The following is a 115,343-nucleotide window of genomic DNA, read 5'->3' as shown; positions in this document are numbered from 1 at the left end:
TGTTTGCCCACCGCCTGCATCCAGTCCCGGCTAATGTAGCACTTTCCTGCCCAGATGAAGATCGCCCAGATGAAGCCCTATCAGTACCTGCCGATTCTGGACCAGGGGGAACCGTTAGTCCCCATTCCCCTAGATCACTTTGCGGTAGTGACGCCCCATCCCTATCATGCCTTGGGAGCTCCCTACGGTGATCGCTCTCCCTACTGGCTGCGGTCAGCCGTCCTATCTGCCCTGACCCAGGCCCAGAGCGGGTTGCAACAGGTCTACCCCGGCTGGCGCTTGCAGATTTTTGACGCCTATCGCCCCATCCCAGTGCAGCAGTTCATGGTGGAGTACGCTTTTGCTGCCCTGGCCCAGCAGCAGGGCCAGGATCTGGCCTCTCTGACGGCTCCTGAACGGGACAGGCTGAGGTTGGCGGTTTCCGAGTTTTGGGCGGTGCCTAGTCTGGACCCTGCCACCCCGCCCCCCCACAGTACCGGGGCTGCCATTGACCTGACGCTGTTGGATAGTGCGGGCAATCCGGTGGATATGGGCTCCCCCATTGATGAGCTATCAGTGCGATCGCATCCGGATCACTTTGCCACCGCGACCCATCCTTCGGCCCAACAGGCCCATCGCCACCGCCAGATTTTGAAGCATGCCATGGTGGCTGCTGGATTTCAGCAACACCCCAAGGAATGGTGGCACTTTTCCCTCGGGGACCAGCTTTGGGCGTGGCTGGTGCAGGCGCAGACGAACCAGCGTGTGACCGCTAGGTATGGGCGGGTGGAGGCTGCTATCCCGCCGGGGTGAAGACCATTTTAGGAATCAGGCGGCGGGGATGGTCTAGGTCGCTGGGGGCGATGGCGCTGACCCCGAGGAATTCCGCTGCTTCGTCTAGGATCACGGCTAAATCTCCCCTGTCATCTTGCCACTGTTCCGCAGTCAGGGGCAGCTTTTGGCCCTGACGCCAGCGTAGGGCTAGGGCCGGGGGCAAGGTGAGGCGAGGCAGATGGGCCAGGGCTACATCTGGGGGAATGGGGGCAAAGGTCTCAGCCGCGATGGCCTCCGACCGGCCTTTGGCCATTGCGGTTTCCAGATCCTCAAAGGACAGGCTCTCCCCGAGGGTAAAGCCGCTGCTGTGGGTCCGCACTAGGGCCGCCAGGGTGGCCCCCACCCCCAGAACTGCTCCCCAGTCCCGAGCGATGGCGCGGATGTAGGTACCGGAGCCGCAGGCCACCGCCACCGTCAATTCCGGAAACTCTCCGGGCTGCCAGTCCAGCACTTGGACTTGGTGAACCGTGACGGTGCGGTGGGGAACGTTTACGGTTTCCCCGCGACGGGCTAGGTCATAGAGCCGCTGCCCCTGGACCTGAATCGCGCTGTAGCGGGGGGGCACCTGATCCAAGGTGCCGACGAATTGGGGTAAGGGTGCGATCGCGGCTTCTCGGGTCAGGGTTGGAACCGGCATGGTGGCAATGGGATCCCCTTCCAGATCATCAGTGGTGGTGGTGAGACCAAAACGAATCACCGCTCGATAGGCTTTATCTTCCGGCAAAAAAGGTAGGAGCCGCGTGGCCCGTCCCAGGGCAATGGGCAAAACCCCAGAAGCCGCCGGGTCTAGGGTGCCGCCATGGCCTACCTTTTTGGTTCCTAACAGCCGTCGCACCCGCGCCACACAATCATGAGAGGTCACCCCTAGGGGTTTATGAAGATTCAAAAATCCCGAAATCACGAGGATGGCTATGCCTTCTGATTCTCAATTGCCCAGCGCGCCAGCTCCGTGCGGTTATGGAGCCCGGTTTTACCCAGCATATTGCTCACGTGGCTTTCAATCGTGCGCTGGCTGACCCGCAGTTCCTCAGCAATTTCCCGGTTTGCCATGCCCCGCGCCACAAACTGCACGACCTTTAACTCCGTCGGTGTCAGATCCACATCAAAGGGCACATTGATGGCGGGGGCAGAGCCCGTACCCTTATTTTGCTGACGAATCAGGCGAGAAGCTTGCTTTAGGGAAGACTCCACCTGGGCCACCAGTTCCTCTGGCTCAAAGGGTTTGACCATGTATACGTCGGCCCCCGTGCTCAGCCCCTTGACCCGATCCTGGCTCTGCCCCTTCGCTGAGAGGAACAGGACGGGAATCCATTCCGTTTCCGCGTTACTGCGGACATGCTCCACAAAGGTATAGCCGTCCATCTCCGGCATCATCACGTCGCAGATGATCATGTCGGGCGCGGTCTCCTGAAGCACCTCCAGAGCCTCGCGTCCATTTTCCGCTGTCACCACCTGATATCCCCGAAACTCCAGGTAGTCCTTGACCAGCAAAATTAAATTGGGATCATCATCAATCAGCAAAAGCGTTTTCTGATCGCCTGAATTTCCATCTTTCATGCTGACTGCTTACCTCAAAGCCACTCGCAATAGATCACACTCTTGCCAGGGTACCTGCTAATACCCCAGAGCATACGGAAAAATCGTCGAAATAGCTGTCTTCAAAGAACTTTTGTATCGATATGGTTACACCATGCCATAACAGAGCATAACGAAAAGCTATTACTAAATCTTGTCCAAGCCCAGAAGTGGGGTTTTCCCGGTGGGGAAACTCCAGATGTCGAGCTGGACTTGGTATAACCTTAAAATCTAATGAACTTGGGGGAAGAGCCTAGAAAGCTATAGCCTATAGACAGCAATGCCTGATGAAAAACAAAAATTTATGATGCAATGACAGCTTCCTATATCATGGCCCTGGATTTGGGCACAACCGGTAACCGAGCCATTCTGTTCGATCATAGCGGTTCAATTGTGGCTCAATTTTATAAAGAGCTCACCCAATATTATCCCCAACCTGGCTGGCTGGAACATGACCCCCGAGAAATCTGGGCTGATATCTACGACGCGATGCAGGCAGTCCTAGCCAAGGCTGGCATTACAGGGCGTGAGATCGCGGCTATTGGTCTGACGGTGCAGCGGGAAACCTGTCTACTGTGGGATCGAAACACCGGACGCCCTCACCACAACGCCATCGTCTGGCAAGATCGCCGCACCGCCCCCCTCTGCAACCAACTGCGGGCGGCGGGCAAGGCAGAAGAAATCTACGAACGTACGGGGCTGGTTCTAGATGCCTATTTCTCTGCCTCTAAGCTGTCCTGGCTGCTAGACCATGTCCAGAACTACACTGACCCAGCGGTGGATTTGGATTGCACTCTGGCCGGTACCGTCGATAGTTGGGTGCTGTGGAACCTAACGGGGCGGCGGGTCCACGCCACAGACCACAGCAACGCCAGCCGCACCATGCTGCTAAACATCCACAGCCTAGAGTGGGATCCGGTGCTCCTAGATCTGTTTACCATTCCCCCCCACATGATGCCAACGGTGCGGCCCAGCATCGGTGTCATTGGCCATACGGATCCGGCCATTTTGGGGGTTGAGGTGCCGATTACGGCGGTGCTGGGCGATCAGCAGGCAGCCCTGTTTGGCCACGGCTGCGATCGCCCTGGTTCCCTCAAATGTACCTACGGCACTGGCGCGTTCTTGGTGGCCCACACGGGCAACGAAATCGCCCATTCCAACCACCAACTGTTGTCCACCATTGCCTGGTCCCAAGCCCAGGGGGATGCGGTCCAAGTGGGTTATGCCCTAGAGGGTAGTATGTTTACCGCTGGAGCCTGTATCCAGTGGTTGCGGGATGGCCTCAAGGTGATCAACCACGCAGCGGATACGGAACCCTTGGCGGAAAAGGTCCCGGACAACGGTGGCGTCTATTTCGTCCCCGCCCTGAGTGGGCTAGGGGCTCCCCATTGGGATATGACGGCGCGGGGGGCCTTTCTAGGCATCACCGGGGGTGCACAACGAGAGCACCTGGTGCGGGCAGTGCTGGAGGCTATTGCCTATGAGGTCAAGGAGGTGGTGGAGGCGGTCAATGCCAATAGCGATACCCCCATTGGTCTGCTGAAGGTGGATGGTGGAGCCTGCCAGAATAATTTCTTGATGCAGTTCCAGGCGAATGTACTGGGAATTCCCGTCGAGCGTCCCGCAATTCTGGATGCTACGGCCCAGGGGGCAGCCTTTGCGGCGGGGTTGGGGATCGGTTTCTGGTCAGACTACTGGACCTTGGTAACGGGGCGGCAAATTGATCGGGTCTTCGAGCCCCAAGGTGGGGGCGAGATGGAGGCGGACTATAAGCTCTGGAAAAAAGCCGTCAGCCGTGCCAAACACTGGGCTGAGTGAAGGAAGGAAGACTTGCCACTAGAGCGATGATACGAGGGCGTTCATGCTGGACTTGATGAAGTTGGCCCGACAGATGCAGGGTATCAGCGCGCACCTGACCCAGGAAGCGGCGGCGGCGGGGCGGCGGGTGGCCATTGCCCAGGATCTGCTGGAGCAGGCGACAGCGGTGCAGGGGAACCTGGAGGTGCAGTTGGCAGCGGGGCGCGATCGCATTTCCTTTGCCGTCGCCACTCCAGTAGAGCCCTTGGATCAGCGGAGCACCCTAGAGCCCGCCCCAGAAGCCCATACGGTGATTGCCACCGACGGCTCCCAGATTTCCCCCAGCCACCACGAGATTGCCTATTGCTACCTGCTCAATGTGGGACGGGTGGTGCTGCACTACGGTCAGGGACGGTTTCCGCTGTTGGATAGCCTACCGGAGGTGGTGTATCGCCCCGAGGATCTGTACCTGTCGCGCCAGTGGGGCATTCGCACCGAGGAATGGATGGGCTATCGGCGCACGGTGGCGGAGGCGGAGGCTTTGGCGGATTTGGGGGAAGACCTGATCGTTTCGGCCCCGTCCCAGGCCATAGCCTCCCAGTCTGCATTCCCCAACAGGACAGGAGCCGCTCATCTCCCAAGGAGAGGAGGCTCTAGTGCTGATCCGGGATCTGCCAATTCGGGATCTCCCAATATGACGGCGGCAGGGACAGTGACCCCAGTGACCCCGCCCCAACTAGCCCTGACGGATGGGTCGCTGATCTACTGGTTTCTGGAGGATTTGCCGGGGGAGGCCCGCGATCGCATTTTGCCCCCCATCCTCGCCGCCTGGGATCGACTGCGCCATCTGCGCCTGCCCCTAGTGGGCTACATCAGTGCCTCCCGGAGTGGAGAGGCGCTCAACTTTTTGCGACTGCAAGCCTGCCCCTACAACACCCCAGATTGCCTCACCCACTGTCCCGATCGCAGCGATCGCGCCCCCTGCCAGCCCTTTGATCCCCTGCGGGATGTGGCCCTGTGGGCCACACGGCTGGAACCAGGTCAGCGCAGTCCCCTCTGGCGCAGTTCCGCCGATATTCTGAGCCAGTACGGAGAGCACACGGTTTATTTCTGCTATGTGCATGTGGGGGCAGAGGTGGCGCGGGTGGAAATGCCCCAGTGGGTGGCCCTGGATCATGGCCTACGGGACCAAGCCCTGGGCATGGTGCTGACCCAGGTGCAGAAGGGCTACGGCTATCCCGTGGCCCTAGCCGAGGCCCATAACCAGGCGGTAGTGCGGGGGGGCGATCGTAGCCGCTTTTTTGCTCTGCTGGAGCGGGAAATGATTCGGGCCGGACTGCAAAATGTAGGCACCAGCTACAAGGAAGCTCGCAAGCGGGGCAGCATTGCCTAGGGCGTGTGGACAATTAACGGGGAAATCCTTGCGGGGTAGGCATGGCCACGCCTGCCCTACGGAATCAAGCTAGGGGCTGTAGCCGCCCCATAATCAGGAATCTGACTTCGATTGCCCACAGCCCTTAGGGGCGCATTACGCCGGGGAATGGGAGAGCGCTCGCTGGATAGCGGCGATCAGGGCATCAATGCGATCGCGGGTAGTATTCCAAGCACACATCAGCCGCACCCCGCCCACACCGATGAAGGTGTAGAACCGCCAGCCCTGATCCCGCAGGGTTTGGATCACAACCGGCGGCAGCTCCACAAACACCGCATTGGCTTGGGGTGGAAACAGCAGCTTGGCCTCGGGAATTTCCCCTAGACGCTGAGCTAGGTAGGCAGCACTGGCGTTGGCATGGCGGGCATGGTGCAGCCATGCCCCCGTTTCCAGGACCCCCAGCAGGGGCGCAGCGATGAACCGCATTTTGGAGGCCAACTGCCCCGCCTGCTTGCAGCGGTAGTCGAAATCCTCCGCTAGAGCCTTGTTGAAAAAAATCACCGCCTCCCCCAGGGGTAGACCATTCTTCGTGCCGCCAAAGCACAGCACATCCACCCCCAGTTTCCAGGTCATTTCCGCAGGGGTACAGTCCAAAGCCGCGATCGCATTAGCAAAACGGGCTCCATCCATGTGAATTTTCAAGCCGTACTGTTTCGCCGTAGCGCACACTGCCCCCAGTTCCGTCAGGGAATAGAGGGTGCCCACCTCCGTCGGCTGGGTAAGGCTAACCACCTTGGGCTTGGGGTAGTGGATGTCGTTGCGCCTGTGGACAATAGCCGCGATCGCCTCCGGGGTCAGCTTCCCCTGATCTCCCGCCCCCAGCAACAACTTGGCCCCATTAGAGAAAAATTCCGGTGCCCCACATTCATCGGTCTCAATGTGGGCCAGTTCATGGGCAATCACACTGTGGTAGCTCTGGCACAAAGCCGCCAGCACCAGGGAATTCCCAGCGGTGCCGTTGAACACCAAGAACACCTCACAGTCCGTCTCGAACAACTGCCGAAACCGATCCGCCGCCCGCTGGGTCCAGTCGTCTTCCCCATAGGCGGGGGCGCTCCCCTGATTGGCTTGAATCAACGCTGCGATCGCCTCCGGGCAAATGCCGGAGTAGTTGTCACTGGCAAATTGCTCGTCCATAGGATTCCAAGTCTTGCTATAAGTCCAATTTTTTCGCTAAAGGAATTTTCCCATCCCCATAGTCCATTTCAGAACCCTAGTGCTCTGTCAAGCCTCGACTTGTAGGTTGGGTAGAGCGCTAGCGGAACCCAACATGACCCACCGCTGTTGGGTGACCCTTCGTTTCACCCAACCTACGCAGAATAGTACGCCCAGGCTTAAATAAACGTACTATTCCGTCGCCTCAATTCACCATCTTCTAGTTCCCTCTCCCTTTGGGAGAGGGCTAGGGTGAGGGGCCGAGGGTGTCACGACAGAATGGTCAGTGTATTTACGCCGTCGAGTACTAGGAATGGAGCAATCGGAGAAATTCCTCAACAGCGGGGGAGTGGGGCGTTTGGGCCAGAGTGGCAACACCGATGATCCGTTCTAGGGGGACCGGTAGCGATCGCACTTGAACGCCCTCAGGAATGGGGAGGGCCGCCAGCCGAGGCAGTATGGCAGCTCCCAACCCCTGGGCCACCATACTGACAATGGTGGAATCCTCCTTGACGACATAGGCGACCCGCAGAGACTGACCCCAGCGCGCCCAATGGTCTCGGACAGCAGTGGTGCATTCAGCGTAGTTATAGAGGACAAAATCATAGCTAGCCAGTTGTGCCCAAGTGAGGCGAATGGGCAGGTGATCGATGGACTTGGGCAGCAGGACCACATACTCATCCCGCGCCAACTCCCATTGCTTGAAGTCCTCCGATCGGGGCAGGGGGACGAGGCCCAAGTCCACCTCCCCGTCCCGGAGCGCCTGCTCGACTCCGGCAGGCTCCAACTCACTCAGGGACACCTCCACGCGGGGAAAGCGATCGCGAAACCGGGCAATCAACGGCGGCAGCAGGTGGGTGGAGGCGCTGCGAAAGGAGGCAATCCGCAAACAACCCGCATAGAGCCCCTTTTCCAGGTTCACCTCATATTCAATGTGCTCTCGCAGTTCCAGCATTTTATAGGCGTGCTGCAAGACCCGCTCCCCCACCTGGGTGAGCTTGGCTCCAAAGCGGCCCCGCTTCAGCAGGGGCAGCCCTAGTTCTGCCTCTAAAGTCGCGATCGCGCGGCTTACAGCGGCCTGAGAGGTTTCTAACTGGAGCGCAGCGGCAGAGAAACTGCCCTCCTGGGCAATCGCCGCCAGCACCGCAAGGTGACGAATGTTCATAGCGACAATCTATTCGGAAGTCGAATAGATAAAACTCGCCAGGGGTTTTGATTCCCTGGAAACAATGAGGTTACCGTATGCACCAAGCCCAGACATTGACGCATTTGACAGGTTGGCTATGTTTGAACTACTTCCTTTCCATCGCTTTAGAGATACCCCGAGCGTACAGTTTTTTGATATCACCGTAGACGAATCGAATGCGCGGGATTTGGTCTTCCACGATGGGCCAGCCGTTAGCCCCAACAATGATGTCACCAATTCTTGGCAGTTTTATCTCCATCCCAACCAGGAGGATAATTTGCTAGCGGTGTCCGGAGGGCGTACCTTTTACCTGGTGAATTTTTCCTGGGACTGTCCCCTCCATGTGGTGCGCCTAGAGGCCAATCGCTACATTTTGCGAATTCCCCCCGGTACCTTCCACCGTTCCGTCTCCGACACTAAGGGCTCCCTGGTTCTAAACCAGGCGGTAAGGGCTGAGCATGCCGTTGTAGAGCATGAGTTTCGGGTCTATAACAGCGCCGAGATCCCTCGCCTCCAGCGCCTCTTGGCCTCTGGGCTCCAGCCCCAACATCACGGGTTTGAGGAGCGGTGGCCGATGGCGGCTTAGGGGGTGATGGGGTGTTGGGGTGTTGGCGGAGCCTGCCCGGAGGGCTTAGGGGTGACAGGAATTTTGAGTTTTGAGTTTTGAATTGAATTACCCGTAGGGGCGCGGTTTCCGCGCCCAATGCAGGATGTCGCCGTAGGAGCGTGGTGCCCGCGCCCAATGCAGGATTGCCCGGTGGGTGGGTGATGGATATTGGGGAATACGAGGCTGCGGCCAATGCCGTTTAGCTATGGATGCCGATGGCATCGGTGATCTGGGTTAGACCCTGATCATCGAGCTTGTCCACCAATCCTGCCAATAGGCGAGGCACCATCCAGGGACCCTCATAGATCCATCCGGTGTAGATCTGTACCAGGGAGGCTCCGGCGGTGATTTTGTCCCAGGCATCATCGGCGGTGAAAATGCCCCCGACGCCGATGATGGGCAAAGCCCCCTGACTGTGGCGATAGATAAACCGAATGACCTCGGTGGAGCGCTGACGCAGGGGCGCGCCGCTGATGCCCCCCGCCTCTTCGGCGGGGGTGAGTCCGGTAGAGAGACGGGGAGTGCTGAGCCCGGTGCGGTCAATGGTGGTGTTGGTGGCGATGATGCCTGCCAAGCCCTGTTCTTGGGCTAGGTCTACGATATCGGCAATGTCCTCCCAGGCCAGGTCCGGAGCGATTTTGACCAAGAGGGGTTTAGCCTCAGTATTTTCTGCCTGGAGGGCCGCTAGGATCGGGGCGAGCTGGGCGCGTCCTTGCAGCGATCGCAGTCCTGGAGTATTGGGTGACGATACATTCACCACAAAATAGTCACCCCAGGTTTTTAGCCATCGAAAGCTTTCTCGGTAGTCTTCGGCGGCGGATTCCAGGGGGGTCACCTTGGATTTGCCGAGGTTAATGCCCAGGGGAATTTGCGATCGCCCGGAGGGCCAGTACTGGTGCAGCCGTGCCGCCAGTTGCTCAGATCCCTGGTTGTTAAACCCCATGCGGTTTAGCACCGCCTGATCCGAAGGCAGGCGAAAGAGTCGAGGGCGGGGGTTTCCCGGTTGGGGATGGAGGGTGACGGTTCCTAATTCTGCAAAACCAAAGCCCAGCAAGGGCCAAGCCCGCGCCCCGAGGCCGTCCTTATCAAAGCCTGCGGCTAAGCCGAGGGGATTGGCAAAGGTCTGTTCCCAGAGTCGCTGAGAGAGGCGATCACTGGAATAGCTAAAGGTTTGGGCCAACCAGCGCTGTAATCCAGGCAACAGGGCTAGGCTAGGCACCTTGGTCGCCGAGGGGGGCGCTGATAATCCCGCCAAGAGCCCTAGAGCGCGCTGATGGAGGTCTTCGGGATCGGCCCTGAGCCCCTGAAAGAGTAGGGGACGAATGAGGGTTTGGTATATGTCGGGCACAGCCCTCTCCTTGGGAAAGGTTGGGGACAACGGGGACAACTGTGCCGTCTCCAACCATAAATTCATAGATTTCCGTCCTAACTTTATCCCCACAACCTCTCCCTTGGATGGATACAGATATAGACTGAGACTACCTAAGCGTGCGCCCCAGGCTCTAGCTCAGTCGCGTTCAGAATTTCCCTCCCCTTTTCTGGACACTATCAGGGTCAGCGTATATCTACAGGAACACGGGCTACAGGAACACGAGCTACACGGACACGGGCTACACGGACAGAGGGAGGGACTGCTATCGTTTGGGTTGCCCCCACATCACAATTGCACCGAGATGGGTTCGCCGAAATCAGATCCCAATCCAGACCGGCGCTTGACTGCCCTGGCTCGCATTCTGAAAACCCTCCGGGAAACAGATGAGCCGGGGCAGATGGTCAGTGCTGTCTTGGACCACTTGCAGGGGGAGTTGCACTACGGTCTCCTGTGGTTGAGTACGTACGATCGCGTTAATCATCGCCTCTTGCCCCAGGGCAGCCGTTCCCCTAAGAAGGATCGACTCCTAGACATACCCATTGACCTATCCCCTGGGGACTTGATGGAGCAGGTGGTGATCCAGCAACGGCCCATGATAGTGAACGATTTGCGGCTGGAACCCCGAGTTAGTAACTGGAACCAACTGGCAGAGCGCTTGGGGATTCAGGGAGCATTGCTGTTTCCCCTACGGCGGCGGGATGCCTGCCATGGGTTGCTGTTGTTGGGGACAACCCAGTGGGGCCAGTCTCCCAGTTCTAGCGATCGCACCTACATCTCCACGCTCCTCAGTACCCTGGCGGATGCCCTGCACCACCATGAGCAGATCCAGCAGCAACGGGCAATCAAGACCCCAGAACTGCCCATTTTTAATCTGGTCAATCGGTTTAACGAGTTGACGGTCCTAGCGGATCAGTTGGAGGCGATTGTCCAAACCGCCCACCAGTTTATGGCTCCCGACCGGACCCGTCTGTTTTGGTTTGATGCCAAGGGTTTTATCTTCTGGGAGCGGATGACCCTCCAGGCGGCTAAGGGCAGCAGTTGCCGCCATTTTGAGGCCGATACTACCCCCCTCAGCCTCCCCGCCGACACCATTCGGGGGGTCTACCAGTCTCTGTGTGGTAATACCTTGGTGACCGTGGGGGAATCGGAGGGTCTCTTGGTCATGAACATACCGGAACAGTTCATGCGGGCACTCCAGGCGCGATCGCTGTTAGCAACCCCGATCCTGAGCCAGGGCGATTTACAGGGGTTCATCACCACCGAGGGACGGGAGCCCCGGCTCTGGACTACAGCGGAAAAGGACTTCATGGTGGCTGTGGGGCACTTGGCTGGTTTGATGGTGCCCGCTAGCACCCTCACGGATACTCTGAGCCAGGGTGAGGCGGATCAGAAATTCCTCACCAGGATAGTGCGCAGCATCCGCAATGACAGTGACTGGCGCAAAACCCTGGAAACTTGTGGGGAAAAACTTTGTGAGCGTCTCACAGCGCAACAGTTTATCGTGCTGCTCTATGACTCCGACCGGGGTGGGTATGAAGTGGCGTTTCAGGGAGGGGGCAGTGGGCGACGCGGTACGACCTTGGTCTGGACCTCTCTAGATGAGGTGGACTGGCAGATGATGGAACGCAGCACAACGGCCATTGCCATCAATGATCTAACCGATGATCTGAAATTAATGGCTTGGCGAGACAACTTTCAGACCTTAGGAATCCAGTCCCTCCTGGCCTGTAATGTGTCTCCCGGCCACGCGCCTGAAGCGGTCATTTTGGTGGCGGCGGCAACCGCCCGTCATTGGACTCTGGTAGAGGGGGATTTCCTGATGGCGGTGGGTCAGCAGTTGGCGCTGATTCTGCACCAATGGCAACTTCAGCGCCAGGTAAACCAGCAGGGGCGTTTGTATGACTCAATCCAATGGGGGTTACGGACCCTCCAGCGGACTTTCCATCCCGACCAACTGGAGGAGTCCGCCTGCCGTCACCTAGCGGATTTGCTCAAGGTTTCTCTGGCGGCTCTGGTGCATTGGGATATTGGGGATGAGGTGGCTCGGGTGGGTCAGTTCACGGCCCGTCATAAGTCCTTTCAGGTTCAAGTAGGGGTAGATATCCCTCTCGCCTCCGATGCCGTGATCCACTGGGCTTTACAAACCGATGGCTTGATCCCCGTCACGCTGGAGGACTTTCCTCCCACAACTCTGGACTGGATTACGGCCCCCCCCGGCAGCAAGTTTTTGCTGATGGCCCTGCGGACTGCACCGGATCATCTACCCAATGCGGTCTTGATTTTGGCAGATGGTAGCGATCGCAAATGGTCGGACTACCACATGGGTTTAGTCACCCTGTTGGGCAACCAACTGGCCTGGTCTCGCCGTCACCTGAGCCTCATGGAAATGCTTCTGGGTCAACGGGAGGAACTGTCAAAACTGAACTGGTATAAGCACAAACGGTTTGATGAAGTGCATCGCCGCCTAGAGATCAGCCTCAATCGGCTGAGCAACGATGTCGGATCTGAGGTAAATTCGGCCTTGGTCATCCAGCGACAACAGCAAACGGTGCGCCAATTGGTTAACCTCTCCCAGGGTATTGCCACCATGCTGGAACAGGAGCAGTGGCAACTCCAGAGCACCCCCCAAACCACGCCTCTGATTAGTTTGCTCAATCGTCTCATGGAGCGGGCAGGGCCTCTGATTCGGGAGCGGCACCTCTGGTCCAAGGTCCATAACGATAGCAATGTGATTGTTGGCGGCGATATCGTGAAAATTGAGTTTGTTCTCTATGATTTACTGCTAGCCGCCTGTGAGCGATCGCCGGAACAAGGGCGCATCGACATCTGGTGCCGTCCCCTGGATCGCAATTCCCTAGAACTCTCTATTACCGATGATGGGGAAGTGCCTGACCAACTCCTATCGGAATTAGAAAACGGTCGCCCGGTCGATAGTCTTGTCCCCTCTACTCTCGATCACCCGCCGGGGCTGCACTTTGCCATTTGTCAAGCCATTATGCAGCAGGTTGGTGGCGAATTTAGTCTGTATCGTCTCGAAGACAATCGGATGATGAGTCGAGTGGTGCTTGCGATCGCAAATAAGGCTACCACCCCTGGACTGGACTCCGATGGCCCCAATCAGCGGTCTTTTTCCCGAGATTTAGGCTAGCTCAGAAGGCAAAAGCTGCCATCTATACATCATCACGCCCCTGATCTGGAATCCGCTCACCGTCACCCCATAATGGGCCGCAAACTAGCCTGGGGGTAGGCAATACGCTTGTGGTTGTACTGCTCCCACACCTGCACAAAAACCTGGGCAATTAAGGCCATGTGTTCGCGGGTCAGGCCAGAGTCAATGAGTTGTTGATCGCGCCAGCGGGCCTTGAGGATGCGGTTTACCATCGCTAGGGCTTCTTCATGGGTGGCATCCTTGAGAGATCGCAGCGCTGCCTCACAGGAATCCGCCAGCATGACAATGCCTGTCTCCGGCGATTGGGGAATGGGACCGTCGTAGCGAAAGTCCATTTCCTGTACTGGGGACGGGGTGTTGAAATTGATAGGATCCAGAGTGGAGGATTCGACCTGTTTCTGGGCTTGGTGGTAAAAATAGCTGATCAGCATTGTTCCTTGGTGCTCTGGAATGAAGGCTTGGAGCGCCTTGGGCAAGCGACAGCGACGGGCCATAACTAGGCCCTCACTCACATGTTTTTTGATGATGCTGGCACTGTGCCAAGGATCATTCAAGGTGTCATGCTTGTTTGGTCCCCCCATCTGATTTTCAATAAAGCCTTGGGGATCGTGCATTTTACCAATGTCATGGTAGAGAGTGCCGGCTCGCACCAGTTCCACATTGCAGTTCAGGGCTTTGGCAGCGGCTTCTGCGAGGGAGGCGACAAAGACGGTGTGCTGAAAGGTGCCGGGGGCTTCGGCAGATAGGCGCTTGAGGAGGGGGCGATTGGGATTAGACAGCTCCGCCAACCGAATTGGGGTGACCAGATCAAAGACATGTTCGAGGTAGGGACTCAGTCCCAGGGCCAGGATGCTGGAGACTAAACCGTACCCCCCTTGTTTGGCGGCTTCGGTAATAGGGAAGTACCAGGTCACTTGGTTAAAGGGGTTGAGCACCCAGGTCAAAATCAGGTAGGTAGCTGCCTGGAATAGACCTGCCACAATGCCTAATAAGGCGAGTTCCTCGCGCGATCGCAGTCGGGGAGCGATCATGCTGCTCACCACGGCTCCCGTAGCGCTGGCGATTAGGGGAATGGTGCTGAGGTGGGTGCCAAGGGGAAAAGCAATGGCCACGAGACCCACAACGGTGGTGCCAAGGATACCTCCGTAGAAACTGCCCAAGAGGAGACCAATAGCGGGCAAACTATACACCGCCACCCCCAGAACATTCAACCCCGACATGCCCAACACCATACAGAGCACAAGGCCATAGTCACAACGGCGTAGGGCTGGACGCACGTGGCGTTCTGCCAACAGAAATAGGCCAATGCCTACGGTAATAAATAAGGCAAAGAGGAACAGCCCCCAGCGATTGAGTCGTCGCTGGCTGAGATTAAATTCATCCAATAGAACAAAGGCGGACCGGTCAATGATTTCTCCCTCCCGCACAATGATTTCCCCTGCCTTGATATTGACCATGGCAGGGGGCACCTGCTGGGCCGCATCCTCCGCCTTTTGGCGAGTGCGTTCAGGATGGGGTTCTAGGTTAACCTCTAGCACTGAGGCAAGGGTGACCATGGCAAAGCCTTCGGCGGCAGGGGGCACCGTGTGGCGAACCTGAAGTTTGCTAGCTTCCTGGAGAATATCTGAGGGGATGCCCTGGGCAATTCCCTGGAGTAGCATGCGGTGCAGGGCTCGTCGCAACCCCTGTTTTGTGGTTTCCCAGTCAGCATCAGATAAATCCAGGAAACTGCTATCTTCCGATAGGGTTTGGCCTTCGGCAGCGGCCAGCAGTTTCAGATCTTGTCGGGTTTGGCGATAGCGCGATCGCACATTTTCAATTTGAATGACCAAGGCATTGCGATCTGCCGGCGTCCGGCTCTGGCGATAGACTAACAGTTCGCGTACCGCCTGCTGTTGGCGGGGTAGCAACTGACGAAAGGGGCTCCCGGCCTGCCGTAGTTGTTCTAAAGCGGGTGGATTGTTGGGTGAATCCAAGGCTGATAGGGAGCGAATAGTTTCCCATTCCTCAGCAGTGGCTTGACGGAGATAGGTTTGGGCATTGGTGGAAAGCTGATCCGTAGGCAAAAAGGGGATCTCTCCAGCCTGCTGTCGGAGCAAGGTGGCTTGATCGATCAGCTTGTCCAAGGCGATTTGGATTCTGGCATTTTTGGCCGGGTTAGGCACGAGGACTGGCTTGGCCCCAGTGCGTGCAGCGGTGCGATCGGCTTCCGTTGTTTCTCTATCTTCTATGGAGGCATCCCTAGGAGCCGAGATCGTTGTAGGAGCAACAGTTTCAACCCGAAGTTCAGGCTGGCGATAGAAACGCTGTCCCAAGGCAGTCGCCAGGACAATGGCCGCTAGACAGATAGCAACCGCCGCCTTCAATCGATCTCGACGACCCCGTTGTTGTCGTCGCTGTCGTACGGGGGGCACCTGAGGGAGGGAGACAAATTCTGGATTTGGCAGTGGCCCCGGTAGGGGAGCCAAGGGATTGAGTCCTAGGCGTGGCAGTTGCTGATGGCCCAAGTGAGCCACTTGACTAATGCGATGCCAGGACCGTCTCAGTCGTCTGCGCCAATGTTCCAGCCCTTTAATTTGCCACCATCCTGCTTTCATACTTCACCAACGCTGCTGTGGCGATTGCCCCACAATAGTTCTGACCACTGCACCACCACCCTCTAGGCGGACCCACCTGTGCCGTAATCCTGGGCAGCTTCTACGGATGCTCTAGGGCGTGCAGACAATTAACGGGAAAACCCTTGCGGGGTAGGTATGACCACGCCCTAAGGCATCAAGCTAGGGGCTGTAACCGCTCTATAGCAAGGAATCTGGCTTTGATTGTCCACAGCCCCTAGTTGTGCCCATGAAATATCCGGGCAAGCTCCCGGCAGGAGGGGTTGGGGAAAGTTACTGAAGAACCTGCTAGCCATTATAATCACTCGGTTTTGCCCACTGATGATGACAATCCGCCCCCTCTGTGCCCCGGATATCTTCCTAGGGAGATTCCGGTTAAGATGACCGCTTTCCGTAAAAACTCTGGGCTAAGAGCGTCGAGAGGGAATTGGTAAACATACATCGGATCCCCCTGAAATGATGCCGGCCCAAGCCTGCCAAAGACCCGTGGCAAGATCCAAAATCTCTGCTTCCCCCTGGAGATGCCATCGTTGCTGGAGGCTAGAGGGGGGAGTCTGTCCGCCATCTGGTCCCCAATTGGATCGATAATTGAGCCCCCGATCGATGGCCTGTCGCCAGGGAATGGGAATAGTCCCTAAGCCCCGCTGTCCAGTGCTCAGGAGAGCAGCTAATAGGGGAACTACGGGATCACTAGCCTGCCGTAGACTCTGGGCCAAAGTCAGGGTAAAGTCACCGCCACTGGCCTGAAAAAGGGTGAATGCCTGGTCCCAAGGGGGCCAGGGAGACTGGGGTATTAGGGGAAACTGGTGAACATTGGGGGTTAAGTGCGATCTCAATCCCTGGTAGAGACCTTGCACCCCTGCCCGGAATTCCGCTGTAGCCTCCCCACTACAGCGCCCCGCCAGCACCTGTGCCCCCACCTGTGGCTCGTCTAAATGGCGTAGCATAGTGGGCACTAAGGCAATGACTTCTAGGGAATTCCCCTGCTGTAGGGGCGGGGTCGCCAGGGCAAGACCCTGGGCAATGGCAATGGTCCAATGGGCTTCCATCACCAGATTCTGTCTCCAAGACAGCGACTTGAGATTTTTTAGATCTTCTTTTAGACCTAAAAAATCTTCTTGATGGAAATTTGCCTGCCGGGAATCTTCCTGCTGAAGATCTTTCTGCTGGGCCTGTGGGCAAGGACGTAGCCTGGGATCCCGGAAGACGCCATGGCTAGCAGCGTCAGCTACCACCAGCCCCACCAGTAGGGCTTTGAACTGACTCAATCGACAGAAACCTATGGTCACGGCATCCCCATTTTCCAGATCCCCATTTTCCAGATCCAAGGTAGTCTATGTCATGAAAGACTCTCACTGCCATGATCTCAGCGCCATGACCCATCCCCAATCCAGTGTCAGGCGATTTTTAGGGCAGAACCAACGGCCCTCATCCCAACGGGCTGCCCTAAAGCCTGCGAAACTGACGTTCAACCTGAATTTAGTCCATGGGCTGAAGTGGGGATGGATAGCCCTCCTCCTAATGCTTCCCTGGGGGACTGCAACCCCGATTCTGGCCAGGGAGTTAGTCCTATCAGATCGGTCCTCCTCTACCCTGGCCCAAGTAGAAACAGAGGTCATTGTGGAGGGTCCAGTGGAGCGCCCCACCCTACGTCTGGGCAGTGAGGGGACTACTGTCCGAGAATTGCAGGGAATGTTGACCCTGTTGGGGTATTACTCAGGCCCCATTGATGGCCAGTTTCAGCCCACCACCCAAATAGCGGTGGAGCAATTTCAGCGGGCGGCGGCATTGACCCCCGACGGCATTGTGGGGCCTGCTACTTGGAACCGGCTGCTCCCAACCCCCTCCAGTGAATTGTCGCCGCCCACCGCCACTGTTCCGGCAGAGACTCAGCAGACAGCTGCTTCACCTTCAGAACCGCCAGACTCTACCCCCCCAGTGTCCGAGGCATCCCCCTCTACTACTCCGACCCCAGCATCCTTCACCCAACCCGTTGATTTGCCCGTTCTACGCCTGGGGATGCATGGCCCTGCCGTGACCCGCGTACAAGAACGTTTACAGGGCTTAGGCTTCTATCGGGGGGCCTTAGATGGTGTCTTTGGTCCCCAGACCGAAGCAGCAGTAAAGGCATTTCAGCGTCAGGGGCAACTCATCGCCGATGGCATCATCGGCCCTTCCACTTGGCAAGCCTTACTCCGCCCCTAGGGCTCTGCCAAGCCTCAATTTGTAGGTTGGGTGCAGCGCTAGCGGAACCCAACCTAGCCCACCGCTGTTGGGTGACCCTTCGTTTCACCCCATCTACGAGTACTAGGGATTGCTTAGATTCAGGATGTGTCGCGCCCAATCGGTGACCCTGTCCGGGGCTAGAGGTGTCCGGGGCAAGGACCGACCCTGGGGAGCCATCACAACTCGATAGGGCACCCCACTTTCTGCTAATTGGGCCTCATAGGCGGTGGCTTGGTCGGGGGTATGGGCAATCGCCACCAGAGTTGGGGTTGGGGCCAAACGATAAACCGCGATCGCGGCGATCTCCAGAGCAAAAGGCCCTACTCGAAACTGGGGATTCAGTGCCCCGTTATACTCAAACTTGCTCAGCATGAGTTGCAATGCCCTCACGCAACTCAGATCTAAAGGCGGTTCATTGGGCAGCGTTCGGGCACGAAAGGTAGCCTGCAAAGCAGCAAAGGGGACATCTACCTGAGTTTCCCCATTCGCCCCCGTATCAAAGGAAGCGCAATAGGCCAAGCTATCCCAGCCCTGACTGCCCCGCAGAATCAGCTTGTAGCGCTGACCATCTCCCCGCACCTGTAACCGAATCCCCTGCCAACCCGTCAGGTCAAAGGGAGGCTCAAAATTCCGAGTGCGAACAGAGGCAAAGCCGCCAGAGTTGGCGGTGGACACTATCCCGGCAAACCGCCCCCACCGCGACGCTCCTAGGGTCATTCCGCTCTGACTCACCCCCCCCATAACTCCATCATCCACCGCTCCCCACACTAGGGCCATCCGCTCTGAATCGGTTTGGGTAAAGTCCAACAGCGGCCTTGCCACACTGGCAGACTGGTCCTGTAATTGAGCCAGCAAAACCGACAGATTAGGGGTAGAAACACCTTCTTCTCGATCCACCAGCACCAATCGCGTATTCACCCAGCCCCTAGAGGGAATGTCCAGGATAGATCGTACCGGCACTCCCAACGCTGCCAACGCTTGAAGGAGTTGGCCGTGGTCGCCATTTCCGATTAGCACAACAGCGGGGTCAGGCGGGAGTAGATGACCCTCGGGGGCAGCGGGCAAGTCAAGACCAAACATAGATTGCAGCCAAGCTAAGTTGCCAAGAAACGGTACCTCTCCAAAAAAAGCCAGAGTTTCGACAAAACGATAGGGATTCCACATGGGCTAAGGATTTTTGATCAGCCTACGGTAGCTAGCTTGTGGATAGTGGTACACCTCGCCCCCTCACCGTTCGGCTGAGCGCTCCACTGAGCTTACGCCGAAGTCCCACGTCGAAGTCTCACGTCGAAGCCCGAGCCTCCCCCCCTGGGCTACTGTGTATCCACATCTTGGCCCTCGTCCCCAAGCCCTATCAGGCAGGCCAAGCCTTTCTTGAATGCCGTCAGGCTATGCAGTCCCCTCCCAAAAATGGGAGAGGGGAGGCCGGACAAGACTTTCCCACCCCCTGCTCCCTCCTTGGGAGCAGGGGGGTGGGGGATGTAGAGCTTGCTCTTCCCGCAGAGTGGGGCTATGGCCATAAGTTTGCAAAAGTGAGATCAACCCCAGTCAATGAACCTATTTTAGTTACATAGGGTGTAAAATGAACCGCAGCAATGATGGTGTATTGCGTAGGATCATTTTCCATGGGTCTGGTTTGGAGATTTTGTAAAACAAGTTTTCCATGGGGTAGACTCTTATCTCACCCTTAATTTCAACGACTCAGCTAGGCTGAAGAAGATGATTTTACTGTAGGCTGGTGTCAATTTGAAGCTAGTCCACTAGTCTCAGGTCAAGGATTTTAATGGTTAATTTAAGGATGGGAAATCCTCAATTACATTAGATGTATTCAATTTGGATCTCATCTAAACTAGATCTACATCTTAAAAAAGTGATTTTTGAGGTATGGTCTTAATACAATAATATGACATATTCAGGCAGAGGATGAAATCTACTAGAGATTCATACTTCTGCGGGAGTGGGCTTCGATGGTCTAAATGATCTCAGTCCCTCCACCGCAACCTTCTTCCCACAGATGGAGTCTTCATGGGCATCGACGGAGGGGCCGTATTGCAGAGAAGGTGTGACCGAAATCGGAAGCGATCCAAGCGCCGAGCCATTTTTTGTCCCGAACATGGCTGTCTAGTCCATAGTGTCAGCCAGAAGTATCCCCTCTATGCTGAGTTTGCCGAGCAACTCCAGGATCGGGGGATGGGCCGTAGAGCCTCCCTTTTGGTGGTGGCTACCCACGGTGCGGTGCTCCTAGAGGGGGAATGGCTGGAGGCATTTTGGTGCGATGACTGTAATGAAACCCGCTGGTACCATGTGCGGCGAGTAGGAGACCGCGCCTATGAGGCCGAGCTGGCTCCTGTCTATCTCTGGGAGCAGGCTACCAAGGTGATTCATCCTCGGGGTAATCCTTCCGTCAGTGACTTCACCCGCCGTCAGGCCCGCATGACTAACTTCAATGGGGTCAAGGATTTTCGGTTTATGTAGGCAGCTTAGGTAGGCGGTGCCCTGGAATCGGGCACCGCTACAATGGACGAATAAACTTAGATAAGGGATTCGCAGGAAAATAAGGTACCCGCAGATACCTAACGTAAGGGCTGTGGACGAAGCGCACCCCTGTAGAGTATTCGATCAAGGGTCGATATCATGACCGATGAGCAGTTCAAGGCGCTGCTGAAACAGAGCCTACCATCCCTACTTCAGCAGGATACTGAGGTGCGAGACCTTGTGCTGCGCTCAGTTTCTGGGTACTTTGCGGGGCGGACTGAAACGGAAAGTCGCTTTGACCGGGTTCTGGATGAGTTAAGGCGCGATCGCGAAGAGCAAGCTCTCAAGTGGCAAGAGCAAACTCGCAAGTGGGACGAACAGGCTCGGGAACGGGAGCGCGATCGCGAAGAGCAAGCCCGCAAGTGGCAAGAGCAAAACCGCAAGTGGGATGAAAATCAGGAACAACTGCGCCAGATGCTGGCGGAGATTCGTGATTTGAAGCAAAAGCACGACGGCACTGTGGGCGCTCTCGGTGCCCGCTGGGGCATCTCTGCCGAAAACGCCTTCCGTAACGCCCTCAAGGGTATTCTGGAGGACTCCTTTGGAGTCGAGGTGCTAAATGTGACGGAATACGATGATGCGGGGGAGGTCTTTGGTCGTCCCGATCAGGTGGAGCTGGACATCATCATCAAAAATGGTGACTTGCTCCTCTGTGAGATCAAATCCTCCTTCAGTAAGGCCGACCTCTACGCTTTTCTGCGGAAGACTGAATTTTACGAAAAGCATCACCAGCGTCGGGCTACTCGCAAGATTGTGATTTCTCCCATGGTGCATCCTCTGGCCCAGCCCATCGCCTCCCGATTGGGGATTGAGGTCTATAGCAATAGCGATATCGTCCCGGTAGAAACCCTCGCCCCCTTGAAGCCGATTGTGAGTGAGGAGTCTTAACGTAACGTAATGCAGAAGGTCATGAGGTTTAGGGAGTGACTGTAGCCCCAGATTCTCTTGCTGCTAGTCTGTGGCAACTGTATCAACTGCTGCCCCGCCGCCGTCAGCGGCAGTTGCTATTGATGGGGGTGTTGATGGCAATCTCGGCTCTGAGTGAGATGGTGGCCCTGGGGTCAGCCCTGCCCTTCTTGGCGGCCCTGAGTAATGCCCCTGCCCTTTTGGCTCAACCTCGGCTCCAGCCCATTTTTGCCCTATTGAGCATTACCGCCGTTCCCCAAATAGTTGTGGCGGTAGGGATTGGCTTTGCCTTGGCCATTGTTATCTCCAATGGTCTGCGCCTACTGACCTTGCGCACCCAACAGTTTTTTTCGGCGGCGGTGGCCACTGACCTGAGCCAGGAGGTCTACCATCGCACCCTGCTTCAGCCCTATAGCTTCCATGTGCGCCACAACAGCAGTGAGCTGATTGGGGCGATTACCAGTGATGTCGGTCAAGTGGGCTCGATAATACTGCCCTATACCCTGATGTTGCTGACCAATAGCTTGGTGGTGATCGCGATCGCATTTGCCCTCATCACCATAGATCCGGTCATTGCCCTCACCGCCGCCACATTTTTAGGTTCGGCCTACTTCTTCCTATTGCGGTTTAGTAAACGGAAGCTAGCCCAGAACAGCCGCCTGGTATCGGATCTCAGCCGTCTGTTAGTCAAGTCCCTCCAAGAGGGTCTGGGGGGCATTCGCGAAGTGCTCCTAGATGGCAGCCAGGAGGTCTTTGAGGCCCGCTATCGCACTGCCGATCGGCCCCTGCGCCGGGCATCGGCATCGACCACATTCATTGGTCAATCTCCCCGGTATTTGATCGAGACGGTGGCCATGGCCTTTATTGCTGCCTTGGCCACCGTCTTGGCCTATCAGAGTCAGGATTTGGATCGCATTGTCCCCGTCCTCGGCACCCTAGCCTTGGGGGCAAACCGATTATTACCCGCTTTACAGGGTTGCTTTGGCTCGATCACCGCAATTCGCGGCACTGAGGTGTCTTTGCAACGGGTAATCGCGGCCCTGCAATGGCCGATTGATCCGATTCTGCTGCAACCGGCCCCGCCCCCGTTGCCTTTGAAACAGTCCCTCGTCTTGAATGGGGTCTGGTTTGGCTATGGGGAAGGGGGCGATCGCAATTGGGTGCTTCAAGACTTTTGTCTAGAAATTCCCGCCAATCGCACGGTGGCCTTCGTGGGCAGCACCGGCAGTGGCAAAAGCACAACGGCGGATATCATTCTGGGGTTGTTAACCCCCCAACGGGGGGAGGTGCGGGCCGATGGGGTGCCCCTGACGGGGGAATCCCTGCGGGCTTGGCAGCGCACCGTAGCCCATGTGCCCCAGAGTATTTTCCTCAGTGATGGGTCAATTACGGAGAATATTGCCTTTGGGGTGGATCCGGCGGCGGTGGATTTCGAGCAGGTCCAAAAAGCGGCCCACCTAGCCCAAATTGCCGCCTTCGTAGAGGATTTACCCGCCGGTTACGACACCTATGTGGGGGAGCGAGGCATTCGTCTCAGTGGGGGGCAGCGCCAGCGGATTGGTATTGCCCGTGCCCTCTACAAGCGAGCTTCGGTCATTGTCTTTGATGAGGCCACCAGTGCTCTGGATAACCTGACGGAGCGGGAGGTGATGGCGGCGATCCACGGCCTCAGTCGCCAGATCACCATTATTCTAATTGCCCACCGCTTGACCACGGTGGAAAAGTGCGACTGTATTTTTGAGCTGAGCCAGGGCAAGGTCGTTCACCAAGGCACGTTTCAGGAATTGATCCACCAGTCAGAAACTTTCCGCAGCTACCTGCCCACCCCTTGACCGTAATGTCCCCTGAACATCTCCTTACCCTAGTAGAATCGGGGGAAAACTCCCGAGTTGAGTTCAAAACAACCCCCGTTCGTAACGAGAGTCTAGCTAAAGTAATTGTTGCCTTTGCCAACATGAAAGGCGGGCAAGTTCTCGTTGGTGTTGCCGACGACCGTACAATCACTGGGGTTGAAGACATCCCTGCCTGGATGGATAAAATTATCCAAATCTGCCGTAACACCATTACCCCCTCCCTGATTCCCGATCTCACTACGGTTGCTCACCAGGGCAAAAAAGTTTTAATCATCACTGTAGACTCGGGCCTCCACAAACCCTATAAGGTCAAGTCCAGCAATCGCTACTATATTCGGGCCGGTGCCGTCGCCATTGAACCAACCCAGGAAGAGCTGATCCGCCTCCTCCAGGAGGGTGCTCAGTTTCATTTTGAAATTTCTTCTCTACCCGGCACCGAGCTTGCCGATCTCGATCCGCTCAAATGGGGCTACTACTGCCGAGAGCTTCGCGATCTTGAGGATGAGCCCCATCCCACCCGTTTGCTCTATAACCTACAACTCATGGATGCCGAAGGTGCCCTGACGGTGGTAGGTAATCTCTTCTTTGGTCGCCAACCCAGCCGAACCCTGCCCCAGGCGGGCCTAGAACTGAATGCCTTTGACGGTAGCGATGTCACCGCCCCCCTGTTGGATAGCCTCACCCTAACTGAAACCATCCCAGAATCGATTCAAGCCGGTCTGGCCTTTGTCCGTCGGAACTCTCGCCACCGTCCCGTCTTTAACGCTGACCAAACCCACCGTCACGATGTGCCCGACTACGAACCTTTTGTCATTCGCGAACTTCTAGTCAATAGCTTTGCTCACCGGGATTGGTCTATCTTTGGTCAACGAATTCGCCTCCACCTGTTTCGCGATCGCCTGGAACTCTTCTCCCCTGGCAGTCTACCCAATACCCTCAACCTCGATCGCGCCCTAGCTGGGGTCTCTTACTACCGCAATCCCCTGATCGCCCAACTCCTGAAAGACTATGGCCTCATGGATCGACTGGGTCGCGGCCTGCCCAAAGTGCTGAAGCATTACCAGGAGCAAGGCTTACCCGCCCCCCATTTTGACAATGGTTCTGACTTCTTTGGCGTTGCCCTTACCAATCGCGATCAGCTTAGCCTAGATTATGATCGAGTCAGGCATTGATGCGGGCGGAGCACTTGCAGGATCTGGAGTCTTGACGGGGATCGCATCAATCTGGCGCTAGGAACAAGAAACCATGACTATTGTCCCAGGGGTTTCGATTCAATCTTTGCCCCAGGTCACTTGGGAGCCCTTACCGAAAGACTTTATTCTTCCTGATGATCCGGTGGAAAGTGATCTACAGCCCCTCTTGGCGGCAGCGCTGCGGGAGGCGCTGGAGCTGGCTGATTTAATCCCGTCCGACAGCTTAATTGCTTCTAATTTTGGCCTATGCAGTACGGTTGAGGGCAAGACCGTTGTTAAAGCCCCGGACTGGGTATACGTGCCGGTCGTCAAGCCTATTCCAGAGGGGGAGGTGCGGCGCAGCTATACCCCCCAATTAGAGGGGGAAGCCCCGGCCATTGTGATGGAGTTTATTTCGGAGGCTGAGGGGGGAGAATACTCGATCAACCCTTATTACCCCTACGGCAAGTGGTACTTTTATGAGCAAATTCTCAAGGTGCCTATCTATGTGATTTTCCATCCTAAGACGGCGCAGCTCGATGTGTATCGTCTTGGTCCCGGTCACTACGAGGAGATCGAGCCAGATCAGAACCATCGCTTTTGGCTGGAGGAAACTGGGTTGTTTCTAGGCACTTGGCAGGGCAAGAAGGCGGAGACGACGGCATCTTGGCTACGATGGTGGGATGCCTCAGGTGATCTGCTGCTGTGGGGAAGTGAGCGGTTGGTGCAGGAGCACCAACGGGTACAAGCAGCCCAGGCCGCTCTGGAGGTGGAGCGGCAGCGGGCGGAGCAATTAGCCGCTCAGTTGCGATCGCTGGGCGTTGATCCAGAGCGATCGCAACCCTCATGACCCAAAAGCTTGCCGATCTCCATACGAATCGACTGATTACACTGCCCTATTTAGTGTTGATGAAGCTCTTAGCGGGTCGAAGTCAGGATTTGGCTGGAAAGATAGTAAGTAGCCAAAACGGTTGATTAGTTACAGTTGTTGCCGGGATCGTGGTTGGCGGTGGGGTCGATCCAGAGGGGATCTAGAGAATTGAGGTGGGGGATGGCCAAAACCAATTACGAGCAAGACTTTTACACCTGGTCTCTGGAACAGGCGGAACTGCTTCGCCTGCGGCGGTTTGATCAGGTGGACTGGGGCAATGTGATTGAGGAACTAGCCGATTTGGGGCGCAGTGAGTATCGGGCGTTGGTGTCTGCTTTGGAGCAGTTGACGCTGCATTTACTCAAGTGGCAGTACCAGTCAACTCGTCGATCCCGCAGTTGGCGGCTCTCTATTGATAAGCAGCGACTACAGATTGAGCGGCTATTGGAAGAAAGTCCAGGGTTGCGCAGTCGCCTAGAGGCAGCGGTGGAGACGGGTTATAAGTATGGTCGAAAGGGGGCAGCGAAGGAGACGGGGTTGGTGGTGACTTGTTTTCCGGAGCGTTGTCCCTATCTGTGGGAGCAACTGATGGATGAAGAATTTTATCCCAGTTAGGAAATCAGACCAGATGGATCGGGAGCGGTTGACGCGGAAGCAGTTGATTGTGGAGATTGCGGCCAGCAGTGCTTCGTATGATCTCCATGATAAATTGCGGGCCTATCGGCGTAATGGAGTGCGGGAATATTTGGTCTGGTTGATGCAGGAGCAAGCCTTTCGCTGGTATCAGTTGCAGGAAGGAGACTATGGGCTGCAACAGCCGGATGAGCTAGGGGTAGTGCATTTTAGTAAAGGACAGAGGAAACCATGGGCTCTTCCCTTGCTGCCAGCTTCTCTCTGACTCGGCGATTGTAGTCATGGATGAACGTCCAGATCGCGCCGATGTGATTCTCTAGCTTCTTGGAAAAGGACAGTGTCTTCCTCACTAACCGAGAAATCCGCTGCCTCAGGGTGTTGTTTAGTCTTTCGATGTAGTTCGTCAAGCCGCTATCTTTGCCAACAGCAAAATGTCGTTTGCTCGGAATGACGCTGACGTAGGCTTCCCAGTAGTCGGTGTAGATCTGGCCACACTGTCGGTATACAGCCGGGATGGACTGCCATAGGGCAATGGCTGATTCTCTGGAGCGGTCGCCGATATGACAGCCGATGATTTCTCGGGTGTCTGCATCGATCGCCAGCCAGACCCACTGCTTGTTGCCTTTGTTATCGACAAATGACCACAGCTCATCCATCTGCACTTTCAGCTTGCCTTTGGCCTTGGGGACAACCTCTGCCGCTTTTGGCACTGCCTCATAGCAAGCGTTGACGTAGCTTTGTAGCCAACTATCAGAGACGTCGGTGGCTCTGGCGATGCCGGCTAGGGGGATCTTCTCTAACAGCAGCAGATCGACCAAACTCCGAGTGTCTTTGTCTTTCGGCTTCCACTGGGGATCTTCTACGAATTGACGATTGCAGTCTCGGCACTTGTAGTTTTGCTTTCCGCGCCTGGTAGTGCCGTTCTTTGAGATGTCGTGAGACCCACAGGTTGGACAGGTCATCTCGATGGTCATGGATCCTACTCCCTCAGAATCTAAAGAATGGGACGGTGACACCTTGTTTTTCTTTATCCTTTACACTAATCCACTACCGAGCTAGGAATTTTGCGGAGTTGCGTGTTTCCGGGGTTGTGGCTGGCGGTGGGGTCGCTGCTAGGGGGGGATATGCAGCGGGTGTTGGCGGTGTTGCAAGAAGGGATAAGGTCTGAAGCCCATCAAGCATTGGGCAATGGCTGAAATGAACAACCTACCCCAGCCGCATCCGGTGGATAAGTACCGGCGCTATTGGCAAGAGCACAATCGCCGTCAGCAGGTGCAGCGATCGGCGCTAGCGGCGGAAGCCCGATCCCAGGCGGCACAGATTGCAGATCTGTTAGTGGAGCAGTTCAATGCCACCCAAGTCGTTCTGTTTGGCTCCCTAGTACGGCAGCGGTTTACGGAGGTCTCGGATATTGACCTAGCGGTGGCGGGGATTGAGCCGGGACGATTTTTTGAGGCATTAGCAGCGGTCAATCAGGTGACGAACCGTTGGGTTGATCTCAAGCCCCTAGAGGATTTGGAGCCCCACTTTTATCAACGGGTGATGGCAACTGGGGAGATGATGTATGACCAATCTCACCCCTGAAGGGCTGCGGGCGCTGATGTCTGATATCCAGATGGAACGGCAGCGGTTGATGCGGTTGGCGAATGAGATTGGCCAAGTGCAGGCGGGGAAGCCCTTGGCTTAAAATTAAAATCACCCCACTGTCTCGATATGCGGTTGTTTTATGATTCAAAATTCTCCGCCGTTGCCGCCTAGGCAGGTGCTGCCGACGATGTACGATCTGCCCAGTGAAGTAGTGGGGGAGCCGGGCTTGCCTGACGAGTTTCATTTGCTTCAGCCGGAGCTACTGCGGTTAACGTTTCGCCCGCCTGCTTACCCTGACGACGAGGTGTTTGCTGCCAGTGATTTGAATCTCTATTACGACCCTAGGCACTCGCAATGGTATAAGCGCCCGGATTGGTTTGGGGTGTTGGGGGTGCCTAGGCTCTATGGGGGCACAGAGTTGCGGTTGAGCTATGTCACCTGGCAGGAGGGGATCCCCCCGTTTGTGGTGGTGGAGTTGTTGTCGCCGGGGACTGAAAAGGAGGATTTGGGCCGGACGTTACGGGAGGCAAGTCAGCCGCCGAATAAGTGGACGGTGTACGAGCAGGTGCTGCGGATTCCGTATTATTTCGTGTTTAACCGCTATACGGATGAGTTTCAGGCGTTTGGCTTGATGATGACGGAGTATCGGCCCCTGGAACTAGATGGCCAAGGGGTATGGCTGAAGGAAGCAGAACTGGGTTTGGGGCTGTGGCAGGGGCGCTATCAAGGGGTGGAGCGGCGGTGGCTGCGCTGGTATGACTCGGATGGCAATTGGCTGTTGACCCCTGCTGAGCAAGAAAAGCAGCGGGCTGATGCTGCGGAACAGGAGAATGGGCGGCTGAGGGAGCGTTTACGGCAGGCGGGGCTGGAGTTGTAGACTGGCGCTTAGTTGAGCAATGTCAATGGAATTAAGGCATCAGGCCCAAGCCCTCTATGCCCTCTGTAGGCCGACTACAATCTCTGGGTGCTGGCTGGCAACAGTGTTTAGCATAGGGCTTGCCAATGAAAGGAGGTGAGAGTTATGGCGGACACGCTTTACGAGCAAGATTTTTATAGTTGGGCCTTTCAGCAGGCGAGTTTACTGCGTCAGGGCCAATTTGGGCAGTTGGACTTACCTCATCTGCTAGAGGAGTTAGAGGATTTGGGAAATCGCCACTATGATCAGTTGGAGTCTCGTTTGGCTCAGTTGATCGCGCATTTGCTGAAGTGGCAAGTTCAGCATTGGAAACGAACGAACAGTTGGCGGGCGACGATTCGCGTGCAAAGAACGTCGATCGCTAAGTTGCTGCGACGAAATCCTGGCTTGAAGGCTCGCTTGGAGGAGGCAATGCTGGAGAGTTGGCCGGAGGGTCGGGATCTGGCGATCGCAGAAACGGATTTGCCGGATGGGCAGTTTCCTGAAGATTGTCCGTTTACCTTGAATCAGGTTTTGAGTGAAGATTTTTGGCCGGATTCTCGGCCTATTGATCATTAAGCATGAGTTCAGTCAGATCTGCTTCTTTCCTAGTTCCCAGGCTCTGCCTCGTCGTTAGAAAAAGACAAAATACCTTTAGATATTTTTCCGGAGGAGTCTGTCGCTACCCTTGAGCAAGTTTTGTATGAAGCTTGGCTGCCTTAACTCTTTTGCTATATATTTGCTAATTCTTGCCAACTTCATCCTCTGCCTTGACAAAGTTTTGGCTGCTTAGTGGCTGGGATCATCTCCGGTAAATGGGTCTAACGAACTGAAAATTGCTCATCTGATATGCTCAAGCTGTAAACCTATCGATAATGACTGTTGCAATTATTGGACTGGGATATGTAGGGTTGCCCCTAGCTTTGACTTTTGTGGAAGCCGGCGAATCTGTACTGGGGCTGGACATTGATACTTCTAAAGTTGACTTATTAAGTCAAGGGCGTACTTATTTTAAACATATTCCATCAGAAAGAATTCAAGCAGCGGTTAAGCTTGGACGATTCAAAGCGTCGGTAGAATTTTCCGAAATTGTCGCTTGTGAAGCGGTGATTATCTGTGTGCCGACACCTCTAAATCGCCATCGAGAACCAGATATTTCCTATGTACTCCAGACTGGGGAAAGCATAGCAAACTGGCTAAAGCCTGAAATGCTGGTGGTGCTAGAGTCTACTACCTATCCCGGCACGACAGAAGGAGAACTGCGGCGAGTGTTAGAGAAAGGCTCAGGGTTGTTGGCGGGCGAAGATTTTTATCTAGCCTATTCACCGGAACGAGAAGATCCTGGTAATCCTCAAAGTCAAGTGAAGGTGATTCCGAAGGTTGTGGGGGGCTATAGCCCTCGGTGCTTAGAACGTGTCAAAGCTCTCTATGGGCGGGTCGTAGAGACCGTAGTACCTGTCTCATCTTGCCGAGTGGCGGAGGCTACAAAGCTAACTGAGAATATCTTTCGATCGGTTAATATTGCCTTAGTAAATGAATTGAAAATGGTCTATGGGGCCATGGGAATTGATATCTGGGAAGTGATTGAAGCGGCTAAAACTAAGCCCTTTGGTTTTATGCCCTTTTATCCGGGGCCTGGATTGGGAGGGCATTGCATTCCCATTGATCCCTTTTATTTGACTTGGAAAGCACGGGAGTTTGGACAGCACACCCGCTTTATTGAGTTGGCTGGGGAAATTAACCAACAGATGCCTGCCTACGTGGTGGAGCAGGTGGTGAATGCCCTCAATATTGAAGGCAAGGCTGTTAAAAACGCTCGAATTTTATTGCTGGGTTTGGCCTACAAACCGGATGTTGAAGACGATCGTGAATCTCCTGCCTATCGTCTGATGGAGTTACTAGAGCAACGGGGAGCCCAGGCATTTTTCCACGACCCTTACATAGCAGTGATTCCCAAAACACGGGAACACGCCCAGTATGCGGGACGACAATCGGTGCCTTTTGAACCAGGGTATGACTTGTACTTGCTGGTCACTGCCCACAGTGAGTTCAGATCATATAATTTCTCCGACCTGGGGGCTCCCATCGTGGATACGCGCGGTCTGCTCAAGCAATACCCAGACAAGTACTATCGAGCCTAGGGATTGCGATCGCAATGTTGGCAATCATCCAGGCCCGCTTCTCTTCCCACCGTTTACCAGGCAAGGTCCTAAAGCCATTAGCCCATCTCCCCTTATTAGGATGGACGGTACAGCGCTTGCAGCAGTGTGAATTACTCTCTAATGTTGTGCTGGCGACTTCAGATGCCACTACGGATGATCCCGTGGCTGAGTATGGTCAGCAGTTAGGAGTTGAAGTGTATCGGGGTTCCCTGAATGATGTGGCTACCCGTTTCTGTCAGGTAGTTACGGCTCGGCGAGCGGATGCTTTTGTGAGAGTTTGTGGGGATAGCCCCTTGATCGATCCGGCCTTGGTGGATCAGGCGATCGCCCTTTACCACGATCATGACTGTGATTTGGTCACTAACGTCTTTCCCAGAAGTTTTCCTAAGGGGCAATCAGTAGAGGTGATTCGTAGCCGTCCTTTCCTCAGGGCTTGGCCTCAAGTACCCTTATCAGAGCGAGAGCATATCACTCAGGTTTACTACCAGAATCCTGATCAATTCCACATTGTTAACTTTTCCAGTGGCTTAGAGGCCGCAGCAGTTCAACTGTCTGTGGATACCTGGGATGACTATGAACACATGCAAAATCTGATTCAAACTTGTGTAGGGAAACCCGGAGGATGGCGAGAGTTAGTGACCCTGAGGGAGCAGCTACATGGCGCGATCGCACCTTAACGCCGCCATCATTGGTCTGGGGGTAGGGGAGCGCCATATTTCTGGCTATGAAGCGGATCCCCGGTGTCGGGTCGTTGCTCTCTGTGACCTTGACGCTCAAAAGTTACAGGAGGTGGGCGCACGTTCCCCTGGGCGGCACCTTGCTTCTGACCCTCAAGTCGTCCTGAAAGATCCCGATATTGATATTGTTTCTATTGCATCCTACGATAATGTCCACTGTGAACAGGTGGTCATGGCCCTTGACCAGGGTAAACATGTTTTTGTTGAGAAACCGCTTTGTCTCTTTCCAGAAGAGTTTCACGCCATTACCACCGCCCTAGCTAGAAACCCTCATCTAAAGCTCTCGTCAAATCTGATTCTCCGACGCACCCCTCGATTCATCCAATTACGAGAACGAATTCTCCGGGGTGATTTGGGTCAGGTTTATTATCTAGAAGGAGATTATGACTATGGTCGTTTGCACAAGATTGTCAACGGTTGGCGGGGAAAAATCCCGTTTTACTCTGTTGTCCACGGCGGAGCCATCCATCTAATTGATCTGCTCCTTTGGTTGACCCAGAAGCGGGTAGAACGAGTGTTTGCCTGGGGTAACAAACTAGCTACTGCAGAGACAAGCTTTCGATACTTTGACTTTGTGGTGGCGTTACTGAACTTTAGGGATGGTACCCAGGCAAAAGTCACTGCTAATTTTGCCTCCGTGACTCCCCATCACCATAAGCTCTGTGTCTATGGGACATCAGGCTCGTTTGTTCAGAGCCACTTGGGCGCGGCCTATCTGACTTCACGGGATCCGAGTCAACCTATGGAAGCTGTGACGGATGGGTATCCTGGTACAGCCAAAGGGGATATGCTCCCCTCCTTTGTCCGAGCTGTCCTAGATGGGACATCCCCTGATGTCACTGCTGAGGAGGTGTTAGAGGCCATGGCAGTAGCCTTAGCCATTGAAGCTTCCCTGGCATCGCACCAGCCAGAGCCCGTGAATTATGACTGGCAATTGACACCCTAAATATTGGCCCTGAAGATTTAATTTATGAGTGACGTGATTCCATTTGGCAAACCCTTGATTGGGGATGAAGAGCGTAACGCTGTCATGGAGGTACTGGCCGGGCCAATCCTCGTCCATGGTCCTCGTGCCACGGAGTTTGAACAGGCATTTGCCGCCTTTACTGCGGCCCCCCATGCCGTCAGCGTATCTTCTTGCACGGCGGGAATGCATTTGATTTATTTCACCCTGGGCCTAGGGGCGGGGGATGAAGTGATTGTTCCGGCCCAGACCCATGTGGCTACTGCCCATGCGGTAGAGCTCACCGGGGCCAAAGCGGTCTTTGTCGATGCGGAAGAGGCAACGGGCAATATTGATATTGCTGCGATTGAAGCTGCCATTACCCCCCAAACCCGAGCCATTGCCGTAGTGCATTACCTGGGGGTACCAGTGGATATGCCCCAAGTGGTGGCGATCGCTCGCCGTCATAATCTGTTTCTTCTAGAAGACTGTGCCCTTGCCCCTGGGGCCAAGGTGGATGGAGTGCATGTGGGCCTGTGGGGAGATGCCGGAGTATTCTCCTTTTACCCGGTCAAACACATGACCACCGCTGAGGGGGGCATAATCATTCTGCGAGATGGGGAACTGGCCCAACGCTTACGGCTGCTCAAAGCCTTTGGTGTGGATCGCACCCATGGAGAACGCAAGGTGCCTGGAGTCTATGACACGGTAGCCCTAGGCTTTAACTACCGCATGAGTGAGATTCATGCAGCCATCGGCATTGAGCAGGTCAAAAAGTTGCCTGGTTTCTTGCAGCAACGGGCTGAAAACTTTGCCGCCTTGGCCATAGCTTTGGCAGATGTGCCGGGCCTACGGGTACTGCCCCAACCGATGGACAGCCATCGCCACAGTTGCCACTACTGTTTAGGGGCTTTGCTGGATGAGGCAATTCAGGAAAAGCGTCCAGCTATCATCACCCAATTAAAGGCGCAAGGCATTGGATCGAGTGTGTATTACCCGCAGCCTGTCCCCCGGATGACCTATTATCGAGAAAAGTATGGCTACGACGAAAGCCGTTATCCCAATGCTGCCAGGATTAGTGATGGGTTAATTGCTCTGCCCGTTGGGCCTCATCTTCAGCCTGAGCAGATGGTGACCATTGCTGATGGGCTGCGTGCCATTCTAACTGGATTATTTTGACCGAATTATTAAGTGGGCTGGATTGTAAGGCATGAGTTTGATTGAGATTGCAGGTCGCCGGGTCATGTTGATCGGGGGCGCGGGATTTATTGGTCATAATTTAGCGCTGGAACTGAAGCGGCGGGGGGCCGAAGTTTCCATTGTGGACGGCCTTCAGGTGAATAACCTGCTCTCCCTGTACACTGCCACGAATACCCTGGCGGAACGGGAGCTTTACCTGAGTATTCTCAACGAACGTTTGGAACTCTTGCGATCGGCGGATATTCCAGTTCATGTTGAGGATGCGCGGGATTATTTCCGCCTAGGTTTGCTGTTTAGTCAGTTAAAACCTGATGTTGTTGTTCTGTTGGCGGCAGTTTCCCATGCCAGCCGTTCCAATAAAGATCCTTACCACACCTTTGACCATAGCTTTCGCACCCTAGAAAATGCTCTGGATAGTTCTCGCTCTAAGGTAGAGCATTTCATTTACTTCTCCTCCAGCATGGTCTATGGCAATTTTGAGGGCGATGCTGTGGATGAAGAAACGGTATGTAATCCCCTAGGAATTTATGGTGCCCTCAAATTTGGCGGGGAAAAGTTAGTCATTGCCTACAATCAGGTGTTTGGATTGCCTTATACCATTGTGCGCCCTTCTGCCCTCTATGGGGAGCGCTGCATTAGCCGTCGGGTGGGTCAGATTTTCATCGAAAATGCTATGCGGGGTCAGGGCTTAGTCATCAAAGGGGATGGGACTGACTGCTTGGACTTCACCTATATTGGGGATTTAGTGAATGGTATTTGCTGCTGCATTACCCACCCCGAGGCTAAGAATCAAATTTTCAACATGACCTTTGGCCAAGGGCGCTCCTTAAATGATATGGCTGGCATTATCAAGGATGAATTTCCAGGGATTGAAGTTCAGTATCAAGAGCGAGACTCCCTAATGCCGGAGCGGGGCACTCTAAATGTGAATAAAGCCCGTCAACTGATCGGTTACGAGCCCCAGTTTCCCCTTGAGGTGGGCTACCGCCACTATATTCAGTGGTACAGAGAATTATTTGAGCGGGTGAAAACAACTCCCCACGTCACAGCCTTTCCCCAGGTCAACGAATAATTGCCTAGTACCAGCTCAATGACGTTGGTTGCTTTGTTAGGGGATCCCTGGCTGGGTAGCTTGCTGGGATGTCCGGCCTATCATGTCCCCTCGTCCATGGAGCTCCTTTCCCCAGAAATGCTGCCCTCTGGGGCTGCTTTTGTGGATGCTAAGGTTGGTGTCAAGCATCTGAAAAAGCTGCATCACTTAGAGCAGCTTGGCTTTCGTCTAATTGATACGAATCTTCAGTTACGCTGTCAGCCCCGGTTTGTGTCTGATGGGGTTTCTGAGGGTTGTCGGTTGGCAAGGGCCGAGGATGAGGATCAAGTAACGGCCATAGCAGCTCAGTCTTTTGAGGTTAGCCGCTTTCATCTGGATACCAAAATTTCAAACGTATTGGCCAATCGGATTAAAGCGGCTTGGGCCAAAAACTTTTTTGCTGGCCAACGGGGAGACTGGATGGTGGTCGCAGAAGTCCAAGGCAAAGTGGTTGGCTTTTTGCAACTTTTGCAGGGCCAAGACCAGTCATTAATCATTGATTTATTGGCCGTTGCCCCTAGCCATCGGGGCAAGGGATTGGCACGAGCCATGATCACCCATGCGGCCAATACTTGTCTAGGAGTATCGGGAACCATGCAGGTGGGCACTCAGGTGGCCAATATTCCTGCGCTTAAACTATATCTGGATCTGGGATTTCGAGTTGAACGGGCAGCTTATGTGTTGCATCTCCATCTTTAAGGATTTTTCGCGGTAATTTTTCACTGTATAAGTCATCCCTAATTCAAAAAAGCGACAGAGGTATCGGAGTGAAAATCGGTCGTCATAGTCTTGAGCAAGATGTTTTTGTGATTGCTGAGATTGGCAATAACCATGAGGGCGACATCCAGCTTGCTCAGGAAATGATTCATGCTGCCGCCGCATCCGGAGTTCAGGCTGTTAAGTTTCAGACTATTATCCCTGAAAGGCTCGTTGCTAAAAGCCAATCGGCACGGATATCACAACTGAGCCGTTTTGCCTTTAGCCCGGATCAGTTTGCGAATTTAGCGGCAACTGCCGCCAAGGCTCAGGTTGAGTTCTTATCTACCCCTTTTGCACCGGAGGTTGTTCCCTGGCTGGATGACCTGGTACCAGCTTTTAAGGTCGCCTCTGGAGACAATAATTACTGGGCGCTATTGGAGGCGATCGCACTCACCGGAAAGCCTGTTTTACTTTCCACCGGCATGAGTTATCTTGCCGATGTTAAGCAGGCGATCGCAGTCATAGAAACGGTTTGGCAGAATCACGGTACTCAATCTACGCTGATCCCACTCCATTGTGTCTCGGCATACCCGACTCCCCTAGAACAAGCAAATCTAGGGGCAATTCAAACTTTGGCTCAAGAAACGGGACAGATAGTCGGGTATTCAGACCACACCCTGGGAATTGAAGCCGCTATTTTTTCAGTGCTACTGGGGGCACGGGTGATCGAAAAGCACTTCACTCTATCTAAAACCCAGTCTGATTTCCGAGATCATGCCCTGTCAGCAGATCCCAATGAGATGGCCGAATTAGTACAGCAGGTTCAGCGGGTTCAGGCGATCTTGGGGAATGGGGTAAAAACGATTCAAGACGCAGAATTACCTGTCGCGGCGGCGGCACGGCGATCGATTGTGGCTCGAACTTCCCTGACAGCGGGTCATGTGATTGGCCTTGAAGACTTAGAGTGGTTGCGTCCGGGGGGGGGGTTATCGCCGGGACAGGAAGCGGCTTTATTGGGGCGCTGTTTGCAGCAAGCGGTAGCTCAAGGTGAAATGTTGACTGCGGAGATGGTGGCCTAGGATGTGTGGCATTGCGGGCTATTACGGCACCCAATCCCTTTCACCATCGCGCCTAGAACAGTGTTTGTCACTGATGGGGCGGCGCGGGCCGGATGGACATAACTGGATTGAGCGTAGCTTGGGAGGGGATCGTCATGGCTATCTACTCCATTCGCGACTGCGGATTATTGACCTGGATTCCAGAGCAAATCAACCCTTTTTGCGGGGACAAGGGCACCTCTGTTTTAACGGAGAGATCTATAACTATCTAGAACTTCGCCAGGTATTGACCCGGCTTGGGGAGGGTTTTGCCACAGAGAGTGACACAGAGGTTTTGGCAACGCTGTTGTCCCGCTATGGCTCCGAGAAAATCGATGACTGTGAGGGGATGTGGGCGTTTGCATGGCTAGATGCCAGTGGTCTACTGCTCTGTCGCGATCGCTTTGGCGAGAAGCCCCTATATCTATTTGAAGATGAGACGGGCATTTACTTTGGTTCTGAGCCCAAGTTTATTTTTGCCTTGTTGGGTCGTAAGTTGCCGATTAACACTGACCATCTCTATCGGTATTTGGTCAATGGCTATAAGTCACTCTATAAACCCCGAGAAACCTTCTTTGTCGGGCTCCAGGAACTACAGCCTGGAACCTGGCTGAAAATTGATCCAGCGGGTCACCACCAGAGCCAATCCTACTGGCACCCCACCTTTGATCAGTACCAAGAGAGTCTATCCTTTGAGGATGCTGTATCGGCTACCCAGGCGGTGCTGGTGGATTCGGTCCGGTTGCGGCTGCGAGCCGATGTCCCGATTGCATTTTGCCTGAGTGGGGGAGTTGATTCCAATGCCCTGATTGCGATCGCAAGTCGCAAGCTCAACTACCAGGTCCATGGTTTCACGATTATGAATACCGATACTCGCTACGAAGAGCGAGATCTGGTAGAAACGACGGTTCAGGAGCTGGGGTTACGCCATACCGAAATTCCCATAGATCATCGGGAGTTCCTGTCTAATCTGCGACGTTTGATTCGCTACCACGACGCGCCCGTTTGTACGATTACCTACTATGCCCAGTGGCAATTGATGGCCGCGATCGCAGATGCTGGGTACCGGGTCTCCGTTAGTGGCACTGGGGCTGATGAGCTTTTTAGTGGTTATTTTGACCATCAGAATTTCTATCTTCAGGCGCTACAGGCTGATCCACTGGCCCAAGGTCAAGCCCGAGAAAATTGGCGGCGGGTGGTAGCTCCCATTGTTCGCAATCCCGTACTGCAAGATCCCGACTGTTTTATTAAGGATCCGACTCGGCGAGATCACATTTATCTGGATGCCGCCACTTTTGCTGGATTTCTGAAAACGCCCTGGCAAGACGCCTTTCAAGAAAAGCAGTACAGCGCGGTTGTCCTTCGCAATCGGATGAATAATGAACTCTTCCATGAATCAGTGCCACCGATATTGCACGAGGATGATCTCAATGCCATGTACTTTTCCGTGGAAAATCGATCGCCTTTCTTAGATCGGCGCTTATTTGAAGTGTGTCAGTCGATTCCTACCCGCCATTTAATTCGGGATGGCAAAGCTAAAGCAGTGCTACGGGAAGCTGTGCGAGGCATAGCTCCTGATGCTGTGGTGGATAATCCCCGTAAGGTGGGCTTCAACGTGCCGATCTTTGATTATCTCGATGTCAATGACTCCCAAGTGCGCGATCAAATTCTGGCCGATAGTCCCATTTTTGATCATGTTCATCGAGAGCCCATTGAACAGTTGATTCGCCAGCCCCATCTACCCAATAGCCAAAGTAAGTTCCTATTTTATTTTCTGAATGCCAAGATTTTCTTGGAGGAATTTGCTTGAGGGATAGCATGATGAAATGGTGTCAAAGCTGTGTATTACCCGATAGCCGCCCTAATTTATCCCTAGGGGATGATGGCATCTGTAATGCCTGTAAGACCCATCAAACCAAGCCAACTATTGATTGGGCTGCTCGTGAGCAAGCGTTTCATCAGGTAGTGGCCCATGCTAAGGCTAAGGCCACAGGGTATGACTGTCTTATTCCCGTCAGCGGCGGCAAAGATAGTACCTGGCAGGTCGTGAAATGCTTGGAATATGGCTTAACGCCCTTGGCCGTGACCTGGAAAACACCTGCCCGCACGGCCATTGGCCAGCAAAATCTCGATAATTTAATCGCGCTTGGGGTTGACCATATTGACTATCAGATTAGCCCCAAGGTAGAAAGTCGGTTTATGCTCCGAGCCTTTGAACGATTTGGCTCGACAGCGATTCCGATGCACATGGCATTGTTTAATATTCCCCTCACCCTAGCCGTGCGCTTTCAGATCCCCCTGGTGGTATGGGGTGAAAATTCTGCCTTTGAATATGGGAGTCAAGATCAGGCTCTGATGGGTTTTACCTTGGACCAGTCTTGGTTACGTCAGTATGGTGTTACCCACGGCACTACTGCCGAAGATTGGTTATCGGAGGGGTTCAGTCGCCGGGAACTTACGGCCTATTTTGGCCCTGACACCCATGTTTTGGCTGACCAAGATCTCAGAGCCGTATTCCTGGGATACTATTTTCCCTGGGATCCAGAAAGCAGCCTATCAGTGGCGACTGCCCATGGTTTTCAGTTTACCCAGGGGGCTGCACGTACAGGTTACTATGACTATGCGGATATTGATGATGACTTTATTTCTTTGCATCATTGGATGAAGTGGTATAAGTTTGGCTTTACCCGATTATTTGATAACCTCTCGTTAGAAATTCGTAATGGTCGGATGACTCGCGACGATGCGCTATTGGTGATTCAGCAAAAGGGCGATCAAACGCCTCATCGTGACATTGACAAGTTCTGTGAATTTGCTAATATTTCTCGCCAGCGCTTTTTTGAAATCGCCGAGACGTTTCGCAACCTTGAGATCTGGCACCAGCGATCGGATGGGGTTTGGACGATTCCTGATTTTTTGCTTGACACTTGGGAGTGGTCATGAGGTTTGAAGCGAAAGATCCACCCCGCGCTTTTACGGTGGGCAATTCAGTCCAGTTTGAGATTAAAGATTGTGGCAGTGTTTATCTCCAACCTGATGAACAGGTCACCTTTGTCACTGAGGCGGGGGCTGAGTATGATGTGGCGGCTAAGGACTGGGGATTTTACGCTACCCCGAGTTTGAATGGTCGCTTACAACAGTTTGGTCTGCGGGGGGTCTTGATTCGCAACCGGGGTACGGGACGCTATTTTGTCTTACTAGTTGCTCAGGGACAGGAGGTTGCTTTTGATGCCTATTGCCATCAGGAAAATTTAGCGGTGGTTACCTGGTTAGACAATACTGAAGCGTTAGATGGTCTAGCCGCTGCGTTGGGGAAATTGGATGGTTAAGCCGACGCTGCATTGTCCCTGCGAGGGACGTTATTTGGAGCGGGCGTTTCAGTATGACGCACCGCCAGCAGGGGAGACTGCCTTTGATTTAGGGGGGCAGGTGTATAACCGTGTCTATGATCGCTGTAGCCTCTGTGGTCATTGGTTTGCCAGTCATACCATGAATCTGGATGGGCTCTATGGGGGAGCTTATGTAGACAATACCTACGGAAATCGTCTAAGGGAAACCTTTGAGCGGATCATAGCCCTACCTCCCGATCAATCCGACAATACAGGACGAGTTAATCGAGTGACAGGATTCGCAACTCGGCATTTTGGGCACTCAAACCCGCTGCGCCTTTTGGATGTCGGTTCGGGTCTGGGAGTGTTTCCTTATGTCATGAAGCAACGGGGGTGGTATTGTACAGCGTTAGACCCCGATCCAAGATCGGCTCAACACGCCAGAGATGTGGTGGGAATAGATGCTGCGACTGGGGACTTCATGGCACTAGAAGCCAATAAGGTAGGGCGATTTGATGTTATTACCTTCAATAAGGTGTTGGAACATGTAGAGGATCCACTTGCCATGCTGAAGCGATCGCGGGAGTTTCTTGCACCTGGTGGTTTTGTATATGTGGAGTTGCCAGATGGAGAGGCGGCAGCTCAGGCTGGGGCACATCGGGAAGAATTTTTCATTGAGCATCACCATGTGTTTAGTGTTGCTTCATTATCGGCATTAGTCAGCCGATCCCAATTGTCAGTAGCTTTAATAGAAAGTCTTCAAGAAGCAAGTAAAAAATATACTCTTATTTCCTTCATTGTGTCTTAGATTAAAGCTTTTTCGAAAATCAAAAACAATCCAGAGATAATCTTTGATACAAAATCATGAATCTTCAATCTGAAACAACTACTCGTTGGGACGAAATCAATAAAGAAGTTGGCTACACAAGATTTCCAAATGAAATGATAGTTATCTGGGTAGCTCAAAATTATGGAAATCATGGAGGATATGGCCTCAAAGCTCTAGACATTGGTTTTGGATCCCTAGCCAACATTGATATGTTGTCCCAGTTTGGTTTTGAATGCTGTGGAGTAGAAGCTTCACCTGAAGCAATTAATTCAGCATTAGAGACTTCTGAGAGTAGAGGAGAAAAACTAGATTTAAGATTACTTAAAGAAAGTGGTGAAATCCCATTTCCCGATAGTTACTTTGACTTGGTGATTTCCAGTCATGCCATATATCACAACCTCGATGTATCGAAGCTAAAGGATGAGTTAAGAAGAGTATTAAAGGATGATGGAAAGTTCCTTGTTGATTTTTTTGAAATTGGAAGTGACGAACTTAAAACCACAGAAATTGTCAATTCTCAATCTCCAAAAACCCTTGGGGTAATCATGAGAAGCAATGATCCCAACTCCGAACTCTACGGCGTTTCTAGAGTTGTCTATCCTAGTAAAAAACTTTTAATTGATGAATTTTCAAGCCATTTTGAAGATATCAATGTTTTTCAAAATTCTTATAATCCAGGATCTTATTACGTTTCATGGCTTTACATTTCTGGAAAAAACAAAAAAGTCAAATATGTAGAAAGCGAATATCTTGAGTACCAGAAACGCTATTCAGATTCACCTCGACGCAGTGATGCATTTTTAATTGATTTAATTGAGAATTCAATACGATCAAAAACATCAGATCAATTCAACTCGAAATTAAGTGAATTTAGTTTGATTGACATCGGTTGTTCAACGGGAAACTTTTTGTTTCATCTACGTCATTGTCTTCCTGATATAAAATATTGTGGCGCTGACGTGTTTCCTTCAATTGTAGAGTCTTGCAAGTCCGATTCAAGGCTTAATGGTATAGAATTCTATCAATTAGATATACGCAATGTACCTCAAACTCAAACTCAACCTCTATATGACATGATCGTAGTAAATGCGGTCTTGCACAGATTCGAAAAATCAATATTGAGAAAGTGTATAAAAGGTTTGTATCGTCTCTTGAAGCCCAAAGGTACTCTATTCCTATTTGAATTTTTTCATGAGTTTGATCAGGAAGTTGAAATCGTTGAACAACAGTCTACTCATCCTGAAGGCGCTCGGCTACATTTCTGGTCATATCGAACAATTCAGGAGATGCTAGAGCAACATGGCTTTTCTGAAATTGAGTTTCATCCTTTCAAAATAGATATCGATTTACCAAAACCCAAAAATCCTAATGACACTTCAACTTATACTCTCAAGACGGATACTCAAGAAAGACTTCAGCTTCGGGGAAGCATTTTAATGCCTTGGTGTCATCTTGTTGCGCAAAAGCATTGAATCTTTGTTGAGGAAAACTTAATGGAAGACAACCAAGATTTATCCTTCAAGCTAATCAATCCTTTTCCTACATCTGCACAGGGAAATTTCGGTAAAGATAAAATAGACAGTTCAGTATTATTGTCTTTGGACGTTGAATATAAATATCAATTCTACGATTACTGTGGCAAAGTTGTTCAAGAATATAAGATTCCAGGTTCTCCAGAAATCCATAATTGTGGAGGATATATTGACAAGCTCTTTAAGTATAGATCTCCAAGTTTAAAGCAATACATCCAAAGTATTGGGGTTTCCCCTAAATTATTCAACAATTCAGAACAGTTTCCGATTTTATCCTCAAGATCACCAAAACTTGACTATTTAATATTTCAGTATATTGCTTACTTGAGAGATAATAAAATCTGCGATCGTGTCAAGATTCTAGATCACGGCTGTACAGTTGCAGAACACCTAGATCTTCTGGATATTCTTCTGGAAGTGGATAGAGGTGAACGCGCTAAAGATGTTCTATCGTACTATGGAATCGATATATCTGCTTTGGCTTTATTCGCAGCACAAGAAGTTCACCGAGATCTTGATCCATTACATTTTAACCTTATTCATAAAGAGGGTTCAAACCTTGAATTTGAGTCTTCTTTTTTTGATATCACTTTCTCTGTAGGTGTTGTTAATTATGTTAAGAAGCCATTGAATACCCTTAAATCTTTGTTCAGATCAGCCAAATATGCATCCGTTCTGGCCCTTTGGGTTACTTCTGGCTCCGAAGGTTTCTGGTCAATTAATCATACCGGCTCTAACTTCTATTTTTTCTCATTAGATGATCTTAAAGCATTAGAACATGAGTTGCCAGAAGGTCGATTACTCTATAGTGAATTTATACCAGAAGAGAAAACCTCTCAACCTTCAAGCTATATTGGTCTTGGGAGTGATCAAACAAGCACTTTAGGGTGTTATCACTTAATCTTTTCAAAAATAGATTTTTGTCCTTTGGGGTGTAAGCCTTTAATTTGAAAAATTGACAATATTTATCTTTGAATGGAGTAATAAGATGTCTGATTTACTAGAGATTTCCTGGGCTGCCGGAAAATTTGTATATCCCAAAAATGGCTCGTCGGCCCTTCATTTTATGCCACTTCCAGATTTTTTGCTGGATAGTGCTTTGGATATATCTTTACTCCTGTTGATGCGATTCTTGAGAAGAAGTCATGTTCCTAATTTCGAGAAAATCGCATCAACAGATCATGGCAACTCTCAAGAGAAGAATTTTTATGAAATTTTGAATGTCCCCAAAAATTCCAGTCGAGAAGTTATACAAAGATCTTACTGGGAACTTGCCCGAAAACTACACCCCGATACCACTGGAAAGTCATCCTCTTTACATGCCCAAGAATTGCTCACTATTCAAAATGCTTATAAAATTTTATCTGATGATAATAAGCGTCGCCATTATGATCTGACCTTGAGATTTGGTACTAATAATATTCTTGCGAATTCAAATAAGTCGTCTCGGAATAGACCTAAGGAACTAATTGAATATCAAGTTGAACTGAAAAGTGAAGATCACCCTTTTTCTAATTCTTATGATCAGCTTGTAGAATGGCAACGCTCAATTTATCTTGATCAAATAGTAGACTTTGTAAATAATTTAATCTTGGCGCTATACCATATCAAAAGTATTCAGGGTGTAATTGATATTTTTCCTGGGATAGGGCTTCTTTTCGAGGCCATCAAATTTGAGTTTATTTCTGAAACTCCCGAAAGGAATAAAACGATTGATTACAGTAACTTGAGATTTATCGCAATTGCCAGTATTAAGCAGTATGAAATTTTTCAGTCTCTTCATGCATTTGATGATATAGAATGTGAAATATCTGATTGCTTGAGCAGCTTTTCTGAGGATCGGAGCAAATCCCTTTTAATATTGAATTATTACCAGGCCATTAGAGATGGATTGGATTTTGATTACACAAGTTATTTGGTTCACCATGATGGATTAAATAGTCAGTCAATAGCACTGATTTTGGTGGTCTCTACCTCTAATGAAAATCTCAATCTGTATACTGTGAACAGAAACAAGGTGTTTATTCCAAGCAAGAAATCAGTAGAAAGTTTCCTGATATCTACTGGACGTAATTGGTTTAAGCATTATCTAAGCTTTGATAAAAGTTACTTTCTATGCGATGAAAGTTTCTCCTCCGAATTTTATCTAATGCTAGCTTATACTTCCTCTAAAATGCTGGAACTTAGTGGATTTTCAGTGATTAGTGATTAAATAAAGACTTGATTTCAGAAATCTATAATTAAAACTATTGATATTGATATGTGCCAATTAAAAACTTTGAATCTTGAGAACCTAGTAAAAACTTTGCATTTGTCTGGCTTAAGCTCTGGAGATATAGTATTGGTTCAGAGTGATGTTTCTAAGCTTGGTCGTCCTGAAGGTTTGAGATCCAAGCAAGAAATACTAGAATTTTATCTGAATGCATTCGAAATTGTTCTTGGTTCGGATGGAACGTTGGTAGTTTGTACCTCTTTTGAAGATTATGGCCGATATGGAACTCCTTTTCATCTAGAAACCTCGCCCTCGCGACTTGGTGCATTTAGTGAATACGTCCGGACTCAACCTGGCGCTATTCGTTCGTTACATCCTTTGATGTCATTGACAGCCCTAGGTAAACACGCTTCAGAGATATGCAGTGCTCCACACTTTGACGCTTTTGGATGGGATAGTCCATGGGGTAGACTTCATAGGGCAAATGCCAAATTATATACTTTAGGTCTTTCTAGGCATCTAGAATTTGGAATGACTTTTGTTCATTATGTAGAACAATGTTATGGGGTTCCGTATCAATATAATAAGGTCTACGCGGCTCCAGTTTTTGCTAGTGGAAAGCAAATTTTAGGTTGTTTCACTATGAATGTTCGATACTTGGATTTTGGGGTTTGTTACGATACCTTAAAGGTCAAAGAAGAGTTGCTTAAATCTGGTTTTGGAAAAGAGGATTTTATTGGTCGAGATGCTATTTTCTCAACTACTTCCAATCATGTTTTTGAGGTTATGCTGCAAAAGTTTAGGGAAGATAGATTTTTTATGTTGACTCAAAAACCAAGCTTTCGCGAAGGAGAAATTCCTCTTGATGGACCTACCGGTGAAATGAAGATTATCTACGATAAGGGTAATGAGATTTGATTCGATCAGTTGGCTATCTTTGATTCAAGATCTATGTGTAATTCCAACTGCTGTGGTTGCAGATGGAAATGGCTATTTATTTTCCCGACTTGAGCAAGAGATTCCTTTAGACATCATTCGTATTCCTAGCGAGGTTGAGTATAACGGCTGGGTTGTCCCTCAGAACTGGCGGGTACGGCGAGCAAAACTCTATTGTGATGGGGTAGAAGTTTTTGATGGTACAGAGCATACTTTAGGAGTTGGCTATTACTCCCGCTCTTTCACAGGTGATCTATCTTGGGAAGAGTTAAAGCCCTACCTTGTCACTAATCCTGAGTTACCTGATGCCTACATGTTTCACTGCATGTGGCAATATCGCCCTTGGTGTGCAGAGTGGCGACTGTCCATTCCCTACCGAATTTATCAGACCCTAGAACCAGGGCAGTACCGCGTAGAGTTAGAGACTGAATACGAAGATGGTGAGATGCTGATTGGGGTCAGCCATAAGGTTGGGCAAACCCCTAAAACCATTGTCTTTAACTCCAATAACTGCCACCCCCACATGGCCAATGACGGCTTTGCCGGTACCGCCGTCCTCGTTCGTTTATTTCAGTGGTTGGCAACTCAGGATACTTACTACTCCTATCGTCTGGTCATTGCCCCTGAGCACTTGGGCAGCGTTTTTTACCTGAAAGGGTTACCAGCCGACGAAATCGACAACATGATCTGTGGGGTATTTGAAGAAATGCCCGGTACCCAAGGAGCCATCAAAGCTACCTCCACCTTCCTGGGTGGTCACATGATTGACCAAGCCTTTGCGAATGTTCTGCGCCACTACAGCAAAGCCCATGAATTGGTGCCTTGGCGGCAAGGAGCTGGGAATGACGAAACTGTGTGGGAAGCTCCCGGTTATGAAGTTCCCTTTGTGGAAATGACCCGCTGTGAAGATCAGTTTGCACCCTTTCGGGAATACCACTCCAGTCTGGATACCCCTGAGTTAATGGATCAGCATCAACTGGATGAAATGCTGTTAGTGCTACAAAAAGTGCTTGAAGCTTTGGAGCAGAATGTTACGATTCATCGCCGCTTCGATGGTCTGATCTGTCTCTCTAACCCCCAGTATGACCTCTATATGGAGCGCCCCGATCCGTCAGTGACCAAAGACCTGGAAGCCGATGCCGAAAAGTGGGGGCACTTGCTAGACTGCCTATTTCGCTACATGGATGGCAATATGACTGTTTTAGACATTGCCCAGCGTCACGATTTACCCTTCGATCGCCTGCGACGTTACTTGGGTCGCTTTGAAGAAAAGGGACTTGTAACGCTAAAACGGGCTGAAATTCCCCGTACTCCACCCCAGCGGGTGACTCCATGATCACGATTATCGATAGCGGCATTGCTAATATTGGCTCCGTGGTGGCGGCCTATCGCCGTCTGGGGGTGGCCACCACCACCACCACCCAGCCCAAGACAGTGGCCACAGCTAAAGCCCTAATACTGCCTGGGGTGGGCGCTTTTGCCGATGGGATGGAGAGCTTACGACAGAAAGATTTGGTGCAACCAATTTTGGATGCAGCGGCAGCGGGTGTGCCCATTTTGGGCATTTGTTTAGGGATGCAGCTCTTAGCAGAGGTCAGCGAAGAATTTGGTGAGCACCAAGGGCTAGGGCTGATTCCTGGGCGCGTTATTCCCCTACAGCCCGCTCAAGTAAACGAGCAGGTACCTAATATTGGTTGGTGCGATGTGAGCCTTAACCCTCAATCCTCCCTATTTCAGGGTATGAATACCCCCCAGACCTTTTATTTTGTTCATAGCTATTATTTGAACTGCTCAGATCCCCGCCATGCCGTTGCGACAATTCCCTTTGGTAACGTCAATGTGACTGCTGCCGTTGCCCACCGCAATATTTTTGGCGTTCAGTTCCACCCTGAGAAAAGCCAAGATACTGGGTTACAGTTGCTCAATCATTTTGCCCGCAATATTGCTCCCCCGGCTGGGGTTCCAGATACCGCAGTTGTATAACCTGAGTCGTATTCTGCTATGACCGTTCGCCCCCGCCTGATTCCAGTGCTGTTGCTAAAACACGGCATGATTGTTCGCAGTCAGCTCTTTAAGGTGCATCAAGTCATTGGCAACCCCATGAGTACGGTGCAACGCTTTTCAGACTGGAATGTAGATGAGTTGATTATTCTTGATATTAGTCGTGGTGAAGCTGGACACGATCTACGGCGGGATGACTTGCAGCAGCAATACCTGGGAAATACCGCCCTAGATGTGCTGCGAGAAATTTCCAAGGTCTGCTTTATGCCGCTCACCTTTGGCGGCAGGATTCGGGCGATTTCAGATGTAGAGGAACGTCTGGCCGCAGGAGCTGACAAGGTTACCCTGAACACCGCAGCCCTAGAAAATCCAGCCTTTTTACAGCAGGCTGCGCGCCGATTTGGGAGCCAATGTATTGTTGCCTCCATTGATGCCCGCTGCACTGCAACCGGGTGGGAGGTGTTTGCTGAGGGTGGACGACGGTCCACTGGGCGAGAGGTTGTTCAATGGGCCAAAGAGGTCGAAACCTTAGGGGCAGGGGAAATTTTCCTCAATTCCATTGATCAGGATGGTTCTGGTCAGGGGTACGACCTAGCACTCGTGCGGGCCGTAACTGCCGCCGTGTCCATTCCAGTGATTGCCTGTGGTGGCGTAGGCCGCTACGATCATTTTCCCACGGCTATCCTGGCCGGAAATGCTGCTGCTGCTGCCGCCGCCAATATCTTTCACTTCTTTGAGCTGAGTTATTCCCACGGTAAGCAAGCTTGCTTGGCAGAGGAAATCCCCATGCGTCCTGTGGGATTGGGTTCTCAGTTTTTGCGCCGCGAGCCGGAGTACGATCGCCCCTATGAAGATGGCCGCATAGCAAAGCGATTGCACCAAGCAGAGACAGGGAATTATGGTGCTGCCCAACCCAGAGCCACGGATCATCCGTCAATTCGCTGGTGTACGGCCTGTGTATATCCGTCGATCTCCGCTGCCCCGATGGAATTTGATGATCAGGGGGTCTGCACCGGCTGTCAAATGGCTCAAGTGAAGGCTCAGATTCCTGCCAGCGAGTGGAGGCGGCGACGGGACTTATTAGGGGAGTTACTAGAGCAGTACCGCTGTCGAGAGGGTAGTCGCTACGATGTGGTGGTTGCCGTATCTGGCGGTAAGGATTCCTACTTTCAGGTCCATGTGTTGAAGGAGGAGTTTGGTCTCAATCCTCTGCTAGTGACTTACGACGGCAATAATTGGACTGAGGTAGGCTGGCGCAACATGGTGCGGATGCGGGAAGCCTTTGGGGTGGATCATGTTCTGATCCGTCCGTCAGTGATGACCCTCAAAAAGCTCAATCGTTTGGGCTTCACCGTTATGGGGGATATGAACTGGCACGCCCATGTGGGCATTATGACCGCCCCTATGAAGGTAGCAACTCAACATCAAATTCCCCTCGTATTTTATGGAGAGCATGGCTATCTGGATCTCTGTGGACAGTTTTCCATGGATGATTTTCCTGAGGTCACCTATCGCGATCGCCTAGAACATTTTGCCCGAGGCTATGAATGGACTTACTTTGTGGGGCGCGATGGTTTAACCGCTCAGGATATGGCCCCATGGAAATATCCAACTGATGCTGAAATGCTAGCTCTCGACTTGCGAGGGATTTTCCTAGGCAACTATGTCTACTGGGAAGCTAATGAGCATATTAAGCTGGTGACGGAGCGCTACGGTTTCGAGGTGTCCCATGAGCCCTTTGACCGTACCTACCGCACCATGTCCAATCTGGACGATATGCACGAAAATGGGGTTCATGACTATCTCAAATACATCAAATTCGGCTATGGTCGCGCCACTGACCATACCTGCAAAGACATTCGAGCCGGGTTGATGAGCCGTGAAAAAGCAATCAGCCTTGTGAATCACTATGACCCCATCAAACCCAGGGATCTTCAGCGATGGTTAAGCTATGTCGGTATGGATGAAGATGAATTTGACCGCATCGCGGACACCTTTCGGGATCCTCGTGTTTGGCGAATGGAAGCAGGGCAATGGATTAAAGATGGCTTGATTGGGTTTGATGCTTAGCCCAGCCACCCTAGATCTCCCCCATACACGTCCCGTCCCAATTGTTGACTTGACTACCTAATGACTGCCGAAAATACAACCCCCTTAGGCGAACAACTTAGCGAAAAAGAGTTGTGTCCTGATGATCTATTAGCTGGGCAAGAAGCGGCCTTTGCTCGGGATATTGAGCGGATCCAGAAGCGGGTGGCGGAATTTGTGGAGGTTACCTGCCCCGCCTGTGGCAGTCGTGTCTATCAAGCCGCCTTTGAGAAATTTGGCTTCTCTTTTCGGGCTTGCTCAGACTGTGCCACCCTCTACATGAGTCCTCGGCCCTCCCCAGCGGTGATGGCGGACTACTATAGCAATTCTGAGAACTATGCCTACTGGGCACAATATATCTTCCCGGCTTCTGAAGCCTCTCGGCGGGAAAAGATTCACAAGCCCTGGCTAGAGAGAGTGCTCGGATTTTGCGATCGCTACAGTATCCAGCGTGGCACCCTATTAGAAATCGGGCCAGGTTTTGGGACGTTTGCGGCTGTGGCCACAGAATCCAAGACTTTTTCCCGAGTTGTGGCGGTGGAAGCGAATCCAGATATGGCCGCTGCCTGCCGCACTCGGGGCGTAGAGGTCATCGAAAAGCGAGTCGAAGACATTAACGAACGCAAAGACCTAGAGACAGTAGATGTCATCGTCTCCTTTGAAGTGATTGAACACCTATTTGAGCCGCAGAAATTCATTGCCCAATGTGCAAATTTATTGCCTTCAGGGGGGCTCATCGTCCTGTCCTGTCCCAACGGCCTAGGATTTGACATTGCCATGCTGGGAGCTAAAGCCTTGGCTGTAGATGCAGAGCATGTCAACCTATTCAATCCCCAATCCCTATCTCAGTTACTAGAAAAATCTGGCTTTGAAGTCCTAGAGGCCACCACACCGGGACGCTTAGATGCTGAGTTTGTTCGCGAGGCGGCCCTAAAGGGAGATATTGATTTGTCAGGTGATCCTTTTCTGCAACGGGTGCTCATTGAGGATTGGGACTCATTGGGGTGGCCTTTTCAACAATTTCTGGCCACCCACAACTTATCGTCCCACCTATGGATTGCTGCCCGTCGTCGCTAATACTCAAGGCTAAGAATCCTATTCCGTTTGCTTCAACTTCCTTTAGCGATCCTGCATGAACAACGCCGATCTCGAACAGTCCATTCGCCATTGCTATAGCACCTGGGGCGATCGCTATTACGCCGACTACTATCAAAGCAAGACCGCCTATCCCCCGGTTCATACCGATATTATTCGAGATTTATTACGCCAGTCTGAAGCCAAAACCTTACTGGATGCCGGGTGTGGGCCTGCCTCTATGCTCCGGGATCTTGATCTGCCCAACTTAGAGCGATTTGGGTTTGATCTCACCCCTGAAATGACCGCAGAAGCCCGTCGAGTTCTGGCAACTCAAAACGTACCAGACAGTCATATCTGGGAAGGGAGCGTGCTAGAAGCAAGCAGCTTTCAACAGCCAGGAATGTCCCCACCCCCCACCTTTGATGCCGTCATCTGCTTCGGTGTTTTACCCCATATCCCTGCCCCCTCAGATCTGACGGTGCTAACCCATCTCACCGATGCCGTAAGTTCCGGTGGATGGGTTGCTTGCGAAGCCCGTAACCAACTATTTGCCCTATTCACCCTCAATCGCTATAGTGCTGACCTATTCAAAACCCAGTTGATTCAGGTGGAAGCCCTGCGACAACGGATGCAGAATCCTAGCGAAGAGCTAGCCCTAGACCAAGCTTTGGAAGAATTGGATCAGCGCTTTCGGATGGATTTACCGCCGCTCCGCAAGGGGTATGAGCAAGAACCGGGCTATGACGAAGTCCTCTCCCGCACCCACAACCCCTTTGAGTTAGCCGCAGTGGCTAGGCAGGCAGGGCTAGTAGAGGTTCAGTGCTTGTTTTATCACTACCATGCTTTACCCCCCATCCTGGAGCCCTTGCTGCCCCAAGCCTTTCGGCGGGAGAGTATAGCCATGGAAAACCCAACGGACTGGCGGGGCCATTTCATGGCCTCTGCCTTTATCGTGGTGGGAAAACGTCCGTGATCCACGGTAACGGCTGGCCGAGCTACAACATTTGGCAGCACAGTACCATCGTGCGAGATCTCTACACGCGCCGCTGCCGTTTAGAAGCCGAGGAAATGACCTGCCATGGTCAGGCTGTTGAGCTACTGCGGCCCCATATCTCACCAGGCGATACAGTCTTAGATGTCGGGTGTGGTAGTGGTTATTTTTTCCATGCTTTGCATCGACGCGCCATCCCAGTTCACTATCTAGGGATTGATGCCACTGCTTGTCTGGTGGATATCGGCAAGCGCTACCTACCTGCTTTTGGTCTACCGCCGGATCGTCTACAAACCCTCCGCATTGAAGACCTCGGCGGCACCGTTGATCACATTGTTTGTATTAATGTCCTCAGCAATATCGATAATTACCATCGCCCCCTAGAACGCCTTCTCAACACGGCACAGAAAACAGTGATTTTACGTGAGTCTCTGGGGGAAACTGGGACTTACGCCTATGTTCGCGATCAGTTTTTGGATGAAGAGGTTGCGTTGAAGGTTCATGTCAATACCTATCCTCTTCAGGAAGTAATGCAGTTTATCGCTTCCTATGGGTTTGAGGTGAGTTCAGTGCAAGACGAGCGAGCCGGAGATCAGCCGGAGATGGTGATCGGATATCCCCATTACTGGCGGTTTCTCGTTGCTGTTCGTCCATCATCAGAGGGTTAAATGTCACGTATTGCCGGAGTCTTAACTGCACCTGCCCATCAAGCCCAAGCAGAGTCATTGCTTGCCCAGGTTGCTCTGGCGGGCTGGAGAACCAAAGCGGACACCCTAGCGGTGGCTAGTATGGCCTGGACAGGGTTAGGGACTCCTAATCTAGCTATTACAGAGCGGGCGATCGCCGTTGTCGATGGCAACTTCTATAACGTTGATGAGTTTGGGCTTTCGGATCATCTCAATGCTGCCAATGCCGCAGCGCAAGTGATTGCCCTTTATCAGCGTCATGGTTTTGCCGGAGCCTTACAGCGGATTAATGGGGATTTTGCGATCGCCCTATTTGATATAGATACCGATACCCTCTGGCTGGGGCGCGATCGGGTAGGTCACCGCCCCCTTTACTATGTCAAGACTCAGCAGGGCTTAGGGTTTTGTTCTCGACCCCGTGCCCTTTTAAGCCTACCGGGCGTTTCGCCTGAATTGAATCGGCGATTTATTGCGGTCTTTGCTGGCTCCCATTACCGCTACATCGATAATCACCCTGAAGAATCCCCCTACGCTGCCGTTTACCAATTGCCTGCGGCCCATATCCTACGACTTCGAGGGGGAGAATCTCATATTGAGCCCTACTGGCAACTTGCCGATCTGCCAGATTGGCAACAAGGTGAACCAGAATTAGCTGCCGCCTATCGAGAGCTACTGTTAGATGCAGTGGCGCGTCGCACATCAGTCTTACCCCAAGCCGGGTTTACCCTATCTGGGGGACTGGATAGTTCGTCAGTGCTTTCCTGTGCCGTTGCCACCTCCGGTGAAAAGCAACAGGCATTTTCAACGGTCTACAGTGACAAGACCTATGACGAGAGCGATGACATTCAAGGCTTTCTGCCCCAAAAGGTTGCTCAATGGCACCCCATCTTAATCGAAAAATTTGACCTATTCGATACCGTCTCCCGCATGGTAGCGGCCCACGATGAGCCAGTGGCGACAGCTACCTGGTTATCCCACTTCCTTCTCTGTGAGACGGTTCAGGAAATGGGCTTTTCAAGTCTATTTGGAGGATTAGGGGGTGATGAGCTAAACGCTGGAGAGTACGAATACTTTATTTTTCACTTTGCTGATTTGCGTGCCCAAGGTCAGGAAGCCCAACTAGAGCATGAAATTGCTGCTTGGGCTACTCACCACGATCACCCCATCTATCGCAAGGATCGACAGGTCGCTGAGCAAGCCATCGCTCGTACCACTCATCCCAGCCAGCCAGGGGTTATCCTGCCTGATCGCGATCGGATGTCCCGATACTACAAAGCTATCTCCCCAGACTTCTACGATCTCAGTACCTTCGTTCCCCAACACGATCACCCCTTTCGATCCTGGTTACGTAACCGTACTTACCAAGATATCTTTCGGGAAACAGCCCCCTGCTGCTTGCGAGCAGAGGATCGTAACTGTATGGCCTTTGGCCTTAACCATGCCGATCCCTTCTTTGACCACCGTCTGATTGAATTCATGTTCCGAGTTCCGGGCAGCATGAAAATTCGAGACGGCGTGACCAAGCAACTGCTTCGTCACGCCATGCAGGGCATCCTCCCAGAAGAAACCCGTACCCGCATCAAGAAAACGGGTTGGAATGCACCAGCCCACCTCTGGTTCTCTAACCAAGCACTTGAGCAATTACTCGATATGGTTCATTCACAAGAATTTCGCGATCGGGGAATTTATAAAGTAGATCAAGTCCTAAATCTAGTTCGTGAACATCGCGAAATTGTCTCCTTAGCCCAACCCCGTGAAAATCATATGATGTTTCTATGGCAGCTTCTAAACACAGAGCTTTGGCTTCAATCTTATTAATCCTCCTGATTTTTTCTCTGCAATTATCTGAAAAAATCCGAATTTAAAGATTCAAAAAACAACTATTGCCTACGACCAACCAATTTGACTGATTTCATGCAATTTTTATGCAATCAATTTCGCCCCTTATAACCAGAACAGATGAGTAGCTCTCATATTTTGGATTTACCCAGAATAAAAACTTATGCTCCAGCTTCAATCACTGAATTTTATGGAGCCCCTGCGATTGCTTCAACATATTGTGAATTCAAAAATCCTCCCCGAATACTTTATAGGCATTGGCAACATGGGTGGGTTCAGAAAAGTAGACAGTTAGAGCCAAACTTAGTAGCTGCTGAATTTATTTCCAATAAAAAAGCTCTAATTTTGGTGGCCAGAAAAGATGAAGAAGAATATTTAATTAGAGAAGGGTATCACGCAAAAGCGATAGGATTACCCTTTTGTTATGTTTCATCTCGACAATATTCAAAAATCAAAAATAGCCTTTTAGTGATGCCTTGTCATACATCAAGATTTGTGCCCATTGAATTCAATGAAAAGTATAAACTGTTCATAAATTATGTTTTAGAACAAAAAAGTATATTCGACTTTGTCTGCATCTGTATGCATCAAGATGATATTGATTTAGGATACGCAAAAATATGGGAAGATTTTGGCTTTCAGGTCATTAGAGGTGCTGCAATAAATGACGAAAATGCTCTTGTTCGTATACATGCTTTGATGTCTCAATTTGAGACTATCTTGAGTGATGTCATGGGATCTCATCTTGTTTATGCTGCTTCCTCTGGAGCCAAGATTTCTCTTGTTCAACCTATTGGTAGAGAGTACCAAAACTCTAATGATCCATTTTTCCAAGGTGAACGAGCTGTTTTGCGAAAGCCACTAGCTGATATAGCAGCAATAGAAATGAATCCCAAGTCTTCTCCCTATTCGTTCTTATTTGATGAGCCCAAAAAGGCAAGACAACATATAGATTGGGGATTAGAGCAAATTGGATTTCGCAACCGAGTTTCTCCATGCGAACTGCGTCATTTTCTTGGATGGAACCTTCCCGAAAAACTTCTAAACGAGTTTAATTACTATGCCAAGAAATCTATCTATAAAGCAAAGAGTGTTGTCAAAAGCTGGATTAAAGTGGAGAATTAATTTAATTGATTTTCAAAAAGCGACTAAAAACCTCTCGTAAATAATTAAATTAACTCTCTTGGAATCAGGCTAAAAAGTGAATCTAAAAATGATTTCTCTTTTCTGAAAATTTTATGGTGCCTTGGGGTTCAAGATTTGTACACCTCGTCTACCAGCGCGATCCCAGGAAAGCAATTTAATCTCCAATAGCCATTTGAAATAGCCATTTGATCTGCAATATCAGTGACAGAGGTATCAATACAGATGCCTCTATTTTGGGCATGACTCTATTTTGGGCATGAGTGAATAATGCCATAAGACATGAGCCTTAAACATAAATATCATGGGCATGACAAACATAAATATAGCTTGCGGTAATACTTTTATTGCTTCAGATGCTTGGATTAATTTCGATTACAATTCTTCTTGTTCTTCCGTACAAAAGGTCGATCTCCTGAAAGGATTGCCCCTTGACAATGATTCGATCAGTGTTGTTTATTCATCGCATTTTCTGGAACATATTTCACGTTCCAAAACTCTATCTTTCCTTCAAGATTGTCATCGAGTGTTGATAGCTGGCGGGAAAATCAGGTTGGTTTTACCTGATTGGGAAAATTTATGCCGAGAGTATCTAAAATGTCGTGACCAAGGGGAAAACGACAAAGCTAATTTTACGATGATTGAAATGATCGACCAATGTGTTCGGCTATATCCTGGTGGGCTCCTTGGTGATTACCTTGATTATCTGAAAAAGCACTCCGATGAGCAGTCAAAAATGATTGAGTATGTCAAACTTCGTTGCGGAGAAGATTTAAGTCTAGTTGCTAGCAACCTTTATAGTGAATCTAGTTCTAGAGAAGGAACATTTTTTCAAAAGTTAGCTGCCTCTAAATTGATGAGAGCTGTTACAAGCCCAAATTATTTAACTGCTCGACTCAAGAGAAAGTTTAGCCACTATCGTATTAAGTTGGCCACAGCTCTTCTGCCAAAAGCATTCCGCGAGCAAAATGTAAGCTATGCCTCTGTCGGAGAAAGACATGCTTGGATGTGGGATTTTTACACCCTCAGTCAAGAACTTGAACGGGCTGGATTTCATAACATCAAACGGCTGTCCTTTGACAAAACTGAAATCGACAACTTTCCATTAGTTCCCCTTGATATGACAGTGGATGATCGTCCCCGGAAGGGAGAAGGCTCTATGTATATAGAAGCCGAAAAATGACATGCATGAAAGTAATTAGATGAAAGCAATTATTCTTGCTGGCGGGTTAGGAACTCGCTTGTCTGAAGAAACTCACCTTCGACCAAAGCCCATGGTGGAAATTGGCGGCAAGCCAATTCTATGGCACATCATGAAAATTTACTCCGCCTATGGCATAAACGAATTTATTATTTGTTGTGGCTATAAAGGTTATTTAATTAAAGAATATTTTGCCAACTATTCTTTGCATACCTCTGATGTCACCTTCGACATGGTAAATCACTCCGTCGAAATCCATCAACACAAAACCGAACCTTGGAAAGTCACATTAGTTGATACTGGTGAGCACACGCTCACCGGGGGAAGACTAAGACGAGTAGCCCCCTATATTCAAGCAGGGGAAACCTTTTGCTTTACCTACGGTGATGGTGTAGCAGATATTGATATTGGTGCGTTATTAGAATTCCATTACCAACACGGTCGCTGGGCTACGGTGACTGCTGTCCAACCGCCCGGTCGCTACGGGGCGTTGCAGCTCAGCGAATCTAGAGTTACAGGTTTCACAGAAAAGCCCCCAGGAGATGGGGGCCTAATTAACGGGGGTTTCTTTGTCCTGTCATCAAACTGCCTCAATCTAATTGAGGGTGACACATGCAGTTGGGAACAAGAACCCCTGACTCAGCTCGCCTTAAAAGGAGAATTGATGGCCTTTAAGCATTATGGCTTCTGGCAACCCATGGACACGCTCCGGGACAAAAATCACCTAGAAACTCTGTGGAGAGATAACCGTGCTCCTTGGAAACTATGGTGATTCAACCCTCCCATTGGCAAAATACATCAGTTTTGGTCACGGGCCATACAGGCTTTAAGGGCTCATGGCTTTCATTATGGTTATCGAGATTAGGCGCTAGAGTCCATGGGTATGCTCTAGATTCTCCAACAACCCCTAACCTGTTTGAGTCAGCCCGTGTTGCAGATGGATTAGCCTCAGATATTAGAGCCAATATTTTAGAGCTTGGCACACTCAAACAAGCCTTACATGTAGCTCAGCCCAGCGTTATCTTTCATTTGGCTGCACAGCCATTAGTACGAATAGGATATGCTGAGCCACTAGAGACATTTTCTACTAACGTCATCGGCACCGCAAACCTGCTAGAAGCTATTCGTGATGTGCCATCAGTGAAAGCAGTCGTAATTGTCACTACGGATAAAGTTTATGATAATCGGGAATGGATCTATCCCTATCGAGAGATCGATGCTTTAGGTGGCTATGATCCCTATTCCGCCAGTAAGGCAGCGGCAGAACTCGTTGTTGCTAGCTATAGAGCTAGTTTTTTTAGTTCTCCCCTCCAACATTTCCCTAATATTGCCACAGCTCGGGCAGGCAATGTGATTGGTGGCGGTGACTGGGCACAAGATCGGTTGATTCCAGACTGTTTACGTTCCTTTGAGCAAGGAAAACCTCTAAAAATTCGCTATCCCCAAGCTGTTCGTCCTTGGCAACATGTGCTTGAGTCCCTCTCAGGCTACCTGCTATTGGCTGAAAAACTGCTTGGGTCTGATGGGAACAACTATGCCCGTGCCTGGAATTTTGGTCCCACCATAGACGAACATGCAAGCGTAAGCAATGTAGTTGAACGAATCGCTACTTGTGGGGGATGGTTAGAGCAAATTGAATTTTTAGCCTCAGGCAATAACCCCCATGAAGCTGGTTTACTTCAACTCGACGCAAGTCGTGCTCGCCTAGAACTGGGCTGGCGAATGTGCTGGTCATTAGATCGGGCTCTTAAGGCAACTGTGGAGTGGCACCAAGCTTGGCTTGCCCATAAAGATATGTACGCATTTACTCTGAAGCAAATTGATACCTATCAGAACCAATGAAGTTGTTTGTGACTGGAGGGACTGGATTCATTGGCTCTCATTTTCTGATGCTTGCAGTACAGGCGGGACATGAGGTTCTAGCCTTGAAGCGAGCCCAAAGCCAACCCCGTCTACCATTAACTTTCCAACCAACTTGGCTAGAAGGTACCCTTACGGAGGATTGGTCTAAAGCGCTAGAGCACTGCGATGTCTTAGTCCATTTAGCCGCAGCGGGTGTAAATCCAAACTTCAATGATTGGCACAGCTTATTTTCTGTGAATGTCAGTCAGTCCTTAGATCTTTGGCTACAGGCTAAGCAAGCTGGCGTCAAACGGTTGGTTGTTTGTGGGTCTTGCTCTGAGTATGGCTATAGTGGCGAACAATATGAGTTTATTCCGACGACTGCTCCGTTACAGCCCACCAATGCCTATGGTGCGTCAAAAGCATCAGCTAGTTTAGCTGCAATGGGGCTCGCTGTTCAAATGGAATGGGAAGTCGTCTTACTCAGACCTTTTCACGTCTATGGACAGGGAGAAGCTGAGTTTAGGCTCTGGCCATCCCTGCGCAAAGCTGCCTTGGCAGGAGCAGATTTCCCCATGACTGCCGGAGAACAGATCAGAGACTTCATGCCCGTAGAGCAGGTGGCTCAGCAGTTTTTACACGCCTGTGAGATGTCTAATATTCAGGCAGGAAATCCGATGGTAAAGAATCTAGGTACGGGAAAACCTCAAACAGTACGTGAGTTTTCTGAGTTCTGGTGGCAACACTGGCAAGCAACGGGACAACTCCTCTTAGGAAAAATTCCATATCGCTCCCATGAAGTCATGCGGTATGTTCCAAAAATTCCAAGAGACTAATTGAAAAGATTATATTTCTGGCTGACTTCCAGTTGAAGTGCCAGTTGAAGTAGTTGACATGAAAAAATATCTAGTAAGTGGGGTTCCTATTTCTGATAGTGGAGTAGGGAGATTAATGAAAAATATGGTTCCAGAGGCGAAGGCAAGAGGCTATGTGATTATCACGCCACCTCTTCTGAAGCCAATCAAGAAAATGTTTCGGGAACGACATTACCCTGGTGCTTTTCGGGAAATTATAGACCGAAGTTTTGGGAAATTATTTTTTAATTTGAAATTACTATTGATCCGGAAATCTCTAGTCCTATTTCTCCATCCTCAAACTTTTGGATTTTCTAAATTATTTCTTCTTGCCAAAAGCAATAAATTGTATCTATACGTAATGGATAACAGCTTTTTCTGCATCCGATCCTATAATATTCATCCTGATAATGGAGCGGAGTGTTTGAGATGCCTAGGAAATCCAGAAAAAGTATTGCAGGGCTGTCAACCATATCCAGTGCTTTATGCTAAAAGCAAAAATATATCAGCCTTAAAGACTCTTATGAAACTTTCCAGTAAAATTACATTTTTGGCTCAAAATAAGAATCAAAAAGTACTGCTAGAGAAGCATTTTGATGAGAATATTGATTGTGTTGTCGCAGGTCTAGATACCGGTGAAATTTTGACAGAAAATACGAACTCTGTCGTTAATCTTTCCCACTCAGATTCAAATTCAGACTTAAATATAGGCTGCTATGATATTGTCTATCATGGAGCAGCCCATTTAGCTAAAGGGATTGCCTATGTTATTGATCTAGCGAAAAATCTAAAGGAGTTATCCTTTTTTATCCCGGAAAGTAAGGAAGCTTGTGAGCTTGCTATCGGCAGAACGATTGAATGTGAGAATATCACCTTTAGGGCTTGTAGATGGGAAAGTGGGTTGAGAGAGGCTGTCATCCAAGCTCGCTTAGTGATCAATCCGAGTTTGTGGTCAGCCCCTATTGAGGGGGCATTACTGAAATCAGTGTTTTATGCTTCTAGAGTTGCAACAGTGACCACCATGCATGGATTTGAGGGAGAGCTTGCAGAATCCATTAATTTAATTCGTCTGCCTAGGGAAACTTCCTATGCTGCTGACATTCTTAGAGACATTCTAAAAGATAAAAACCCCACGGAAAAGCCTCAATGTTCTCCTCCTAATTTATCGAAATTCTTAGGTGATCAGTCTATTTTTGACATTGTTGAGACTCGCATCTAAGGACTCCTCAACTAATTGCCTTATGGTTGATTTCGAGAACCCTAAACTGGCAGTTCTGATTTCAAGAACATTGTTACCCCCACCATGGATGCCACCGAGCTACTAGGAATTCTGGCCCGAGGCGAAGGTAAGCCTTCAGGGGTTCACGAAGAATTAAGGGTTCCAGGGTCTCGATAGGGGTTAAGGTAGGCTCATGAGTGAAGGCAACGAGCCCACCATAGACATCGGCGGCATCTCCATTTCTGTGTCAGATTGGGATGCCACCCCGGCTAGCGTAAAAAAAGCTCTGGTGTGCGCTCTCATTGAGACCATCAGTCGCTTAGAAGAGCGGGTGAGCCACCTCGAAGAGCAACTCAACCAGAATTCGCAAAACTCATCGTTGCCGCCTTCAAAGGATGGATTCGGCCCCCCTAAGCCAGACCCGGAGGGCAAAGGCAAAGGGAAGCGGAAGCGCGGAGGCCAACCGGGACACAAAGGATATTCCCGCAAGCTGTATCCCCTAGAAGCCTGCAAACAGGTGTTCGAGCATCGCCCCAAGACCTGTGGGCATTGTGGAGAGCCGCTATCAGGAAACGACCCAGCGCCCTATCGGCACCAGATTGTCGAACTACCGCCAATTGAGCCCATCGTCATCGAGCATCGCCTGCACGCCTTAGATTGTGAGCACTGCGGTAAAACCACCCGTAGCAAATTACCAGCAGAGGTGCATCAAGGCGGTTATGGTGAGCGGTTGAGTGCAGTAGTGGCCTTACTGAGTGGCGCTTATCGCCAAAGCCATCAGCAGGTGAAGACCTGTCTAGCAGCGCTGTTTGAGATCGAGATTTCTGGCGGCAGCATCAACCGGCTACGCCGAGAAGCCAGTGCGGCACTGGGGCAGCCAGTAGCTGAGGCGCAAGGCTACGTGCAGGGGGAAGCGGTGATTCACAGTGATGAGACTAGCTTTCGCCAGGGGAACAGCGATGGCCAGAATCAGGCCCAGCGACAGGGTTGGCTGTGGGTGCTGGTGACGCCGATGGTGAGTGTGTTCAGCATTCTGTTGAGCCGGTCTCAAGCCGCCGCCCAAGCACTGATTGGCCCAGCCTATGACGGCATTGTGGTCTCAGACCGCTACAGCGGCTATGGGTGGATTGATATTAGCCAACGCCAGGTGTGTTGGGCTCATCTCAAACGAGACTTTACTCGGATTGCCGAGCGTCAGGGGGTCTGCCAAGAGATTGGAAAAGGCTTACTGGCTCAACAAAAAGCGTTGTTTGAGTTGTGGTACCAAGTGCGGGATGGCACCCTTTCCCGGACTGGCTTTGCTGAGTTAGTCCAGCCGATTCGGGCTGCTGTAAAAGCGGTGCTTGAGGAGGGAGCGAACTATGACATTGGCCCAAAGGAGAAGACGCCTTTGGCCAAGACGGTACGCACTTGCCGACAACTGCTGTTGGTGGAACCGGCTCTGTGGACGTTTGTCACGGTGCTGGGGGTGGAGCCCACCAATAATACGGCTGAGCGTTCTTTGCGAGCTGGGGTGATTTGGAAGCGCATCAGCTTTGGGGCGGAGTCTCAGGCCGGCAGTGAGTTTGTCGCCCGGATGCTGACGACGGTTTCTTCTCTGACGATGCAGCAGCGAGATGTGCTGGACTTTCTCACTCAAGCCTATTGGTCGGCTCGCTTTGGTCAAGCGCCACCTTCATTGCTGCCTTTGGCCACTCATCAGCCTGAAACCCTAATCGCGCCGTGACCCCCTGAAGGCTTACAGGCGAAGACAGCCGTTATCAATTCGCCTACGGCCTCTCCAATATGCGCAACCCCATGCTCACCTACCATGCGGTGCGGCTGCTCCTCTATCGTGGCCTCGGTAGGGGCATTCCTAGAGTCCTGCACCGCTGCCCCCAGACCCAACTGATCAACGATGTTCCTGGCAACCAGTTCAAGGCTATTTTACCCCGGCCATTGACTTCAGCCAAAGCAGCATAGCCTGGGTCAGAGCCAACTCATTCCCTAAACTGGGGATATCTGTCTTTGCTCTGCTACTCTACTTACTATGTTCCAATCAAAAATTTAGAGAAATCGAATATGAAGTTGAGCTTTAGTGTTATTACTCCGTCGTATCAACAGGGGCATTTTATTGAAGAAACTATTCAAAGTGTACTTACGCAGAAAGATATTGAACCGACAGATATAGAATATATCGTTTGCGATGGTGGCAGTACAGACCAAACTATTGATATTCTTAAAGCATATGAAGGAAAGCTGAGATGGCTTTCTGAGCCTGATGGTGGACAGTCAGATGCTGTAAATAAGGGCATTGAGATGACTGATGGAGATATCATCGCCTGGATAAATTCCGATGATATTTATTATTCAGACTCATTTTCGATAGTGCGAAAAATATTTGAGGGCAATCCAGATATTGAGGTTGTTTATGGCGATGCAAATTGGATAGATGAGTTTGGGAGTTTTTTGGCAAAGTATCCTGTGGAAGAGTGGGACTATCAACGCCTAAAGAAAGCATGTTATATTTGCCAGCCAGCAGTTTTCTTTAGGCGCAGTATTGTCAGAAATTTGGGTGCTTTAAATGTTAACTTGAATTACTGCATGGACTATGAACTCTGGCTAAGATATGGGTGTAATAACAACTTTTTCTATGTTGACACCGTGCTTGCCGGTGCTCGTATGTATAGCAGCAATAAAAGTTTGGGGGGAAGGTTAGATGCCCATAAAGAAGTTAACGCCATGCTTTTTGAGAAAATACATTATGTGCCCACAACATGGATTGCTTCCTATGCACTGGTAAAATCAGAGCGTGAAAACAATCTGGATAAGTACAATGATAAAGATCTGCGAAAACTAATCATTTATCTGATTTTCAATTCCTTATCCATTGCGATTCACCGTAATATTATGGGAATACCAGAGATTCTGTTGAAATCAGTTTTTTGGTTGCTCCTCCCAAAGCAAACCTGGTTTAAAAGAGCAGAACCCATCTTAAAAGAGATCGGATGGTAAACGCTATGCTTGATGAAAGGGTATATTATTCGAATGAATAGCTTGATTAGTGTTAAGAAGCTTATCAAGAAAGGGCTTTATATAGGTAGACTTATTTCTCTTCGCTTAACGGTGGGAAATCCTAGAAATTTATCTGCTGTTGATCAATATATTAGTCGCCTCACAAAAAAATACTCCTTTGATCGCGTCAAAGACAGTGATGTTCTATCCTTCTCTTCTCCAATCAGCGTCTCAGAAGAACACCATATTGACTCAATGGTTTGTCGTCACGAACACTTTCAGACCCCTTGGTTTCAGCGGTGGTCTGAGGAAATGGGTCTTTATGGCTGTGATGAACTGACTCTAGGAGCTAAGTTTCACCGTAAAGCATGGGAGTGGTGCGCGATCGCTCAAGCGCTTGCTGAACGGGGAATGCTAGACCCTAATAAACGAGGGCTTGGATTTGCAGTGGGTACAGAACCTTTACCCGCTTTGTTTGCTAAGTATGGTGCTTCGGTATTGGCAACTGATTTAGATGTCCGAGACCGACGCTCAAAAGCCTGGGCTGCGACTAATCAACATGCGAATTCTCTGGAAAAGCTTTATTTTCAGCATATTGTCCCAAAAGCCACTTTTGAAGATAGGGTAGACTTCCAGTTTATGGATATGAGGTTCCCCCGTGATATTGACGGAAAATTTGATTTTATATGGAGTTCGTGCGCCTTAGAGCACTTGGGCAACCTAATGGAAGGATTCGGCTTTATATTTAAAGCCTGTAGTCTTCTCAAGCCTGGAGGAATTTGTGTTCATACGACTGAGTACAATATCACTTCTAATTCCAGCACAATAGAATGTGGCCCTAGTGTCATTTATCGTCGCCAGGATATCGAGAACTTAGATCTGCTCTTGAGAAAGTCTGGTCTATGTCTTGAAAAGCTTGATTTTTGGGCTGGAGGAGACTTGCACGACAGACTCTATGACACTGAGCCCTACTACCAGTCAGGGAAACAACATATTAAATTAAGTCTTGATGGTTATGTCACAACATCAATGGTACTTATTATCTATGCATAGAGTCCTTACCCATTGATGCCTGTAAATTCTCTTATGAAGCAAAATTCTCTACTGGTTAATCTCTCTGTATTATCAAGTAAGCCAACAGGACTATCGAATTATTCATTCAATCTTTCCAAGGTAATTTGTACAAGTAAAGCAACCACTTTTTTGAGTCATCAAAAACCAGATTTCATCAAGGTACCGTCTCAGTGGATACAAATTCCAAATGGTTTAAATACGGACTTCGGCAAGATCGGTCATCTAAAGCGACTGCTTTGGTTGCAATTTATATTGCCTAAAATATTCAAAAAACTTTCCTCGACTTTACTTTTTTCCCCTGTTCCAGAAGCACCTATTTATACCGATGTACGACATGTTATTACAGTGCACGACATTATTCCCCTACGATTTTCTGCAAAGCATTTTTCCCCATTAAAAACTTACTTCAAGCATTATGTGCCTACAGTATTGAATTATGCTGAACATATCTTGGCAGATTCAGAGGCGACCGCTCAAGATTTAAGATCGTTTTATGACATTTCCTTGTCGAAAGTGACTGTTATCCCCCTATCCTATGATGCTGACAACTTTAGATTCTTAGACCTGCCTACTCAAGATTATTTTGTTTATCTTGGCAGGTTTGATCTCCATAAGAACTTGAAAAGAATAATTGCCGCTTTTTTTGAGTCTAATTTATATAAAAATTACAAGCTTCACTTAGTGGGCTCGTTACAGTCTCCCTACCTACCCGAATTGAAGGCATATATTCAGGATTTGGGGCTCACCGATGCGGTTCTTTTCTTTGATTATATTTCTTACCAAGATTTACCTGTCGTCCTAAATCAATCGCTGGCTTTGGTGCTACCTAGTCTTTGGGAGGGGTTCGGATTACCCGTTTTAGAAGCAATGGCCTGTGGTACACCCGTTATAACATCCAATATATCTTCCTTGCCGGAAGTAGCTGGAGATGCAGCCATTTTGGTGGATCCCTACAATGTTGCTGAAATCGCAGATGCGATGAAGGCGATTGCTACCAATAGTCAACTCCGAAAAGAATTGCGTTACAAAGGGTTGAAACGGGCAGCGCAGTTTTCTTGGGAAAAGACGGCAAGGTTGACTATGGAGGTGCTATATCAACATATGTAAGACTAAATTGTGAATAGTGAAGCCTGCAATCTCCTAGTGATTCTCGCTATACTGCCGCCGTAGGATACCCGTCAGACGTCATAAATTTACTCCGACAACAATAGATTGATGAATAGCAACCTCGGCAAAACTGTCTTAGAACCCCCTCCACAGACCTTCTCTGCCCAAGATTTCTTCGCTGGCGTTCACTGGCACCAAAAATGGGAAGTATTCCAAGGGATATTTACCCCCGGTTTGAACCCTGTGAATAAGTTATGTACCTACGCGCAGCTTCCTGAGGATCTGTCTGGGATGAGGGTTCTGGATGTAGGGGCATGGAATGGGTGCTTTAGTTTTGAGTGCGAACGCCGGGGTGCCCGTGAAGTGGTAGCCTATAGCCTAGAAAATCCTCAGGAATCTGGCTTTGATCGATTGAAGGCGCTGCTGCATTCAAAAGTCACCTATGTCCAAGGTTCGGTGTATACCCTCTCCCCAGAAGACATCGGTCTTTTTGACGTGATTTTATTCTTCGGGGTGCTGTATCACCTACGGTATCCGCTACTTGCCATTGACCGCCTACGCACGGTGAGTAAAGGCTCGATTTTCATTGAGACCCATGTCCTGAGCGATCGCTTGTTACTCCGCAAACCCTTATCCATCCTGAGTCGATTGCTGCACCTGAATGCCCTTTTCAAATCAACCCCCCTATGGCGGCAGTATCGAGAATACGAACTGCATCCTAAAGATCAAAGCAACTGGTTTGCCCCTAATCTTCAGGCAGTGATCGAGTCCTTTCAATCCGCAGGCTTCGAGATTGAGTATTTAGTCTCTTGGGCAGAGGATCGCGCCACGTTCAAGGCAGAGGTTGGCAGTCAGCTTCCTGACCGACTGCGCTTTGGCACTTATGAGGGGGCCAGCTCCAATGCCCAACTAACGGGGCTACCCACCCGCAATAGCCAGCTTTTTAGGGAAGGCACGCCCCTGGATCAAAACGTGAGACCGTAAATCTTAATTTTGGCTAGAATTCCTCAGGCAATCGCGATCGCACATGAATGGTTCGCTAGCTATGCAGGCTCCGAGCGCGTGGTGGAGCAGATGCTGGCGGTGTATCCCCAGGCGGATCTCTATAGCTTGGTAGACTTCTTGGAACCGGAGCAGCGAGGGTTTATCCAGCACAAGGCGGTACAGACCTCCTTGATTCAACGGTTGCCCTTTGCTCGCAGCAAGTTTCGCCAATACCTGCCGCTGATGCCCTTGGCGATCGAGCAGTTCGATATGTCGGCCTATGACCTGGTGATTTCCAGTAACCATGCCGTCACCAAAGGGGTGATTACGGGGCCGAACCAGTTGCATATTTGTATGTGCTACTCCCCCATTCGCTATGCCTGGGACTTGCAGCACCAGTACCTGCGGGAGTCGGGGGCAGGGCGGGGGATGAAAGGCTGGCTGGTGCGGTGGATGCTGCATCAACTGCGCCAGTGGGACTACCGCACCGCCAACGGCGTGGATCACTTCATTGCCATCTCGGAGTTTATTGCCCGCCGGATTTGGAAGGTCTATCGGCGGCGGGCGACGGTGATTTATCCGCCGGTAGACGTGAATGCCTTCGAGGTGGTGACGGCAAAGCAGGACTTTTATTTAGCCGCTTCTCGGTTAGTGCCCTATAAGCGGATGGATCTGATTGTGGCGGCCTTTGCCCACCTACCGGACAAGCGCTTAGTGGTGATTGGGGATGGCCCAGAGATGAAGCGGCTTCAGGGCATCTGTCCGCCCAATGTCACGCTTCTGGGGTATCAACCCTTTCCGGTGCTCAAGGATCATCTACAACGGGCCAAGGCATTTATTTTTGCCGCTGAAGAAGACTTTGGCATCTTGCCCGTAGAGGCCCAGGCGGCGGGAACCCCAGTGATTGCCTATGGCCGAGGGGGATCCTTGGAGACGGTGGTAGCGGGGAAAACGGGGGTGTTTTTCCCGGAGCAAACGGTGGCGGCTTTGGGGACAGCCGTTCAGGATTTTGAGGTTAAACAAGAGGGATTCGACCCGATGCAAATCCGGCAAAATGCGGAGCGCTTTGCCATTGAGCGGTTTCGGGCTGAGTTTCAAACCTTTGTGGAGCAGGCTTGGGCTCGCTTTCACCGGGGAGAACGACTGGAGGATTGAGGGTTGGGCCTGAACCCTAGGGCTGGGGGGCAGAAATATGACGCAGGGGATTAGCCCGGTCATTTTTATGCCGGGCGGTTGGGGACAATTCTCCAGGGCTTTGATGCGTGGCGCTGCCGCTTTAGCGCAGCCATGCCGCAGGCTATACGCACCTTACAAATAATTAAGCCAAATAATTAAGCTCATCTCCTTAGGCCGGAATCAACGGGGTAGCAGTGGCCTTGAACTTCGCCTGCGCCAAGGCTGCCACTGCCGCATCGGGATCCTTTACCCGGAACTGGGCTCCCAGACGCACGATCTGCCGCTGATGCTTAGCCCCAATCACCACGACAACTGGTACCCGCGCCTGGGCCGGGTTGTCCCCTTGACTGGTGCGAATGACATTGCGGAGGCGGTGCTGCTGTTCAATATCCGAGGCCACACGGGGATCTAGTTCCACCATCACCATGCGCACTGCCTCAATCGGTTCCGCATCATCCACAATGAATTGCACTTGATCATCACGGCGATCGCATTTGCCCCACACCATCAGCCGCGCATCCGTCTGGATGTACTGCCCAATGCGCTCATAGGACCGGGGAAACACCACCCCCTCGACACTGCCGGTCAAATCCTCCAGCACCACAATGGCCATGCGATCGCCCTTTTTCGTGACCACCGGCTTCACCTGGGCCAGCATTGCGATCGCACTTAGGGTGACATTATCCGGCTGACTGCCCAAGTCTCCCAAGCTGATGGGGGCCAGAATGCGGGCGGACTTTTGCACCGACTTGAGCGGATGGTCGGAAATATAGAAGCCCAGCAATTCCTTCTCCTGCTTGAGCTTTTCCTGGGGGTCAAAATCCGCCACCGAGGGAGCCTTGGGGGCACTCTCAAAGCCACCACTGGGGGCTGAGTCATCGCTCCCGAACCCCCCCAGCATATCCAGCAGATTGCCCTGCCCCACCGCCCGATCCTTGGCCCGCCCCTGAGCCCAATCCAGAACCAGATCTAGATCCTGCATGAGCTGATTGCGGTTGGACTCTAGGGTATCCAGGGCTCCGCAGAGGATCAGCGCCTCCAGAGCGCGGCGATTGACAGCATGGAGATCAACGCGATCGCACAAATCCGCCAAAGACTTGAACGGCCCCCCCTCTGCCTCTCGTTCCGCAAGAATACACTCGATTGCCCCCTGGCCCACATTTCGCACCGCCGATAGGCCAAACAAAATGCACTTCCCCTCAGGCGTAAAGTCCACCTGAGACTTATTCACATTTGGCGGCAAGACATCAATGCCCATGGCGATACAGTTGGCAATGTAGCTCTGAACCTTGTCCTGGTCGCCGCTGTTGGCGGTCAGCAGCGCCGCCATGTACTCCACCGGGTAGTGGGCCTTCAGGTAGGCCGTCTGGAATGTGACAAACCCATAGGCAGTAGAGTGGGACTTGTTGAAGCAGTTGGAGGCCACCAACCCATCCGCTAGCAGGAAGTTGTGATCCGTCGCTACCCCAATGTCGTAGACGGGCTGAACCCCCAAAGATTGACGACTCACAACTTTAACCATGGTTCCATCCTTAAATTTCACGGGCTTATTTGCAGGGGGTTGGGGCTCTACGATGGTCAGGAACCGGCCCAAAGAGGCCACCGCAACTATCCGCCCGCTGTACCAGAGCCGACAGCGGCACCCCGCTCACATCCATACCCCAAGGATAAAACACCAAGGATAAAACCTCATCCCTGCTGGCTGAAACTCATCGCCATCCTGACCCAATGCAAAATTTTTGTCAGTCAACCAGCCCTGGCCCGCCGAGAGAATCTACCCTTGACAAATAGACACCATTGGTTCATCAAGGGAGAGGCAAGATTTTGCCGGTAGGACTCAAAACTCCGATTCCCAAAATGGTGGGGTTTAGACCAGATTTCAATTAATTTATGGAACCCATGGATATTTCGCAAACTGATTCGCAAACTGATGCCCAGTCCGAATTCCTTGAAAAAATGCGGCGGCAGTTTGACTTTGGCCCCTATCCCCGCACCCCTATTGAAGAATCTCCGACAGATAACTCTAACGAACTATTTATCCATAATCTATTAACGCCCTACTACCTCCATCACCACAAGTTCATTAACACCGAGGGCAAAGTGCTGCTAGATGCGGGTTGTGGCACGGGCTACAAAGCACTGATTCTAGCAACCGCAAATCCTGGCGCACGAGTTGTCGGCATTGACATTTCCCCCAAATCCATCGAGCTTGCGGAGCAGAGGCTGGAGTATCACGGCTTCAAAGACAAAGTAGAATTTCACGTATTGGCTATTGAGGAAGTAGCCAAACTAGAGATGAAATTCGACTATATCAACTGCGATGAAGTCCTCTACTTTTTTGACGACATTGCCAATGGGCTTGCAGCCTTGAAATCCGTCCTCAAGCCCCAGGGTATTATTCGTTCTAATCTCCACAGTCTGCTCCAACGACAAATCTTTTTTCGAGCCCAAGAACTCTTTGGTCTCATGGGATTGATGGAAGAGTTTTCGGAAGAGATGGCCATTCCCATTGTGGTAGAAACCATGAAAGCCTTAGGTTCGTGGGTTGACATCAAGAAATATGGATGGAATCCTGCCTATGAAGTAGAGGAGAAGAATATGGAAGCCCTCCTCGCCAATCACCTCCTGCAAGGAGATAAGGGCTATCGAGTAACTGAGTTATTTGAGGGCTTGAAACGGGCAGGGCTAGAGTTTGTGGCCATGACCAATTGGCGACAGTGGGATGTTGCTGATCTATTTAATGAACCCGACAATTTGCCCAGCTACCTAGCCATGGGGTTGGCAGATAGTTCGCAAGAGACGAGACTCACGCTATACGAGTTAATGAATCCCGTCCATCGCTTGCTGGATTTTTGGTGCGCGAACTCCTTAGATATTCCAGACTATTTGCCAATTCCAGACTGGAGTCTGCAAGATTGGCAAACATCACAAGTGGCTTTGCACCCCCAACTCAAGACAGACAAGTTCAAGCAGGCCGCTATTGAAGCCATTAATCAGAACAAACCCCTCATGATTAGTGAGTTTCTGAGCCTGCCCGCGCTAAAACCTGTGACAGTAGATGCCAGTGTGGTGAACTTGCTCTTAAAGCTTTGGGATGCTCCTCAGTCCTTTGAAGCTTTAGCGGATCTGTGGCAACACACCCATCCCGTTAACTGGGTAACCTTGGAACCTATATCCAGGGACGAGGCTCGTCAGAAAGTTGCAGATGCCTTGGGTAAGCTGGAGGTATTTCTATATGTTCTGGTGGAACGGGGTCATTAGACCGTCAAATTCCTCCGGTTTGCTTGCATAGGCCGGTTTGCTTGTATTCGCGTTTTCTCCATAGGGTCAGGGATCAAACTCAAGGAGGACGTTGGGATGGTGCGGGGATTAGGGAAATGGCGGTTTTGGGCTGGGGTGGTGGTGATCGCGATTGCACTGCCCCTCTGGACTGGCCTCTGGGGACCGATAGACTTCGGGGCGACCGCAACTGTCTCCCTGGCCCAGGTCAGCGATGATCTCTTTGATCTCACGCTGCAAAGTGAGCAGCAGTTTTATAACCGGGATTATGCCAGAGCCGAAGCGGGCTATCTCACCGCCCTAGAGCGCCTACGGATAGAGGCTACCGACGATGAGATCTTGCTACCCCAAGTTCTGCACAACCTGGGGCGGATCTACCTACTGACAGAGCGTTACGGCGCAGCAGTGCCCATCCTGGAATCCCTCGAAGCCAGTGGACAGGCCAGCTACAGTGCCCTGAGTAACCTGGCCCTAGCCTATTTCCACACGGGGAACTACAACGCCGCCGAGAGAGTCCTGACCAGGGTTTTAGCGGCCTGGGAGGCGATTCGGGCGCGAGAAGAGGTGGATGATTTCGATCGCGTCACCCTGTTTGACCAACAGGCCCATAGCTATGGCTTGATGCAGCGGGTTTTAGTGGCCCAGGGTCACATAGAGGCGGCCCTGGAAATGGCGGAGCGGGGACGGGCACGGGCCTTAGCAGAGGTGCTGACCTCCCAGCGGCGCGCGGGCAGTATCCCGACCCTCACCGTAGACCAAATCCGAGCAGTGGCCCGCCGCCAGAACACCACCCTAGTCATCTATTCCGCTCTGGGGGATGGGCGGCGGGTGCTGGGGAACGAGGTGGATGTGGAAACCCATCTATTCATTTGGGTGGTTTCCCCCAGTGGTGCGATTGCCTTCCGCAACCTACCCTTGAGTCCCTTTTGGCAAACCCTCCGTGCCAATCCCACCGCCACCGCCATCGACCCCTCTCCCCTAGAAAATCTGGTGGCCAATACCCGAACCGCTCTGGGCCTTGACAGTCGCGGGCTGGGTATTTTCCCCACAGATCGGCGGGTCACCGATGACCTACCCGCCTCCAATCCCCTGCCCCTCCGGTCACTCCACCGGATGCTGATTGCCCCGATCGCGGAGTTGTTGCCCGCCGATCCCGAAGCCCTGGTCACTTTTATTCCCCATGGACCCCTATTTTTAGTGCCCTTTGCCGCCCTTCAGGCGGAGAACGGCCCCACGCTGATGGAGGAGCACACCCTGGCCCTGGCTTCCTCGGTGCAAACCTTAGCCTTGATTAGTGAAAATGATGCCCTGCCTGGGGAGGGTAGTCTCGTTGTGGGTAACCCGGTGGAGATGCCCCGTTTACCCCCTGATCTCCAGAGTCCCTCCCCCAATCTGCCTCCCCTCCCCGGTGCGGAACAGGAAGCCACCGCGATCGCACGGCTGCTTAACACCCACCCCCTGATCCGCGATCAAGCCACAGAAACCGCTGTGGTTCAGCAGATGCCAACCCAGGGCATCATTCACCTAGCCACCCACGGCCTCCTCAACCTCGACTCCCGGTTGAATGAGTTTGGCCTACCTGTCGATGCCAACGCCCCCCGCGCCACCGATGGCGGGGTCTTTTTTGAACCGGGGGGGATCATCGTCGATGGTAATGTTCAAATCAACGGCGTGGATGCCGCTGTCGCCCTAGCGCGAGAACGGGTGGTGCGGGTGTCGGCTCCGGGGGTACTGGCTTTGGCCCCCACCGCAACCGACGACGGCTGGCTGACGGCGGCGGAAATTGCCACCCTGGACTTAAGGGCAGATTTGGTGGTGCTGAGCGCCTGTGATACGGGCCGGGGTCGCATCACAGGGGATGGGGTCGTCGGCCTGACGCGGGCTTTTCTGGTGGCCGGGGCTAATACCGTGGTGGTCTCTCTGTGGCAGGTACCGGACACCGCCACCGCCACTCTCATGGAGGCGTTCTATCAAGATTGGGTGGCAACGGGGCAGAAGGCCCAAGCCCTCCGACGGGCAATGCTAGCCACCCAGGCCCAGTTTCCCGATCCGCGCAACTGGTCTGCCTTTGTGCTGGTGGGGGATGCGAGCTAGGGGGTTTCAGTAAATTCCTTACCTCACCCGCGCCCCCCGGTAACGCATCTGTCGTCGCATAACAGCCTGTTGGGCAAAATTGGGCATGTCCCCTTGGTGGCCCATCAAAATCAAAATATCTCCTGGTGCTAAGGTCGTCTCCCGTGGAGGATGCACCAAGACCTCTTCGGTAAGACGCCGCAGGGCCACGATGATAAACGTGCCTTCTCCTCGGAGTTCCAAGTCGCCGATGGTGCCTTCCACTAGGGCACCATCCACCGCTACCTCCGTAAGCTGAATGTCCAACTCCGACAGCAGCTCATTTAGCCCCGACCGTCCATCGCTCTGGGCCAAAAAGTCCACTGCTGCTGGGTTGATAATTAAGTGGGCCATGCGGCTGGCGCTAATGCTAGCGGGTAGCACCACCTGATTGGCCCCCGCCAGCCGCAATTTCTTCTCTGTGGAAGGAACTTCTCCCCGCGCCACAATCATCAGCTTGGGGTTCATTTCCCGCGCCGTGAGGGTGATAAATACGTTGGTGGCATCATCTGGTAGTACCGTAGCTAGGGCACGGGCACGGTGAATGCCTGCCCCATGCAAAATCATCTCGTCGGTGGCGTTGCCTTCATAGAACAGATAACCGCGATCTCGGGCCAAGGTAATGCGGTCTGCCGCCGTGTCAATGATCACGAAGGGCTGATGGAGGTGCTTGAGTTGGCGGGCCACGAGCTGGCCAATGCGTCCAAACCCACAGATGATTACGTGGCTGTCTAGCCGTTCAATATCCTGGGTCATGCGTTTGAGGTTAAGAGCGCGACGAATTTCTCCCTCGGTGATCAACTGCACAAAGCCGGCGACCGTGTAGGCCACCGACAACGCTCCGGCAATGATGACGAGAATGGTGAATACTTTCAACGGGACAGACTGGAGGGGCTGCACCTCTCCATACCCCACGCCAAAGATGGTAATCACCACCATGTAGATGGCATCTAGCAACGTCCACCCCGCGATCACGTAGCCCGTCACCGCCGCTACCACCGTCAGCGTAAAAATGCTAACCCCGGTAATGATGCGTTGGAAGGAACTCTGCATAGCCATGCCTACAGGGAATAGGCTGATTCTAGAAGATGGCTTCTGGAGGGAACGCCATGGGGGATACCAATTTCTCGTTGCAACAGTTCCCAGAGACCCAGAGATACAGTTCCCAGAGATGGGGGATGAAGTGTTATCGTAGAAATGACTCGGACCCATGCGGTCTCAACGCCCAAATCATGTCAGGACCGGAAGGTAGCAGCATTACGGGATGCTTGGGGCAGGCGTGGACTCCGGGTCACTTTTGTATCTGGGGACGGGCATTAAATAACACGCCACGACCAGCCCAATATCGGTCACCCGCCCACCGCGCAATCATTCTATGCCCTCCGGGCAGGCGCCGCCCTAGCGTGAGCCATGCCCGAAGGGCTATACGACTCAGTTGCTCCTCCGGAGCAATGGACCCAACCCAAAATGTTGGGTAATGTCCGGAAGAAACAGAGGGAAGCCTGTCATTCTGAGCGCAGTGAAACGGAGAGAGGAATCTCCATCCCTCAGCGTAGTCCAAAATCTTTCACGACGCTCCGTTACGCCGCAGGAGCAGCGGAGCCAACCCAAAATTATAGTGGACCCCAAAAACTGGAGGGGTAGCTAAGGGACTTGCAGGAAAATAAACTACCCGCCGATCGGGTTTTCTCCCTTCGGGAGAAAACCTGGCCACTGGGTACACTATTAATCCGCAGATCCCCAAGCTCTGACCCTTGAGCTAGCGCCCTGCAATCTTGAGGGGGGCTAAAAAATTTTAAATGCAAAAAGGGTGCTGACGACTGGCCGTGTTTCGTCTCAGCACCCTTCTTGGTTCGCTCCTCACACAAGATAAATATAGCCTAATGACTCAGAGATGTCACGGGGTTTAGGGGTTTTAACTGGTCAGATTTTCTTATCACAGGAGGCGGGAGGCAGGAGGGCAGAAAGGAAATTGCATGTTACACAAGGGTTCCTGCACCTATTTCGTCCTGATTGTCGTAAGCGGGGCGCTTGCGCGCCGATAGTAGAGATACTTCCGCCAAGCAATACTAGTACACCTAGTACCGCAGGGCGTAAATCAGCCCACTATTATCGCACCAGCCCAACATTTTCCGGTCCCCTCTCCCCTTTGGATAGGGCTAGGGTGAGGGGCCGAGTGTGCCACGATGGAACGGTCAGGGTATTTCCGCCGCAGAGTACTAGACTGAAATAGACTTGCTATTCTGCCGCACCAGCTCAACATTTTCTTCCGGTCCCCTCTCCCAGGCGGCGAGGGCTAGGGAGAGGGGCTGAGGTGTGCCACGATAGAACGGTTAGAGTATTTATGCCGCCGAGTACTAGGGTATTGCGTCACAGTGCTTGACGTGTGGTGCAACGGGTCTGACCCCCTCTAACTCCCCCTTGCCAAGGAGAAGGACAAGAGCAATTCCGGTCTCCCCCCCTTGCCAAGGGGGGACGAAGGGGGGTGATGCAGGGTGTCATCGGCTCTAGTGTTCAGTCAAAGTAGGCTGTAGCGCTGAAGTTGGTTGAGGACAAGGGTATGGAGTTGAACCTTGAGGTCGGCGGCTCCGTCAAAAATCAAGCGCTGGGCGGCGGGTAGCTCAAAGGGAAACTGCCCCAGTAGGTCCGATCGGGTCTGCTGGGCCAGAATGATTTGCTCTGGACGCTTGCACTGGAGGGCATAACCCATCTCCACACAAACCTGGGGACTGGGAATCGCTAGGGGGGGCGGGCCAGGAATCTGGGTGATCGCGGTGCCATCGGCAATGAACAGGAGAGACTGGCGTAGCTTCCGCATCAGGGGGCTGTTACGCCGAATAGGCTCGGCTCCCGGACGATGGGATTCCTCTAGGGTGAGGGTAAGGCGCGATCGCGGATTCACCTCCGCCAGTAGCGCCTCCAGTGCCTCCCTGAGCAGCACCCCCGAGGCACTGTAGGCCGTCTGATAACAGAAGAAAATAGTCGGCTCTAACTGAGCCAGGGTATCTCGCTTGGTGAAATAGATCTCGTGACTAAGCAAATCAATATTGGAGATGGCATAGCTGCCACTGCCCTCGATATAAAACTCCACGGTTTCCCCCGCTAGGTAGCGCTGAAACCAAGGGGCTTGGCGCAGGCTGTCGCTGTCATCCAGGAAGTCAGCCCGCAATCCGGATTTGAGCAAGCTGTTGCGACTGAGGCGCAGGTCATGGGAGCGGGCCTCTAGCTCGCTGACGGGCTCATACTGTTCTAAATACCAAGCCTTGAGAGCAATAATCGCCATGGGGGTGAACCTGCCGGAGAATCTTCCGACCATTCAACCACAGGAACCCCTGAGGTTACCGTTACAGCTCCAGATCCCTTGCTGGGCCTTTTGCCCTGGGGTCGGAAACTCCATCTGAATCATCTTTCAACAAGTCAAGAACTCGATAGTCCAAACCCACACAAGCTGAATAAATGGGTTGGCGCTGGCTAACCCGCTTAAATTGAAGACTATGAAGACTATCTAGAACTACCCCAGCTTCGACACGGCTGGGTGCTCTGGCCAATACCAACGCCAGGGGAGATCAGCTCCTTGGGTGAGCCCGATGCGGGTGGTTTGCACCAGCAGTGAGGGTTGGTTGCGGCGAGATTCCAAACCCAGAGCTCCGGTGGCGGAGAGGATGGTGCCATCGTGACTGCGATCGATGTCGAGGGCGCGGCAGAGTTTACCTGGACCAGCGGCAACCCGGTGGGGTTTTTCCCTGGGGCGCAGTTCCATCCAGGGGGGCAAAGGATCGAGGGCTAGGGCACGGATCAATACGGCGCTGGGGACATCGGCAGCATCGGTGACGATATTGAGACAGTGATACATGCCGTAGATCAGGTATACGTAACAGCTCCCAGGGGGACCAAACATGGTGGCGTTGCGGGCGGTGCGGCGGCGATAACCATGGCAGGCGGGATCCCCTGGTTCGTAGGCTTCTGTTTCCACAATTATCCCCCGCAGACAGCGGCCATCCTCAAATCGCCGCACCAGGGTACAGCCCACCAGATCGGGGGCTACTGCGATCGCGGGACGATGGAGATCCGGTAGAGATAGGCCAGGTGGGGACACAGCCATGGCAACCACTGGGCACGGCGCTAGCCCAGGCTAAAATAGGTCATCGTCAAGGAGATCTACTTCGTCAAATCCTGCTAAAAACTTGAATTTATCTGGACCCACATTGGCTTCTAGCGTCTCCAAAACTTTGCTGGGGTCGTCGTAGGGGCCGCTGACAAAGAAAGGTTGACCATCCTTGCCAAACTCGATGGGAAGCAGGGTTTCTGGCCGTAGTCCTAAATGGACTTGGGCTTTGGCATTGAAATCTGGATGGGGTTCAAAGCCAAGGCTCCGGGCATAGTCTATCGCTCCATACACGATGGATTGGGCTTGTTCTGGCGTAATCGTGACGAAGCATTCGTCAAATTGCAGTTCACAGGTTGATTTGAAGAGTTCGTAGTCACCCTTGCCCTTTCTTCGAGGGGGGATGCAGTTTTTCAGCCCCAGACACCAGTAGTCCAATAAATAGCTGGCTAGGAGAAAGCGATTACCATCCTGGCGAGAAAGAATGATCTGGGCCAGACCGTTGGCTGTTGTCTTGGCCTTGTGGTCTAGAAGCCAATGGGCAGCCCCTTCGTTGATCAGACATTCGTGGAGGGGAGCTGCATCACTCACGTTCGCCCTTTGCAGGACCAACTCTTCAGCATGGTCTCGAATAAAGGCTTTAACTTCGGCGGGGCGGAGTCCCAATTGGCGGGCAATTTGCTTGGGGGTGACCTGCGCCCCCCGCAACCGCATAATGTCTGTCTCTTGCTCTGGCGTCATGGTTACTATTTGACAGCATCTGAACAGGGTTTTCAACCCTCGTGTGAGGTTATGTGAAGGGAAATCCGCGATCGCAGGATGGCCAATGCACAATGGCCCAGACAACCTTCTTCCCTCACCCAGATCTCTGCTATGGCGACTCGATACCGCAATCCGCCCCAGCCCAAGGAAAACGAGATAGAGATCAAGATTCTCAAGGCAGCAGAGCATCTGTTTGCCCAGCGGGGCTATGGTGGCACCACGACCCGAGACTTGGCGGAGGCTGCGGGGGTGGCGGAGGGCACCTTATTTCGTCACTTTGATACCAAGAAGACCATTTTAATTCAGGTGGCGACCAATGGATGGGTAGAGATCTTGACCGATCTCCTCACGGAGTTGAGTGAGATGAGCAGCTATCGGGCTATCGGTCAGGTGATGCGGCGACGCATGTTGAATCTTCCCCGCAATGCGGACATGCTGCGGGTGTGCTTTATGGAGGCCCAGTTCCATCCCGAACTGCGAGACCAGGTGCAAGGGGAAGTCATTGCCAAAATGACGGATGTAGCGGAGGCATTCTTCCAGACCGCCATGGACCGAGGGGTATATCGCGAGATGAATCCTCGGGTGGTAGCGCGGATTTTTTTGGGTATGTTTGCGATCTCGGGTTTTAGCCAAACTACCCTAGGGGATGAGGCTGACTCCCCTAAGGCAATGCAAGAGTTGGCCGAGGGGCTGACGGATATCTTTCTCAATGGGGTACTGGTCCACAAGGTTGCCGACTCGGCAGCGGAATCACCTTGCCCTTCGTGACGGGCTGCTGCGATCGCTGTACCCGTATTTGGGTCACCACAAAGGGGGCGCGGGACTCCAGGTAGATCCGGCTGATGCCACGGGTTTGAAGAAGGATCCCCTGCTCAACAAGGGGGGCATCCCCCTCCCGAGGGGGCTGCTCTTGGGTCTGCGCTAAGGCTAAACAGTGGCCCTCCCCATTCAGGGCGACGAGGGTCACGGGCTGACTGCCCAGCAGTTGAATTTCCATTTGCACTAGAGGCTGAGTGATCTGGAGGTTAAGCCCCCGGTTGCCCCTAGTGGGCATCAGCACCGGCTGGCGCTGACCGGGGATGAACTGGGGATTAGAGGGGCGTACTGCGATGCCACCCTGGACGGTTATCCCGAGGGGATAGTACTGCTGGGTGATGGCCTCGTAGGGCAAGGTATTGTCGAACGAGATCAGATGCCAAGGGGCAGAACGGCGACGATTTTCAGGAGGTGCGGGAATCTGCGGAAGAGATTCAACGCGAGTTTGGTTAGGTAGCATGAGGGTTACGGTAGACATCCCAGTGAGCTTTAATCCTTGCTCTCGTATACAGGGAAGACCGTCCCCATTTCGCAGTGAAACCCTCACCCTGTGGCAGTTTCACAACTGTCTCACCCTTACCAGTTCTGTCCGGATTGGGGCCATAGCCCGTGAAGCCCCAGCCCAATTGGGGATGACAAGATTGATCCCAACTTCATCCTTGGGGCCACCTACTTCAACTGTCCTAGATTAAATCCAGGAAAACCTTAAGTGGTTTCTCGGAACCATCAGAGGGAGTAAGTCCGTAATTTTGCGGGGCTGCTAGGGGGAGCGTCCCTAGATCACGCGATCACTTGCGATTCTGTCCTGCCCTGGGTAGTCCTGAAGGGAAGCGCAGTTAGGGTGAATGAGCTGCGGTAGGATTGACCGCAAGATGAGGTTGTTGTCGTGAGCGTTGCTATGAGCCAGTTTGCCCCCGCTGTTGTCAAAACCCTAGAGGCCCACGATCGCGCTGGTATTGCCAGCATTCGGGACTATAGCCAGATTCAATCCCTGCCGGAAATCTGGCCCTTGGCCATCCAATACTATGGTGATCGCCCCGCCCTTGAGGATCCCCACAACAGCCCCAAAGCCCGCCTCAGTTACCGGGAACTGGGGGCGGCGATCGCCACCTTCGCCACCGGACTGCAACAGCTTGGGGTCAAGCCGCGAAGTGCGATCGCACTCTTTGCCGACAATAGCCATCGCTGGTTGATTGCCGACCAAGGCATCATGATCGCAGGCTGCTACGACGCCGTTCGTAGCGCCGTCGCCGATGGCAAAGAACTGCGCTACATCGCCGAACACAGCGAAAGTACCACCCTAGTCTTACAAGACCTGAAACTCTGGCGACGGCTCCAGCCCCTCCTCGTGGGCTTGCCGCTGCACCTCGGGATTCTCCTCTCCGATGAGATCCCCCCCGAAGACGCCCCCTGTAAAATGGTCAACTTTTCCCAACTGATGGATCTAGGCCACCAGGGTACCCTCACCCCCGTGCCCCAAACCGCTCACGATCTCGCCACCTTGATCTACACCTCCGGCACCACCGGCCAGCCCAAGGGCGTGATGATTCGCCACCGCAACCTGCTCCACCAGATCCAGACCCTAGGGGCCGTTATCCAGCCCGCCATCGGCGATCGCGTCCTAGGGCTCTTGCCCACCTGGCATACCTTTGGCCGCACTGCCGAGTACTTCATCTATTCCCAGGGCTGCACCCAGACCTACAGCAACATCCGCACCATCAAAGCCGACTTCAAAACCGTTAAACCCCACTTCATGGTCGGCGTCCCTCGCCTGTGGGAATCCATCTACGAAGGCGTGCAAAAGCAATTTCGCGAACAACCCGAAAGCAAGCAACGCCTCGTCAATGCCCTCCTCTGGCATAGCCAAAAATACGTCGAGAATCGCCGCACCGCCAACAGCCTCGCCCTAGACCATCCCAACGCCAGTCCCCTGCGCCAGTTCGGCTCCCGGATCTTTTCCTTCGCCTTTCTCCCCGGTCACCTGTTAGGAGAAAAACTGGTTTACAGCAAAGTTCGCGAAGCTACCGGGGGCTGCGTCAAAGCCCTGATCAGTGGCGGCGGCTCCCTAGCCCGTCACCTAGATCTCTTCTTTGAAATTATCAACGTCCCCGTCCTCGTCGGCTACGGCCTCACAGAAACCTCCCCCGTTCTCTCCGCCCGCCGTCCCTGGCGAAACCTGCGAGGGGCCTCTGGCCAACCCATTCCCGGCACTGAAATCCGGGTGGTGGACCCCGAAACCCACCAGCCCCTACCCCTGGGGCAAAAGGGCTTAGTCATGGCCCGTGGTCCCCAGGTCATGGAGGGGTATTACAAAAATCCTGAAGCCACGGCCAAAGCGCTGGATGCCGACGGCTGGTTCGACACCGGAGACCTAGGCTGGATCACCCGCGATGCCAACATCGTCCTCACAGGACGGGCCAAGGACACAATTGTGCTGACCAATGGGGAAAATATCGAGCCCCAGCCCATCGAAGACGCCTGTATTCGCAGTCCCTACATTGACCAAATCATGTTAGTGGGTCAAGATCAGCGATCCTTGGGAGCCCTAGTCGTTCCCAATCTCGACGCCCTCCAGAAATGGGCCGAGCCCCAGGGACTGTATATCGAAGTGCCGGGGGACAGCACCTCCATTCCCCCAGAATTTCAAACGATTTCCCTAGAAGATGATCGGGTCCAGAAACTGTTCCGGGGAGAACTCAATGCCCAAGTCAAGGATCGCCCCGGCTATCGCCCCGACGATCGCGTTGGCCCCTTCCGGCTGGTTCCCGAACCCTTCTCCATCGAAAATGGAGCCCTGACCCAAACTCTCAAGGTACGGCGTCCCGTGGTCACGGAACGCTATCGCGATATGATCAACGGGATGTTTACCTGATTCCGACCTTTCTCCATAAAGGTTTTCGTGAACTTTTCGCGAATGCCCCGGTAGGATGCTTGTCGGTAGGCCCATTCAAGGCAAGTTTTTCAGTAGTGCACCGTTGTGCATCGAGCAGTACCCCACGCAAAGCGAGACCCATGGACGTTTCCCCATCTTCCCTGACCCTCAAGCGCCCCATCACGGTCAAGGCCGTTGTCACCCCCCTCTGGAAAGAAGAAGCCCAAAAGCAGCTCCAGGGACAGATTAACCAGATTGACGGCAACCTCCAGCAGCTTGAAATTCAAGGTCAGCGAATGATCAGCGAACTACAGAAGCAAGGCAATACGGAGGATCCCAACCTGGCCCAGCAGGTCAGCAATGTGCAGAACAAGCTGAACCAGGACAAAAGCCAACTGCTCCAGCAGAAAAACCAAATCCTCCAACAGCTCCAGCAGGTCCAGACCCTAGAGCTGAATAACGAGGTCAGCCAAGGTCAAATGGAAAGCTTTTTTCAAGTCAACGTTGGCGACAACCTAATTCGCAAAATGCAGGTAGAAATTCTCCTGCGCGATGGCATCATCGAAGAAATTCGCGGCGAGATGTAGGCGGCGGAGTGATCTAGCGTAGCGGGGGACCATGGAGCCCATTCACGTCATTGGCGGCGGACTGGCGGGCACAGAGGCGGCGTGGCAGATTGCCCAGGCTGGTGTGCCCGTGGTGCTCCATGAAATGCGTCCAGTGAAGCAATCCCCCGCTCACCATTCAGAGCATTTAGCCGAATTGGTGTGCAGCAACTCCTTTGGGGCTCAGGCTAGCGATCGCGCTTCTGGTCTACTCCATGGGGAACTGCGGCGGCTGGGATCCATCATCATTGCCCAGGCCGATCGCCATCAGGTGCCCGCTGGAGGGGCATTGGCGGTAGATCGGGGCGTCTTCAGCCAATCCCTGACGGAGGCGCTAGCCCAGCACCCCTGGGTGGAGTTGCGGCGGGATGAAGTCACCGCCATTCCCCCCGAGGGCATTGTGGTCCTGACCACGGGTCCCCTCACCAGCGAAGCCCTAGCGACGGATCTCCAGCGCTTCACCGGACAGGCTTACATGAGTTTTTTTGATGCCGCTAGCCCCATTGTTGTCGGGGAAAGTATCAACCGGGAGGTGGCCTTTCTTGCCTCTCGCTACGATCGCGGCGAAGCGGCCTATCTGAACTGTCCAATGAACCGGGAGCAGTATCTCCAGTTTTGGCAGGCGCTCTGTGCTGCCGAACAAGCGGAGTTGAAGGAATTTGAGCGGGAAACGGCCAAGTTCTTTGAAGCCTGTCTGCCCATTGAGGAAATGGCGCGGCGGGGAGAAGACACGATGCGCTATGGGCCGCTGAAGCCCGTGGGGCTATTTGACGCTCGCCTGGGGGATTTCAAAGATCCTGCTAACAAAAGTAAGAAGCCCTACGCTGTGGTGCAACTGCGTCAGGAGGATAAAGCGGGACAGTTATGGAATCTGGTGGGATTTCAAACTAACCTGCGCTGGGGGGAGCAGGCGCGGGTCTTTCGCCTGATTCCCGGCTTGGAACAGGCAGAGTTTGTGCGGATGGGGGTGATGCACCGCAACACCTTTATTAATTCGCCGGAATTGTTGGGGCCAACGTTGCAATTTCACCAGCGTCCAACGCTGTTGGCGGCGGGGCAATTGGTGGGGACGGAGGGGTACACCGCCGCCACCGCTGGGGGCTGGTTAGCGGGGACGAATGCGGCGCGGCTGGCCCAAGGGTTAGACCCGGTAACCCTGCCCGTCAACACCATGATGGGGGCGCTGTTTGATTTCATCAGTGGGGCGGAGCCAAAGCATTTCCAACCTATGCCACCCAACTTTGGCATTCTACCCGCCCTGCCCCAGCGGATTCGGGATAAGCGGGAGCGCTATGGCCAATATCGCGATCGCGCCTTTACTGATTTGACAGACTGGTGTCATCGCACCCTGCCGGGATTCACGCCAGAAAACCTCAACCAGACCAGCGCTTAGTTCTCCCCATCGCTGGCTAACAGGGCTTCCCCAAAGCGGCAGCGGCCCAGGGAGAGGTCAAAAAGGTGTAATCCATATTCCCGCGAGAGGTCTTCCAATACCCGTAGCCCCCGCACACTATTGCCGTTCTCATCCAGGGGTGGCGAAAACACCGCAATCCCCGCCTGGTTCGGGACTACCGCTAGGATGCCTCCCGACACACCACTCTTGGCAGGGATGCCCACTCGATAGGCCCATTCCCCGGCAAAGTTGTACATGCCACAGGTGTACATGACACTGAGAATTTCGCGAATGTAGTCGGGGCTGGCGGCTTGGATGCCGGTGAGGGGATGGGTGCCCCGATTTGCCAGGGCAGCGGCCATACCCGCCAGATCACGACCGGTAACCAGCAAGGCACATTGCTGAAAATAGAGGTCCAGAGCCTCCTCAATGTTGCCGTTGATCATGCCAAAGTTGAGCATCAGGTGAGCCATGGCCCGGTTGCGGTGACCCGTGGCCCGCTCCGAGAGAAAGGTGGGCACATCCACATACACATCCCGCCCTACGTAGCGCTCAAACATTGCCAGTAGCCGATTGAGGCGTTCCGTTGGCCCCTCCCCAGTGATGAGGCTGGTGGTGGCGATCGCCCCCGCATTCACCATGGGATTATCCGGACGCTTGGAGGCTTCATCTAGCCGAATCAAGGAGTTGAAGGGATCTCCCGTGGGTTCCACTCCCACTCGTTTCAAAACGCGATCTCGACCATGGTCCTCTAGGGCCATGCCATAGACAAACACCTTGGAAATGGACTGGATGGTGAACTGCTGATCCACATCCCCAACATGGAAGCTTTGCCCATCCACCGTCACCACGCTGATCCCAAACCAGTCAGGGTTGGCCTTGGTCAGTTCGGGAATATAGCTCGCCAATTTCCCCTCCGACAGGGAACTGTAGCGGTGATGGAGATCCTGAAGGAGGCTTTGAATAGGGGACATGGAGATATGAATGGGGAACGAAAAATGGATGGCGAGAAACGAAGCGAGAAACGAAGCGAGAAAACTATAGTTAAAAAGCACAAAGGCCGTCACTGAAACCTTTACAGTTCCAGTGACGACCCTTGTCTATGCCTTTGTGTATGGCTGAGATTTTATGGGTTGTGGGGGTTAGCTGCGTTTACCGAGAACCTGATCTCGCAGAGAAGCAACATTGGACATCAATTCTTGACGGTTACTATCCCGCAATAGAAAGCGGTAAACAAACCAGCCGCTGTAGGCCAACCCCACCAGTTCAAAAGTCGGGGCCAACAAAGGAATTTCGTTGACAGCCCCAAGAATTGCTAGCAGCAGCTTCACCGAGATGATGGCCCCGAAAATTAGGCCAACGGTAATTAAGGGGCGCTTGTACTCCTGGAAAAATTCGGTGACGTAATCAGGCAAATTGCCCAATACACCGGATATCTTTTCCCAAATTTCCTGGAGTTGTGGATTGGTCTCATCCCCCTGGGAAGTGCCACTTACGGGCTCAGTTGTCATGGTTACCTCCTCTGGTTCGGGCATTGTGGCTTCGGAGTGTAAGTCTGTGCTCATATCCACCAACGGGAACTCACAACCCGCAGTAACAGCATTTTTTTAAGTCAACGTTAAATCAACATCCTGTCGTCCAGACAATAGTTAAGAAGTGTTTAGACTTCCCTTCCGTTGCCCCCAGTCTACAGGGCTGGGCCAGAGCGGAATCAACCACCCCAAGCGATAGCAGAGTATAGTCTGAAACCGATGGTTTTTCAAACGGGCTGCCAGCGTCAAAATCTCTCCACTACAATACGGTCTAGACCTAGCGCGATCGCAGCGGAGACTGACGGCCTATCGACACCATTTACGGACATTTGCAGGGACTCAAACCCAACCAGCTTAAGCAACTCCAGCGCCTCTATCACCAGCGATTGCAGGGCGATCGCGTGACCACCGCCGAGTTTGCCCAACGCCTAGCGGCCATTAGCACCGATCTAGGAGAACCCCTCTGTGTTTACCTCAACCGCCGGGGGCAGGTGGTACGGGTGGGCGTAGGCAGTCCCCGCCAGACTCAGATTCCCCCCCTAGAACTACCCCGCTATGGAGCTGAGCGCCTCTGTGGCCTGCGCTGCATTGCCACCCAACTAAAACAGGAGCAGCCCAGCACCAGTGACCTCACCGCCATGGCCATGCAGCGATTGGATGCCCTCGTCACCCTCACCCTCTCCGGCAACGGCTTTGAACGGCGGGGCGGCGGGGCGACAGGCTACGTCCGAGAAGCCTATCTAGCCCATCTGGTGCTCCACCCCGAGGCCAACTGGACCGTTTCCCCCGCCCTAGATCTAGAAGACTTGGCTCAGCAGGACTTCCTAGCCTTGGTGGAAGCCCTAGAAACAGAATTTCAGCGGGCCTTTGTGGCCCAGCGGGTGGATAGCGGCCAGGATCGGGCACTGCTGGTGGGATTACTCACCTCCGCTATGAATCAAGCACAGTTTCGCTATGGATTGATGGAACTGCAACGGCTAGTCGAAAGTGCCGGGGGAGAGGTCCTACAGGCCATCCATCAGCGTCGTCATCGACCCCACCCCCAAACCGTCCTAGGGGCAGGCAAGGTGCAGGAAGTTGCCCTAGCTGCCCAAAACCTGGGGGCCAACCTGATTGTGTTTGACCGCGATCTGTCCCCAGCCCAGGTGCGGAACCTAGAAGCCCAGGTGGGACTACGGGTGGTGGATCGCACCGAAGTCATCCTCGATATCTTTGCCCAGCGAGCCAAAACTGGAGCAGGCAAGCTCCAGGTGGAATTGGCCCAGTTGGAATACCAACTGCCTCGCCTGACCGGACGGGGACAGTCCATGTCTCGATTGGGGGGCGGCATTGGCACCCGAGGACCGGGGGAAACCAAGTTGGAGACGGAGCGGCGAGCCATTCAGCGACGGATTTCTCGCCTGCAACGGGAAGTAAATCAGCTCCAGGCCCACCGGGCACGTCTGCGTCAGCACCGTCAGCGGACAGATGTCCCCGCGATCGCAGTAGTTGGCTACACCAATGCCGGTAAGTCCACGCTCCTCAGCACCCTAACCAATTCTGAGGTATACGCAGCGGACCAGCTCTTTGCCACCCTCGACCCCACCACTCGGCGGCTCACGGTCCCCGACCCCCGCACCCAGGAGCCCCGTAATCTGGTCTTGACGGACACCGTAGGGTTTATTCGCGATCTTCCCGCATCCCTTATGGACGCCTTCCGAGCCACCCTGGAGGAAGTGACGGAAGCCGATGCCTTAGTCCATGTCGTGGACCTATCCCACCCTGCTTGGCAGGCCCAGATTCGCTCAGTGATGACGATCCTGGCAGAGATGCCCACCACGCCGGGGCCAATCCTGCTGGTGTTTAACAAGCTCGATCAAGTGGACAGCGATACCCTAGCCCTAGCCCAGGATGAATTTCCCCACGGCATCTTTGTGTCGGCCCAGGCCCGCTTGGGTCTAGAAACCCTGCGAATGCGCCTACTCCAACTCGTGGACTACGCCGTCTGTCTCTAAGGGAGGAATCTCGGGCTTGGCCACCCACAAGTCTGTCATTCCGAGCGCAGGGAGGAATCTCGATCTTGCTCACAGAGGGAAGTGTTTTGGAAGCCGCTACGTGAACAGGGCAAGCAAGGGATTGCCCCTACGGTTCGGCAACACCCCCACCATACCCCCACGGCAACATCCTGCATTGGGCGCGGTTTCCGCGCCCCTACCCTCACACCCGATCACGGGTCACTTCAATCCTGGAGTCCCCGGTACTGGGTAGGGCAGGTTTTGAGCCTCCCATTTGGGATTTCCCAGTAGACACGAGCTAAACCCGCCCCTACGGGATTTACCCCCTCACCCCCTCACCCCCTCACCCTCACCCCTACTCCGCCGCGAGGAAAGCCAGGTAGTCGGTGCTCAACTCCTTAACCGCCGCCTCATAGAACCGTTGACCGTGTTCCGGAGTGGCTAGGGCTGGGTTAGAGCCCATACGGCCATCGGGGTAGTGCTGCCGGAAGTCAGCGGCCCCATAGATGGGATAGCCCGCTGGGGCGATGGGTGGGTCCAAGGGCGCATGCTTAATGTGGTCGGGGTAGGCGTATTGGGTCAGGGCCACCTCACTAGGAGTAGCGTGGGAGCCCTCTCCCTGGCCATAGAGTTCCTTCGCCAGGGTATAGGCCGAGCGGCACATAAACCAGTTCGCAATGCGACAGCGCACTTGATCACTCTGGGGAATTTGCAGATCCGCTAGCAAAGCATAGGTTTCAGCAAAAGCAGCCTTGAGGGTGGCGATATTGCCCCCATGGCCATTGATGAAAAAAAAGCGGGTAAACCCGGCCCGTGCCAGGGGCTTCACATAGTCCTGAACCAGCGCAATCAACGTGCTAGGCCGCAGGCTAATGCTGCCGGGAAAGCTGGTGTGGTGGAGGGCCATGCCAACATTGATGGTGGGGCCAACCAAGGCTCCGGTGGCGTCTCCCACCCCTTTGGCGACAGTTTCGGCACAGATGGCATCTGTACCAATCAGACCAGTGGGACCATGCTGCTCCGTAGAGCCAATGGGCAGGATAATGCCTTGAGAGTGGTGGAGGTAGGTCTCCACTTCTGGCCAAGTTGAGAGGTGTAGTTGCATAGGAGGAGGTGAGAAAGGGGGAAAAATAAAAATTACCAGGGTAATCGGAGTCAATTTACAAGGTTTTTATGTCATGGAGCGAGGTCCATGCGTAGACTGTAAGGAACCCTTTCTTTTCATTACTGTTGAGCTGGCTGGTTGGAACTATTGGTTGAGGAGAAACGTTCAATGCTTCACCGCAAGATTTATCAACTTCGTTGTGAAGGAAAAGAGGTGTGGATTTTCTTGCGGGATCAACAACGGTGGCTAGAACGGGCCACCATTCTAGAGATCGAAGGGGACTTGGTCACCCTGCGCTATGAAACCGACGAGGAAGACGAGGTCTGCTCCTGGGAAGAGATGGTGCGTCTAGAGAGTATTGGTTCCGTGATGCAGCGCCTTGCTGCGGTGCCTCGGGGCGATGTGGAGTTGATGATTGCCGATGATTGTCCTGAGACGGAGCAATTGAACGATCACTCAGAACAGGAATTCAATCGAGAGTCCAATTCCGACTCCTAGCAGGTTCCGTGGGTCGCACTCCGTTTGACCCACGCTACTGTCATGGATCGCACTTCTGACTTTCTGTACTGGGGCGGATGGGGTTAGGATTACCCGGCAGATCCCTTGGGTTTCGGCGCAAAGGCGGGGCAGTAGCCCTCTGCTGCCACCGGAAAGCCAAACAGCGAGGATTGAGGATTGTTGCAGCGGGGTTGTTGCCAATAGCGACAGCGGAAGCAACATTCCACCATAAGTCCGCTTCGGGTTGCCGGGGGGGCTGCCTGTCGTAGGATGGCTTGTTGGCTGATACCTCGCAGGACTAAATCATCCCCTTGCCACCGGATTTGAAGCAGTCCGGTGTCTGCCAAACGACTCCAGCGTGGGTCATTTTGGATGGCCTGGGGCAAGGAAAGTAAAATTCCCTCACCAGTCTGGGTTAATTCTCCCTCGAATAGGGTTTCAGGGGCCGCAGGCTGAAGAAAGCGATCGCCAATGGGCAGATCTACCTGCCGACCAGGGGAGGGTAAATGGAGCTGGTAGCGGCTCTGGAGGTCTTCTAAACTAGCCAAGTCCATGAGGTAGTTGGGGGAACCATGGACGAACATTACGTGCTGGGGACGGAGGTTGTGGATGAGTTGGGTGGTGCCGGGACCGTCACAGTGGGTGGTGAGCAGGTAGGTTTCTAAGTGGGCGTGCCCCGATTCTAAATGGGGATCTAGGGCTTGGAGCCAGTCGAGAACGCGATCTGGGGTCTCCTCAGGGGAGGGATCAAAGCCCGCTGCCATTAACCGGGCGGCAAGGGGGTCCGGGAGGAAAATACGCCAGGGCCGCTTGCCCCAGCCGCCATAGAGGCTGAGATCCGCTTCTTGGTACCCAATTACAATCGCTGGGCTCTCCGGATCTGTCAGGGGATGTTCAGCCCCTAGCCGCCGCACCCGAGGTAAAATCCGCTCGTCCCAGAATAGGGGCTGGTGGCGGGCAAAGTTTTGGACGTTTGTCGGCAGGTGGGGCAGCAGGTCTAGATAGGCGTCGCAACCCTGGGCCACCCAGGGGTCTACCCACACCGTCACATCTTGTCCCGTGAAGTGGTGGTGGCTGCGGAGCAGCATGACGAGTTCTTGCCCTAGGCCCAAAATGGGGACCGGCAGGAGGACGTTATAGCCTGCTGCAATCGCTTGATTGATCTGATCCGCCAGACTGTTCTCCTGCTGACGACGGTGGGGATGGCGGGCGGTGCCCTGACTCCCCTCTAGGATCAATACGTCGGGCTTGAGTCCGCGCAATTCATCTAGGGGGAGTCCCTCCACCAGTCGCCCGTTGGAGAGGAAAAAGTCTCCTGTGTAAAAGACGGTGTATCTGCGATCGCGGTGGGCATAGGTGAGTAGTATGGAGGCCGCCCCCGGTAGATGGCCAGAGGGCCAGAGGGTAAGGGTAAGATCCTCCCCGAGGGCCACCTCTTGACGCCAGGGTAGACGCTGACAAAAGTCTGCTCCTTGGGGCAGGGCCACCTCGGGCCAGTTGAGGGGGAGCAGGGCAGCGGTGGCCGCACTGCTAAAAATGGGAATATGGGGCCAAGTCTGGTGAAACTTGAGCAACCCTAAGCTGTGGTCTGGATGGGCATGGGTACAGACCACAAATTCTGCCGGGGGCTCCGCCGTCGGCAAGGACTCTAGGGAAGCCAAACCACAGTCTAATAAGATGCGGTGAGGCCCCATGTGTAGAGTTAGGCAGACGCCCTCTTGGCCATGGCCCACGGCATAGGGCAAGCAGGACAGTTCACTCACAGGATTGATTAACCAGGACAATCCTTAATGGGCAGATCCATTGCCATGGTAGTCATCGCTGTCGTAGAAGCCGTTACGGGTGCCAAAGAATAGGCAGGCCACCACAAACACAATGGTCAGAACGGGCAAAATGGCTTTGATATCCATGGCAATAAAAACCGAATAATGGGGGTAATGGCAGCGGAACGACCAGCCAGCCTCAAGAACCCCTATGACAACTGAATCATAGGGTGAGATTAGGGCTTTGGGCCGTCGCCACCATAGCAATACTAAAGGCGGAAGTATTAAGTATTTCGTTGCTTCCCGGCATATCTCGTCACATATCTCGTCTCATTGTTTATTGCCGGTTCTGTATCAAGGGAGGTTGGATAGATCCTAACAAGCTCTGCCGGAAAGGGGTGGTTGCCCAGAAAATCTTAAGGCTCTTTTCGCACTACCGGGACAGTGGACAATCCCCCGGAGGAGTGTGGCACCATGGGGCAAGCCTTTATACCAGTTTGCGGCTGTATCTGCTGGGCCAAGCTGTGCCCGCCATCTCTGTTCACCTCATTAGCGCCCTGCGTAATTAGTGTTATGACCACCTCCCGAGTGATTGGGTTGAGCCTACTCCCCGTCACCAGTGCGATCGCAGTTATCGCCCTGGCAGCCCCTCCCAGCCTCTGCAAGACTCTTGATGTACCCAACTCCACCGCCGCCTTTGTTGCCGGTGCGTTAGAGTCCTTGGAATCCCTGGAATCCCTGGGATCTATAGTCTCCCCAGATCATCAATCCCTAGCCCAGACCAGCGACCGCCCCGACGCCCCTCTAGAAACACCCCCCCTCCCGCCGCTGCCGGAAACCTTACCCGCTCCCAAGCCTCCGGCAGTGGCGGGAATCCTGGGGTTGGTGCCCAATGCGGATGACGATATTGGGGTGGGGCATTTGCGCCCTAAGCTTCTCCCGTCTTCCCCCCCCGAGACGGAAGTTGAGACCGACTATGGTCAAGCCAACTGGCTTCAGGAAGCCGCCCTGCCCATTTATGGAGAGCCGGGGGGGCAGCCCTGGGGCTGGTTGATTAATGGCTGGCTAGTACCCAACGGCAGCACCCCCTTGGCCGTCGGATCCGATGCTGCCTTTCGGATGTTGCAGACCGCCGAGGCTCTCTTTTCGTTTCCAGTAATGGAAATTCGCGAGGATGGTTGGTTTCGCTTCCAGTACACCCCGGTAGGGATGGCCTGGGCTCATCAGGAACACCTAGCGGCGGGCAATATTGAGTTGGAGGTGGAAACCTGGCAAGATCGCTTTCTGGCGGTGGATCGGGTCGCCTTTCGCCACCATGGCATTTCCCAATCCCTGCGCCCTAGTCCTAACGGCAACAGTAGCATTTTGGCCTTGGTCGGCCCCGACAGCTTTATTAAACCCCTGGCCTTTGAGGGAGATTGGATGCAGGTGAGCGTCACCCAGCCCAGCAATGGCTGTGTACTATTACCCGGTGCCCGCTCCCAGGAGGGCTGGATCCGCTGGCGCAATCAAGAAGATGCCTCGTCGCTGATCTGGTATGACCCGCAGGGGTGTTAACAGCAGGGGTGTTAACAAAGGGGCGGTCGCATCAGTAAGATTCAGTTTTTGCCAGAAATATTAGTTCAAGATTGGGAAGGAACCATGACACAGGCATCAGGGCTAGCGGGCAAGGTCGCGATCGTCACGGGGGCATCACGGGGGATTGGCCGTGCGGCGGCCCTGGCCCTAGCGGCGGAGGGAGCCCAGGTGGTGGTGAACTATGCCCGATCCGCTGGGGCGGCGGATGCGGTGGTGGCGGAAATTGTTGCGGCGGGGGGAAGTGCGATCGCACTTCAGGCCGACGTATCCGATGCCGAGCAAGTGGAGGCCCTCATTAAGGCCACCCTAGAGAAATGGGAGCACATTGACGTGCTGGTCAACAACGCCGGTATCACCCGCGATACCCTGCTGCTGCGGATGAAGCTGGAAGACTGGCAGGCGGTGATCGACCTGAACCTGACTGGCGTCTTTCTCTGCACCAAAGCCGTAAGTCGGCTGATGCTAAAGCAGCGCAGCGGTCGCATCATCAACATTGCCTCGGTCTCCGGGCTGATGGGCAACCCCGGACAGGCCAACTACAGCGCCGCCAAGGCGGGGGTCATCGGCTTCACCAAAACCATTGCCAAGGAAATGGCCCCCCGAGGCGTCACGGTGAACGCCGTCGCCCCTGGCTTTATCCAGACCGATATGACAGAAAACTTACCCAACACCGAGGAAATTCTGAAATTTATTCCCCTGGGCCGCTATGGCCAACCCGAAGAAGTGGCAGGGGTGATTCGGTTTTTGGCCGCAGATCCCGCCGCGAGCTACATCACCGGACAAGTCCTCACGGTAGATGGCGGTATGGTGATGTAGGGTTCAGCCCCTTTGCAGTGCCCCTTGAGCAAAAATCCTAGGTCCACATCCAGCCACCACAGGGATATGGAATCGGCAGCATGGGAAAGCGCAATAGTCGTCTGAAACTCACCCTAGCCCTGACGAGCGCTGGTCTAGCCCTATTTAGCGTAATTGGCCTGCTGCTGTGGAGCGAGGGTCAACTCTCCGGGCGGGCTTTCTGGGAAGGTCTGGAGGATGCCATCATCACCCTGATGGGGGAGTATCCCGACAAGCCCAGGACGGTCACCGGACGGGTACTGCAATTAGTGCTATTGGTCTTTGGCACCTTCATTTTTGGGGCCATCATTGGCAAAATCTCCTCTTTTTTTGTCACTCGGGCGATTTGGAAACAACGGGCCGTGAAACAGTTCAAAAACCACATCATTCTCTGCAACTGGAATAGCAAGGCCATGAATATTGTCCAGCAGCTCCTGGAGGCCAACCAGGATCAGCCTCGGGACATTGTCGTAGTCTCTGCGGCAGCGGTGGAGGACCAAGGGGAGCTGGCAGATCGGGATGATGTTCACTTTGTTCAGGCCGACCCCACCCACCACGCCACCTTGGAAAAGCTCCAGGCTCCCCAGGCGAAAGCCGTGATCTTGCTGGCGGATGAGGAGAGTGTGGGGCCGGACGAAAAAAATGCCCTGATCGCCCTAGCGATCAAGCATCTGGAGCAAATTCCAGGCCAGCAAAAGGATATCCACGTCATTGCCGAGCTGGTGAACTTAGATCGCCGTCGCCATTTACAGGAAGCGGGGGTGGATGAGGTGGTTTCAGCACGGGACTACAGTTCCGGCATCATTGCCCAAAGTGCCATGTTCAGGAATATGTCTGTGGTCTACCAGCAACTCTTGACCTATTCCGATGACACCAATGAGTTTTACTTTATTGAGCCCAGCAAATACCCCACTCAGTTTCGAGGCAAGTCTTTTCCAGAGCTGAGCCAATTGATCAGCGAACATAGCGCCGTCCATCCTGAAAATCCGCTGCTGCTGCTGGGCATCAAGCGGAGCAATGGTGAGATCCTGCTTAACCCCAAGCGCGACTGTTTTCAATGGCTGGAGGGAAATGACTCCCTGATCGTGATGGCCTTCCGCAATATCGATCGGATTCCGTAACACTCGGATGCCATAACGCTTGGATTTCATACGCCATGAACCATGGCCCGCTAGTTCTCCTCCCCGTCATCTCTAGGGTTCCATCGTTCCCACGCTCCAGCGTGGGAACGAGTTTATGCGGGTGGCGGGTGGGGGCGGGCTGGGTATACTGGCGGGCAAAGACTTGCCTAGGCGGGGGACTGTATGGATCCGATCGCGATCGCAGTAGCAGCATTGGTACTAATGAGTACGAAGGCCACGGAGAAGGTGGGGGAAAAACTGGGGGAGGGCACCCTGGCGGCGACCCGTGGGTTGTGGGCGGTGTTGCGACGCAAAGCGCCTGACACGGCCAAGCGGCTGGCGGCGGCGGAAAGCCCTGAGGTGATTGACGCCGAGATCATTGAGGAGGTGCGCCGGGTGGCGGCGGTGGACCCGTCGGTGGCGGCGTCGGTAGCGGCAACGGCTGAGCAGATGCAGCAGCAGTTTGGTGGCGTGATCAACCAGGGCAAACTGGCGGAAAAGATTGGCTTTGTGTTCCAGGGGGGCTACAACCCGGTCAACATCAACAAATTTGAACTCTGACCAGCGTAGGGTGGGCATGGCCCACCGCTGAGCATTGAGTTCTCTTCAGAGCCCCGCAGCGATCGCCCCGCTGCCACCCCGCGCCGGAATAGAATTCCGCCGCTCATAGCGACCGTCCTCTAAAAGAGGGGGTTGCTGATTAAAGGAATGAATTCTCGTAGGGGCGAACGGCTGTTCGCCTCTATAGGAAGCACCAGAACAGCCCAGCGTAGGGCGGGCATTGCCCACCGCCAAACGAACCGTATTTCCCGTACCCGATGGCAGAGGGTTAGTAGAGGGTTAACTGATGGAACCGATGGAATTGGCCCTAGTGGCGGTGGTGCTGCTACCGGAACCGGAGGTGACGGCGTTGGGGCCGGAGGTGGTTGCGGCAGTGGCCCGGTTGCGGCAGGTGTTGGCCCTGGTGGCTCCAGGGGTCGCGGCCCAGGTGGCGGCGGGGAATGGGGCGGCGTTGGCTGGCATCCAGCAGGCGGGGGATGGGTCGGTGCGGGGGGCGGTGCAGGCGGTGGCTGAGGCGGTGCGGCTGCGCTTGGGCAGGGGGGGGCAGGAAAAGATCGCCGAGAAGATCGGCTTCTCCCTTCCCTCGTTCCCAGACTCCGGCTGGGAACGCCCCTCAGAGGCTCCGCCTCCAGAGCCGCGAGACAGAGCCTCGGGGGGAGCGCTTCCCGGCAGAGCCAGGGAGCGAGGGGATAGACCTGTGAAGGGGACGGGTTCCTCAAGGGAGATCTTTGTCAGCTAGCAGCTCGTGGTCTGTCAACTTTACCTTTTTGCCTCGCAGGAGTTAGGGCTTGGAGCGTGTTTCCGGATACTTAGCGCCTACGGCTACTGCCCCCAGAACTAGAGGAACGGCTAGAGGAGCCCCCAGAACTAGAGGAACGGCTGGAGCTGCCAAAGCTAGAAGAACTCCCGGAACTATAGGAACTGCTAGAGCTAGAGGAGCGAGTATTCCGGGCGGCTTGGGTGCGCCGAATGGATTGACGGGCCAGTTTCTCCGCCGTATCCAGGGCTTGACGCGCCTGACCCATATTGGCGTATTGGGCAAACAGAGCGGTGCCAGTAGCCGTTCGGATGGCATTGTCGTTGGCAATCAACTGTTCCGCTTGGTCGTAGTCAGCTTGACCTGCGCCTTGGGCGTCGCGGTCCATGACCTGCGATCGCGCTTTTGCGGCAACCTCCCGCACCTTAGCGGCGTAGACAAACAACACCAAGCGCAGCGCCTGATCTCGGGCTTCGCAAGCCAGCAGAAATTCTCGGTCCCGACCAAGTTGACGGGCGCTGTCCACCTGGCTTTGGGCTTCCTTAAGCCGTTGATCGGGCTCACTGGTGGCAAAAATGCCCAGCAGTTTTTCCGTGACAAACTTCGTGGTCTGGTGGATATTTGCCTCCACCTCGCTCAACTCATGGCTGAGGCGAGCGGCGGCAGTTTCAATCAATTGCATCCGGTCCAGAACAGCCTGGAGGTAGGTCTCTACCGCTGCCAATTCTGGTTTAAGGGTAGTGATGCCACCACTGACGATATCCAGAGCTTGGACTGAGAAATCATTTTGTTGATAGAGATAGGGCAAGGTTTTGCCCTGCACCCGTTGCAGAATTTCATCGGCCTGGTCCAGGTTGGCAGTCAGGTCGCTCCAGTTGCTAGCGGGGTAGGCCCGGAGGCGATCCCACGCTGCTCCAGCCTCATTTTGGTATAGGGCTCGCAGGTGATCAGCCTCAGTTGTCAAGGCATGGAGATCCTGCTGATTCGTTTGGTGATGCTTTTGCCAGTCGGTCGCAGCGTCCAGGGCTTCCCGGCTTACCTTTTCCAGATCCGGCAACGTGTCTAGGGCTGGGGCATAGTCTCCTGACTGCAACTGGTGCCGTAGTTGGGCTAACACCTTCTCCACCGCCGCCTGCCGCTGGGGCAAGCGGGGAGGACGGTAGCCCGCCGTGGTGACAGCTTGAATATCCGCCTGCTGGCGCTCATGGGTTTGCAATACTTTTTTAAGCGGCGTAAATCCATCCATCGCCTGGGTGGCCGCCGAACAGTGGGTCAGCACTTGCAGATAAAGGCGATCCTGGTTCAAAGATGTCTCCGCCGCTGCAATCAGTTGATCAACACCCCAAAAAACGTCCGCCGCCGATAGCCCCAAACTGGTGGGGAAGTTGGTATCCAGAGCTTGCCGCCGTTGACGAATCTGGGCCAACTGCTCTGGAGCGGTTCTGACGGCCTGCCGCAGCCGACCAATGGTGGCGTCCACCTGTTCCACCAGCCCTAAAATCCCTTCATTGTCTACCCCCTCTGGGTTCACCTGCATCAACTCCACCTTCAGGGGGGTGTCTTTGATCCGTTGTTGGATGGTCTCTAATTGGGTCACAAGTCCTTGACTGAGACCAGGGTTTGACTCTAATACTTGCGCTGGATTCAGCAGAGTTTGCAGTTCTTCGTCGGACATAGCGCGAATGCGATCGCGCTTGCCCACAAAGGAGAGGTAGAGCATTTCCCAGGCTTCTACCTGTGCCGGCAGGGGGCGTTGCGACTGAGCGGCATCCTCTTGCAGGTGGGAATGGACCTGAAAAGCTTGATCCAAGGCTTGCCGTGCCTGAGTCAAGCCAGCTTTCACCTGCTGAGTCAGTTCGGGATAGCGTTCTCCATCCGCCTCCACAAACAACTGGTAAGACACCGTGTTTTCCGCGACTCCCCCCGCCAAAAGCTGCTCACACCCCATGAGCAGATTAGCAATGCGAGATTGCAGGGTTGCGAGCTGGGCTTGTAACCGTTGTTTTCGCCGTCGCCGCAGGGCCACAAATCCCACCGAGCCCCCTAACGCCACGACCAACCCTCCCCCCGCCAGGGCATTGCCAGAGTCACCCTGATCGGCAACCACGGTAGAGGTACCCACAGCCGACGACGGGGGTGTTGTGAGGGGAACGGGGGGATTCGGGGCTACCGGAGCAAGGGTAGAAATTCCGGCCAAGTCCGCTGCCGCTGCTAGGCCCGTAGTCAAAGCTCCAGTGGCATCCTGGGCTGCGAGGGACTCTCGGATGCCGCGTTTGACGCTTTCAAGGGCGGCGGCGTTGGTGTCTAAGGGGGTGTTGTAAAGGGCTTCACCATAGGTCAAGGTGATGCCGTAGGGCAGATCCGTCGCAGTAGTCGCCTCTAGTGCGATCGCAGCCTTTTCAAAATAGTCATCCTGGGTCAAGTCCCGCAGACGGGCCTCCGCCTCCACCCCATCCAGAAGCGCAAACCAGGCATCTTCATTGGCAGGGCGGGCATCGGTGAGAAAGACCAACACCTGATAGCCCGCATCGGCCCAGGGTTTCGCCGCCTCACACACCGCCGCCGCATCCACCGCCTGACGACTCTCAATCCGCAAAATGGCGTAGGGACAGACACCCTGGGCCTGGGCAGGAGGATTGAGGACTAAGGGCAAGAGTAGCCCAATAAAAAGCGAGATAGGCCGAAAACGCTTGAGAGCCATGGCATCTCGGAGGGTTACGTCAAAAAAGGAAGCAGCCAGATGGGAATCTTAATTAGAGGTGCTGCCGTCGCCATCATACGCCAGCCGATGGGAATCAGGAGGATCCGAAAAATAACTTAGAACCAGCATACAGGCTGTCTCCTGACCCATGGGGCGCTATGGGCAGGGTGGGTACAGTATAGATAGTACCCACCCTGCCCTAAACCCCTTCTACAACTTGGCGTGGCTGCCGTCGCAGAAGGGGGCATTGCCTGTGTGCTTGCACTGGCAGAGAGCCACTTGCTTTTGCTCCTCTAGGGTGAACTTAATGGGGGTGAAACCCGTATCTTGATGGGCTCCGTCGCAGAAGGGCTGGTTGGCAGAGTTGCCGCAGGTGCAGTACCAGTAGTTGCCTGGTTCTAGGGCCATAACGGCGGGCTTGTTGTCAGCAATAGTGGGGTCACTCATAGATCGTGTTCTCCAGATTGAGTATTGGTTCAGCGAATGGGTGGGTCTAAGCTGGCTAGACCCAGTAGTCACCCGGTCCCCAAGACAGGGACCGGGCATAGGGGCCAGAAACCAGGGATGAAACCCGATTACGGGGCCATATCAAACAGCAACACTTCGCTGTCATCACTGACGCCCGTGAGGGTCACCTCTGATTCCTGACTGATGGCGGCTCCGTCCCCAGCGGTGAGGGATTGGCCGTTGAGGGTCACTGCCCCCCGCGCCACCTGAATCCAGGCAATGCGATGGTCTAGAGACCGGCCTAGGGGGCCATCGCGCCCTAACTCATGGGTCACAGATTCCCCCGGAGTCAGTTGGGTGGCGTAGAGATTCACATCCTGGTGGATGGTAACGGATCCATCACGACCCTCGGGAGAGCCCACCAGCCGCAGTTGGCCCCGCTTTTGTTCTAGGGGAAAGTAGGTTTGCTCGTAGCCAGGGGCGATACCGTTTTCCGCTGGCAGGAGCCAGATTTGCAGTAGATGGACCGGGTCGCGGTCGGAGGCATTGAACTCGCTGTGGAGAATGCCGGTCCCCGCTGACATGCGCTGGACATCGCCGTAACGCATCGTAGCTCCATTACCAATGTTGTCTTGGTGGGCCAAGGCTCCATCCAGGACATAGGTGACAATTTCCATATCCCGGTGGCCATGGGTCGCGAAGCCTTTACCGGGAGCCACCTTGTCTTCGTTGATCACCCGCAAGGGGCCAAAGCCCATGTGGTTGGGGTCGTAGTAGTTGCCAAAGGAAAAGGTGTGGCGGGCATCCAGCCAACCAAAGTTGGCGGCACCGCGATCGCGGGCGGGGCGAAGGGTAATCATAGGACACCTCCTGGGTGTTGGGGTCGGCACATCCCTTGGGGTTTTAGGTTTTGGGTTTTGAGGTTTTGGACGGTCAAAACTCACGCTGCCCAGTATTTGGGGAATTTGCCTAGACCCGCTTTGATTGGATGTCCCTATTATGAATTGAACTAAAATAAAATACAATAGCCAATGTAATTGACAGACTGTTTCCAAAAAGACGACAATCCCAGGCCATGGACCCGGACGATGGCGATGATGGACCAGCTTGAAAGATGGACAAATTTGAAAGTATGCGGGCCTTTACCCAGGTGGTGGAAACTGGGGGATTTGCGGCGGCGGCACGGCAGATGGGCCTATCGCGATCGGCGGTGAATAAGCTGGTGATGAATTTGGAGGATGATCTCCAAGTGCAATTACTCCACCGCACGACCCGCAAGGTCACCCCTACCCCCACAGGGCAGGCGTTTTACGAACGCTGTGGGGCAATTTTGGCCGATGTGGAGGAGGCAGAGCGGTCGGTATCTCACCTGCAAACCGAGCCTCGGGGCCAGTTGCGGGTGAATGCCCCCATGACCTTTGGCACCCTGCACCTTGCCCCCGCGATCGCGGATTTTCTGCTTCAGTACCCCGACCTCCATGTGGAACTCAGTCTCAGCGATCGCTTCATCGACCCCATCGACGAAGGTTTCGACGTGACGGTACGGATTGCCCAGCCCCCCACCGCCCCCAGCCTGATCGTCCACGAACTCTGTCCCGCTCCGGTGATTCTCTGTGGGGCTCCCACCTACTTGGCTCGCCAGGGGGCTCCCGCCACCCCCGCCGATCTCACCCACCACGCCTGCCTGTCCTACGGCCACCTGACCAGCGACAATCAGTGGACTCTGATTGGTCCCGATGGCCCCCACAGAGTCACCATCAGCGGTCCCCTCTGTGCCAATAATGGCGAGCCCCTGCGAGAGGCGGCGGTGCGGGGACTGGGGATTACCCTGCTGCCCCAGTTCATTGTGGCATCCGATCTCCAGGCGGGGCGATTAGAGCGGGTATTGGCCCCCTATGCCGCTCCTGCGATCGCGGTCTGCGTGCTGTACCCCGTCAACCGCCACCTCTCGACAAAGGTGCGGCTATTGACGGAATTTTTGCAACAGCGCTTTGGCCCTCACCCCCAAGCCCTATCGGGCAGGCTCAGCCTTTCTTGAATGCCGTTAGGCTATACAATCCCCCTCCCCCCTATGTCCTAAACCCACCCTGGAAAAGAGATTTGGGGTGTAGAGGCAGAGTGGCTGCTCTGCGAGTGGAAGCGCCAACGTGAAATCCACCCTAATCTTGTGCATGATCTTGTGCATGAACAGTCTAAGTTAGGTCTAAGTTCGGTTTAAGTTAGGTCTGGCCAAAAACCTGGGCACCCTAGGCACAGCCCAACCCCCACAACATCCCCAGAGCATCAGCCATGCCTGAGACCGAAGGGATCCCATCCCCTCTAGACATCACAGTGGCGATTCCCACCTACAACGGAGCCCAGCGCCTGCCCCAGGTTTTGGAGCGTTTGCAAGCCCAAGTCAACACAGAAGGGCTGCGGTGGGAGGTTCTTGTCATTGACAACAATAGTCAAGACAATACCGCTGAAGTAGTTCGCCAATTGCAGACTCAGTGGCCCTCCGCCTTTCCTCTACGCTATATTTTTGAGCCTCGCCAAGGGGCCGCTTTTGCCCGCCAAGCTGCAATGCAGGCCATCACCAGCGAGTTAGTCGGTTTTCTGGATGACGACAATTTACCTGAAGTGAACTGGGTGGCGGAGGCAGTGGATTTTAGTCGCCGCCACCCCAAAGCAGGAGCCTTTAGTGGCCGTATTGAGGGGTGCTACGAAACCACTCCTCCTGAAGGCTTTGAGCAAGTGAAAGCCTTTCTAGCCATTCGCGATCATGGGTCCAAAGTTATTGCCTTTGAACCGGATAAATTACAGTTGCCGCCTGCTGCCTCCCTGCTGATTCGCAGGCAAGCCTGGGTTGATTGCGTTCCAGCCCAACCGGCCTTGACCGGCAAGCTACCCGGCTTATTTATTCAGGGAGATGATTATGAGCCCTTGCTCTATATCCATAAGGGCAACTGGCAAATTCTATATAATCCAGCCCTCAAAACCTATCATCAAATTTCTCGACAACGATTTGAAAAAGAGTATTTGATGACCCTAGCCCGAGGGTGTGGCTTAGCCACTTGTCAACTGGCCCTCATCACTGCTAATAGTTGGCATAAACCCCTAATTGTCTTGCGAATATTTTTGGGAAATCTACGGAGATTGTCAGTCCATATTCTCAAGCACAAAGGTCATATCAATATAGATCTCCCCACCGCATTTAAATTTGAGTTTTACTTGGGCAGCCTATTAAGCCCCCTATATATCCGCCGTTGGTAAGGATGATTGTATTTTTTTAAGCCAAGAAAACTAAACTGATAAATTGCTGTTTAATCAGGATATTTAAAGCATTAACATGAACACCCAGAAAGATAATATTGAAAATTTGAATAGCAAAAAAATCGCTTGTCTAGTGTCAGATTGTGAGGGAGGGGGAATACAAAAGAATAACTTAAGGCTAATGCATAGGATTGCCTCTGAAACCCTTGCCACTATGGAGCTTGTAGTTTTATCTAATTCAGGACCACTGTCTAGCCAGCTTCCCAAAAGAACCAAGCTTATTGATTTGGGTACAGGAGCATTAGAACACAGACTTAAGTATCTGATCAGGTTAACTCGTTATTTGACAGCCTACTTTAAAGAAAGCAAGCCTGATATTGTTATTTCTCGGTTGCCAGGTGTCAATGCCTGTTCGGTACTTGCGAAACTAATCTCCGGCCAGAAAATCTTAATGATCTTGGCAGAGCATACATTGCCTATCGATAGATTACTTCAGGTAGAACAAAGCACTTCTAAAAGTCGAGCCAATATTTCTGTCACCTCAAATTTGATGCCGCTGTTAGTCCGGTTTCTTTATCCTATGTCCCATTGTGTTGTTGCAGTGTCATCGGGTATTGCTAAAGAACTTGAGGAACAGAAAAAAGTTAACCCAGAGAAAATTCGAGTCATCTATAACCCTGTTGTTAATCAAGACCTAATTGAGCAGTCAGGTAAGCCAATTAATCATCCCTGGTTTGAAGTAGGAGAGCCACCTGTAATTCTAGCTGTGGGCAGACTAGAAATCCAAAAGGATTATCCAACTTTAATTCATGCTTTTCATGATTTTCGACGCAAGAAAAAAGCTCGGCTACTAATCCTGGGTGATGGTAAAATGCGCCCACAAATTGAGAAGCTAATTGATAGTTTGGATCTAACTGAAGACATCTCCTTGCCAGGTTTTCTTCCTAATCCTTATAGCTATATGAGTCGAGCATCGTTGCTGGTTTTGTCATCAATATGGGAAATTCTACCGACTGTTCTAATTGAGGCTCTAGCCTGCGGATGTCCCGTTGTATCAACTAACTGTGACTATGGACCAGCAGAAATTCTAGCGGACGGAAAATATGGATGGCTCACTCCTGTAGGAGATTCATTAGCCCTTTCACAAGTCATCGATATTGCCCTAGTCAGTAGCCCTGATAAAATTTCTCTAAAGCAGAGAGCATCTGAATTTGACGCGGAATCTTCCACAATTAAATATATGGAATTAATGAACTCATGAATTAAAATAATAACTCGTTGGGTGAGTTCATCTTTTGTACTCTGTAATCAAGATTAAAGTTTAGTTGGTATAATTTCAATGCTAAAAACTCCTGAAGCAATAAAAAGCTCTAGCAGCATCACGGTTTTGCCATCGAAATTAGTTGGTGAAGTGAGAGTAAGTGGAGCAAAAAATTCGGCTTTACGCCTACTAGCAGCTTCTTTACTTACTCCCGCAATTATTCGACTGAAAAATTATCCAAGCACATTGTTAGATGCACGTCTTCACATTGAGATGCTAGAAAAGCTGGGCAAAAAATGTCGTCTTTTAGGTGATGACGAAATAGAAATATCAGAGATAGAAATACCCAAATCAGAACTTGTTTGGGATAAGAGATCAATTCGCAATACACTTTTAATCTTAGGAGCTTTAACCGCAAGGACAGGTAAGGGCAAGGTTCCTCTCCCTGGAGGATGCAAGTTAGGCGACAGAAATTATGATATCCATATTATGTTACTTAAAGCATTGGGGGCCAATGTATGGGAAGAAGAAAACTATCTTTGTGCTGAAGTTCCGAATGGCAAGCGTCTACGAGGAACAGATGTATTTTTACCCATTCGGTCTACAGGTGCAACAGAAAATAGCATTATTGCTGCATGTTTAGCAGAAGGTACTACACGCATTTGGGGACCTCATATTCGTCCAGAAATCCTTGATCTCGTGAGGTTTCTTCGTTCCCTTGGAGCAAAAATTGAAGTTCGCGGACAAGAAAGTATTCTGGTAGACGGTGTGGCTGAGCTAGGAGGTACTACTCACGAAGTTATTCCTGACAATATTGAAGCACTGACGTGGCTTATAGGTGCAGCTATTACCTCAGGAGATGTTGAGATTCTTGATTTTCCATTCAACCACTTAGAAGTCCCTCTGATTCATCTTAGAGAAAGCGGTGTTCGTTTTTATAGATTGGAAAATCGTCTTATTGTGAGAGGGGGAGACTGCTACCCTGTAGATATCAGTACAGGACCATATCCAGGTATCAACTCCGATATGCAACCCCTATTAGCAGTTTTAGGAGCTGTAGCCCTTGGAGAAAGTCGCATTATTGATCTGAGGTTTCCTGGTCGTTATGCCTACGCTGAAGAACTAGCAAAAATGGGTATAGCTTTCAAGGTAAAAAATAACCTTCTCATAATTGAAGGAGGACACCCCATTCATGGAGCTCAGGTTACTGCTTTAGATCTTAGAGCCGGTGCAGCATTGATGGTTGCAGGTTTTGCTGCCAACAGCCCTACCAATATTAATGATGCATGGCAAATTTTAAGGGGTTATGATCATTTAGAAAAGAAGTTGTCTCAGCTTGGAGCAAAAGTCACTCTTGGATCTTATTCCTTGAACTGATACAGTCTTGAAACTCAAGATACAAAGAAATTTAGGCCATAAGATTCTCCTTAGAAAAGATCAAAGGAAATAAGTTATGTATTCAATTTTCATTGATTCCAATCTTCTTAGTGGCGCAGAAAAAAGAGCTCTAAAGCTATCCCATGAATTAAACAAAAGAGGGATAGAGTGCAAGTTCTTAATAACAAGACGCTTTTTCAGGGCTTTGTCAGCAACAAAGTACAGTAATTTTCTGGAGAATTATATAATCGTTGATAATAGCTGGCTATATCAATTAAGAGAGATCGAGAGAGTAGGGAAAATAGTAAAATACTTAGGGCTTAGAAAACTTTTAAGTTTATTTTACAAGAACAGAGTTCTTGAAATTATAAGAAACAATGGAATAGAGGTAGTCCATGTATTTCTTTATTCTGATTTGCGATTAATTCAAAGTATCAGCCAACACACATCGGCAAAAACAGTTTTCGAGATCACTAGCCCAGATTATGTGGAAAGTATGTCCAAACGGAAGAGCGCTTATTTAGAAGCTTATTCCTATTTTAATGCCGTCAGTGACTCGGTTTATATCAATGCTGCCAAATTCATCCCAACACCTAGATTGGGCAAAGCACCAATTCCATTCTTCGATCCTATTGAATATACAATAAATCAAGACGAACTTTTTAATAAAAAAGGAAATATTATTGTATTTGCTCATAGGCTCATTCCAAGAAAAAATGGACTATTGTTTGCCAAGGTTGTCAAAGCTTTTTTGGAAAATCATTCAGGTTGGCAGGTCAAAATCCTTGGAGAAGGTCCAGAGCACTCTGAAATCAATCGTCTTCTTTTAGAGGAAATATCTGCTGGTATTGTCGTAACTGGCTACCAGTCAAACATTCTTTCAGAACTAGAGAAGAGTCGAATTTTTGTATCTATTATTGAGCCAGATAACTACCCATCACAGAGTGTTCTTGAGGCTATGTATGCAGGTAATGCACTCCTCCTGTCAGACAAGGGATTCACAAAAAAACGCTTCTTTAATGATAACGGCTTACTCTGTGATATTGAATTTGATGATGTACTATCCAAGTTGGTTGAGTTGGTTCAGGATGTTCCTAGGCTGGAAACCTTTGGCCGTAATTCCCTTGGCCTTTTAAAGGCGAGATATGAAAAATCGCTATACATAAACTATTTACATGAAATGTATGTTTCCGTGAAAAGTGCTCATTGAAAACTTGTACACTTCACAGGAATTCAGCCACACTGGGTTCCCAGGATGTGATTCTTTTTGGCTCTTCCGGTCTGGCTATGGGAAGCCAAGACCCAAGATGCCTAAAACCCTCTCATACCAATGCTTGTAAGCCTTAGCCCCATAAAAAGAGCCTTGAAGACTTATTTTAAGCTAAAAGCCTTGTATAGCAATGCTTTCAGGTCATCGAGGACCGATTTTCCATACTTAAGCCGGAAGAGCCGGATGTTCTTTAGGAAACCCGCGCAGGCAGGTTTGGTTCGTGTAGGCGCGATGTCAACCGCCTACCGAAACGCCTACCGAAAACTTGCGTCAGTCAATCAGGGCTTTGGGAGATCCGCTGGGGAAACATTCTCTATCGATAGCACGTCTTCTTCTAGAGCCCATAGTCTGCTTAGAGACACTACCAGGGCCTAGAAGACCACTGCCCCGTGGGCAAGAATCTCTAGGAGGCTTATGGGGAAAGCTTTTCCGGCTTGCATGATCGTTTTACGAACAGAGGTGGGTACCATACTGCACATGGCTAATTTACAGAAGCTTCATATTCCAGTGCTATTATCGCTTGCTTCTGGATGCTTACCGAAGCGCTGAAAGGCAGTCTTATGTCTCTTGATGAGAATCAGTGCCCCTGCGGGGGCGAGTATGTAGGCTTCATGAGTACCATTACCTTGGGGTTCGTCCTAGCTCTCTTGTAAACCACAAGGCTTCTCTATCGTTTTCAGCTTCGTGTAGGTTAAACAGGCGCTCGCCGTCAACTCACTTAGGTCAGTTGCTATGTCTCGTTTTCGTCACTTTACAAAGTCCATCAGAAGTTTCCCCCGTGAAGCCCTCAAGGGATTCATGCAGAAGCTCCTTACTGTATTGTTCCGCTCTCACCATCAGGGTCGGCGGCTAGCACGATCAGGCTTTGTTTTCCCTACAACTGTGATGCTACTCCTCGTAGTGGCTTTGACAGCGAGCGCGTTGACCTACAGAGCCTATAGCCGTAGTGAGAGTGCGATTCTGGCTCGCCAGCAGCAGGTCATTACAAACGCAGCTACTCCAGCAATTGACCGGGCCAAGGCCAAGATTGAATATCTATTTTCCAACGATGTTCGCTCGCCCCGTCGCGTTCCTACGAGCGATCAGCTGAAAACGATGCTGTTGGCGACCGTTGAAGATACTTCTATTGAAATTATCAAGGAACCGTCTGACATATATACTCTGACGGATGAAACCCGAATTGATCTGAACGGTGATGGCACCCTAGATAATGCCTGGTATTTCAGTACTGGCGTAGGAAGCCAAGTGGTGGGCTACTCCATCTTGATTGACGATTCAAATGCTGGCCAGACAATTGATTCGCCAGTTACGCTTGACAAGGCCAAAGCACAGGTTACTCGTAACGGCCCTATTAGTACATCAGAGGCTCCCAACGCCTGTGTCGCAGCCAGCGGAGCGGGTGAGGGTCAACGGAGTGAAGAGGGCTGGCAAATTGTTAGCCCCACAAAGGTTGAAAAAAATATTCAAGTCAATGCCTTTGTCGCGGATCTAAATGATATCAGTGGCACCGCAACTACCCTAGAGTTTCAACAAGTTCGAGAAGGAGATCGTAGTAGTAAGTGGGGAGCTTGGTTTCGCTATGACCTAGAAGTCTATTCTGGTCCGGAGTTCAACTGGAATGGTGCAATGCACACCCAGGGTAGCTTGATCTTCGGGAATAACTTCAAGGGCTACATGATTAGCTCCAAAAATTCCTGTGTCTATGGACCAGGAGCCTCCGATATCACAGTAGGTCGAGACATTAGCCAAACAGGATTCCATGGCCAGCTCGTTCTACGGAACTTGGGTGGATCTTCTTCTTCTGTTGCTCCTATTATTCATCACGAGCAGGCGGCACTTGCGGCTGCACAAGTAACCCTAAGTGCTGCAAATCAGTCAGTCACGGGCACTACTATTGGCACAGGCTTGGATCCAGACAAAACCCGAGAGGGAGTCTATTTAGATCCTGTCAAAGTTTATTTACAAGATATCTCGTCTCATGTTACTCCCGGTGGGGCTACCGGTGGATGGGTTTCTACTGATCCAAACCCAACTGATGATGCAGATGGACGTGTTAAGCGATTCGAGGCTTTCAAGGGACGAATTCAAGAAATTGACGAGAAGCTACTGAAAAACCTGGCTCTCGACGATGTCTTCCGAGCCGACAATCGTTGGGGACCCAAGGCCAGCTACACCGCCGAAGGACAAACCAAGATCGATGTTCCTGGGAATATTGGTGCGTCAATTACAGGTGGTAATACAACTGTCCTTACCAGTTCAGAGGGGGGCTTGGACGGCTACTGGGAAAGGCAGGCCATTACCAAAGGGAGTCGCTTCATTGTGGGTGAGCGATTGGAGTTGGGTAATGTCAATGGCTGGAATGTTAACCCTAGAGACTTAAATACATTAGGCGTTGATCCGCTCTATCCACCCCTTAATATTCCTGTAGATACGGTTTCTAATGCGCGTCAGTTTGGCCGTGCTGAGCAAAAGCAACGCCGCACCCTGCGAGATAACTTGGCGGCAGTCCAAGGTATGGTTGTCTATCGCTGGGATCTTGGTAGTGGCACTACTCCTCAAGCTTGTATTGCTACTACAGCCCACCATGGAACTTTGCAGGCAGTCACTAATAGCCGGACCTTCCGCAAGCGCAGTGATGATGCTACCGAGGTCATGACTGATTTCTTGACCGGAAAGGGTACCAATGGTTGGGAGTTTAGTGTAATCGCTCCCACTGCCGGGAAAATGGATGATGCCCTAAACAATCTTGCTAAGTTTGCAGGAGATCCCGATGGTGGCGCTCCTTCCTTTGAGCCAGTCCAAAATACCTTTGTCCACCCTTACCCCTATATGTCCATGTGGGGTGACTTCTCGGTACTTCGTAGGACTTTGCCCATCACAGATAAGAGTCCGGCAGACAACAGTACTCTTGACACTGCTGCCTGTACCCTGAGTCTCTTGGCCTACAATCTAGAAGCCATCAAGGCAGAATACGACGATGTTCCGCTTACAGATTGGCCCGGATTAGCTGGTCAGTTGACCGCAGCTTATAACGCGGACAATTCCCTGTATAGCGATGCTACCAAGACCTACAAGGATTGGCAGGCTTCAACAAATGTGACAGCAGCAAACAAGCCTTTGGTTGAAGCTGGGTATCGATACTGGGAGATTGAAAGAGACCGCACCTTTGGGTTTAAAAATGGGCTGGGCTTGCCGAAGGTCAGTACTCAGACTTGGGGAGCAGGTGCATATAATCCGGCTACAGCAACCTATACCACCTCTGCTGGCACTGCTGGCTCTGTGACAAATGGCGTTGATGTATACCCTGTTACTTCATACGACGTAACTTGTGATCCAAACATATTTGCCAACACGACTTACTACAATGTTGCTGACGAAGATGATGCTTTGAGCTTAGCTCTGGCTCTTTGCCCCAAAAAGAATGCTAAGCCTCGCTTTCCATCGCTCTTCTACCTTTTCCCTGTTGTTAGTCACGGTTACGATGGTGCAGCATCTACCACCATCCCTGCTGGTACTTATGGTCGGGTATCCACCGCAGAAATGACAGGTGTGAATCTGAGCATTGCCACCGAGCCATATATTGACTACGTCGCTGGTGCTGCTGCCCCTAAGTACAATCAAACTCAGACTTTCGCTGCTATTACCTATGCTGAAATTGAAGCTATTGCAGCAGATCCTAAAGCAGCAACAGGTTCTGGATGGACTTTGCCAACTGACACCGGTAAAGCTGCATTGGTAGCAACTTGGGGTGATGCCAACTCCCCAGATCAAGCTCCGTTTCGTTTGACTGTCACGGATGATGATGGCAGTTCACCTACTGGGTTTGATGTCTCTGTTCTTGACAAAATCACCTACAGTGGCCGCGAAAATATGGCCATTCGCGTCCTTGATCTCCATGTAGGCCGGTTGATGGCAGATAACTGGTTTTATGGGCAGGAGGCATCAGGTGTTGAGCATTTTGGCCTAACCTACGCATTCCGAGAGGATGCTGTTCGTGAGGACGAGATTGTGCGTCCCACCAGTGGTACAGATGCTACCTGTAACCAATACAGTGTCTTTAGGGAGTATGCTGCTGCCAACTCCGCCTGTTATATGAGCATTCCTGCCAATGCGCTGGATGCCAAGGATCCGCCGCTATCGGTCCATAAGATCAGCACCAAACCGGTAGACTTTGCCCCCGATCCTGACCGTCGTCCCTATGGCTTCCGGTTACGTAACGGAGCAAGCTTTGGTCGCGCCACGACAGTTCAGTCTGGTCTGACCTTCATTACTGACAACAGTGTCATCATCCACGGTGACTTCAACCTCCATAGCAGTAGTCCGACCCTGGAAGAGTTTGGTCCTGCTACTACCCAGCTATTGAGGGAGGGTTTCACGTTTAACAAATTCTACAATCGTTCCAACTTACATCTCACGAACTTTGCTAACTCCACCAACGATCCATGGCGACCTGCTGAGATTCTGGCTGATGCTGTCTATATCCATTCAGACAACTTCAAGGATGGCTTTGTAGAGGCTGCCTACACCGATCTCTTGGGGGTTAGTGGCGGTCTAGGCGAGGGGAAAGTTTCCTTCGAGAATATGAATATCCTGGGTCGTTCCAGCAGTGGTGGTACTGAACTATCACGTCCCAATCCCGATCAAGTACTCCGTGAGAATGGTACTGGCACTGGCGCTCCAGTTTACTTTGACCGTGATGGCAATGTCTACAACTCGGGGGGTACGAAGACTAACTTAGTTGTTTCTCCTAGTCCCTATTACTACTGGGGTTTTAGAGATGTAGCCAATACTTTCCAAAAAGCCCGATTTAACAACCTGATAAAAGCCAAGGAAACAACTGTCAACGCCCTTCTGATTTCCGGAATTGTCCCGTCTCGTCCATCCCAATCCTACGGCGGCATTCACAATTTTCCTCGGATGCATGAGCAGTGGGCGGGCGTTAAGTTGTACATTGCTGGTGGATTCTATCAGCTCTTCTTTAGTCATAGTGCAACTGCCCCTTTCAACCTAAATACCTGGGAACCGACAGATGCCCTGAGAGCAAATACCATGCCTGACTATTACGGTGCACCCGATCGGGTTTGGGGTTATGACGTAGCCCTGCAATATTCTCCACCCCACCCAGTCTCGCTACGGTTCATTTCTGTGGGTAATGCCCGCAGTGAGTTTTACCGAGAGTTGTCAGTAGATGATCCCTATATCAAGCTATTGCGCTGTGCAAAAGACAGTGGCGGTAACCAGATTGATCCCAAAGCCACCTGCTCTTAGCCTATCGGAGGCCATAGCCCATGAGTACCCAACGATTTGATTCCAAAATGGGGCGGTGGTTCTGGATCCCCGCCCAAGATACCGAAGCGGGGCTTACCCTAATCGAGTGTTTGGTAGCTATCATCGTCGTCGGCATTAGTGTTGCAGCCATTGCCCCTGCCATGGTGCTCACTGTTGCTACCCGAGTCCAGAGCCAAAAAGCTGACCAAGCTCTTAATCTGGCTCAGGCCGAAATTGACCGTATTCGTCTAATCATGGAAAGAGGATCCGCCACGGCTGATAATCTGCCCTTATCAACCCCCACCGCCGACATTCGCGCTGTCACAGCTCCGATTAGCTTTGTCGCTTCCACCAGTTTCACTGATGCTGCAACTCAAGCAATACGGGTAGATGCCAACGGCGATGGCTCAGACGATTTTGCCATCCAAGTCTTTCGAGATCCGGGGGTATTCCGTGTTGGGCAATCAACCCCCCTAGCCTTTTCTATGGGAGTGCGTGTCTACGATATTCGCGCTGAGGAGGCTATCAGCAATGGTGATCCTCTCGGGATTGAGCAGGCCGCTATAGGTATGACCAGTGGAGAAGGTCAACGCCGAAACCGTCCCCTTGCCATCTTGTATACGAACGTTTTGCGGGGGGATGCTAGCGGTTCTCTTTGTACCTACGCCGATTCTCTGGCGGGTGGTGCCTCCACTGGCTTGTCTTGCAATTAACAATCCCCGAAACCCATGAAATTCTCCTTGTCCCACAACTGGCGTTATCAGTGGCTCTCGCGGGCAATTAAGTTTCGGCAGTCGGGTTTTACACTGCTAGAACTCTTGGTTGCCCTACTGATTGGCAGCATCATAATTACCGTTCTCTTGCAACTGGTACTAGAGCTACTGCAAGTAGAGCGCCGGGAGACGGCAGTAGACAATACCCAGCGGGATATGCGGCGTGCCCTGGAATATATCGCCTCTGATGTGAGAGAAGCGGTGTATGTCTACTCCACACCTAGTACATCAGCCGCCGTGGACTCGATTAAGGATGCTCTGCCTGGTGGTGCTAATAATACAGTATTAGCCTTTTGGCGGCTTGATCCAATTGATGACGTGAGCTTTCTAAATTGCCCTGGAATGCCCGCAGCTCAAAGAAATGAGTGTAATGTTCTTAAGGTAAGACAAGCTACCTATTCCCTTGTAGTTTATAAGCTTGTTGAGAACGACGGAAATCCTACCTGGCCTGGTCGGGCTCGCATTGTACGCTATCGGTTACCTAAATATCAGACCATGACGGCTACCAGTCTGAATTCAACGCCGGGATATGTAGAGCCTGTTTCTCGTACCAATCCTGAGTTGACATTTGAAAACTGGAGAGCTACTGCTACTCCTACAGGTGTTAATCCTGTAGTCTTAGTGGATTACGTTGATGAACCTGATAGCTCTATCAACGATGTTTCAATTCTCACCTGTCCAGTGGGTATGATGCGAAATCCTGTCGATGCATCTCAGTCAACAAGCTTTTTTACCTGTGTTCAGGATCCTGCTGGTGCTGAGGAGGGCAATCTAAATCAAGATGTTGAAATTTTTCTAAGAGGCAACTTTGAACCCGCTAGTGGTGGTGGACTTATTCGTGCCTTGAGCGAGTCTAGTGGTTTGCCGACTCTCCGTACCGCAGTTTTGGTGCGAGGAGTTCTGGATAAAAATCAGTAAGTTGTCCCCATTCTAGCTTCCCGTATAGAGATAGATAATCGCTACTCCCAATCCCCTGCTAGAGAACTTCCTGGAGTCATTATGCCTCTTCCCTTCAATATTCCTAAATCTGTCACAAAATCAACTACAGTAGGTTTTACTTTGATTGAGGTGCTAGTAGTAGTGATTATTGTGAGTATCTTAGCCTCCATTGCTGCCCCTGACTGGTTTTCCTACCTCATGAGTCGGCGGGTCGTCGCTACTCGCGATGAAGTTCGCCAAGTTCTAGAACAGGCCCAAAATAGAGCCATAACAGAGCGACGTAAGCATGTTGTAACCTTCTATCCCGGTGAACCAACACCTACTGTCAGCGTTGGTTCTACTGCTAACGATGGCACTAAAGAACCTCTGGGTGGGGAGAGCGTGAAGCCAGGAATGCTGACCTTATCAGCTACTTCTACGACAGTTGCCTTTGACTATAATGGAGTTGTGGAAAGTGCACCAATCACAGTCACGATTTCTCCAACCAATGTTGGTGGGCGTCAAAGTTGTGTCAAGGTATTGACCCTCTTAGGTGGTCTTGCCAATGAAAATGGAGATGGGTGCAACTGATTTTCTCCGCTACGATCCGACATGAAAATGTGCCTTCACTGATCAAAAAATAGATATTTTATGGGATGTCAAAATTCCCGAAAAACATTAGCCTGATGGAAAAGCCGTAATTGGTTTGCGTCCATCCCACTTCAAGGTCTAATGTTTTTTGTGCCCATTCCCATGACCACTACTTTTTATGGAATTGCTCCCTGACATAGATGCATGTGTTGGGAGATGATGAGATCGCGAAAGGATCACCGAAGAGTCTGGATGGCGGAGCGCCTGCAAAAACTACTATCCCAATGGGGCGTAGCGTCTCGGCGGCAGGCCGAGACGCTGATTCGTGCGGGCCGGGTCCAGGTGAACGGTACCGTGGCCCACCTGGGGCAGCAGGCAGATCCGGCATTGGATCGGGTGGAACTGGATGGTCGGATAATTAGTCCTGAAAATCGTCCTGAGTACCACTACCTACTGCTGAACAAACCCATAGATGTGGTCTCTACCTGTGAAGACCCCTGGGGTCGCCCCACCGTTTTGGGGCTGCTACCCCCAGAATTACAACAAGGTACCGGCATTCACCCCGTCGGGCGCTTAGATGCTAATTCCACTGGAGCCTTGATTTTGACCAACGACGGCGATCTCACCTTTCGCCTGACCCATCCCAGCTACCACGTGCCCAAAACCTATCGGGTTTGGGTCGCCGGGAAGCCTACCCCAGCTACCCTCCAACGGTGGCAGCGCGGTATAGTGCTGGCGGGGCAACGGACATTGCCCGCCCAAGTCCGAACCCTCGCTCAGGAAGCCTCCAGGACGGAATTGGAGGTGGTCTTGCGCGAAGGCCGCAATCGCCAAATTCGTCGTGTGGCTGAAGCCCTAGGGCATCCGGTGCTGCGCCTCCATCGAATTGCCATCGGATCGATCAAATTGGCTAGTTTATTACCGGGTTATGTGCGAAATTTAACGAAAGATGAAGTGGCTAGCCTACAATCCAATCAGACCCATCAACCGATCAAAGCCATCAATACCTCCCCAATACAGCCTCGCTAGCCCCAACCGTTGATAAATTCATTTATGTCGAGTTCCCTCCCGTTCCTAGATTCCTCGCATGAAGAGACAACCCCTCAACCTTATTGATTTGCACCGGGAGCAACTGGTGGATATCGGGCGTATCCTGCGGGAAAAGCGGGAATCCCGGAATCTGACCCATGACGCGATCGCGGAAAAAACCCTGATTCGCTCCAGCCTCCTGAAGGCCATTGAGGCTGCCGACGTACAGCAACTCCCTGAGCCCGTCTATACTCGCGGCCTTATTCGCCAGTATGCCAATCTCTTGGATTTGGATGGCGATACCCTTTCCAGCCAATACTTCACCCCTCCCCAGGTAAAACCCAAACGGTCCTTCTGGCGGGTCGCGATTACGCCCCAACTGCGCCCTGTCCACCTCTACATGATTTACATCCTGGTTATTGGGGCAGCGGTGAGCGGTTTGTCCTACACCCTGAAGCAAGCGGGCTACGGCACCAGTACCCTGCCACCCCTGACAGGAGAAGATTTGGAAGCTGCTATGGAGCCGCCTGCCTCCCCCCAGGCGACCCAGGAGACAAGCGTAAGTGACAACAGCCTTGCTGTTGCTACCGACTCCCCAGTGCGAGTGGCGGTGGAAATTCAGGACCAGTCTTGGCTACGCATTACGGTGGATGGAGAAGTCAGCTTTGAAGGCGTCCTCCGGCAGGGGGATTCCCGTACTTGGACGGCGGATGAGCGTTTGGTCATCCGGGCTGGAAATGCGGGCGGTGTGATGGTGTCTTTCAATGAAGGCACGTCCCAGTCCCTAGGCAAGCCGGGAGTGGTAACGGAGGTTGCCTTCCCCCCCACCGAAGCCACCGCACTGTTGCCCTGACCTGTAGGGGCGTGCGGCTGCACGCTCAAGGCGGCTGCACGCCCAAGGCAACATCTCTCGCGATGACACCGAGAACTGGTGTATCTCTTGCCTACCGGGCGATTGCCCCTACGGGATCTACCCCAACACCCCATCACCCCAACATCGGTCACCCGCGCACCGGGCAACCATCCTATGCCCTCTGGGCAGGCTCCGCCAACGACCCGCTCAGGACAGGCAAGGGATTGCCCCTACGGATCCAGATCAATATCGGTTACCCGGCACTGGGTAGGGCGGGTTTTGAGCCCCCCATTTGGGATCCCCCAAGGGATTGTCCCTACGGAATTAACTTCAACCCTGGATTACCCGGCACTGGGTAGGGCGGGTTTTGAGCCCCCCATTGGGGATTTCCCAGTAGACACGAGCTAAACCCGCCCCTCCGGGATTTACCCCACCACCCCACCACCCCAATACCCCACCACCCCAATACCCCATC

100 protein-coding genes and 1 other RNA gene (1 of these 101 running past the window's edge) are annotated in these 115,343 nt (G+C 52.4%); 78 read left to right on the top strand and 23 right to left on the bottom strand.

Annotation, left to right across the window (positions count from 1 at the left end):
• A protein-coding gene (gene crtB / locus LEP6406_RS0215440; protein WP_008312914.1) for a 15-cis-phytoene synthase CrtB crosses the window boundary here: on the top strand, positions 1 to 39 show its 3' end. 891 nt of this gene lie to the left of the window's left edge; 39 of the gene's 930 nt are visible here — the last part of the coding sequence; the start codon falls outside the window, past its left edge; the stop codon is at positions 37 to 39.
• Between the two features lie 30 nt (positions 40 to 69).
• Complete coding sequence (locus tag LEP6406_RS0215435; protein ID WP_036028491.1) at positions 70 to 792, top strand: M15 family metallopeptidase; 723 nt, start codon at positions 70 to 72, stop codon at positions 790 to 792.
• On the opposite strand, the gene truB is transcribed toward LEP6406_RS0215435, so the two are convergent.
• On the bottom strand, positions 776 to 1,675 hold the full coding sequence (truB, locus tag LEP6406_RS0215430) for a tRNA pseudouridine(55) synthase TruB (protein ID WP_409978143.1): 900 nt from the start codon (positions 1,673 to 1,675) through the stop codon (positions 776 to 778). The two genes, LEP6406_RS0215435 and truB, sit on opposite strands and share 17 nt — an antisense overlap.
• Before the next feature lie 47 nt (positions 1,676 to 1,722).
• Complete coding sequence (locus LEP6406_RS0215425; protein ID WP_008312909.1) at positions 1,723 to 2,370, bottom strand: response regulator transcription factor; 648 nt, start codon at positions 2,368 to 2,370, stop codon at positions 1,723 to 1,725.
• Positions 2,371 to 2,700: 330 nt separating this feature from the next.
• Here LEP6406_RS0215425 and glpK point away from each other — a divergent pair, with 330 nt between their 5' ends.
• The gene (glpK, locus tag LEP6406_RS0215420; protein WP_008312908.1) at positions 2,701 to 4,206 is read left to right on the top strand and encodes a glycerol kinase GlpK; all 1,506 of its coding nucleotides are present in this window, start codon (positions 2,701 to 2,703) and stop codon (positions 4,204 to 4,206) included.
• A 43-nt stretch (positions 4,207 to 4,249) separates the two neighbouring features.
• The gene (locus LEP6406_RS0215415) at positions 4,250 to 5,578 is read left to right on the top strand and encodes a DNA double-strand break repair nuclease NurA (protein ID WP_008312907.1); all 1,329 of its coding nucleotides are present in this window, start codon (positions 4,250 to 4,252) and stop codon (positions 5,576 to 5,578) included.
• 135 nt (positions 5,579 to 5,713) lie between these two features.
• Here LEP6406_RS0215415 and LEP6406_RS0215410 read toward each other — a convergent pair whose 3' ends face one another.
• Both LEP6406_RS0215410 and LEP6406_RS0215405 read right to left on the bottom strand, forming a co-directional pair.
• Positions 5,714 to 6,754: a threonine aldolase family protein gene (locus LEP6406_RS0215410; protein ID WP_008312906.1), complete on the bottom strand. Its 1,041-nt coding sequence runs from the start codon at positions 6,752 to 6,754 to the stop codon at positions 5,714 to 5,716.
• Positions 6,755 to 7,079: 325 nt separating this feature from the next.
• Positions 7,080 to 7,937, bottom strand: coding sequence for a LysR family transcriptional regulator (locus LEP6406_RS0215405; RefSeq protein WP_008312905.1), 858 nt, complete (start codon positions 7,935 to 7,937; stop codon positions 7,080 to 7,082).
• A gap of 118 nt (positions 7,938 to 8,055) precedes the next feature.
• Here LEP6406_RS0215405 and LEP6406_RS0215400 point away from each other — a divergent pair, with 118 nt between their 5' ends.
• Positions 8,056 to 8,544, top strand: coding sequence for a hypothetical protein (locus LEP6406_RS0215400; protein WP_008312904.1), 489 nt, complete (start codon positions 8,056 to 8,058; stop codon positions 8,542 to 8,544).
• Positions 8,545 to 8,764: 220 nt separating this feature from the next.
• Here LEP6406_RS0215400 and LEP6406_RS0215395 read toward each other — a convergent pair whose 3' ends face one another.
• Complete coding sequence (locus LEP6406_RS0215395; RefSeq protein WP_027269173.1) at positions 8,765 to 9,913, bottom strand: quinone-dependent dihydroorotate dehydrogenase; 1,149 nt, start codon at positions 9,911 to 9,913, stop codon at positions 8,765 to 8,767.
• A 325-nt stretch (positions 9,914 to 10,238) separates the two neighbouring features.
• Between LEP6406_RS0215395 and LEP6406_RS28385 the strand changes: the two genes are divergently transcribed.
• The gene (locus LEP6406_RS28385) at positions 10,239 to 13,085 is read left to right on the top strand and encodes a sensor histidine kinase (protein WP_008312902.1); all 2,847 of its coding nucleotides are present in this window, start codon (positions 10,239 to 10,241) and stop codon (positions 13,083 to 13,085) included.
• Positions 13,086 to 13,147: 62 nt separating this feature from the next.
• On the opposite strand, the gene LEP6406_RS0215385 is transcribed toward LEP6406_RS28385, so the two are convergent.
• Positions 13,148 to 15,703 (bottom strand): HD family phosphohydrolase, encoded by a 2,556-nt coding sequence (locus tag LEP6406_RS0215385; protein ID WP_008312901.1) that lies wholly within the window; start codon positions 15,701 to 15,703, stop codon positions 13,148 to 13,150.
• Between the two features lie 425 nt (positions 15,704 to 16,128).
• Complete coding sequence (locus tag LEP6406_RS0215380; protein WP_008312900.1) at positions 16,129 to 17,049, bottom strand: hypothetical protein; 921 nt, start codon at positions 17,047 to 17,049, stop codon at positions 16,129 to 16,131.
• Between the two features lie 13 nt (positions 17,050 to 17,062).
• On the opposite strand from LEP6406_RS0215380, the gene LEP6406_RS0215375 reads away from it, so the two are divergent.
• Positions 17,063 to 17,926, top strand: coding sequence for a peptidoglycan-binding domain-containing protein (locus LEP6406_RS0215375; protein WP_008312899.1), 864 nt, complete (start codon positions 17,063 to 17,065; stop codon positions 17,924 to 17,926).
• 102 nt (positions 17,927 to 18,028) lie between these two features.
• On the opposite strand, the gene LEP6406_RS28380 is transcribed toward LEP6406_RS0215375, so the two are convergent.
• Positions 18,029 to 19,111, bottom strand: a complete 1,083-nt coding sequence (locus tag LEP6406_RS28380) for a CIA30 family protein (RefSeq protein ID WP_008312898.1) — start codon at positions 19,109 to 19,111, stop codon at positions 18,029 to 18,031.
• Positions 19,112 to 19,972: 861 nt separating this feature from the next.
• On the opposite strand from LEP6406_RS28380, the gene LEP6406_RS34355 reads away from it, so the two are divergent.
• The 7 genes from LEP6406_RS34355 (at position 19,973) to LEP6406_RS35490 (ending at position 26,182) form a co-directional block, all read left to right on the top strand.
• Positions 19,973 to 20,422 carry a hypothetical protein gene (locus LEP6406_RS34355; RefSeq protein ID WP_008312897.1) on the top strand — a complete coding sequence of 150 codons (450 nt, stop codon included), beginning with the start codon at positions 19,973 to 19,975 and terminating at the stop codon, positions 20,420 to 20,422.
• Positions 20,423 to 20,581: 159 nt separating this feature from the next.
• Positions 20,582 to 21,370, top strand: coding sequence for a PD-(D/E)XK nuclease family protein (locus LEP6406_RS0215355; protein ID WP_008312896.1), 789 nt, complete (start codon positions 20,582 to 20,584; stop codon positions 21,368 to 21,370).
• Between the two features lie 35 nt (positions 21,371 to 21,405).
• Entirely contained in the window at positions 21,406 to 23,220 is a 1,815-nt protein-coding gene (locus LEP6406_RS0215350; protein ID WP_008312894.1) for an ABC transporter ATP-binding protein, read from the top strand.
• Between the two features lie 5 nt (positions 23,221 to 23,225).
• Entirely contained in the window at positions 23,226 to 24,413 is a 1,188-nt protein-coding gene (locus LEP6406_RS0215345; RefSeq protein WP_008312893.1) for an RNA-binding domain-containing protein, read from the top strand.
• Positions 24,414 to 24,486: 73 nt separating this feature from the next.
• Positions 24,487 to 25,263, top strand: coding sequence for a Uma2 family endonuclease (locus LEP6406_RS0215340; protein ID WP_008312891.1), 777 nt, complete (start codon positions 24,487 to 24,489; stop codon positions 25,261 to 25,263).
• Positions 25,264 to 25,464: 201 nt separating this feature from the next.
• Positions 25,465 to 25,899 carry a DUF29 domain-containing protein gene (locus LEP6406_RS0215335; protein WP_008312888.1) on the top strand — a complete coding sequence of 145 codons (435 nt, stop codon included), beginning with the start codon at positions 25,465 to 25,467 and terminating at the stop codon, positions 25,897 to 25,899.
• Positions 25,877 to 26,182 carry a Uma2 family endonuclease gene (locus tag LEP6406_RS35490; RefSeq protein ID WP_008312887.1) on the top strand — a complete coding sequence of 102 codons (306 nt, stop codon included), beginning with the start codon at positions 25,877 to 25,879 and terminating at the stop codon, positions 26,180 to 26,182. Before LEP6406_RS0215335 ends, LEP6406_RS35490 begins: the two co-directional genes overlap by 23 nt.
• Here LEP6406_RS35490 and LEP6406_RS0215330 read toward each other — a convergent pair.
• Positions 26,127 to 26,879 (bottom strand): IS1 family transposase, encoded by a 753-nt coding sequence (locus LEP6406_RS0215330; RefSeq protein ID WP_081748157.1) that lies wholly within the window; start codon positions 26,877 to 26,879, stop codon positions 26,127 to 26,129. The genes LEP6406_RS35490 and LEP6406_RS0215330 overlap by 56 nt on opposite strands.
• Before the next feature lie 226 nt (positions 26,880 to 27,105).
• Here LEP6406_RS0215330 and LEP6406_RS0215325 point away from each other — a divergent pair, with 226 nt between their 5' ends.
• The 39 genes from LEP6406_RS0215325 (at position 27,106) to LEP6406_RS0215125 (ending at position 67,420) form a co-directional block, all read left to right on the top strand.
• Complete coding sequence (locus LEP6406_RS0215325; RefSeq protein ID WP_008313767.1) at positions 27,106 to 27,501, top strand: nucleotidyltransferase family protein; 396 nt, start codon at positions 27,106 to 27,108, stop codon at positions 27,499 to 27,501.
• On the top strand, positions 27,482 to 27,604 hold the full coding sequence (locus tag LEP6406_RS34860; RefSeq protein WP_008313765.1) for a hypothetical protein: 123 nt from the start codon (positions 27,482 to 27,484) through the stop codon (positions 27,602 to 27,604). The genes LEP6406_RS0215325 and LEP6406_RS34860 overlap by 20 nt, the downstream gene beginning before the upstream one ends.
• 39 nt (positions 27,605 to 27,643) lie before the next feature.
• Complete coding sequence (locus tag LEP6406_RS0215315; protein ID WP_008313764.1) at positions 27,644 to 28,381, top strand: Uma2 family endonuclease; 738 nt, start codon at positions 27,644 to 27,646, stop codon at positions 28,379 to 28,381.
• Positions 28,382 to 28,525: 144 nt separating this feature from the next.
• Positions 28,526 to 28,978: a DUF29 domain-containing protein gene (locus LEP6406_RS0215310; RefSeq protein ID WP_008313762.1), complete on the top strand. Its 453-nt coding sequence runs from the start codon at positions 28,526 to 28,528 to the stop codon at positions 28,976 to 28,978.
• A 296-nt stretch (positions 28,979 to 29,274) separates the two neighbouring features.
• Positions 29,275 to 30,540: a nucleotide sugar dehydrogenase gene (locus LEP6406_RS0215305; protein ID WP_008313760.1), complete on the top strand. Its 1,266-nt coding sequence runs from the start codon at positions 29,275 to 29,277 to the stop codon at positions 30,538 to 30,540.
• A gap of 14 nt (positions 30,541 to 30,554) precedes the next feature.
• Positions 30,555 to 31,238, top strand: a complete 684-nt coding sequence (locus tag LEP6406_RS28375; RefSeq protein WP_008313759.1) for a cytidylyltransferase domain-containing protein — start codon at positions 30,555 to 30,557, stop codon at positions 31,236 to 31,238.
• Complete coding sequence (locus tag LEP6406_RS0215295) at positions 31,219 to 32,244, top strand: Gfo/Idh/MocA family protein (RefSeq protein ID WP_008313758.1); 1,026 nt, start codon at positions 31,219 to 31,221, stop codon at positions 32,242 to 32,244. The genes LEP6406_RS28375 and LEP6406_RS0215295 overlap by 20 nt, the downstream gene beginning before the upstream one ends.
• A 24-nt stretch (positions 32,245 to 32,268) precedes the next feature.
• Positions 32,269 to 33,420: a DegT/DnrJ/EryC1/StrS family aminotransferase gene (locus LEP6406_RS0215290; RefSeq protein ID WP_008313757.1), complete on the top strand. Its 1,152-nt coding sequence runs from the start codon at positions 32,269 to 32,271 to the stop codon at positions 33,418 to 33,420.
• Between the two features lie 31 nt (positions 33,421 to 33,451).
• Complete coding sequence (locus LEP6406_RS0215285; protein ID WP_008313755.1) at positions 33,452 to 34,513, top strand: NAD-dependent epimerase/dehydratase family protein; 1,062 nt, start codon at positions 33,452 to 33,454, stop codon at positions 34,511 to 34,513.
• Between the two features lie 141 nt (positions 34,514 to 34,654).
• Positions 34,655 to 35,230 (top strand): GNAT family N-acetyltransferase, encoded by a 576-nt coding sequence (locus LEP6406_RS0215280; protein WP_225886542.1) that lies wholly within the window; start codon positions 34,655 to 34,657, stop codon positions 35,228 to 35,230.
• Positions 35,231 to 35,298: 68 nt separating this feature from the next.
• Positions 35,299 to 36,309, top strand: coding sequence for an N-acetylneuraminate synthase family protein (locus tag LEP6406_RS0215275; protein WP_008313751.1), 1,011 nt, complete (start codon positions 35,299 to 35,301; stop codon positions 36,307 to 36,309).
• A 1-nt stretch (position 36,310) separates the two neighbouring features.
• Positions 36,311 to 38,137 (top strand): asparagine synthase (glutamine-hydrolyzing), encoded by a 1,827-nt coding sequence (gene asnB / locus LEP6406_RS0215270; protein WP_008313750.1) that lies wholly within the window; start codon positions 36,311 to 36,313, stop codon positions 38,135 to 38,137.
• An 8-nt stretch (positions 38,138 to 38,145) separates the two neighbouring features.
• Positions 38,146 to 39,270 carry an N-acetyl sugar amidotransferase gene (locus LEP6406_RS0215265; RefSeq protein ID WP_008313748.1) on the top strand — a complete coding sequence of 375 codons (1,125 nt, stop codon included), beginning with the start codon at positions 38,146 to 38,148 and terminating at the stop codon, positions 39,268 to 39,270.
• The gene (locus tag LEP6406_RS0215260; RefSeq protein ID WP_008313746.1) at positions 39,267 to 39,656 is read left to right on the top strand and encodes a hypothetical protein; all 390 of its coding nucleotides are present in this window, start codon (positions 39,267 to 39,269) and stop codon (positions 39,654 to 39,656) included. Before LEP6406_RS0215265 ends, LEP6406_RS0215260 begins: the two co-directional genes overlap by 4 nt.
• Positions 39,649 to 40,464: a class I SAM-dependent methyltransferase gene (locus LEP6406_RS0215255; RefSeq protein ID WP_008313744.1), complete on the top strand. Its 816-nt coding sequence runs from the start codon at positions 39,649 to 39,651 to the stop codon at positions 40,462 to 40,464. The genes LEP6406_RS0215260 and LEP6406_RS0215255 overlap by 8 nt, the downstream gene beginning before the upstream one ends.
• A 56-nt stretch (positions 40,465 to 40,520) precedes the next feature.
• Entirely contained in the window at positions 40,521 to 41,957 is a 1,437-nt protein-coding gene (locus LEP6406_RS0215250; protein ID WP_008313742.1) for a methyltransferase domain-containing protein, read from the top strand.
• A 21-nt stretch (positions 41,958 to 41,978) separates the two neighbouring features.
• The gene (locus LEP6406_RS0215245) at positions 41,979 to 42,968 is read left to right on the top strand and encodes a class I SAM-dependent methyltransferase (protein WP_008313739.1); all 990 of its coding nucleotides are present in this window, start codon (positions 41,979 to 41,981) and stop codon (positions 42,966 to 42,968) included.
• Between the two features lie 37 nt (positions 42,969 to 43,005).
• On the top strand, positions 43,006 to 44,229 hold the full coding sequence (locus tag LEP6406_RS30415; RefSeq protein WP_008313737.1) for a J domain-containing protein: 1,224 nt from the start codon (positions 43,006 to 43,008) through the stop codon (positions 44,227 to 44,229).
• A gap of 129 nt (positions 44,230 to 44,358) precedes the next feature.
• Positions 44,359 to 45,147, top strand: a complete 789-nt coding sequence (locus tag LEP6406_RS31315; RefSeq protein ID WP_071992243.1) for an AAC(3) family N-acetyltransferase — start codon at positions 44,359 to 44,361, stop codon at positions 45,145 to 45,147.
• A complete protein-coding gene (locus tag LEP6406_RS0215225; RefSeq protein WP_008313733.1) occupies positions 45,137 to 46,501 on the top strand; it encodes a DUF4910 domain-containing protein in 1,365 nt (454 codons plus the stop codon). The genes LEP6406_RS31315 and LEP6406_RS0215225 overlap by 11 nt, the downstream gene beginning before the upstream one ends.
• Positions 46,498 to 47,148 (top strand): imidazole glycerol phosphate synthase subunit HisH, encoded by a 651-nt coding sequence (gene hisH / locus LEP6406_RS28365; RefSeq protein ID WP_008313731.1) that lies wholly within the window; start codon positions 46,498 to 46,500, stop codon positions 47,146 to 47,148. Before LEP6406_RS0215225 ends, hisH begins: the two co-directional genes overlap by 4 nt.
• Before the next feature lie 18 nt (positions 47,149 to 47,166).
• On the top strand, positions 47,167 to 49,236 hold the full coding sequence (locus LEP6406_RS30410) for an N-acetyl sugar amidotransferase (protein WP_008313729.1): 2,070 nt from the start codon (positions 47,167 to 47,169) through the stop codon (positions 49,234 to 49,236).
• Between the two features lie 60 nt (positions 49,237 to 49,296).
• Positions 49,297 to 50,331, top strand: coding sequence for a class I SAM-dependent methyltransferase (locus LEP6406_RS0215210; protein WP_008313726.1), 1,035 nt, complete (start codon positions 49,297 to 49,299; stop codon positions 50,329 to 50,331).
• Positions 50,332 to 50,386: 55 nt separating this feature from the next.
• Positions 50,387 to 51,304: a class I SAM-dependent methyltransferase gene (locus LEP6406_RS0215205; RefSeq protein WP_008313724.1), complete on the top strand. Its 918-nt coding sequence runs from the start codon at positions 50,387 to 50,389 to the stop codon at positions 51,302 to 51,304.
• A complete protein-coding gene (locus LEP6406_RS0215200) occupies positions 51,301 to 51,990 on the top strand; it encodes a class I SAM-dependent methyltransferase (RefSeq protein ID WP_008313722.1) in 690 nt (229 codons plus the stop codon). Before LEP6406_RS0215205 ends, LEP6406_RS0215200 begins: the two co-directional genes overlap by 4 nt.
• Positions 51,991 to 53,826 carry an asparagine synthetase B family protein gene (locus LEP6406_RS0215195; RefSeq protein ID WP_008313720.1) on the top strand — a complete coding sequence of 612 codons (1,836 nt, stop codon included), beginning with the start codon at positions 51,991 to 51,993 and terminating at the stop codon, positions 53,824 to 53,826.
• Between the two features lie 141 nt (positions 53,827 to 53,967).
• Entirely contained in the window at positions 53,968 to 54,972 is a 1,005-nt protein-coding gene (locus LEP6406_RS32925) for a hypothetical protein (protein ID WP_008313718.1), read from the top strand.
• A 322-nt stretch (positions 54,973 to 55,294) separates the two neighbouring features.
• On the top strand, positions 55,295 to 56,173 hold the full coding sequence (locus LEP6406_RS32920) for a class I SAM-dependent methyltransferase (RefSeq protein WP_008313716.1): 879 nt from the start codon (positions 55,295 to 55,297) through the stop codon (positions 56,171 to 56,173).
• A gap of 19 nt (positions 56,174 to 56,192) precedes the next feature.
• Positions 56,193 to 56,963, top strand: coding sequence for a glucose-1-phosphate cytidylyltransferase (rfbF, locus tag LEP6406_RS0215175; RefSeq protein WP_027269162.1), 771 nt, complete (start codon positions 56,193 to 56,195; stop codon positions 56,961 to 56,963).
• Entirely contained in the window at positions 56,957 to 58,033 is a 1,077-nt protein-coding gene (gene rfbG, locus LEP6406_RS0215170; RefSeq protein WP_008313712.1) for a CDP-glucose 4,6-dehydratase, read from the top strand. Before rfbF ends, rfbG begins: the two co-directional genes overlap by 7 nt.
• Positions 58,030 to 58,869 carry an NAD-dependent epimerase/dehydratase family protein gene (locus LEP6406_RS0215165; RefSeq protein WP_008313711.1) on the top strand — a complete coding sequence of 280 codons (840 nt, stop codon included), beginning with the start codon at positions 58,030 to 58,032 and terminating at the stop codon, positions 58,867 to 58,869. Before rfbG ends, LEP6406_RS0215165 begins: the two co-directional genes overlap by 4 nt.
• A 58-nt stretch (positions 58,870 to 58,927) precedes the next feature.
• Complete coding sequence (locus LEP6406_RS0215160) at positions 58,928 to 60,106, top strand: hypothetical protein (protein ID WP_155834698.1); 1,179 nt, start codon at positions 58,928 to 58,930, stop codon at positions 60,104 to 60,106.
• 193 nt (positions 60,107 to 60,299) lie between these two features.
• Positions 60,300 to 61,832, top strand: a complete 1,533-nt coding sequence (gene tnpC, locus LEP6406_RS28350; RefSeq protein WP_051463718.1) for an IS66 family transposase — start codon at positions 60,300 to 60,302, stop codon at positions 61,830 to 61,832.
• A gap of 59 nt (positions 61,833 to 61,891) precedes the next feature.
• The gene (locus tag LEP6406_RS32915; protein ID WP_008318769.1) at positions 61,892 to 62,068 is read left to right on the top strand and encodes a hypothetical protein; all 177 of its coding nucleotides are present in this window, start codon (positions 61,892 to 61,894) and stop codon (positions 62,066 to 62,068) included.
• A gap of 99 nt (positions 62,069 to 62,167) precedes the next feature.
• Positions 62,168 to 63,100 carry a glycosyltransferase family 2 protein gene (locus LEP6406_RS0215145; protein WP_008318767.1) on the top strand — a complete coding sequence of 311 codons (933 nt, stop codon included), beginning with the start codon at positions 62,168 to 62,170 and terminating at the stop codon, positions 63,098 to 63,100.
• A gap of 33 nt (positions 63,101 to 63,133) precedes the next feature.
• Positions 63,134 to 64,153: an SAM-dependent methyltransferase gene (locus tag LEP6406_RS28345; protein WP_162160885.1), complete on the top strand. Its 1,020-nt coding sequence runs from the start codon at positions 63,134 to 63,136 to the stop codon at positions 64,151 to 64,153.
• A 33-nt stretch (positions 64,154 to 64,186) separates the two neighbouring features.
• Positions 64,187 to 65,281, top strand: coding sequence for a glycosyltransferase family 4 protein (locus tag LEP6406_RS0215135; RefSeq protein ID WP_008318762.1), 1,095 nt, complete (start codon positions 64,187 to 64,189; stop codon positions 65,279 to 65,281).
• Between the two features lie 108 nt (positions 65,282 to 65,389).
• Positions 65,390 to 66,265 carry a class I SAM-dependent methyltransferase gene (locus tag LEP6406_RS0215130; protein WP_008318760.1) on the top strand — a complete coding sequence of 292 codons (876 nt, stop codon included), beginning with the start codon at positions 65,390 to 65,392 and terminating at the stop codon, positions 66,263 to 66,265.
• 9 nt (positions 66,266 to 66,274) lie between these two features.
• Positions 66,275 to 67,420, top strand: a complete 1,146-nt coding sequence (locus LEP6406_RS0215125; protein WP_263971183.1) for a glycosyltransferase family 4 protein — start codon at positions 66,275 to 66,277, stop codon at positions 67,418 to 67,420.
• Positions 67,421 to 67,610: 190 nt separating this feature from the next.
• Here the strand turns inward: LEP6406_RS0215125 and LEP6406_RS0215120 are convergent, their stop codons facing one another.
• Positions 67,611 to 68,963, bottom strand: coding sequence for a helix-hairpin-helix domain-containing protein (locus LEP6406_RS0215120; protein ID WP_008318757.1), 1,353 nt, complete (start codon positions 68,961 to 68,963; stop codon positions 67,611 to 67,613).
• 377 nt (positions 68,964 to 69,340) lie between these two features.
• Between LEP6406_RS0215120 and LEP6406_RS0215115 the strand changes: the two genes are divergently transcribed.
• Both LEP6406_RS0215115 and LEP6406_RS28340 read left to right on the top strand, forming a co-directional pair.
• The gene (locus tag LEP6406_RS0215115) at positions 69,341 to 70,702 is read left to right on the top strand and encodes a class I SAM-dependent methyltransferase (RefSeq protein ID WP_008318756.1); all 1,362 of its coding nucleotides are present in this window, start codon (positions 69,341 to 69,343) and stop codon (positions 70,700 to 70,702) included.
• 96 nt (positions 70,703 to 70,798) lie between these two features.
• The gene (locus LEP6406_RS28340; RefSeq protein ID WP_008318755.1) at positions 70,799 to 72,814 is read left to right on the top strand and encodes a CHAT domain-containing protein; all 2,016 of its coding nucleotides are present in this window, start codon (positions 70,799 to 70,801) and stop codon (positions 72,812 to 72,814) included.
• Between the two features lie 18 nt (positions 72,815 to 72,832).
• Here LEP6406_RS28340 and LEP6406_RS0215105 read toward each other — a convergent pair whose 3' ends face one another.
• Positions 72,833 to 73,885 carry a potassium channel family protein gene (locus LEP6406_RS0215105; protein ID WP_008318753.1) on the bottom strand — a complete coding sequence of 351 codons (1,053 nt, stop codon included), beginning with the start codon at positions 73,883 to 73,885 and terminating at the stop codon, positions 72,833 to 72,835.
• A gap of 146 nt (positions 73,886 to 74,031) precedes the next feature.
• Here LEP6406_RS0215105 and ffs point away from each other — a divergent pair.
• Positions 74,032 to 74,128, top strand: an RNA gene (ffs, locus tag LEP6406_RS31310) — signal recognition particle sRNA small type.
• A gap of 1,222 nt (positions 74,129 to 75,350) precedes the next feature.
• On the opposite strand, the gene LEP6406_RS0215100 is transcribed toward ffs, so the two are convergent.
• The 3 genes from LEP6406_RS0215100 to LEP6406_RS28335 form a co-directional block, all read right to left on the bottom strand.
• Positions 75,351 to 76,115, bottom strand: coding sequence for a hypothetical protein (locus LEP6406_RS0215100; RefSeq protein ID WP_008318751.1), 765 nt, complete (start codon positions 76,113 to 76,115; stop codon positions 75,351 to 75,353).
• 228 nt (positions 76,116 to 76,343) lie between these two features.
• Positions 76,344 to 76,934: a DNA-3-methyladenine glycosylase gene (locus LEP6406_RS0215095; protein ID WP_008318750.1), complete on the bottom strand. Its 591-nt coding sequence runs from the start codon at positions 76,932 to 76,934 to the stop codon at positions 76,344 to 76,346.
• A 30-nt stretch (positions 76,935 to 76,964) separates the two neighbouring features.
• Positions 76,965 to 77,678 carry a hypothetical protein gene (locus LEP6406_RS28335; protein WP_008318749.1) on the bottom strand — a complete coding sequence of 238 codons (714 nt, stop codon included), beginning with the start codon at positions 77,676 to 77,678 and terminating at the stop codon, positions 76,965 to 76,967.
• A gap of 78 nt (positions 77,679 to 77,756) precedes the next feature.
• Between LEP6406_RS28335 and LEP6406_RS0215085 the strand changes: the two genes are divergently transcribed.
• On the top strand, positions 77,757 to 78,467 hold the full coding sequence (locus LEP6406_RS0215085) for a TetR/AcrR family transcriptional regulator (RefSeq protein WP_317133841.1): 711 nt from the start codon (positions 77,757 to 77,759) through the stop codon (positions 78,465 to 78,467).
• Here LEP6406_RS0215085 and LEP6406_RS0215080 read toward each other — a convergent pair.
• A complete protein-coding gene (locus LEP6406_RS0215080; protein ID WP_008318747.1) occupies positions 78,406 to 78,993 on the bottom strand; it encodes a hypothetical protein in 588 nt (195 codons plus the stop codon). The genes LEP6406_RS0215085 and LEP6406_RS0215080 overlap by 62 nt on opposite strands.
• Positions 78,994 to 79,401: 408 nt before the next feature.
• Here LEP6406_RS0215080 and LEP6406_RS0215075 point away from each other — a divergent pair, with 408 nt between their 5' ends.
• The 3 genes from LEP6406_RS0215075 (at position 79,402) to trmFO (ending at position 83,385) form a co-directional block, all read left to right on the top strand.
• A complete protein-coding gene (locus LEP6406_RS0215075) occupies positions 79,402 to 81,387 on the top strand; it encodes an AMP-binding protein (RefSeq protein WP_263971182.1) in 1,986 nt (661 codons plus the stop codon).
• A gap of 140 nt (positions 81,388 to 81,527) precedes the next feature.
• A complete protein-coding gene (locus tag LEP6406_RS0215070) occupies positions 81,528 to 81,974 on the top strand; it encodes a YlqD family protein (protein WP_008318745.1) in 447 nt (148 codons plus the stop codon).
• 31 nt (positions 81,975 to 82,005) lie between these two features.
• Positions 82,006 to 83,385, top strand: coding sequence for an FADH(2)-oxidizing methylenetetrahydrofolate--tRNA-(uracil(54)-C(5))-methyltransferase TrmFO (gene trmFO / locus LEP6406_RS0215065; RefSeq protein ID WP_008318744.1), 1,380 nt, complete (start codon positions 82,006 to 82,008; stop codon positions 83,383 to 83,385).
• On the opposite strand, the gene glsA is transcribed toward trmFO, so the two are convergent.
• Both glsA and LEP6406_RS0215055 read right to left on the bottom strand, forming a co-directional pair.
• Entirely contained in the window at positions 83,382 to 84,359 is a 978-nt protein-coding gene (gene glsA, locus LEP6406_RS0215060) for a glutaminase A (RefSeq protein WP_027269158.1), read from the bottom strand. The two genes, trmFO and glsA, sit on opposite strands and share 4 nt — an antisense overlap.
• Positions 84,360 to 84,527: 168 nt before the next feature.
• Positions 84,528 to 84,896, bottom strand: a complete 369-nt coding sequence (locus LEP6406_RS0215055) for a CAAD domain-containing protein (protein WP_008318742.1) — start codon at positions 84,894 to 84,896, stop codon at positions 84,528 to 84,530.
• A 350-nt stretch (positions 84,897 to 85,246) separates the two neighbouring features.
• Between LEP6406_RS0215055 and hflX the strand changes: the two genes are divergently transcribed.
• On the top strand, positions 85,247 to 86,911 hold the full coding sequence (gene hflX, locus LEP6406_RS0215050; RefSeq protein WP_008318741.1) for a GTPase HflX: 1,665 nt from the start codon (positions 85,247 to 85,249) through the stop codon (positions 86,909 to 86,911).
• Between the two features lie 355 nt (positions 86,912 to 87,266).
• Here the strand turns inward: hflX and LEP6406_RS0215045 are convergent, their stop codons facing one another.
• The gene (locus LEP6406_RS0215045; RefSeq protein ID WP_008318740.1) at positions 87,267 to 88,016 is read right to left on the bottom strand and encodes a creatininase family protein; all 750 of its coding nucleotides are present in this window, start codon (positions 88,014 to 88,016) and stop codon (positions 87,267 to 87,269) included.
• Positions 88,017 to 88,184: 168 nt separating this feature from the next.
• Here LEP6406_RS0215045 and LEP6406_RS0215040 point away from each other — a divergent pair, with 168 nt between their 5' ends.
• A complete protein-coding gene (locus LEP6406_RS0215040; RefSeq protein WP_008318739.1) occupies positions 88,185 to 88,514 on the top strand; it encodes a DUF6679 family protein in 330 nt (109 codons plus the stop codon).
• Between the two features lie 89 nt (positions 88,515 to 88,603).
• On the opposite strand, the gene LEP6406_RS0215035 is transcribed toward LEP6406_RS0215040, so the two are convergent.
• Entirely contained in the window at positions 88,604 to 90,277 is a 1,674-nt protein-coding gene (locus tag LEP6406_RS0215035) for an MBL fold metallo-hydrolase (RefSeq protein ID WP_008318738.1), read from the bottom strand.
• 24 nt (positions 90,278 to 90,301) lie between these two features.
• The gene (locus tag LEP6406_RS34855; RefSeq protein ID WP_008318737.1) at positions 90,302 to 90,424 is read right to left on the bottom strand and encodes a hypothetical protein; all 123 of its coding nucleotides are present in this window, start codon (positions 90,422 to 90,424) and stop codon (positions 90,302 to 90,304) included.
• 426 nt (positions 90,425 to 90,850) lie between these two features.
• Between LEP6406_RS34855 and LEP6406_RS0215025 the strand changes: the two genes are divergently transcribed.
• The 5 genes from LEP6406_RS0215025 (at position 90,851) to LEP6406_RS34845 (ending at position 95,110) form a co-directional block, all read left to right on the top strand.
• A complete protein-coding gene (locus LEP6406_RS0215025; RefSeq protein WP_027269155.1) occupies positions 90,851 to 91,834 on the top strand; it encodes a hypothetical protein in 984 nt (327 codons plus the stop codon).
• Between the two features lie 84 nt (positions 91,835 to 91,918).
• Positions 91,919 to 92,671 (top strand): 3-oxoacyl-[acyl-carrier-protein] reductase, encoded by a 753-nt coding sequence (gene fabG, locus LEP6406_RS0215020; protein WP_008318735.1) that lies wholly within the window; start codon positions 91,919 to 91,921, stop codon positions 92,669 to 92,671.
• A gap of 80 nt (positions 92,672 to 92,751) precedes the next feature.
• Positions 92,752 to 93,810: a potassium channel family protein gene (locus LEP6406_RS0215015; RefSeq protein ID WP_008318734.1), complete on the top strand. Its 1,059-nt coding sequence runs from the start codon at positions 92,752 to 92,754 to the stop codon at positions 93,808 to 93,810.
• 183 nt (positions 93,811 to 93,993) lie between these two features.
• Entirely contained in the window at positions 93,994 to 94,371 is a 378-nt protein-coding gene (locus LEP6406_RS34850) for a hypothetical protein (protein WP_008318733.1), read from the top strand.
• 286 nt (positions 94,372 to 94,657) lie between these two features.
• Entirely contained in the window at positions 94,658 to 95,110 is a 453-nt protein-coding gene (locus LEP6406_RS34845; RefSeq protein ID WP_008318732.1) for a hypothetical protein, read from the top strand.
• Positions 95,111 to 95,180: 70 nt separating this feature from the next.
• On the opposite strand, the gene LEP6406_RS0215000 is transcribed toward LEP6406_RS34845, so the two are convergent.
• The 3 genes from LEP6406_RS0215000 to LEP6406_RS0214990 form a co-directional block, all read right to left on the bottom strand.
• On the bottom strand, positions 95,181 to 97,829 hold the full coding sequence (locus tag LEP6406_RS0215000; protein ID WP_008318728.1) for a hypothetical protein: 2,649 nt from the start codon (positions 97,827 to 97,829) through the stop codon (positions 95,181 to 95,183).
• 210 nt (positions 97,830 to 98,039) lie between these two features.
• Positions 98,040 to 98,276: a CDGSH iron-sulfur domain-containing protein gene (locus LEP6406_RS0214995; RefSeq protein ID WP_008318726.1), complete on the bottom strand. Its 237-nt coding sequence runs from the start codon at positions 98,274 to 98,276 to the stop codon at positions 98,040 to 98,042.
• Positions 98,277 to 98,404: 128 nt separating this feature from the next.
• Positions 98,405 to 99,136 carry a pirin family protein gene (locus LEP6406_RS0214990; RefSeq protein ID WP_008318724.1) on the bottom strand — a complete coding sequence of 244 codons (732 nt, stop codon included), beginning with the start codon at positions 99,134 to 99,136 and terminating at the stop codon, positions 98,405 to 98,407.
• A gap of 254 nt (positions 99,137 to 99,390) precedes the next feature.
• On the opposite strand from LEP6406_RS0214990, the gene LEP6406_RS0214985 reads away from it, so the two are divergent.
• The 11 genes from LEP6406_RS0214985 (at position 99,391) to LEP6406_RS28315 (ending at position 114,868) form a co-directional block, all read left to right on the top strand.
• Positions 99,391 to 100,314 carry a LysR family transcriptional regulator gene (locus LEP6406_RS0214985; protein ID WP_008318723.1) on the top strand — a complete coding sequence of 308 codons (924 nt, stop codon included), beginning with the start codon at positions 99,391 to 99,393 and terminating at the stop codon, positions 100,312 to 100,314.
• Between the two features lie 251 nt (positions 100,315 to 100,565).
• Complete coding sequence (hpsE, locus tag LEP6406_RS0214980; protein ID WP_008318721.1) at positions 100,566 to 101,528, top strand: hormogonium polysaccharide biosynthesis glycosyltransferase HpsE; 963 nt, start codon at positions 100,566 to 100,568, stop codon at positions 101,526 to 101,528.
• A gap of 76 nt (positions 101,529 to 101,604) precedes the next feature.
• Positions 101,605 to 102,789 carry a glycosyltransferase gene (locus LEP6406_RS0214975; protein WP_008318719.1) on the top strand — a complete coding sequence of 395 codons (1,185 nt, stop codon included), beginning with the start codon at positions 101,605 to 101,607 and terminating at the stop codon, positions 102,787 to 102,789.
• A 78-nt stretch (positions 102,790 to 102,867) separates the two neighbouring features.
• Entirely contained in the window at positions 102,868 to 104,166 is a 1,299-nt protein-coding gene (locus LEP6406_RS0214970; protein WP_008318716.1) for a UDP-N-acetylglucosamine 1-carboxyvinyltransferase, read from the top strand.
• Between the two features lie 76 nt (positions 104,167 to 104,242).
• Positions 104,243 to 105,376 (top strand): glycosyltransferase, encoded by a 1,134-nt coding sequence (locus tag LEP6406_RS0214965; protein ID WP_008318715.1) that lies wholly within the window; start codon positions 104,243 to 104,245, stop codon positions 105,374 to 105,376.
• A gap of 792 nt (positions 105,377 to 106,168) precedes the next feature.
• A complete protein-coding gene (hpsA, locus tag LEP6406_RS0214960) occupies positions 106,169 to 110,704 on the top strand; it encodes a hormogonium polysaccharide biosynthesis protein HpsA (protein WP_008318713.1) in 4,536 nt (1,511 codons plus the stop codon).
• A 20-nt stretch (positions 110,705 to 110,724) separates the two neighbouring features.
• Positions 110,725 to 111,417: a prepilin-type N-terminal cleavage/methylation domain-containing protein gene (locus LEP6406_RS30405; protein WP_008318711.1), complete on the top strand. Its 693-nt coding sequence runs from the start codon at positions 110,725 to 110,727 to the stop codon at positions 111,415 to 111,417.
• 15 nt (positions 111,418 to 111,432) lie between these two features.
• Positions 111,433 to 112,395 carry a prepilin-type N-terminal cleavage/methylation domain-containing protein gene (locus tag LEP6406_RS0214950; RefSeq protein WP_008318709.1) on the top strand — a complete coding sequence of 321 codons (963 nt, stop codon included), beginning with the start codon at positions 111,433 to 111,435 and terminating at the stop codon, positions 112,393 to 112,395.
• An 81-nt stretch (positions 112,396 to 112,476) separates the two neighbouring features.
• Positions 112,477 to 112,986, top strand: coding sequence for a prepilin-type N-terminal cleavage/methylation domain-containing protein (locus LEP6406_RS30400; RefSeq protein WP_008318707.1), 510 nt, complete (start codon positions 112,477 to 112,479; stop codon positions 112,984 to 112,986).
• A 252-nt stretch (positions 112,987 to 113,238) separates the two neighbouring features.
• A complete protein-coding gene (locus LEP6406_RS0214940; RefSeq protein WP_008318704.1) occupies positions 113,239 to 114,015 on the top strand; it encodes a pseudouridine synthase in 777 nt (258 codons plus the stop codon).
• 58 nt (positions 114,016 to 114,073) lie between these two features.
• Positions 114,074 to 114,868, top strand: a complete 795-nt coding sequence (locus tag LEP6406_RS28315; RefSeq protein WP_008318702.1) for a helix-turn-helix domain-containing protein — start codon at positions 114,074 to 114,076, stop codon at positions 114,866 to 114,868.
• Positions 114,869 to 115,343 lie beyond the last annotated feature (475 nt).

It is taken from the genome of Leptolyngbya sp. PCC 6406, assembly GCF_000332095.2.
Classification (GTDB): domain Bacteria; phylum Cyanobacteriota; class Cyanobacteriia; order Phormidesmidales; family Phormidesmidaceae; genus PCC-6406.
Note: the sequence above shows the minus strand (reverse complement) of the source record. Positions and strands in the feature narration are given on the sequence as shown.

Excerpts from the sequence above, each read along its gene's own strand:
- LEP6406_RS0215335 (WP_008312888.1), top strand. The coding sequence starts at position 25,465 with ATGGCCAAAACCAATTACGAGCAAGACTTTTACACCTGGTCTCTGGAA.
- trmFO (WP_008318744.1), top strand. The coding sequence starts at position 82,006 with ATGGAGCCCATTCACGTCATTGGCGGCGGACTGGCGGGCACAGAGGCG.
- LEP6406_RS0215340 (WP_008312891.1), top strand. The coding sequence starts at position 24,487 with ATGACTATTGTCCCAGGGGTTTCGATTCAATCTTTGCCCCAGGTCACT.
- LEP6406_RS0215195 (WP_008313720.1), top strand. The coding sequence starts at position 51,991 with ATGTCACGTATTGCCGGAGTCTTAACTGCACCTGCCCATCAAGCCCAA.
- LEP6406_RS0214995 (WP_008318726.1), bottom strand. The coding sequence starts at position 98,276 with ATGAGTGACCCCACTATTGCTGACAACAAGCCCGCCGTTATGGCCCTA.
- LEP6406_RS0215225 (WP_008313733.1), top strand. The coding sequence starts at position 45,137 with ATGAGATTTGATTCGATCAGTTGGCTATCTTTGATTCAAGATCTATGT.
- LEP6406_RS0215145 (WP_008318767.1), top strand. The coding sequence starts at position 62,168 with ATGAAGTTGAGCTTTAGTGTTATTACTCCGTCGTATCAACAGGGGCAT.
- LEP6406_RS28380 (WP_008312898.1), bottom strand. The coding sequence starts at position 19,111 with ATGTGGAATCCCTATCGTTTTGTCGAAACTCTGGCTTTTTTTGGAGAG.
- LEP6406_RS0215355 (WP_008312896.1), top strand. The coding sequence starts at position 20,582 with ATGACCGATGAGCAGTTCAAGGCGCTGCTGAAACAGAGCCTACCATCC.
- tnpC (WP_051463718.1), top strand. The coding sequence starts at position 60,300 with ATGAGTGAAGGCAACGAGCCCACCATAGACATCGGCGGCATCTCCATT.
- LEP6406_RS30410 (WP_008313729.1), top strand. The coding sequence starts at position 47,167 with ATGACCGTTCGCCCCCGCCTGATTCCAGTGCTGTTGCTAAAACACGGC.
- LEP6406_RS0215405 (WP_008312905.1), bottom strand. The coding sequence starts at position 7,937 with ATGAACATTCGTCACCTTGCGGTGCTGGCGGCGATTGCCCAGGAGGGC.
- LEP6406_RS34855 (WP_008318737.1), bottom strand. The coding sequence starts at position 90,424 with ATGGATATCAAAGCCATTTTGCCCGTTCTGACCATTGTGTTTGTGGTG.
- LEP6406_RS34845 (WP_008318732.1), top strand. The coding sequence starts at position 94,658 with ATGGAACCGATGGAATTGGCCCTAGTGGCGGTGGTGCTGCTACCGGAA.
- LEP6406_RS30400 (WP_008318707.1), top strand. The coding sequence starts at position 112,477 with ATGCCTCTTCCCTTCAATATTCCTAAATCTGTCACAAAATCAACTACA.
- LEP6406_RS0215100 (WP_008318751.1), bottom strand. The coding sequence starts at position 76,115 with ATGGCGATTATTGCTCTCAAGGCTTGGTATTTAGAACAGTATGAGCCC.
- LEP6406_RS0215070 (WP_008318745.1), top strand. The coding sequence starts at position 81,528 with ATGGACGTTTCCCCATCTTCCCTGACCCTCAAGCGCCCCATCACGGTC.
- LEP6406_RS0214965 (WP_008318715.1), top strand. The coding sequence starts at position 104,243 with ATGTATTCAATTTTCATTGATTCCAATCTTCTTAGTGGCGCAGAAAAA.
- LEP6406_RS0215400 (WP_008312904.1), top strand. The coding sequence starts at position 8,056 with ATGTTTGAACTACTTCCTTTCCATCGCTTTAGAGATACCCCGAGCGTA.
- LEP6406_RS0214975 (WP_008318719.1), top strand. The coding sequence starts at position 101,605 with ATGAACACCCAGAAAGATAATATTGAAAATTTGAATAGCAAAAAAATC.
- LEP6406_RS0215120 (WP_008318757.1), bottom strand. The coding sequence starts at position 68,963 with ATGGTTAAAGTTGTGAGTCGTCAATCTTTGGGGGTTCAGCCCGTCTAC.
- LEP6406_RS0215375 (WP_008312899.1), top strand. The coding sequence starts at position 17,063 with ATGAAAGACTCTCACTGCCATGATCTCAGCGCCATGACCCATCCCCAA.
- LEP6406_RS0215325 (WP_008313767.1), top strand. The coding sequence starts at position 27,106 with ATGGCTGAAATGAACAACCTACCCCAGCCGCATCCGGTGGATAAGTAC.
- rfbG (WP_008313712.1), top strand. The coding sequence starts at position 56,957 with ATGGTGATTCAACCCTCCCATTGGCAAAATACATCAGTTTTGGTCACG.
- LEP6406_RS34355 (WP_008312897.1), top strand. The coding sequence starts at position 19,973 with ATGGGCATCGACGGAGGGGCCGTATTGCAGAGAAGGTGTGACCGAAAT.
- LEP6406_RS0215435 (WP_036028491.1), top strand. The coding sequence starts at position 70 with ATGAAGCCCTATCAGTACCTGCCGATTCTGGACCAGGGGGAACCGTTA.
- LEP6406_RS0215040 (WP_008318739.1), top strand. The coding sequence starts at position 88,185 with ATGCTTCACCGCAAGATTTATCAACTTCGTTGTGAAGGAAAAGAGGTG.
- rfbF (WP_027269162.1), top strand. The coding sequence starts at position 56,193 with ATGAAAGCAATTATTCTTGCTGGCGGGTTAGGAACTCGCTTGTCTGAA.
- LEP6406_RS0215345 (WP_008312893.1), top strand. The coding sequence starts at position 23,226 with ATGTCCCCTGAACATCTCCTTACCCTAGTAGAATCGGGGGAAAACTCC.
- LEP6406_RS32915 (WP_008318769.1), top strand. The coding sequence starts at position 61,892 with ATGCGCAACCCCATGCTCACCTACCATGCGGTGCGGCTGCTCCTCTAT.
- LEP6406_RS0215305 (WP_008313760.1), top strand. The coding sequence starts at position 29,275 with ATGACTGTTGCAATTATTGGACTGGGATATGTAGGGTTGCCCCTAGCT.
- LEP6406_RS34850 (WP_008318733.1), top strand. The coding sequence starts at position 93,994 with ATGGATCCGATCGCGATCGCAGTAGCAGCATTGGTACTAATGAGTACG.
- LEP6406_RS32920 (WP_008313716.1), top strand. The coding sequence starts at position 55,295 with ATGGGCATGACAAACATAAATATAGCTTGCGGTAATACTTTTATTGCT.
- LEP6406_RS30405 (WP_008318711.1), top strand. The coding sequence starts at position 110,725 with ATGAGTACCCAACGATTTGATTCCAAAATGGGGCGGTGGTTCTGGATC.
- glpK (WP_008312908.1), top strand. The coding sequence starts at position 2,701 with ATGACAGCTTCCTATATCATGGCCCTGGATTTGGGCACAACCGGTAAC.
- LEP6406_RS0214970 (WP_008318716.1), top strand. The coding sequence starts at position 102,868 with ATGCTAAAAACTCCTGAAGCAATAAAAAGCTCTAGCAGCATCACGGTT.
- LEP6406_RS32925 (WP_008313718.1), top strand. The coding sequence starts at position 53,968 with ATGAGTAGCTCTCATATTTTGGATTTACCCAGAATAAAAACTTATGCT.
- LEP6406_RS0215285 (WP_008313755.1), top strand. The coding sequence starts at position 33,452 with ATGAGTTTGATTGAGATTGCAGGTCGCCGGGTCATGTTGATCGGGGGC.
- LEP6406_RS0215130 (WP_008318760.1), top strand. The coding sequence starts at position 65,390 with ATGAATAGCAACCTCGGCAAAACTGTCTTAGAACCCCCTCCACAGACC.
- hpsA (WP_008318713.1), top strand. The coding sequence starts at position 106,169 with ATGTCTCGTTTTCGTCACTTTACAAAGTCCATCAGAAGTTTCCCCCGT.
- LEP6406_RS0215205 (WP_008313724.1), top strand. The coding sequence starts at position 50,387 with ATGAACAACGCCGATCTCGAACAGTCCATTCGCCATTGCTATAGCACC.
- hpsE (WP_008318721.1), top strand. The coding sequence starts at position 100,566 with ATGCCTGAGACCGAAGGGATCCCATCCCCTCTAGACATCACAGTGGCG.
- LEP6406_RS0215255 (WP_008313744.1), top strand. The coding sequence starts at position 39,649 with ATGGTTAAGCCGACGCTGCATTGTCCCTGCGAGGGACGTTATTTGGAG.
- LEP6406_RS0215425 (WP_008312909.1), bottom strand. The coding sequence starts at position 2,370 with ATGAAAGATGGAAATTCAGGCGATCAGAAAACGCTTTTGCTGATTGAT.
- LEP6406_RS0215295 (WP_008313758.1), top strand. The coding sequence starts at position 31,219 with ATGGCGCGATCGCACCTTAACGCCGCCATCATTGGTCTGGGGGTAGGG.
- LEP6406_RS28345 (WP_162160885.1), top strand. The coding sequence starts at position 63,134 with ATGAATAGCTTGATTAGTGTTAAGAAGCTTATCAAGAAAGGGCTTTAT.
- LEP6406_RS0215310 (WP_008313762.1), top strand. The coding sequence starts at position 28,526 with ATGGCGGACACGCTTTACGAGCAAGATTTTTATAGTTGGGCCTTTCAG.
- fabG (WP_008318735.1), top strand. The coding sequence starts at position 91,919 with ATGACACAGGCATCAGGGCTAGCGGGCAAGGTCGCGATCGTCACGGGG.
- glsA (WP_027269158.1), bottom strand. The coding sequence starts at position 84,359 with ATGTCCCCTATTCAAAGCCTCCTTCAGGATCTCCATCACCGCTACAGT.
- LEP6406_RS0215115 (WP_008318756.1), top strand. The coding sequence starts at position 69,341 with ATGGATATTTCGCAAACTGATTCGCAAACTGATGCCCAGTCCGAATTC.
- LEP6406_RS0215290 (WP_008313757.1), top strand. The coding sequence starts at position 32,269 with ATGAGTGACGTGATTCCATTTGGCAAACCCTTGATTGGGGATGAAGAG.
- LEP6406_RS0215080 (WP_008318747.1), bottom strand. The coding sequence starts at position 78,993 with ATGTCTACCGTAACCCTCATGCTACCTAACCAAACTCGCGTTGAATCT.
- LEP6406_RS0215260 (WP_008313746.1), top strand. The coding sequence starts at position 39,267 with ATGAGGTTTGAAGCGAAAGATCCACCCCGCGCTTTTACGGTGGGCAAT.
- LEP6406_RS0215165 (WP_008313711.1), top strand. The coding sequence starts at position 58,030 with ATGAAGTTGTTTGTGACTGGAGGGACTGGATTCATTGGCTCTCATTTT.
- asnB (WP_008313750.1), top strand. The coding sequence starts at position 36,311 with ATGTGTGGCATTGCGGGCTATTACGGCACCCAATCCCTTTCACCATCG.
- LEP6406_RS0215415 (WP_008312907.1), top strand. The coding sequence starts at position 4,250 with ATGCTGGACTTGATGAAGTTGGCCCGACAGATGCAGGGTATCAGCGCG.
- LEP6406_RS35490 (WP_008312887.1), top strand. The coding sequence starts at position 25,877 with ATGAAGAATTTTATCCCAGTTAGGAAATCAGACCAGATGGATCGGGAG.
- LEP6406_RS0215045 (WP_008318740.1), bottom strand. The coding sequence starts at position 88,016 with ATGCAACTACACCTCTCAACTTGGCCAGAAGTGGAGACCTACCTCCAC.
- LEP6406_RS0214990 (WP_008318724.1), bottom strand. The coding sequence starts at position 99,136 with ATGATTACCCTTCGCCCCGCCCGCGATCGCGGTGCCGCCAACTTTGGT.
- LEP6406_RS28385 (WP_008312902.1), top strand. The coding sequence starts at position 10,239 with ATGGGTTCGCCGAAATCAGATCCCAATCCAGACCGGCGCTTGACTGCC.
- LEP6406_RS0215210 (WP_008313726.1), top strand. The coding sequence starts at position 49,297 with ATGACTGCCGAAAATACAACCCCCTTAGGCGAACAACTTAGCGAAAAA.
- LEP6406_RS0215330 (WP_081748157.1), bottom strand. The coding sequence starts at position 26,879 with ATGACCTGTCCAACCTGTGGGTCTCACGACATCTCAAAGAACGGCACT.
- LEP6406_RS0215135 (WP_008318762.1), top strand. The coding sequence starts at position 64,187 with ATGAAGCAAAATTCTCTACTGGTTAATCTCTCTGTATTATCAAGTAAG.
- LEP6406_RS0215315 (WP_008313764.1), top strand. The coding sequence starts at position 27,644 with ATGATTCAAAATTCTCCGCCGTTGCCGCCTAGGCAGGTGCTGCCGACG.
- LEP6406_RS34860 (WP_008313765.1), top strand. The coding sequence starts at position 27,482 with ATGACCAATCTCACCCCTGAAGGGCTGCGGGCGCTGATGTCTGATATC.
- LEP6406_RS0215385 (WP_008312901.1), bottom strand. The coding sequence starts at position 15,703 with ATGAAAGCAGGATGGTGGCAAATTAAAGGGCTGGAACATTGGCGCAGA.
- hisH (WP_008313731.1), top strand. The coding sequence starts at position 46,498 with ATGATCACGATTATCGATAGCGGCATTGCTAATATTGGCTCCGTGGTG.
- LEP6406_RS0215160 (WP_155834698.1), top strand. The coding sequence starts at position 58,928 with ATGAAAAAATATCTAGTAAGTGGGGTTCCTATTTCTGATAGTGGAGTA.
- LEP6406_RS28335 (WP_008318749.1), bottom strand. The coding sequence starts at position 77,678 with ATGACGCCAGAGCAAGAGACAGACATTATGCGGTTGCGGGGGGCGCAG.
- LEP6406_RS28340 (WP_008318755.1), top strand. The coding sequence starts at position 70,799 with ATGGTGCGGGGATTAGGGAAATGGCGGTTTTGGGCTGGGGTGGTGGTG.
- LEP6406_RS0215410 (WP_008312906.1), bottom strand. The coding sequence starts at position 6,754 with ATGGACGAGCAATTTGCCAGTGACAACTACTCCGGCATTTGCCCGGAG.
- LEP6406_RS0215245 (WP_008313739.1), top strand. The coding sequence starts at position 41,979 with ATGGAAGACAACCAAGATTTATCCTTCAAGCTAATCAATCCTTTTCCT.
- LEP6406_RS0214940 (WP_008318704.1), top strand. The coding sequence starts at position 113,239 with ATGGCGGAGCGCCTGCAAAAACTACTATCCCAATGGGGCGTAGCGTCT.
- LEP6406_RS0215025 (WP_027269155.1), top strand. The coding sequence starts at position 90,851 with ATGACCACCTCCCGAGTGATTGGGTTGAGCCTACTCCCCGTCACCAGT.
- LEP6406_RS0215250 (WP_008313742.1), top strand. The coding sequence starts at position 40,521 with ATGAATCTTCAATCTGAAACAACTACTCGTTGGGACGAAATCAATAAA.
- LEP6406_RS0215085 (WP_317133841.1), top strand. The coding sequence starts at position 77,757 with ATGGCCAATGCACAATGGCCCAGACAACCTTCTTCCCTCACCCAGATC.
- LEP6406_RS0215015 (WP_008318734.1), top strand. The coding sequence starts at position 92,752 with ATGGGAAAGCGCAATAGTCGTCTGAAACTCACCCTAGCCCTGACGAGC.
- LEP6406_RS0215000 (WP_008318728.1), bottom strand. The coding sequence starts at position 97,829 with ATGGCTCTCAAGCGTTTTCGGCCTATCTCGCTTTTTATTGGGCTACTC.
- LEP6406_RS0215105 (WP_008318753.1), bottom strand. The coding sequence starts at position 73,885 with ATGCAGAGTTCCTTCCAACGCATCATTACCGGGGTTAGCATTTTTACG.
- LEP6406_RS30415 (WP_008313737.1), top strand. The coding sequence starts at position 43,006 with ATGTCTGATTTACTAGAGATTTCCTGGGCTGCCGGAAAATTTGTATAT.
- LEP6406_RS0214985 (WP_008318723.1), top strand. The coding sequence starts at position 99,391 with ATGGACAAATTTGAAAGTATGCGGGCCTTTACCCAGGTGGTGGAAACT.
- LEP6406_RS0215095 (WP_008318750.1), bottom strand. The coding sequence starts at position 76,934 with ATGGCTGTGTCCCCACCTGGCCTATCTCTACCGGATCTCCATCGTCCC.
- LEP6406_RS0215265 (WP_008313748.1), top strand. The coding sequence starts at position 38,146 with ATGATGAAATGGTGTCAAAGCTGTGTATTACCCGATAGCCGCCCTAAT.
- LEP6406_RS28315 (WP_008318702.1), top strand. The coding sequence starts at position 114,074 with ATGAAGAGACAACCCCTCAACCTTATTGATTTGCACCGGGAGCAACTG.
- LEP6406_RS28375 (WP_008313759.1), top strand. The coding sequence starts at position 30,555 with ATGTTGGCAATCATCCAGGCCCGCTTCTCTTCCCACCGTTTACCAGGC.
- LEP6406_RS0215055 (WP_008318742.1), bottom strand. The coding sequence starts at position 84,896 with ATGACAACTGAGCCCGTAAGTGGCACTTCCCAGGGGGATGAGACCAAT.
- LEP6406_RS0214950 (WP_008318709.1), top strand. The coding sequence starts at position 111,433 with ATGAAATTCTCCTTGTCCCACAACTGGCGTTATCAGTGGCTCTCGCGG.